This window comes from Georgenia muralis, from assembly GCF_003814705.1.
Lineage (GTDB): Bacteria > Actinomycetota > Actinomycetes > Actinomycetales > Actinomycetaceae > Georgenia > Georgenia muralis.
In genome coordinates this window covers 805,090-917,907 of the sequence record NZ_RKRA01000001.1, presented here as the reverse complement: position 1 = coordinate 917,907, position 112,818 = coordinate 805,090, and the positions used below count along the sequence as shown (strand labels likewise).

98 protein-coding genes and 4 pseudogenes (2 of these 102 cut by a window edge) are annotated in these 112,818 nt (G+C 72.7%); 48 read left to right on the top strand and 54 right to left on the bottom strand.

The annotated features are described in order from the left end of the window. The 4 genes in view from EDD32_RS03955 to EDD32_RS03940 are tightly spaced (each overlapping or abutting the next) and all read left to right on the top strand, a layout consistent with a single transcriptional unit that may run on beyond the window. A protein-coding gene (locus EDD32_RS03955; RefSeq protein WP_123914803.1) for a hypothetical protein crosses the window boundary here: on the top strand, positions 1 to 279 show its 3' portion. 222 nt of this gene lie to the left of the window's left edge; the window shows 279 of its 501 coding nt (coding positions 223-501); the start codon falls outside the window, past its left edge; it ends in the stop codon at positions 277 to 279. Beyond that, complete coding sequence (locus EDD32_RS03950; RefSeq protein ID WP_123914801.1) at positions 276 to 2,360, top strand: glycosyltransferase family 2 protein; 2,085 nt, start codon at positions 276 to 278, stop codon at positions 2,358 to 2,360. Before EDD32_RS03955 ends, EDD32_RS03950 begins: the two co-directional genes overlap by 4 nt. Then, entirely contained in the window at positions 2,350 to 2,988 is a 639-nt protein-coding gene (locus EDD32_RS03945; protein WP_123914799.1) for a hypothetical protein, read from the top strand. Before EDD32_RS03950 ends, EDD32_RS03945 begins: the two co-directional genes overlap by 11 nt. Continuing rightward, complete coding sequence (locus EDD32_RS03940) at positions 2,985 to 4,079, top strand: glycosyltransferase family 4 protein (RefSeq protein WP_170175198.1); 1,095 nt, start codon at positions 2,985 to 2,987, stop codon at positions 4,077 to 4,079. The genes EDD32_RS03945 and EDD32_RS03940 overlap by 4 nt, the downstream gene beginning before the upstream one ends. Positions 4,080 to 4,091: 12 nt before the next feature. On the opposite strand, the gene EDD32_RS03935 is transcribed toward EDD32_RS03940, so the two are convergent. The 6 genes from EDD32_RS03935 to EDD32_RS03910 all read right to left on the bottom strand — a co-directional run bounded on the left by EDD32_RS03935 (position 4,092) and on the right by EDD32_RS03910 (position 12,992). Next, positions 4,092 to 5,009: a hypothetical protein gene (locus tag EDD32_RS03935; RefSeq protein ID WP_123914795.1), complete on the bottom strand. Its 918-nt coding sequence runs from the start codon at positions 5,007 to 5,009 to the stop codon at positions 4,092 to 4,094. Between the two features lie 75 nt (positions 5,010 to 5,084). Next, positions 5,085 to 6,047, bottom strand: a complete 963-nt coding sequence (locus EDD32_RS03930; protein ID WP_123914793.1) for an ABC transporter ATP-binding protein — start codon at positions 6,045 to 6,047, stop codon at positions 5,085 to 5,087. Continuing rightward, a complete protein-coding gene (locus EDD32_RS03925) occupies positions 6,040 to 6,927 on the bottom strand; it encodes an ABC transporter permease (protein ID WP_123920148.1) in 888 nt (295 codons plus the stop codon). The genes EDD32_RS03930 and EDD32_RS03925 overlap by 8 nt, the downstream gene beginning before the upstream one ends. Before the next feature lie 23 nt (positions 6,928 to 6,950). After that, the gene (locus tag EDD32_RS19380) at positions 6,951 to 9,980 is read right to left on the bottom strand and encodes a glycosyltransferase family 4 protein (RefSeq protein ID WP_246005965.1); all 3,030 of its coding nucleotides are present in this window, start codon (positions 9,978 to 9,980) and stop codon (positions 6,951 to 6,953) included. Beyond that, positions 9,977 to 11,074 (bottom strand): MraY family glycosyltransferase, encoded by a 1,098-nt coding sequence (locus EDD32_RS03915; protein WP_170175197.1) that lies wholly within the window; start codon positions 11,072 to 11,074, stop codon positions 9,977 to 9,979. The genes EDD32_RS19380 and EDD32_RS03915 overlap by 4 nt, the downstream gene beginning before the upstream one ends. 28 nt (positions 11,075 to 11,102) lie before the next feature. After that, positions 11,103 to 12,992 (bottom strand): polysaccharide biosynthesis protein, encoded by a 1,890-nt coding sequence (locus EDD32_RS03910; protein WP_211338715.1) that lies wholly within the window; start codon positions 12,990 to 12,992, stop codon positions 11,103 to 11,105. Positions 12,993 to 13,160: 168 nt separating this feature from the next. Between EDD32_RS03910 and wecB the strand changes: the two genes are divergently transcribed. Continuing rightward, entirely contained in the window at positions 13,161 to 14,306 is a 1,146-nt protein-coding gene (gene wecB / locus EDD32_RS03905; protein ID WP_123920144.1) for a non-hydrolyzing UDP-N-acetylglucosamine 2-epimerase, read from the top strand. Between the two features lie 210 nt (positions 14,307 to 14,516). Then, positions 14,517 to 14,735: a hypothetical protein gene (locus EDD32_RS03900; protein WP_123914787.1), complete on the top strand. Its 219-nt coding sequence runs from the start codon at positions 14,517 to 14,519 to the stop codon at positions 14,733 to 14,735. A 6-nt stretch (positions 14,736 to 14,741) separates the two neighbouring features. Here the strand turns inward: EDD32_RS03900 and EDD32_RS03895 are convergent, their stop codons facing one another. From EDD32_RS03895 to EDD32_RS03860, 9 genes are all read right to left on the bottom strand, one after another. Further along, entirely contained in the window at positions 14,742 to 15,005 is a 264-nt protein-coding gene (locus EDD32_RS03895; RefSeq protein ID WP_123914785.1) for a ferredoxin, read from the bottom strand. Next, positions 15,002 to 16,285, bottom strand: a complete 1,284-nt coding sequence (locus EDD32_RS03890; protein ID WP_170175196.1) for an NADH-ubiquinone oxidoreductase-F iron-sulfur binding region domain-containing protein — start codon at positions 16,283 to 16,285, stop codon at positions 15,002 to 15,004. Before EDD32_RS03890 ends, EDD32_RS03895 begins: the two co-directional genes overlap by 4 nt. Then, on the bottom strand, positions 16,282 to 17,007 hold the full coding sequence (locus EDD32_RS18725) for a hypothetical protein (RefSeq protein WP_170175195.1): 726 nt from the start codon (positions 17,005 to 17,007) through the stop codon (positions 16,282 to 16,284). Before EDD32_RS18725 ends, EDD32_RS03890 begins: the two co-directional genes overlap by 4 nt. Then, positions 17,000 to 17,743 (bottom strand): FAD:protein FMN transferase, encoded by a 744-nt coding sequence (locus tag EDD32_RS03885; RefSeq protein WP_123914781.1) that lies wholly within the window; start codon positions 17,741 to 17,743, stop codon positions 17,000 to 17,002. The genes EDD32_RS18725 and EDD32_RS03885 overlap by 8 nt, the downstream gene beginning before the upstream one ends. An 18-nt stretch (positions 17,744 to 17,761) precedes the next feature. Continuing rightward, positions 17,762 to 17,968, bottom strand: a complete 207-nt coding sequence (locus EDD32_RS03880; RefSeq protein WP_123914779.1) for a hypothetical protein — start codon at positions 17,966 to 17,968, stop codon at positions 17,762 to 17,764. Further along, positions 17,965 to 18,321 carry a hypothetical protein gene (locus EDD32_RS03875; RefSeq protein ID WP_123914777.1) on the bottom strand — a complete coding sequence of 119 codons (357 nt, stop codon included), beginning with the start codon at positions 18,319 to 18,321 and terminating at the stop codon, positions 17,965 to 17,967. Before EDD32_RS03875 ends, EDD32_RS03880 begins: the two co-directional genes overlap by 4 nt. After that, the gene (locus EDD32_RS18720) at positions 18,321 to 18,773 is read right to left on the bottom strand and encodes a hypothetical protein (protein WP_170175194.1); all 453 of its coding nucleotides are present in this window, start codon (positions 18,771 to 18,773) and stop codon (positions 18,321 to 18,323) included. The genes EDD32_RS03875 and EDD32_RS18720 overlap by 1 nt, the downstream gene beginning before the upstream one ends. A gap of 79 nt (positions 18,774 to 18,852) precedes the next feature. Next, on the bottom strand, positions 18,853 to 20,139 hold the full coding sequence (locus tag EDD32_RS03865) for a sensor histidine kinase (RefSeq protein ID WP_123914775.1): 1,287 nt from the start codon (positions 20,137 to 20,139) through the stop codon (positions 18,853 to 18,855). After that, on the bottom strand, positions 20,136 to 20,816 hold the full coding sequence (locus EDD32_RS03860; protein ID WP_123914773.1) for a response regulator transcription factor: 681 nt from the start codon (positions 20,814 to 20,816) through the stop codon (positions 20,136 to 20,138). The genes EDD32_RS03865 and EDD32_RS03860 overlap by 4 nt, the downstream gene beginning before the upstream one ends. 124 nt (positions 20,817 to 20,940) lie before the next feature. Between EDD32_RS03860 and EDD32_RS03855 the strand changes: the two genes are divergently transcribed. Continuing rightward, a complete protein-coding gene (locus EDD32_RS03855) occupies positions 20,941 to 21,489 on the top strand; it encodes a hypothetical protein (protein WP_123914771.1) in 549 nt (182 codons plus the stop codon). Positions 21,490 to 21,594: 105 nt separating this feature from the next. Here the strand turns inward: EDD32_RS03855 and EDD32_RS03850 are convergent, their stop codons facing one another. Continuing rightward, entirely contained in the window at positions 21,595 to 22,755 is a 1,161-nt protein-coding gene (locus EDD32_RS03850; RefSeq protein WP_123914769.1) for a MalY/PatB family protein, read from the bottom strand. A gap of 163 nt (positions 22,756 to 22,918) precedes the next feature. Here EDD32_RS03850 and EDD32_RS03845 point away from each other — a divergent pair, with 163 nt between their 5' ends. Then, positions 22,919 to 24,265 (top strand): Gfo/Idh/MocA family protein, encoded by a 1,347-nt coding sequence (locus EDD32_RS03845; protein ID WP_123914767.1) that lies wholly within the window; start codon positions 22,919 to 22,921, stop codon positions 24,263 to 24,265. Between the two features lie 444 nt (positions 24,266 to 24,709). Here the strand turns inward: EDD32_RS03845 and EDD32_RS03840 are convergent, their stop codons facing one another. Further along, positions 24,710 to 26,773 carry a DUF6807 family protein gene (locus EDD32_RS03840; protein ID WP_123914765.1) on the bottom strand — a complete coding sequence of 688 codons (2,064 nt, stop codon included), beginning with the start codon at positions 26,771 to 26,773 and terminating at the stop codon, positions 24,710 to 24,712. Between the two features lie 456 nt (positions 26,774 to 27,229). On the opposite strand from EDD32_RS03840, the gene EDD32_RS03835 reads away from it, so the two are divergent. The 3 genes from EDD32_RS03835 (at position 27,230) to EDD32_RS03825 (ending at position 30,559) form a co-directional block, all read left to right on the top strand. Beyond that, the gene (locus EDD32_RS03835; RefSeq protein ID WP_123914763.1) at positions 27,230 to 28,168 is read left to right on the top strand and encodes a carbohydrate ABC transporter permease; all 939 of its coding nucleotides are present in this window, start codon (positions 27,230 to 27,232) and stop codon (positions 28,166 to 28,168) included. Between the two features lie 76 nt (positions 28,169 to 28,244). After that, positions 28,245 to 29,105 carry a carbohydrate ABC transporter permease gene (locus tag EDD32_RS03830; protein ID WP_246006242.1) on the top strand — a complete coding sequence of 287 codons (861 nt, stop codon included), beginning with the start codon at positions 28,245 to 28,247 and terminating at the stop codon, positions 29,103 to 29,105. A gap of 101 nt (positions 29,106 to 29,206) precedes the next feature. Then, complete coding sequence (locus tag EDD32_RS03825; protein WP_123914759.1) at positions 29,207 to 30,559, top strand: ABC transporter substrate-binding protein; 1,353 nt, start codon at positions 29,207 to 29,209, stop codon at positions 30,557 to 30,559. A 124-nt stretch (positions 30,560 to 30,683) separates the two neighbouring features. Here the strand turns inward: EDD32_RS03825 and EDD32_RS03820 are convergent, their stop codons facing one another. From EDD32_RS03820 to EDD32_RS03810, 3 genes are all read right to left on the bottom strand, one after another. Then, positions 30,684 to 31,076: a TA system VapC family ribonuclease toxin gene (locus EDD32_RS03820; protein WP_123914757.1), complete on the bottom strand. Its 393-nt coding sequence runs from the start codon at positions 31,074 to 31,076 to the stop codon at positions 30,684 to 30,686. After that, positions 31,073 to 31,303, bottom strand: coding sequence for a hypothetical protein (locus tag EDD32_RS03815; RefSeq protein WP_123914755.1), 231 nt, complete (start codon positions 31,301 to 31,303; stop codon positions 31,073 to 31,075). Before EDD32_RS03815 ends, EDD32_RS03820 begins: the two co-directional genes overlap by 4 nt. 79 nt (positions 31,304 to 31,382) lie before the next feature. Next, entirely contained in the window at positions 31,383 to 32,546 is a 1,164-nt protein-coding gene (locus EDD32_RS03810; RefSeq protein ID WP_123914753.1) for a mandelate racemase/muconate lactonizing enzyme family protein, read from the bottom strand. A gap of 147 nt (positions 32,547 to 32,693) precedes the next feature. Here EDD32_RS03810 and EDD32_RS03805 point away from each other — a divergent pair, with 147 nt between their 5' ends. The 4 genes from EDD32_RS03805 (at position 32,694) to EDD32_RS03790 (ending at position 37,705) form a co-directional block, all read left to right on the top strand. Continuing rightward, a complete protein-coding gene (locus EDD32_RS03805) occupies positions 32,694 to 33,707 on the top strand; it encodes an AEC family transporter (RefSeq protein WP_123914751.1) in 1,014 nt (337 codons plus the stop codon). Between the two features lie 131 nt (positions 33,708 to 33,838). Next, positions 33,839 to 35,233, top strand: a complete 1,395-nt coding sequence (locus EDD32_RS03800) for a pectate lyase family protein (RefSeq protein WP_123914749.1) — start codon at positions 33,839 to 33,841, stop codon at positions 35,231 to 35,233. Further along, the gene (locus EDD32_RS03795; protein WP_123914747.1) at positions 35,230 to 36,294 is read left to right on the top strand and encodes a pectinesterase family protein; all 1,065 of its coding nucleotides are present in this window, start codon (positions 35,230 to 35,232) and stop codon (positions 36,292 to 36,294) included. Before EDD32_RS03800 ends, EDD32_RS03795 begins: the two co-directional genes overlap by 4 nt. 247 nt (positions 36,295 to 36,541) lie before the next feature. Then, positions 36,542 to 37,705, top strand: coding sequence for an acetylesterase (locus tag EDD32_RS03790; protein ID WP_246006241.1), 1,164 nt, complete (start codon positions 36,542 to 36,544; stop codon positions 37,703 to 37,705). 4 nt (positions 37,706 to 37,709) lie between these two features. Here the strand turns inward: EDD32_RS03790 and uxaC are convergent, their stop codons facing one another. Then, the gene (uxaC, locus tag EDD32_RS03785; RefSeq protein ID WP_123914743.1) at positions 37,710 to 39,137 is read right to left on the bottom strand and encodes a glucuronate isomerase; all 1,428 of its coding nucleotides are present in this window, start codon (positions 39,135 to 39,137) and stop codon (positions 37,710 to 37,712) included. A gap of 157 nt (positions 39,138 to 39,294) precedes the next feature. Here uxaC and EDD32_RS03780 point away from each other — a divergent pair, with 157 nt between their 5' ends. From EDD32_RS03780 to EDD32_RS03765, 4 genes are all read left to right on the top strand, one after another. Next, complete coding sequence (locus EDD32_RS03780) at positions 39,295 to 40,857, top strand: mannitol dehydrogenase family protein (RefSeq protein ID WP_123914741.1); 1,563 nt, start codon at positions 39,295 to 39,297, stop codon at positions 40,855 to 40,857. A 110-nt stretch (positions 40,858 to 40,967) separates the two neighbouring features. After that, positions 40,968 to 41,237, top strand: coding sequence for a type II toxin-antitoxin system TacA family antitoxin (locus EDD32_RS03775; RefSeq protein ID WP_123914739.1), 270 nt, complete (start codon positions 40,968 to 40,970; stop codon positions 41,235 to 41,237). Positions 41,238 to 41,413: 176 nt separating this feature from the next. Then, positions 41,414 to 41,770: a GNAT family N-acetyltransferase gene (locus tag EDD32_RS03770; protein ID WP_211338714.1), complete on the top strand. Its 357-nt coding sequence runs from the start codon at positions 41,414 to 41,416 to the stop codon at positions 41,768 to 41,770. A gap of 4 nt (positions 41,771 to 41,774) precedes the next feature. Further along, a complete protein-coding gene (locus tag EDD32_RS03765; protein WP_123914735.1) occupies positions 41,775 to 42,233 on the top strand; it encodes a protein-tyrosine phosphatase family protein in 459 nt (152 codons plus the stop codon). A 70-nt stretch (positions 42,234 to 42,303) separates the two neighbouring features. Here the strand turns inward: EDD32_RS03765 and EDD32_RS03760 are convergent, their stop codons facing one another. Beyond that, positions 42,304 to 43,869: a UxaA family hydrolase gene (locus tag EDD32_RS03760; protein ID WP_123914733.1), complete on the bottom strand. Its 1,566-nt coding sequence runs from the start codon at positions 43,867 to 43,869 to the stop codon at positions 42,304 to 42,306. 100 nt (positions 43,870 to 43,969) lie between these two features. On the opposite strand from EDD32_RS03760, the gene EDD32_RS03755 reads away from it, so the two are divergent. From EDD32_RS03755 to EDD32_RS03730, 6 genes and pseudogenes are all read left to right on the top strand, one after another. Then, the gene (locus tag EDD32_RS03755; protein ID WP_123914731.1) at positions 43,970 to 44,977 is read left to right on the top strand and encodes a LacI family DNA-binding transcriptional regulator; all 1,008 of its coding nucleotides are present in this window, start codon (positions 43,970 to 43,972) and stop codon (positions 44,975 to 44,977) included. Positions 44,978 to 45,055: 78 nt separating this feature from the next. Then, positions 45,056 to 45,442, top strand: coding sequence for a hypothetical protein (locus EDD32_RS03750; protein ID WP_123914729.1), 387 nt, complete (start codon positions 45,056 to 45,058; stop codon positions 45,440 to 45,442). Positions 45,443 to 45,447: 5 nt separating this feature from the next. Continuing rightward, a complete protein-coding gene (locus EDD32_RS03745; RefSeq protein ID WP_123920142.1) occupies positions 45,448 to 45,789 on the top strand; it encodes a helix-turn-helix domain-containing protein in 342 nt (113 codons plus the stop codon). Positions 45,790 to 45,947: 158 nt separating this feature from the next. Continuing rightward, on the top strand, positions 45,948 to 47,219 hold the full coding sequence (locus tag EDD32_RS03740) for a complex I 51 kDa subunit family protein (RefSeq protein WP_123914727.1): 1,272 nt from the start codon (positions 45,948 to 45,950) through the stop codon (positions 47,217 to 47,219). A 10-nt stretch (positions 47,220 to 47,229) separates the two neighbouring features. After that, positions 47,230 to 48,855 (top strand): annotated as a pseudogene (locus tag EDD32_RS19985) ([FeFe] hydrogenase, group A); the annotation flags it as partial. 112 nt (positions 48,856 to 48,967) lie between these two features. Then, positions 48,968 to 49,390 (top strand): EamA family transporter, encoded by a 423-nt coding sequence (locus EDD32_RS03730; RefSeq protein ID WP_123914725.1) that lies wholly within the window; start codon positions 48,968 to 48,970, stop codon positions 49,388 to 49,390. A gap of 362 nt (positions 49,391 to 49,752) precedes the next feature. Here the strand turns inward: EDD32_RS03730 and EDD32_RS03725 are convergent, their stop codons facing one another. Together EDD32_RS03725 and EDD32_RS03720 are read right to left on the bottom strand one after the other, a co-directional pair. Further along, positions 49,753 to 50,523: an LLM class F420-dependent oxidoreductase gene (locus tag EDD32_RS03725; protein WP_123914723.1), complete on the bottom strand. Its 771-nt coding sequence runs from the start codon at positions 50,521 to 50,523 to the stop codon at positions 49,753 to 49,755. 34 nt (positions 50,524 to 50,557) lie between these two features. Further along, on the bottom strand, positions 50,558 to 51,172 hold the full coding sequence (locus tag EDD32_RS03720; RefSeq protein WP_123914721.1) for a dihydrofolate reductase family protein: 615 nt from the start codon (positions 51,170 to 51,172) through the stop codon (positions 50,558 to 50,560). 354 nt (positions 51,173 to 51,526) lie between these two features. Here EDD32_RS03720 and EDD32_RS19745 point away from each other — a divergent pair, with 354 nt between their 5' ends. Together EDD32_RS19745 and EDD32_RS19040 are read left to right on the top strand one after the other, a co-directional pair. Then, entirely contained in the window at positions 51,527 to 51,931 is a 405-nt protein-coding gene (locus tag EDD32_RS19745) for a ClpX C4-type zinc finger protein (protein WP_123914719.1), read from the top strand. Between the two features lie 524 nt (positions 51,932 to 52,455). Further along, positions 52,456 to 53,547, top strand: a complete 1,092-nt coding sequence (locus EDD32_RS19040; protein ID WP_211338712.1) for a hypothetical protein — start codon at positions 52,456 to 52,458, stop codon at positions 53,545 to 53,547. Positions 53,548 to 53,633: 86 nt separating this feature from the next. On the opposite strand, the pseudogene EDD32_RS20095 reads toward EDD32_RS19040, so the two are convergent. Beyond that, positions 53,634 to 54,342 (bottom strand): annotated as a pseudogene (locus tag EDD32_RS20095) (substrate-binding domain-containing protein); the annotation flags it as partial. Positions 54,343 to 54,874: 532 nt separating this feature from the next. On the opposite strand from EDD32_RS20095, the gene EDD32_RS03700 reads away from it, so the two are divergent. Further along, complete coding sequence (locus EDD32_RS03700; RefSeq protein ID WP_170175193.1) at positions 54,875 to 57,472, top strand: glycoside hydrolase family 5 protein; 2,598 nt, start codon at positions 54,875 to 54,877, stop codon at positions 57,470 to 57,472. Between the two features lie 108 nt (positions 57,473 to 57,580). On the opposite strand, the gene EDD32_RS03695 is transcribed toward EDD32_RS03700, so the two are convergent. The 5 genes from EDD32_RS03695 to EDD32_RS03675 form a co-directional block, all read right to left on the bottom strand. Then, the gene (locus EDD32_RS03695; protein ID WP_123914715.1) at positions 57,581 to 58,690 is read right to left on the bottom strand and encodes an SGNH/GDSL hydrolase family protein; all 1,110 of its coding nucleotides are present in this window, start codon (positions 58,688 to 58,690) and stop codon (positions 57,581 to 57,583) included. Continuing rightward, positions 58,690 to 59,580, bottom strand: coding sequence for a carbohydrate ABC transporter permease (locus tag EDD32_RS03690; RefSeq protein ID WP_123914713.1), 891 nt, complete (start codon positions 59,578 to 59,580; stop codon positions 58,690 to 58,692). The genes EDD32_RS03695 and EDD32_RS03690 overlap by 1 nt, the downstream gene beginning before the upstream one ends. Beyond that, positions 59,577 to 60,521 carry a carbohydrate ABC transporter permease gene (locus tag EDD32_RS03685; RefSeq protein WP_246005964.1) on the bottom strand — a complete coding sequence of 315 codons (945 nt, stop codon included), beginning with the start codon at positions 60,519 to 60,521 and terminating at the stop codon, positions 59,577 to 59,579. Before EDD32_RS03685 ends, EDD32_RS03690 begins: the two co-directional genes overlap by 4 nt. Next, on the bottom strand, positions 60,518 to 61,834 hold the full coding sequence (locus tag EDD32_RS03680; RefSeq protein ID WP_123914711.1) for an ABC transporter substrate-binding protein: 1,317 nt from the start codon (positions 61,832 to 61,834) through the stop codon (positions 60,518 to 60,520). The genes EDD32_RS03685 and EDD32_RS03680 overlap by 4 nt, the downstream gene beginning before the upstream one ends. Positions 61,835 to 61,965: 131 nt before the next feature. Beyond that, on the bottom strand, positions 61,966 to 63,033 hold the full coding sequence (locus tag EDD32_RS03675) for a LacI family DNA-binding transcriptional regulator (protein WP_123914709.1): 1,068 nt from the start codon (positions 63,031 to 63,033) through the stop codon (positions 61,966 to 61,968). 163 nt (positions 63,034 to 63,196) lie between these two features. On the opposite strand from EDD32_RS03675, the gene EDD32_RS03670 reads away from it, so the two are divergent. Beyond that, the gene (locus EDD32_RS03670; RefSeq protein WP_123914707.1) at positions 63,197 to 65,794 is read left to right on the top strand and encodes a glycoside hydrolase family 2 protein; all 2,598 of its coding nucleotides are present in this window, start codon (positions 63,197 to 63,199) and stop codon (positions 65,792 to 65,794) included. A gap of 61 nt (positions 65,795 to 65,855) precedes the next feature. Here the strand turns inward: EDD32_RS03670 and EDD32_RS03665 are convergent, their stop codons facing one another. Genes EDD32_RS03665 through EDD32_RS03650 form a run of 4 tightly spaced genes read right to left on the bottom strand, consistent with a single transcriptional unit; the run spans position 65,856 to position 71,333 of the window. Further along, on the bottom strand, positions 65,856 to 66,902 hold the full coding sequence (locus EDD32_RS03665) for a Gfo/Idh/MocA family protein (RefSeq protein WP_123914705.1): 1,047 nt from the start codon (positions 66,900 to 66,902) through the stop codon (positions 65,856 to 65,858). Beyond that, entirely contained in the window at positions 66,899 to 67,996 is a 1,098-nt protein-coding gene (locus tag EDD32_RS03660) for an enolase C-terminal domain-like protein (RefSeq protein WP_123914703.1), read from the bottom strand. Before EDD32_RS03660 ends, EDD32_RS03665 begins: the two co-directional genes overlap by 4 nt. Then, positions 67,993 to 70,551, bottom strand: a complete 2,559-nt coding sequence (locus EDD32_RS03655) for a hypothetical protein (protein ID WP_123914701.1) — start codon at positions 70,549 to 70,551, stop codon at positions 67,993 to 67,995. The genes EDD32_RS03660 and EDD32_RS03655 overlap by 4 nt, the downstream gene beginning before the upstream one ends. Continuing rightward, on the bottom strand, positions 70,548 to 71,333 hold the full coding sequence (locus EDD32_RS03650; protein ID WP_123914699.1) for an IclR family transcriptional regulator: 786 nt from the start codon (positions 71,331 to 71,333) through the stop codon (positions 70,548 to 70,550). Before EDD32_RS03650 ends, EDD32_RS03655 begins: the two co-directional genes overlap by 4 nt. 64 nt (positions 71,334 to 71,397) lie before the next feature. On the opposite strand from EDD32_RS03650, the gene EDD32_RS03645 reads away from it, so the two are divergent. The 8 genes from EDD32_RS03645 to EDD32_RS03610 all read left to right on the top strand — a co-directional run bounded on the left by EDD32_RS03645 (position 71,398) and on the right by EDD32_RS03610 (position 79,594). Beyond that, positions 71,398 to 72,309 (top strand): amidohydrolase family protein, encoded by a 912-nt coding sequence (locus EDD32_RS03645; protein ID WP_123914697.1) that lies wholly within the window; start codon positions 71,398 to 71,400, stop codon positions 72,307 to 72,309. Between the two features lie 41 nt (positions 72,310 to 72,350). Further along, on the top strand, positions 72,351 to 73,196 hold the full coding sequence (locus tag EDD32_RS03640; RefSeq protein WP_123914695.1) for a fumarylacetoacetate hydrolase family protein: 846 nt from the start codon (positions 72,351 to 72,353) through the stop codon (positions 73,194 to 73,196). 125 nt (positions 73,197 to 73,321) lie between these two features. Next, a complete protein-coding gene (locus EDD32_RS03635) occupies positions 73,322 to 74,392 on the top strand; it encodes a zinc-dependent alcohol dehydrogenase (protein WP_246005963.1) in 1,071 nt (356 codons plus the stop codon). 268 nt (positions 74,393 to 74,660) lie between these two features. Beyond that, positions 74,661 to 75,218, top strand: coding sequence for an ABC transporter substrate-binding protein (locus EDD32_RS03630; RefSeq protein ID WP_123914693.1), 558 nt, complete (start codon positions 74,661 to 74,663; stop codon positions 75,216 to 75,218). Positions 75,219 to 75,513: 295 nt separating this feature from the next. Beyond that, positions 75,514 to 77,154, top strand: a complete 1,641-nt coding sequence (locus EDD32_RS03625; protein WP_123914691.1) for a coiled-coil domain-containing protein — start codon at positions 75,514 to 75,516, stop codon at positions 77,152 to 77,154. Further along, positions 77,151 to 78,257 (top strand): coiled-coil domain-containing protein, encoded by a 1,107-nt coding sequence (locus tag EDD32_RS03620; RefSeq protein ID WP_123914689.1) that lies wholly within the window; start codon positions 77,151 to 77,153, stop codon positions 78,255 to 78,257. Before EDD32_RS03625 ends, EDD32_RS03620 begins: the two co-directional genes overlap by 4 nt. 208 nt (positions 78,258 to 78,465) lie before the next feature. Beyond that, positions 78,466 to 78,975, top strand: coding sequence for a CAP domain-containing protein (locus EDD32_RS18715; protein ID WP_170175192.1), 510 nt, complete (start codon positions 78,466 to 78,468; stop codon positions 78,973 to 78,975). A 112-nt stretch (positions 78,976 to 79,087) separates the two neighbouring features. Next, positions 79,088 to 79,594 carry a hypothetical protein gene (locus tag EDD32_RS03610; protein WP_123914687.1) on the top strand — a complete coding sequence of 169 codons (507 nt, stop codon included), beginning with the start codon at positions 79,088 to 79,090 and terminating at the stop codon, positions 79,592 to 79,594. Between the two features lie 58 nt (positions 79,595 to 79,652). Here the strand turns inward: EDD32_RS03610 and EDD32_RS03605 are convergent, their stop codons facing one another. The 5 genes and pseudogenes from EDD32_RS03605 to EDD32_RS03585 form a co-directional block, all read right to left on the bottom strand. Further along, positions 79,653 to 80,285: a nucleoside/nucleotide kinase family protein gene (locus EDD32_RS03605; RefSeq protein ID WP_123914685.1), complete on the bottom strand. Its 633-nt coding sequence runs from the start codon at positions 80,283 to 80,285 to the stop codon at positions 79,653 to 79,655. Then, positions 80,282 to 81,166 (bottom strand): PfkB family carbohydrate kinase, encoded by an 885-nt coding sequence (locus tag EDD32_RS03600; protein WP_123914683.1) that lies wholly within the window; start codon positions 81,164 to 81,166, stop codon positions 80,282 to 80,284. The genes EDD32_RS03605 and EDD32_RS03600 overlap by 4 nt, the downstream gene beginning before the upstream one ends. 176 nt (positions 81,167 to 81,342) lie before the next feature. After that, positions 81,343 to 82,161 (bottom strand): annotated as a pseudogene (locus EDD32_RS03595) (ATP-binding cassette domain-containing protein); the annotation flags it as partial. After that, the gene (locus tag EDD32_RS03590) at positions 82,158 to 83,195 is read right to left on the bottom strand and encodes an ABC transporter permease (protein WP_123914681.1); all 1,038 of its coding nucleotides are present in this window, start codon (positions 83,193 to 83,195) and stop codon (positions 82,158 to 82,160) included. The gene EDD32_RS03590 and the pseudogene EDD32_RS03595, both read right to left, overlap by 4 nt. Before the next feature lie 229 nt (positions 83,196 to 83,424). Beyond that, positions 83,425 to 84,441: a substrate-binding domain-containing protein gene (locus EDD32_RS03585; RefSeq protein ID WP_123920134.1), complete on the bottom strand. Its 1,017-nt coding sequence runs from the start codon at positions 84,439 to 84,441 to the stop codon at positions 83,425 to 83,427. Positions 84,442 to 84,602: 161 nt separating this feature from the next. Here EDD32_RS03585 and EDD32_RS03580 point away from each other — a divergent pair, with 161 nt between their 5' ends. Next, the gene (locus tag EDD32_RS03580) at positions 84,603 to 85,607 is read left to right on the top strand and encodes a LacI family DNA-binding transcriptional regulator (protein WP_123914679.1); all 1,005 of its coding nucleotides are present in this window, start codon (positions 84,603 to 84,605) and stop codon (positions 85,605 to 85,607) included. 22 nt (positions 85,608 to 85,629) lie between these two features. Here EDD32_RS03580 and EDD32_RS03575 read toward each other — a convergent pair whose 3' ends face one another. From EDD32_RS03575 to EDD32_RS20090, 3 genes and pseudogenes are all read right to left on the bottom strand, one after another. Further along, on the bottom strand, positions 85,630 to 87,090 hold the full coding sequence (locus EDD32_RS03575) for a cell wall-binding repeat-containing protein (RefSeq protein WP_123914677.1): 1,461 nt from the start codon (positions 87,088 to 87,090) through the stop codon (positions 85,630 to 85,632). After that, positions 87,090 to 88,517 (bottom strand): cell wall-binding repeat-containing protein, encoded by a 1,428-nt coding sequence (locus tag EDD32_RS03570; protein ID WP_123914675.1) that lies wholly within the window; start codon positions 88,515 to 88,517, stop codon positions 87,090 to 87,092. Before EDD32_RS03570 ends, EDD32_RS03575 begins: the two co-directional genes overlap by 1 nt. Positions 88,518 to 88,769: 252 nt before the next feature. Further along, positions 88,770 to 89,710 (bottom strand): annotated as a pseudogene (locus EDD32_RS20090) (NAD(P)-dependent oxidoreductase). Between the two features lie 147 nt (positions 89,711 to 89,857). Here EDD32_RS20090 and EDD32_RS03560 point away from each other — a divergent pair. Continuing rightward, the gene (locus tag EDD32_RS03560; RefSeq protein WP_123914673.1) at positions 89,858 to 91,312 is read left to right on the top strand and encodes an NCS2 family permease; all 1,455 of its coding nucleotides are present in this window, start codon (positions 89,858 to 89,860) and stop codon (positions 91,310 to 91,312) included. Between the two features lie 614 nt (positions 91,313 to 91,926). Here the strand turns inward: EDD32_RS03560 and EDD32_RS03555 are convergent. The 3 genes from EDD32_RS03555 to EDD32_RS03545 all read right to left on the bottom strand — a co-directional run bounded on the left by EDD32_RS03555 (position 91,927) and on the right by EDD32_RS03545 (position 96,141). Further along, positions 91,927 to 92,742, bottom strand: coding sequence for a nucleoside-diphosphate sugar epimerase/dehydratase (locus EDD32_RS03555; protein ID WP_170175191.1), 816 nt, complete (start codon positions 92,740 to 92,742; stop codon positions 91,927 to 91,929). Between the two features lie 316 nt (positions 92,743 to 93,058). Then, positions 93,059 to 94,270 (bottom strand): mannose-6-phosphate isomerase, class I, encoded by a 1,212-nt coding sequence (gene manA, locus EDD32_RS03550; RefSeq protein WP_123914669.1) that lies wholly within the window; start codon positions 94,268 to 94,270, stop codon positions 93,059 to 93,061. Between the two features lie 206 nt (positions 94,271 to 94,476). Next, a complete protein-coding gene (locus tag EDD32_RS03545) occupies positions 94,477 to 96,141 on the bottom strand; it encodes an IS1634 family transposase (protein WP_123914667.1) in 1,665 nt (554 codons plus the stop codon). Positions 96,142 to 96,475: 334 nt separating this feature from the next. On the opposite strand from EDD32_RS03545, the gene EDD32_RS03540 reads away from it, so the two are divergent. Continuing rightward, a complete protein-coding gene (locus EDD32_RS03540) occupies positions 96,476 to 97,162 on the top strand; it encodes a class E sortase (RefSeq protein WP_246005961.1) in 687 nt (228 codons plus the stop codon). After that, entirely contained in the window at positions 97,162 to 97,320 is a 159-nt protein-coding gene (locus tag EDD32_RS18710; protein ID WP_170175190.1) for a hypothetical protein, read from the top strand. Before EDD32_RS03540 ends, EDD32_RS18710 begins: the two co-directional genes overlap by 1 nt. Positions 97,321 to 97,375: 55 nt before the next feature. Here EDD32_RS18710 and EDD32_RS03535 read toward each other — a convergent pair whose 3' ends face one another. Next, positions 97,376 to 97,693 carry a DUF6221 family protein gene (locus EDD32_RS03535; RefSeq protein ID WP_123914663.1) on the bottom strand — a complete coding sequence of 106 codons (318 nt, stop codon included), beginning with the start codon at positions 97,691 to 97,693 and terminating at the stop codon, positions 97,376 to 97,378. A 173-nt stretch (positions 97,694 to 97,866) separates the two neighbouring features. Here EDD32_RS03535 and EDD32_RS03530 point away from each other — a divergent pair, with 173 nt between their 5' ends. The 3 genes from EDD32_RS03530 (at position 97,867) to EDD32_RS03520 (ending at position 101,094) form a co-directional block, all read left to right on the top strand. After that, positions 97,867 to 98,289 (top strand): MarR family winged helix-turn-helix transcriptional regulator, encoded by a 423-nt coding sequence (locus EDD32_RS03530; RefSeq protein ID WP_123914661.1) that lies wholly within the window; start codon positions 97,867 to 97,869, stop codon positions 98,287 to 98,289. Then, complete coding sequence (locus tag EDD32_RS03525; RefSeq protein ID WP_123914659.1) at positions 98,286 to 99,686, top strand: MFS transporter; 1,401 nt, start codon at positions 98,286 to 98,288, stop codon at positions 99,684 to 99,686. The genes EDD32_RS03530 and EDD32_RS03525 overlap by 4 nt, the downstream gene beginning before the upstream one ends. Positions 99,687 to 99,894: 208 nt before the next feature. After that, positions 99,895 to 101,094: a Fic family protein gene (locus EDD32_RS03520; RefSeq protein WP_123914657.1), complete on the top strand. Its 1,200-nt coding sequence runs from the start codon at positions 99,895 to 99,897 to the stop codon at positions 101,092 to 101,094. Positions 101,095 to 101,109: 15 nt separating this feature from the next. Here EDD32_RS03520 and EDD32_RS03515 read toward each other — a convergent pair whose 3' ends face one another. Genes EDD32_RS03515 through EDD32_RS03495 form a run of 5 tightly spaced genes read right to left on the bottom strand, consistent with a single transcriptional unit; the run spans position 101,110 to position 105,683 of the window. After that, positions 101,110 to 102,084, bottom strand: a complete 975-nt coding sequence (locus EDD32_RS03515) for an NAD(P)-dependent oxidoreductase (protein WP_123914655.1) — start codon at positions 102,082 to 102,084, stop codon at positions 101,110 to 101,112. Further along, positions 102,084 to 102,854 (bottom strand): SDR family NAD(P)-dependent oxidoreductase, encoded by a 771-nt coding sequence (locus EDD32_RS18705; RefSeq protein WP_170175189.1) that lies wholly within the window; start codon positions 102,852 to 102,854, stop codon positions 102,084 to 102,086. The genes EDD32_RS03515 and EDD32_RS18705 overlap by 1 nt, the downstream gene beginning before the upstream one ends. Continuing rightward, positions 102,851 to 104,005 (bottom strand): acyl-CoA dehydrogenase family protein, encoded by a 1,155-nt coding sequence (locus EDD32_RS03505; protein WP_123914651.1) that lies wholly within the window; start codon positions 104,003 to 104,005, stop codon positions 102,851 to 102,853. The genes EDD32_RS18705 and EDD32_RS03505 overlap by 4 nt, the downstream gene beginning before the upstream one ends. A 14-nt stretch (positions 104,006 to 104,019) precedes the next feature. Beyond that, the gene (locus EDD32_RS03500) at positions 104,020 to 104,472 is read right to left on the bottom strand and encodes a MaoC family dehydratase (RefSeq protein ID WP_123914649.1); all 453 of its coding nucleotides are present in this window, start codon (positions 104,470 to 104,472) and stop codon (positions 104,020 to 104,022) included. Further along, positions 104,469 to 105,683, bottom strand: coding sequence for a CaiB/BaiF CoA transferase family protein (locus EDD32_RS03495; protein WP_123914647.1), 1,215 nt, complete (start codon positions 105,681 to 105,683; stop codon positions 104,469 to 104,471). Before EDD32_RS03495 ends, EDD32_RS03500 begins: the two co-directional genes overlap by 4 nt. Positions 105,684 to 105,782: 99 nt before the next feature. Here EDD32_RS03495 and EDD32_RS03490 point away from each other — a divergent pair, with 99 nt between their 5' ends. Further along, positions 105,783 to 106,799 carry a LacI family DNA-binding transcriptional regulator gene (locus EDD32_RS03490; RefSeq protein WP_123914645.1) on the top strand — a complete coding sequence of 339 codons (1,017 nt, stop codon included), beginning with the start codon at positions 105,783 to 105,785 and terminating at the stop codon, positions 106,797 to 106,799. Positions 106,800 to 106,929: 130 nt separating this feature from the next. On the opposite strand, the gene EDD32_RS03485 is transcribed toward EDD32_RS03490, so the two are convergent. Genes EDD32_RS03485 through EDD32_RS03475 form a run of 3 tightly spaced genes read right to left on the bottom strand, consistent with a single transcriptional unit; the run spans position 106,930 to position 109,810 of the window. After that, positions 106,930 to 108,207, bottom strand: a complete 1,278-nt coding sequence (locus EDD32_RS03485; protein ID WP_123914643.1) for a TRAP transporter large permease — start codon at positions 108,205 to 108,207, stop codon at positions 106,930 to 106,932. Then, positions 108,207 to 108,755: a TRAP transporter small permease gene (locus EDD32_RS03480; protein ID WP_123914641.1), complete on the bottom strand. Its 549-nt coding sequence runs from the start codon at positions 108,753 to 108,755 to the stop codon at positions 108,207 to 108,209. Before EDD32_RS03480 ends, EDD32_RS03485 begins: the two co-directional genes overlap by 1 nt. Beyond that, positions 108,752 to 109,810 (bottom strand): TRAP transporter substrate-binding protein, encoded by a 1,059-nt coding sequence (locus EDD32_RS03475; RefSeq protein WP_123914639.1) that lies wholly within the window; start codon positions 109,808 to 109,810, stop codon positions 108,752 to 108,754. Before EDD32_RS03475 ends, EDD32_RS03480 begins: the two co-directional genes overlap by 4 nt. Before the next feature lie 349 nt (positions 109,811 to 110,159). Here EDD32_RS03475 and EDD32_RS03470 point away from each other — a divergent pair, with 349 nt between their 5' ends. The 3 genes in view from EDD32_RS03470 to EDD32_RS03460 are tightly spaced (at most 32 nt apart) and all read left to right on the top strand, a layout consistent with a single transcriptional unit that may run on beyond the window. After that, positions 110,160 to 111,779, top strand: a complete 1,620-nt coding sequence (locus tag EDD32_RS03470; RefSeq protein ID WP_123914637.1) for an acyl CoA:acetate/3-ketoacid CoA transferase — start codon at positions 110,160 to 110,162, stop codon at positions 111,777 to 111,779. A gap of 32 nt (positions 111,780 to 111,811) precedes the next feature. After that, positions 111,812 to 112,627, top strand: coding sequence for an enoyl-CoA hydratase/isomerase family protein (locus EDD32_RS03465; protein WP_211338708.1), 816 nt, complete (start codon positions 111,812 to 111,814; stop codon positions 112,625 to 112,627). Then, positions 112,624 to 112,818: the 5' end (the start) of an AGE family epimerase/isomerase gene (locus tag EDD32_RS03460; protein ID WP_425459496.1), read on the top strand. It continues 1,206 nt past the right edge of the window; 195 of the gene's 1,401 nt are visible here — the first part of the coding sequence; its start codon is at positions 112,624 to 112,626; its stop codon lies off the right edge, out of view. Before EDD32_RS03465 ends, EDD32_RS03460 begins: the two co-directional genes overlap by 4 nt.

The following is a 112,818-nucleotide window of genomic DNA, read 5'->3' as shown; positions in this document are numbered from 1 at the left end:
GCACCGTGGCCGATCTCGAAAAGGCTGGGTCTTCCGTACGTTTACATGCCCGCAGCGACGAACGGGCAGACGGTCCGACTAGGCATGCGCGGCCTTTACACCGTACCGGCATCCCGGCTCGTGCTAACGGTCCAGGGCTGGAGAAGCGCGACCGTCTCAGCGGCCGACAAGACCTTCGGGACCGTGGCGCTGCGGTTTGACACGGTCAGAGAGGACGCACCGACCGGAAGGGGCGGATCAATGATGCTCACAGCCGACATGCTTGGGAGTGCGAAATGATCGAGGCATCCGGGTGGACGATCGTTGCCGATGTACGGGAGTGGCCCGAGAGCGTCTTGATGGGTCTGCTGGAGGTGGTTCGCGGAGCGGACGACGTCTGGCTGGTGGCAACCATCGGTGCCAGTCCGCTGGTACAGGTCCCGGTACCCAACGCGACACTCCTTTCGGTAGCAGAGAGCGTGAGTTTCAGTGCAGCCCTGAACGCCGCTGTCGTCGTCTCGCAATCGCCGGTGGTGGTGGTGCTTGAGGAGCCCGCCACGGTTAGCCTGGGTGACCTACGAGATGGCGTCCGGAGCACTGTCCGGACAGAGAGTGTCACCCTCTTGTCCTACGGGACCGAGCCTAGTGGCGGTTGGGGCCGCTCTTTGCTGACTCCAATTGCGAGGGATCGCTGGACTGCGGGTACGGCCGTCATCTTTGACCGCGCGGCATTCCTCCGGATCCAGGGCTTCGACGAGACGGCCAGGGCACGCACGAGGCCATGTATTGACCTTGCCGAGCGGTTGCGTCGCGTCGGGTGCTCGGTGCAGTGGCGGGAGGATCTGTCAACTGCGTGTGTCGCGGTCGATAACACGGTCCGGTTGGGGCGCGCCGAGGTGGCCCTGATCGAAGAGTCTGTGAGGGCAGATCCCTCCATTGTCCGGAACCTGCCCGTATGGTCGTCGAGCGACCAAAATTCCCCGCTGGTGTCGGTGGTGATCGCCACGAGAAACCGAGCGGCGTTTCTACGGGACAGCATTTCCTCCGTCTTGGCACAGACCTTCTACAACTTTGAGCTGTTAGTCATCGACGATGGGTCGGACGATGAAACTCCGGACGTCGTCGCGTCCGTGGCCGGGACCGACCCCCGCGTTCGGTATATCCGCCAAGAACAGGCGGGTATCGCCGGTGCGCGAAATCGTGGCGCCGACGAGTCCCGCGGGTTCTACACGGCGGTCCACGACGATGACGACATCATGCTTCCCTGGCGACTCGAGAAGGGCCTCGGGGCGCTCCAGGAGCAGGATCGCGCAACGTACGGCGCCTGGGTCAACTTCGACAATGAGTCAGCAGAGATGATCACCCACGTCACGCGCGAGGAGTTCGGGATGCCGGTCTCACTTCACAACGGTCAGAGCCCGGGTCATGCGACATGGCTGATCGAGACAGAGCTGCTCCGGCGGTTTCGCTACGACGAACGGATGACCAGTGCGGTCGATCACAATCTTGCCCTAAGACTAATGCGCATGGGCGTGCGCTGGCGGCATGCAGGATGCGTCATGTTCCTCCGAAGGATGCACCCAGGTCAGGTAAGCGTCGTCGACCGAACGAGTCAGGACGCCGGGGCAAGGCTCAGTCGGCTCATGCTCGAGTCGGGGACCTCGGTGGCTTCTGCGGACAAGGTCCGAAGCCGGCAGTCCGAGACCCGATGGCCGACCATTCCCGGCAGATCGGAACCCCAGCGTCACTTCGCGGCTTACCTCCCCGATCATCTGGTAGAACGGCGCGTTCTCTTGCGTGGTGGGGCGCTCAACAAGGTGATCGCTGTCAATAAGGTGAGCGACACTGGAGTGGTCATCCTCGAGCGGTCACTCGATGGCCGGGAGATCGAGGAATCGGCCGAAGTGGATGACGTGACGCTTGCGGATCTTGCTCGCCTGCGAACTGCTGGAATCACCTTCGAGGTAGAGGCGCGACTGAGGCCAGTCGAAGGCGTGCCGTTTCCGCAAGACCGTTTGAGGCAGGCGCTCATGAGGGTCGCGGCTCGTCTGGTCGCGCGATCTCTCAGGGATGGAACAGGTTCTCTGGAAGCGCTCGTCATGGCGCCGGACAGACACTCGACGCTCCTGAGTGCCGTTGCTGGAGAGTACTCGCACAGCGTTTTCCGGCGAGTCCACGTGAGCGCCAGTTCGGAGGACCGTCTGGACGTCACCCTCATTGGGTTCAGTGATCGCCGGACCGCCCTGCGTGCCTTTGCACGGCTGCGCCAAGAACCCGACGGATCGAGTGTCGCGCTTGTGGGAACGGAGCAGCTGGTGCTCGACCCATTGCTGCAGGATCTCTCGCTGCTGGAGGAGAAGGCGGCCGTTGATGCGATTTGAGTGGGTCACCCTCGACGACGGTCGGAGCGGCTTGGAGGTTGCGCGCCTCGACACTGGTGACGCCACCCCGCCGGTCACCTCACTCTATCTGGACCACGAACCTCGGACGCGGCCTAGGGACTACCTTGCTGTGGCAAGCGCTCTGGCGTTCGGCCAGTACATCGGAGAGGTTTTCGGGCCGCCGTCGGGCATGTCTGAGCGCGTGTCCGCGGCCATCCAGCAGTTCCTCCGTCCGCGGTCGATTCGTCCGATCCACGTACGAGGCGGGAGCGACGATCCGGTATTCGGGGAGCGCTCTTTGCGTGCGGTGTCTGTGGTTGACCCTCTGAGGGACACAGTGAGGACTGACGAACGACGCGACGTCTTCGCTATCCATCTTCTGAGGATGGACCTTTTCACCGGATCGGTGCTCTCGCGCGACGCGCTCTGGGTTGCCACGAACACCGATCTCGTCGGCGCCGGGTCGCCACTCTCGGCACTGCATGCCGAGACGGCTGTCGCGATGCTGCTCGCTGCTGACCTCGGGGCAGGCTCTGTGCAGCTCTCGTGTCGTGTCGGGACATCAGAACTGACCAGGCTCTCCGCGCTCGTTGGCGCTGTAGGGCTGGGCGTGGTGGTGACGGGGTGAGGTGGCTCAAGCGGAAGGCGCGAGTATTGTTGCCCGCCTTCACCGTGGCGGACTGGGGCGGTCTCCATGAGAACGTCATCCACGCTGCTCAGGCCCTTATCGCCCGAGACCATCCCGTGACGCTTGTGGTGCGCGAGGGAAAGATCGCTGAGGTCGGTCGCCAGATCGGTGCCGAGGTGGTCGTAGTCGACTGGGAGGACTGGCGCGAGGTTGCCAATGATCTCGCTCGTCGGCGTCGCCATGACCTCGTCTTCGCCCAACCGTTCAAGTCACGCGAGTTCGGCCTCCATGTGGCGGAGAGGTTAGGGGCGCCTCTCGTCGTGATGTTCCACGGATATGCCCACGATCAAGCGTTCCTTTGGGAGCGCCGTGCCGAGCGAATCCTCGTCACCGCTGAGTCGCTCGCGCATTTTCTCGTCCAGTACTGCAAGATCTCAGAAGAGAAGGTATGGGTGGTTCCCAACGGCGTGCCAGAAGTCTGCTTTACGTTTGACCAGCACTCCCTCGACGAGAAGCTGCGAGCAGGGCGAGGCGACGTGGTCCTTGCCTCGAGGCTGGCCCACGACAAGCGTCGCCAGTTCGAGATCCTGCAAGAAATCGCGCCCGCGCTCGAGTCGACGCGTCCGGATGTGCGATGGGGGGTCTCGATCTACGGCGACGGTCCCGATCGAGGTTTCGCTGAGGACCGAATGGCCGAGGCGGTCGCCGGCACTAACGTGCAGGTCACTTTCCGAGGTTGGATCGATTCGCACGATGTCCCGGAGATCATGAGCCGCGCCGTGCTATCAGTTGGTGCTGGACGGGGCGCGATGCAGAGCCTTGCTGTTGGCACCCCATGCGTCGCTGCGGGTGCGCGCGAAATGGTAGGACTCCAGCACGGCCATGACCTCGAAGCGGGGATGCTGAGCAACTTCGGCGACTACGCCATCGGTGGCTATCAACCGAGTCCCGTTCGCTCCTCGGTCGCTGCCTTACTCGACCCCGTCCGATACGCGGAGGTGCAGAAGGAGGGAAGAGCGCGTGTCTATGGATCGCTCCGACAGACGCGCATCGACTCACTGCTGATCGAGGCCTTGGGTCTCGAAAGTTGAGTCCTCACGGCCTCACGAGGCGCCGACGTCACCGATTCCGCGAACCCATTCGATGCCGTTGCCAAGCACGGAAGTGAAGACCTCGGGCGTTGGCGGAGTGTGGCCTGCAGGCCCGTCGTACTCGTGGACCCGCAGATTCTGCACGTTCCTTCCGCGGGCCGCTGCCTCCGCTAGCGGAAGGAAGTGGTCACGGTGGTGAAAATCGTTCGGGTTGGTCGCATAGAGCACGTAATTCATCTGCTTGCGAGCGTATCGCTGGACGGCGGAGAGGCGTTCGCCGAGAGGGGAAGCCCAGTCGAGGTTCGGTTCAAGCCGATCGAATCCGTCAGGTGCGAGTTCCGGCATGACGACGGTGACGTACTTTCGCTGAGGGCCTCGCATGAAGCCGTTCGCAAAATAGGCGGAGATGGCGGTCTGCGGGTTGAATGGAATAGCCAAGCTGTGGGGAATCAGGCTGCTTACCTGCAGGGCGGCGAAGCCGCCTCCCGATGACCCTGTGAGAATGATCCGGCTCGCGTCGACGGCGCGTGCGGCGGTCAGGACCCACTGGGCGAGAATCGGTGTGAGATCGACGCTGTGCCATCCGGTGAACCAAGCGAGCTCCAGCGTTGGATCCAAATGGAGCGCAGGATCGGCGAAGTAGAGGCTGCTGACCTCCTGGTCCTTGAGGGAGTTGAGTCGCTCGAAGCGCGGCAACGTAAAGCGTCGCCGGTCGAGTGCGCCATGGAATGAGACAACGAGAATATCTGAGGCATTGTTCACGAGCAGCGCGTCGAGTGTGCAGTCACGCCCGAGGGAATGGCTGTACCGAGACGCGCCCATGGTGGTAGCGGGTGAGAAATCGTCTAGTCGATCTACTTTCCGGACGGGCGCGTTGAGACCGCCCTCCGCCAGATCGGCGAGGGTGATGCTGTGGCTTCCCGTCGTCACATTCGTCTCCTTCCCGGTTGTTGTCTTGCTCTGTTGCTGTCGGTTTGGGGCTGACGCAACACGCGTAGAGCGAGGTCATGGCGTCCTTCGGGCATGACGGGGCACGGTCCCCGGAGGGTCTGGTTCGGTTAGTTCTACGACCGTCTCCTTCCGTTGGGCGAGGGCAGACTGAAGAAGGCCTTCGGCCTTGTCGGTCTCGCCCTTGGCGACGTTCCAGGACCACCAGCGGTACTGCTGGGCGGTCTCGTACGCCGGTCCGTCGAGGATCACGCGGCCCTTGTCGAGCCAGATGGCTCGGGTGCACATCTCCTCGACCGTCTGGGCGGCGTGCGAGACGAGGAACACGGTGCCGGCCCGAGCCCTGAGCTCGGCCATCTTCAGCTCGCTGCGCTCCTTGAAGGCGGCGTCGCCGGTGGCCAGCGCCTCGTCGATGAGGAGGATGTTCGGCTCGGCCGCGGCAGCGATCGCGAAGCGCAGTCGTGACGCCATTCCTGAGGAGTAGGTGCGCATCGGAAGGTAGATGGCGCGTCCGATCCCTGCGAGTTCCACGATCTCCGGAGTGAGCTGCTCGGCCTCCGCAGGCGTTTTTCCCATGGCCAGGAGGCCAAGGACGACGTTCCGTTCACCCGAGAGGTGGGGTAGGAGCGCCGCATTGACGCCAAGGAGGACCGGGGTGGACTCGGCCAGGACCGAGCCTCGGGCGGGCGTCTCGAGTCCGGCGATGACGCGCAGGAGCGTGCTCTTCCCGGAGCCGTTGCGACCGATGATGCCGATCGACTCGCCGGCCCGCGCGACGAAGGAGATGCCGCTCAGGGCGCGGACGAGCACGTGCGGTGACCGGCCGAGAGCCCGGTTGGCGGCGCGCAGCAGCGGCGAACCGGCGGCCGCTGCGGCACGTTCTGTCGAAGGCGTCCGGTAACGCACGTGGACATCGGCCACGGCGACGGTCGCGGCGCCGGTGGGAACCTCGATGCCCGTCTTGGGCTCATCACTGGGGGTCATCTCTCGCACCGCGGCGGCTGTGGAGTGCTCAGTCATGGCCGTACCGGTCCTCGGCCCGCCAGAAGAAGACGAGTCCCACGACGAAGGTGGCCAGGGCCCAGGCGCTCAGGGTGAGCCACGACCTCGCCGCTGGGTCCGCGCCGTAGAGAAGGAGGTCCCGGCTGATGTCCAGGACGAGGAACGCCGGGTTGAGCTCGAGCGCGGTGAGCAGGCGCTCATCGGTGACGAAGCGGTCGAAGGAGAACATCACGGCCGAGCCGTACAACCACAGCCGGGTGACGAAGCTCAGGACGTTGCGCAGGTCGGGGACATGGACGGTCAGGCGGGCGGCGATGAGCGCCAACCCCGTGTTGAAGACGGTCTGGAGGGCGAACACCGCGGGGAAGAGTGCCCACCGCCAGGTCACCTCCGCATGCGGGGGGATGAGCAGGATCAGCGCCACCATCGTCGTCACGACCGGCACCATGCCCACGGCCTCACGGATCACGACCGATATCGGCAGGGTCGCGCGCGGGAAGCTGAACCCACGGATCATGTTCCTGCCGTTGACCAGCGCCGACGCGCCACCGGTGAGGGACCGCGAGGTGTAGCTGAAGAGGAAGACCCCCACGAGCAGGTACCCGACGTAGTTGTCGATGCCACGTGACACCTGGAGCAGCAGGCCGAAGATGAGGTAGTAGGTCAGCCCGTCGAGCAGTGGCTTCACGACGAGCCAGGCATTCCCCAGCAGCGTGCCCGACTCGCCCGAGAACGCGCGAGCACGTGCGTCCGCCCAGACGAAGTGCCGACGGCGGTGCAGCTCACGGACGTAGTCGTTGAGGGATGGTCGACCGCCCACCGGGCGGAGCGCCCAGGCGCCCACCACCTCGTGGTGCTCGTCGCCGTGGATCTGCTCCACGAACCGTGCGTTCGCCATCGCGGTCTGCGTGTCCTCCGTGCTCACGACCCGGCCCCCAGACTCCGGTAGATCCGCCGGTACAGCTCCCCGTTGCCACGCCAGGTGCGTGTGGCGGCGAACCGGCGGCCCGCCTCACCGTACTTGCCCCGAGCCTCGGGGTCCCCGGCGAGGCTGGCCAGCGCGGCGGCGAGCGCGTCGACGTTGCCGGCGGGCACCGCCACGCCGGTCCCGGGCTCGGTGACGATCTCCGTCAGGGCCGGCAGGTCGCTGACCACGACCGGCCGGCCGGCCGCCATGGCCTCCACCGGCTTCAGCGGTGTGACCGCCCGGCAGACCGGGACGTCACGCCGCGGCACCACGAAGACGTCGAGGGCGCGGTGCCACAGTGCGGCCTCGTCCCGGTCCACCCGACCGGGGAACGTCACCGCGCCCGGCATGCCGAGCGTCTCGGCCCGGGCGATCAGGCCCGGCCGGGAGACGCCGTCGCCGACGATCGCGCCGCGCGCGTCGAGCCCCTGCCGCCGCAGGCGTGCGACGGCGTCGAGCAGGGTGTCCAGCCCCTCGTAGTCCACCAACGAGCTGACGGTGCCCACCCAGAAGCCGGCCGTGGGTATCCCAAGCCGTTCACGCGCCTCGGCGGGCGAGAGCCGTAGGTCGAGGAGGCTCTCGTCCACCCCGTTGGGGACGACGGTGATCCGGCCCGCGTCGACGCCACGCTCGACGAGGTCCGCCCGCAGGGTGGTGCTGAGCGTGACGACGTGGTCGGCGGCCAGGGCCATCTCCGTCTCCTTCGCGTGCAGCAGGGCGTAGCGCTCGCTCGCCGCCGCGGCATCGCGCTCAGCCGCCGGCCGGGAGGCCAGCCACGTCTTCTCGAGCTGCCCGCGCACCTCGTACACCCAGGGCAGGCCCACCGCCCGCGCGACCGCCTCGGTGACCAGGGCGTTGGTGTAGTTCGTCGTCGTGTGCAGGACGGTCGGGCCGAGCTCCCGCGCCAGCCGCTCGACGTGGACAGCCATCTGCTCCAGCCGCCGGTCCGGGGTGCGCGCGAGCGCGGTGGGCAGCACCCGGCGGTAGCGCACGCCGTCGACGTCGTCGAGCGGGCGCGCCCACGGCAGCCCCACGGTGACCGGGTAGCCGATCCGGGTGACCGCCTCGACGTCGATGCCCGCCTGCTGCTGCGCACGCAGGACGGCGTGGGAGCGCAGGGAGTAGCCGCTCGCCGTCCACGGCAGGGAGTTGGTGAGGACGTGCAGGGCTCGCGGGGAGCGGTCGACGGACCGGCCGACGACGGCGGCGGGCGGCGTGGGCGTGCCGAGGCGGAACCCCGGCTCCATGGTCCGCCGCTCGGCCAGCAGCCGGCGCCGGTAGGCGTCGGCGGCCCGCGAGCCCCTGGCCAGCCCGACGGCCGCCGCGATGTCCCCGCGCTGCCACGCGGCGCGCGCTGCGGTCGTGGCGCGGCCCGGGCCGTCGGAACCCACGGTGCCACCCACCCCGAGGTGCACGGCGAGCTCGGCGGCGAGCGCCCCGCGAGGACGTTCGGCCCGCAGGATCGTGGCGGCGTCGTCGGGCCGATCCGCGACGAAGGCCGCCAGCGCGGCCCGGGTCCCGCGGCCGCGCGTGCCGGCCCGGACCAGCCGGGCCAGCGGCTCGCGGGTGCGGGCCGGCAGTCGACGGGCGACCTGGACGGCGAGGAGGAGCGGGTCGTCCGCGGCGTGGTGCGCGGCGGTACGGGCGAGGAGGGCGACGTTGCGCGCGAGCTCCGCTGCGCGGCGCGGGGCACGGTCGCGGGTCACCTCCGTCAGGAGGGTGAGGTAGTCAGTGGCGAGCCGGTCGGGGTCGGCGTGCCGGCGCACCCACTCCTGGCCGGCGGTCCCGACGTCGAGGAGGGAGCGGTCGGCGTGCAGCCGCAGCCACAGCGCCGCGAGACCGGCGGCATCACCCGGTTCGACGACGTGCCCTGCTCCCGCGGCCGAGACGATCCCGGCTGCCTCGCCGGCCAGCACCCCGCTCACGTGCCGGCCGGTGGCGAGCGCCTCGTACAGCTTCGACGGGACGGTCCAGTGCAGCGGTCGCCACGCCCGCAGGCTCACCAGGACGGTGTCGGCCCAGGCGTAGTGCTCCCCGACGGCGTGCCGCGGCACCGGTGGCAGGACGTCCACCCGGGCGCCGGCGCGGGAGGCCCCGGCGGCGTGCGCCCGCAGCGCGGGCACCTCGGCGCCGTCGCCGACGATGCGCAGGTGCACGTCCGCGCCCGCACGGGCGGCGGTCACGACGGCGTCGACGGCGGTCCCGAGCCCCTGGGAGCGCCCGACGGTGCCGAGGTAGAGCACGCACAGCTCGCGGCCGGAGCGATCGTGCGACAGCTGGCCCGGCCCGTCCGGCTGGCCCGGCCCGCCCGGCTGGCCCGGCCCGCCCGAATGCGCCAGGTCCGGGACCGGGGCGCCGTTGCGCACCACGCGCACCCGGCGCAGACCGCGGCCGCGCAGGACCTCGGCGAACCCCGCCGTCGTCGTCACGACCGCGTCCGCGCGACGCTGCGCCGCGGTGACGGCGCCGGGCAGCACGGCGGCGGCCAGACGGGAGAGGGGCCCCTTCGGCTGCGTGTCCCACTCCGGGTGGGAGCCGAGCAGGTCCGGCCAGGCGTCGCGCATCTCCAGGACGAGCGGGCGGCGCAGGGCCCGGGCCAGGACCAGACCGGCCGGGATCGACGGCAGACCCGGCGCCGTCGCGACGACGACGTCGGGCCGGCGGGCCCCGGCGAACCGGGTCACGCCCACCCGCACCGCGTCCGCCGCCGTGACGAGCTGGTCCCGCGCCCGGGAGGTCACGCCCGTGCCGTACTCGCCGAACCTCAGCCGGTGCACCGTCTCGCCGTGCCGACCCTGGGCGATCGCGCCGGGCCGCTCGGAGGCGGCGAGCGCACCGGCCCGGCCGGAGGGGTAGTGGGGCGACGGCGCCAGCACGGCCACCTCGTGGCCCGCCGCGACGAACCGGGCCACGAGCGCGTCCCACCGGTGCTGCGGCGCGCCCACCTCGGGGGCGTAGTAGTGCGTGACGAGCAGGATCCTCATCGCGGACCGCCTCGCCAGGGCGCCGGCGCGCCCACCCACACCGGCAGCCGCAGGTAGGCCACGCACAGCGTGCCCATGGCCGCCACGGCGAGGAGCCGCGCGCCGGCCGGCGCGCCGGCTGCCGCCGGCACGGCCAGCAGGGCGCACAGCGCCGCGACGCCGGCCACCAGGCCGGCGGCCCGCAGGTGCGGCCACCCGGCGGTGACGAGGCGCTGGTACACGTGCAGCTTGTGCGGCTCGTACCAGCGGTGCCCGGCGCGCAGGCGCAGCTGGAGGGTGTAGGCGGTGTCGGCGAGGAAGACCAGCAGCGGGGCGGCCACCGCCTCCACGGGCCGGCCGCCGAGCAGGAGCCAGACCCCCAGCAGGGCCCAGGCCGCGCCGAGGAGGTAGGAGCCGACGTCGCCGAGGAAGGCCCGTGCCCGAGGTGCGTTGAACGGCAGGAACCCGGCGGCCGCGCCGGCCAGGCCCGCGGCGACGACCGCCGCCCCGATGAGCGGCCCGCCGTCGCCGACGACGGCGAGCACCGCGTACCAGCCGCCCGTCACGAGCCCGTGCAGGCCGAGGAGGCCGTTCGCGCCGTCCATGAAGTTCGTGACGTTGACGACGACGAGGACCACCAGCCCCACGAGCGGAACCCACGCCGCGCTGCGCCCGCTCACCGCCACGGCGGCGACGCCCAGCGCGAGACCGACGCCGAGCTGCAGCGCGAGCCGGGCCGCGACGCTGATCCCGTAGAGGTCGTCCAGCAGGCCCACGGTCGCCAGGGCGAGCGTGCCCGCGACGACGGCCAGGACGCCCAGCGTCGCGTCGAGCACGCCGGCGCCGGTCGCCGGGAGCAGCAGCCCGGCGGCGGTCGCGGCGAGGAGGCCGGGCACGAGGGCCAGCCCCGCGCCCCGCGCGACGGGACCGTCGTGGAGTGACCGGCCCACGGGCACGTCGACGACGCCCGCTCGGCGCAGCAGCGGCAGCAGGGCGGCCAGCGCGAGTGCGGTGACGACCGCGGCGGTCAGTCCCGCCGCAACGAGCCCGCCCGTCACCGCGGGCGCCCCGCCGTCGTCACGGAGCCCGGCCCGGCCGTCACGAGGCCCGGCCACGCCGGCAGGGGGCCCGGCCACGCCGTCGTCACGACGTCCGCCTACGGCCGGCCGCCCCGGCGAGGGCCGGGGCGAGGGCGACGCGGCGCAGCCACGCCGCGACGGAGCCGTCGGGCCGGGCCAGGACATCGCTGCGCAGCTCGGCGATGGCAGGCAGGAGGTCCGGGTCGAGCAGGGGGGCGCGGACGTGGCTGATGAGCGGGTGCACCGGCCGGTGGTCCTGCTCGGCCTCGCCCAGACGGGCCTCGACGAGCTTCTCCCCGGACCGGACCCGGGTGTAGACGACCTCGGGGGCGGGGTAGCCGTGGAGCGCGGCGAAGCGGCGGGCGAGGTCCTCGACGTTGTGCGGCTCGCCCATGTCCAGGACGAGGACCTCCCCGGAGCGGCCGATGGCCCCGGCCTGCAGGACGAGCTGGCACGCCTCGTGCGCGGACATGAAGTACCGCGTCATCGCCGGATCGGTGATGGTCAGCGGGAGCCCGGCCTCGAGCTGGGCGGCGAAGGTGGTCAGGGCGGACCCGCGCGAGCCGAGCACGTTGCCGAACCGCACGGAGATGTACCGGCTCGTTCCGGGAAGACCGGCGGCCACGGTGGCCGTGACCCGCTCGGAGAGCCGCTTGGTGAAGCCCAGGACGCTCGCGGGGTCGGCCGCCTTGTCGGTGGAGATGTGCACGAACCGCTCGACGTCCGCCGCGGCGCAGGCCTGGAGCAGCGTCGCCGTCGCCGCGACGTTGGTGAGGAAGGCCTCCTCGGGGAACCGCTCGGTGAGGGTGAGGTGCTTGAGGGCCGCGGCGTGGAAGACGATGTCCGGGCGGTGGCGGGCGACGAGGCGGTCGACGAACCCCGGTGTGCGCAGGTCGCCGAGGACCAGGTCCTCGGAGTCGAGCATCGCCTGGCCGTCGACGGAGAGCTGGACGGCGTGCAGCGCGGACTCGTCACGGTCGGTCATGACCAGGCGCGCCGGGGAGAAGCGGGCGATCTCCCGGCACAGCTGGGAGCCGATGGACCCGCCCGCGCCGGTGACCAGCACCGTCCGGCCGTCGAGGTAGCCGGCGATGGAGTCGACGTCGGTGTCGACCGGCCGGCGGCCCAGGAGGTCCTCCAGCGACAGGGCGCGCAGGGCCGACACGTGCGGGGCGTGCCCGCCGGGGGCGCGGCGGGACGCGAGGATCTCCGCCGCGGGCGGCAGGACCTTGAGGGTCACGCCCGCCTCGGCGGCGAGGTCGGCGGCGCGGGCCACCTGCTCCGACGTCGCGGAGGGGATCGCGAGCACGGCCACCTGCGCACGGGTCGCGGCGGCCACCTCGGGCAGGTCCGCGATCGTGCCCAGCACCCGCAGCCCGGACATGCGCAGGTGCCGGCGGCGGGGGTCGTCGTCGAGGAGACCCACCGGCCGCAGCGTCGAGGCGACGTCGCCGAGCATCATGGCGATGGCCTGCGCGCCGCCCGCGCCCGCGCCGAGGACGAGGGTGCGCCGCACGTCCGGCGGCGGCCGCCGCGCCCACCGCCGGCCGCGGAGGTAGAGCCAGCGCAGGGTGAGCATCGCCAGGAGGGCCGACGCCGGGGCGGCCAGCGCCACCGACAGCGGCAGCACCCGTGGCTCCGTGAGCGCCGAGGCCAGGACGAGGGCGGCGGCGACCGCGCCGGTGAGCACCGACAGGGCCACCACCTCGTCGGTGGAGGCGTAGCGGTACCGGCGTCGCAGAACGAGCGAGCCGCCCACGTGGGCGAGAAGCACGAGACCGACGGCGAGGGCGAGGCCCGGACGGTTGACCCGGGCGAAGGAGAGGTCGTACCGGGCGACCGTGAGGACCGTGAGGGTGACCACCCAGGCCAGCGCGTCCCCGGCGAGGTAGAGCCACCGGGGCCAGGCGCGGGTGAGCAGGTGGCCCGGTCGGGCGGGCACGGGCTGGCTCACGCGCGTCCCCTTCCGTGCTCCGTCGACGTCGGCGATGTTCCTGGTCCTGGACGAGGTGTCCCCCCGCCGGGGGGTACCCCAGCTAGGGTAGTGGGTATCGCCCGGCAACCGTCCTGAACTGCGGGTGAGATCTCGACGGTGAGGAGGGCAGCGGTGCGACCGCGGATCATGACCGTGTACGGCACGCGTCCGGAGGCGGTCAAGGTCGCGCCGGTGGTGCGGGCGGTCGCGGCGTCGTCGACCCTCACCTCGCTCACGGTGGTGACGGGGCAGCACCGGGAGATGCTCGACCAGGTCAACGACGTCTTCGGGATCGTGCCGGACCACGACCTCGACGTCTTCGCCGCCGGGCAGAGCCTCAGCGTCCTCATGGCCAAGGTGCTCGCTCGCCTGGACCCGCTCCTCGAGGCCGTCCGGCCCGACGCGGTGCTCGTCCAGGGCGACACCACCACGGTGGCCGCGGCCGCCGGGGCGGCGTTCCACCGGCGCGTGCCCGTGTTCCACCTCGAGGCCGGTCTGCGCAGCGGCGACCTCTCCTCGCCGTTCCCGGAGGAGGCGAACCGGCGGGTCACCTCCCAGGTGACGGCGCTGCACCTGGCGCCGACGGCGGGCGCGCGGGCGAACCTGCTGCGCGAGCACGTGGACCCGGGTGACGTCGTCGTCACGGGCAACACGGTCATCGACGCCCTCCTGCACGCGGTGGGACGTCCGGCCACGGTCGGCGACCCCCGGCTGCGCGCGACGATGGCTGCGGGGCGGCCGCTGGTGCTCGTCACCGTCCACCGGCGGGAGAGCTGGGGCGCCCCGGTGGCGGGGATCGGCCGGGCGGTCGCGCGCCTGGCGGCGATGCTGCCCGGGCACACCTTCGTCCTGCCCCTGCACCGCAACCCCACCGTGCGCGAGACGTTGCAGCCGGCCGTGGCCGGCCTGGGCAACGTGGTGGTCACCGAGCCGCTGCCGTACGGGGAGTTCACCGCGGTCATGGCGGCGTCGTCGATCGTCCTCACCGACTCCGGTGGCGTGCAGGAGGAGGCCCCGGCGCTCGGCAAGCCGGTGCTCGTGCTGCGGGAGAACACCGAGCGGCCCGAGGCGGTCGATGCGGGGACGGTCCGCCTCGTCGGGACGGACGAGGAGGCGGTGGTCGCCGCCGTGGCCGAGCTGGCCACGGACCCGCACGCGTACGCGGCGATGTCCCGGGCGGTGAACCCCTACGGGGACGGTAGGGCGGGGGAGCGGGTCGTCGCCGCGATCGAGGCGTTCTTCGGGCTCGGGGAGCGGATGCCCGACTTCGCGCCGGAGCTGGCGCGGGTGTGACGGCCGTCGGCGGCGCCGGGGTGTGGGGTGTCGGGGTGGGTCGGGCGGCGCCGGGGTGTGGGTGTCGGGGTGTGTCGGGCGGCGCCGGGGTGTGGGTGTCGGGGTGGGTTGCGCCGCGCCGAGTTGTGGGTTCGTGCGCTGTAGGAGACGTTCGGGGGAGCAACAACTCACAACTCGACGAAGGGGCGGCGTGACGACGGGCACGGAGCGATGAGCGCGAGGCACGGCGGCGCTGTGCGCACCGTCGCCGGCGGGGTGCTGATCGTGGCGGCGCTGGTCTTCGTCGCTGTCGGCCTCGCTGCGGCGTTCGGCGTCTACGGCGAGCAGTCGCCCGGCCGGTGGTACCTCACCGCCAGGCTGCTCGCGGGCGGTGCTGTCTTCGGCTACCTGGGGGCCAGGCTGACCGGTCTCGTGCGGCGCTCCCACTGACGATGGCTACCGGCTCTGGAACCACAGGGCCTGGCGCGGGCACGCTCGCGCCGCCGCGTGGGCCGCGGCCAGCTCCGCGGGGGCCAGGCCCCGGCGGGGGATGAGCGGGAAGCCCCACGGGTCGAGGTCGACGAGGTCGGGGGCGGCGAGCGCGCACGCCCCGATGCCGTCGCACGTGACCGGGTCGACGCGGAGCCGTGGCGCGGCAGCGCCGGCCCCGGCGGTTCGTGCGGCAGCACTGGCTGCGGCGGCTTGCGGGGCACCGGTCATGGCTGCACCGCCGGGACGGGGATGAAGGTGTCAACCCGGCAGGCACGGCCGCGGGAGTGGGCGTGGGCGTCGTCGGCGAAGGTGGACAGCGCCGAGCGGATCAGACCGACGGCGCCGTCCGGGTGGTGGCAGCCCCCGCGGCCGGCGACGAGGTCGAGGTCCTCGGTGAGCCGGTCGGGCCGTCCCGGACGAGCGGTACGCCGGGTGGTCCCGGCGGCGAGGCGGCGCACGTCGTCGGCCAGGGCCGGCAGCCCGAAGACGCACGGCCCGCACTGGCCCGCGCTCATCGCCGCGAGGTAGCCGGCGATCGCCGCGGTCTCGGCGAGCCCGCAGGCGCCGTGGGGGATCGGGCCGACGATCCCGGGCCCCGCGCTCAGCCCGGCCGCGCGCAGGGCCGCCTCGTCGAACGTGGCGACGGCGTGCCACGGCGCCCAGGCTCCGCCGAACCCGCCGAGCAGCACCGCCTGCGGGGCCTCGTGCCACCCCGCACCGGCGAGGACGACGTCGGCCGGAGTGCCGGCCGGGACCTCGAGGACCTCCCGGCCGGACGGTGTCAGCACGGTGAGCAGCCGGGCCGTCAGCGGCGGGAACCCACGGGCGAGGAGCGCGGCCCGCGCCAGGGTCTCGGCGTTGCCGACGACCGTGCGCGGCCGGCGTGCACGCACCTCGGGCGCGGGCCGGCCCCACGGCAGGACCGGTCCGCCGGCGAGGGCGCGGGCGATCGCCGACCGCTCGCCGGAGAGGTAGTGGGTCGGGGCGGCGGCGACCTCGACCGGCACCCGGCCGGCCGGGCGCTCGCGCAGGGCGACCTCGACGGCGGCGCGGGTGGGGCGGTCGTCGTCGTGCAGCCACAGGACGGCGCGGTCGGCACCGAGGGTCTCGGCCATGAGGTCGAGCCCGTCGAGGACGAGGTGCGGACGCTGCCGCAGGAGGGTGGCGTCCTTGGCGCCGAGCGGCTCCGACTCCGCGGCGTTCGCGACGGCGGTGAGCGGACGGCGCGGTGCGGCGCCCGCGGCGGGCCTGCGGACGGCGGGCGCGCCGTCGTCCATGGCCGCGCGCCACCGGCTCGCCGTGGGGGCGTGCGCGCCACCGTGCCCGGTGAGGCCGGCGGCGTCGATGGTCGCGAGGAGCCACGCCCCGCCCGCCGGGCGGGGACCGAGGCGACGGACGTGCGCGGCGATGCCCTCCGGTGGGCCGGCCCACGCCCCGGCGGAGGCGCGGGGCAGGCGCACCGGACCCAGCAGGAGGCCGGTGGTGGTCGGCGCCGTGGTCGTGGTCACCGCCGGGCTCCGCTGCGGCGAACCGTCGGCAGCTGCCGGCCGAGGTCGCGGACCCGGTCGGCGGGGGTCCGGGCGGCGTACCTCGTGAGCGCGAGCCCCACCACGAGCGCACCGGTGGCGAGGTAGAACCCGCGCAGCGCGGCGGCGTCGGTCCCCGCGAGGACCGAGTGCGCCCACACGAGCACCAGCGCCCCCGCCGCGACCTTGTGCACCGGCCACCACACCCGCGCGGCGGCGCGCCCGGCGAGCCGGGCGGTCAGCCCGGTGACCAGCCCCGACCACAGCGCGAGGACCCCCAGGGTGACGGCGACCGGGCGGTACTGCGAGGCCATCGGCAGCAGCGCGCCCCGCCAGCCGACCTGCGCCCACGGGTCGGTGGCGAGGACGGCCACGTGCAGCCCGGTGAAGGTGAGCGTGAACGTCGCTAGGGAGACGTGCAGGGCCTGGACCGTCGCCGGGCGGGGACGGCGCAGCCGCCGGGCCCACGGGTGGGCGAGGAGGAGGCCGGTGCTCACCAGCGCCACGAGCAGCACGTAGGACGTCACCCCGCTGGCCCGGCCCAGGACCCACAGGGCCGTCTCGCCCTGCACGACGTCGAGGACCAGGACCGTGGCGAGGGCGACCGACACCGCCCCGGCGACGACGACGAGGACGAGGCCCACCGCCTCGGCGGACGTCTGCGCAACCGGGGTGCGGTCCCGCGGCTCCTGGCCCTCAGCCATCGGTCCGCCGCCAGATGAGGTGGTCGTCCAGGGCCGCGGTGGTGCCGACGCCGCCGTCCTCGCGCACCCACGCGGCGGCCAGCCCGAGCTCTGCCGCCCGCTCGCGTACGCCGTCGGCACCCGCGAGGAAGAGGGTCTTGCTCCACACCTCGGCCCAGGCGGTGTCGGCGGCGACGACCGTCACGGCGGCCAGACCCGTGCCGCCGGGCTGTCGGGTGCGCGGGTCGACGAGGTGGTGGACGGCCTGCCCGCCGCAGACCCAGCGGCGACGCCGGGTCGACGACGTCGCACACCCGCCGCCGTCGAGGGCGAGGACGAGAAGCGGGCCGCCGCCGGCCGGGTCCTCCACCGCGACGCGCCAGGGCCCGCCGTGCGGGGCGGGGCCACGCACGGCGAGGTCGCCCCCGGCGTCGAGGAGGAAGCCCTGGCCGGCGCGGGCGAGGGCGGCCGCCGCCCAGCGGACCGCGAGTCCCTTGCCGATGCCACCGAGGTCGACGGGGGCGCCGCCGAGGTGGATGCGCCAACCGTGCGTGCGACGCTCGACGCGCGGCTCCCACGGCGTGGTGCCGCCCACCGGGGCGGTGCGCCGCATCTCGACCACCGGTCCCGGTCCGTCGTCGGTGAACGGCAGGGTGTGGTCGTAGCCCCAGGCAGTGAGGACGTCGAGGACGCGGGGGTCGAACAGGCCGTCGGTGTCCCGGTGCGCGCGCTGGGCCTGGACCAGCGCGTGCGCCAGCGCGGGCGGGGCGTCGTGCTAGGCACCGGGGTCGGCGTTGGCCGCCACGAGCGGGCCGACCGGGCCGAACCGCGTGCAGTCCCGCGCGACCTCGGCGAAGACGGCCTCGACGCCGTCGAACAGCTCCTGGGCCGTCGGGCCCGGGTCGGTGAGCGTCACCCGCACCGGACTGGTCATCGAGCGGAACTCGCGCACGACGGGCGCGGTGGTGGCGACGGCGCTCATGACGCCCCCGTGGTGGCGTCGACCGGCGGGGCCGTGTCGGCGCCGGCCGCCGGGGTGGTGCCGGTCCCTGTCCGGCCGGCGGGGAGCGCCGGGGTGACCGACCGGTCCTCGAGCGTCGCGCGGAGCGTCTCGATGCGCTCGCGGGCCTCGGAGATCCGTCCGGCCAGCTCGGCGAGGTCCTCGTCCGCCGTGCCGGACTCCCCGCCCGGGAGTGAGCCGGCCGGGGAGATCGTCGTCGGGAGCGGTGCGGCTCCCGGGTCGTGGGCGCCCGCCCAGGCCAGCGTCCCGCCGAAGAGCCCGACGGTGGCTGGTAGGAGCACGAGTGCCGCCCACGACCGCTGCGGTGTCGACATCAGTCGTCGTCCCGGTCGTCATCGTCGTCGTGACCGTCCCGGTCGTCATCGTCGTCGTGACCGTCCCGGTCGTCATCGTCGTGGTCGTCCCGGTCGCCGCCGTTGTCGTCGTAGCCGGTGTCGTCGGAGACGCCGTCCGGCCGTTCACCGCCCTTGTCGTCGAACGCGTCGTCGCCGCTGTCGTCGGAGATCCCGTCGGGGCGGTCGCCGCCCTTGTCGTCGAACGCGTCGTCGCCGCTGTCGTCCGGGGCGGCCGACTCCATGGCGTCGACCTGGGCCATGAGGGCGTCGAGCTCCTGCTCGAGCGCTGACCTCGTGGACGCGTCGTGGGTGACGGACGCCGTGCCCTTCTCGGCCGGGGCCGGGCCCACGGCGTTGGCGACGGCGAAGCCGCCGGTGGCCAGCAGGGCGGCCGAGGCCGTCGCGACGGCGGTGCGCTTCTTCCAGCTCATGATCGTTCCTCTCGGGGGTCTGTTCGTCCTGACAACCCCACGCTCTCGCCGGCGAGGTGAGCGCCGCGGCAAGGAACGGTTAAGGCTCCCTCAAGGTCGGCAGCTCGAGGACGATCCGTGCTCCGCCGGCTGCTCCGTTGCCGAGCACCAGGCGCCCGCCGGCCCGCTCGGCCGTCCGCCTGGCGACGTCGAGCCCGAGGCCGGTCGACCCCGCGCCGGAGCGACCGCGCTCGGCCAGCCGGAGGTCGACGAACCCCGGCCCCTCGTCCTCGACCACGACCCTCGCCGCGCCGCTCGCACCGGCGTCGCGCTCCACGGCCAGGCGGAACGCGGTGCCGTCGGGCGTGTGGCTGAAGACGTTGTCGATGAGGACGTCCAGGGCCGCGCCGAGCTCGTCCGCGTTTACGGCCACCTCGGCGGGACCGGCCGTCTCGACGGTGAGCGCGCGACCCTGCTCGGACGCCAGCACCTCCCAGAACGTTCCGCGCTCGCGGACGACCCCGGCGGCGTCGCAGCGGCCGGTGGCCCCCTCGTGGGCGGGGTGGCGCGCGGCCCACAGGACGGCGTCCAGCCCGGCGACGAGCTGGTCGACGTGGCCGGTCACCTGCTCGCGCTCGGCGGGGTCGGTGAGGAGCTCGGTGTCCAGGCGTAGCGCCGTGATCGGGGTGCGCAGCCGGTGCGAGAGGTCCGCGACGAGCTCGCGCTCGTCCGCCAGCAGCGCCGACACCCGTGCGCCGAGGCCGTTGAGCACGTGCCCGACGGCGACCACCTCCCGCGGCCCCGAGGGCTCCACCCGCGCGGTGAGGTCCCCGGCGCCCAGCCGGCCGGCGACCGTCGCGAGGTCGAGCACGGAGCGGGAGAGCCGCGCGGCGATCCGGTCCGCGGCGATCGCCGTCGCCGCCAGGACCACGGCGCCGACCCCGGTCAGGACCAGCCAGGCCTGCGCCACCCCGGCGGTGAGCTCGCCGTCGGGGACGAACGTGCGGACCACGCTCACACCGTCGGCGCCGCCCACCGGCAGGAGCACCTCCACGCCCCCGTCGGTCCGGGCGGTCAGGGCGCGGCCACCGGCGGCCACCTCCACCGCCGTCGTCACCGCAGCGGCCGGCCCGACGAGCGAGCCGTCGGGGCGGAAGACCGTGGTCGTGCGCGGACCGGTGTTGACGTCGAGGACGGCCGCCTCGAGCCGGGCGGCATCGGCGGCGACGCCGCCCGCGAAGACGGCCACGCCCTGCGCGTCCTCCCTCCCGGCGTCGAGCGCGCGCTCCTGCGCCAACGAGCGGGCAAGCAGGCCGAGCGGGACGAGGAACGCGACGAGCACCGCCGTCGTCATCGCCAGGCCGTACAGCAGGAGCAGACGCCTCATGGCGGCGGGGCCAGCTTCACCCCGACGCCGCGCACGCTGTGCAGGTAGCGCGGGGCGTCGCCGGTCTCGCCGAGCTTGCGCCGCAGCCAGTGGAGGTGGACGTCGACCGTCTTGTCCGCCCCGCCGTAGGGCTGGTTCCACACCTCGGCGAGCAGCTCGCGCTTCTTGACCACCTCGCCGGGCCGCTCGGCGAGGTAGTGCAGGAGGTCGAACTCCTTGGGGCTGAGCTCGATGTCGGCGCCGTCGAGCCGGACGGTGCGGGCGCGCGGGTCCACGACCAGGCCGCCGACGGTCAGGGGCCCGGCCGGTCCCGGGGCACCGGCGCGGCGCAGCACCGCCCGGATGCGGGCCTCGAGCTGGTCCGCGGCGAACGGCTTGACGAGGTAGTCGTCCGCCCCGGCGTCGAGGAGCTCGACGATCCCCGCCCCCTCGTCCCGGGCGCTGACGACGATGACCGGCACGTCGCTCACGGCCCGGATCATCGCCAGGAGGGCGGCGCCGTCGAGGTCGGGCAGGCCCAGGTCGAGCAGGACGACGTCGGGACGGTGCTCGACGAGGGACTGCAGCCCGCTCATCGCGTCGGGCGCCGTCATGGTGGAGTGGTGGCGCGCGCCGAGGGCCCGCACCAGGGCGGTGCGGATCGTCGCATCGTCCTCGACGATGAGCACGTCGGCCACGGTCCCGACGGTAGGGCATGACCGCGGGCCGTCGCGGGCGTTGTGGACGGCCGGGCGGCGTCCCACGACAGGTTTGTGACCGCCTTAGCCACGCGTTAACCCTCCGGCGCGCCACCATGGGGGCATGGACGGGACGGGCGGCGCAGGGCGCCGGGGCGGGAACGCCGGCGGCACGGGCCGCGTCGGCGGCGCGGTCATGGTCCTCGCCTGGGTGCTCGCCGTCGCGCTCGTCGGGCTCGTCGCGTGGTGGGCCGTGGCCGCCGTGGTCGACCCGGGGGAGGGCCGCGCGAGCGTCCTCAGCCCCGTCGAGGTCGAGTCGGCCCGCGCGGCCCAGGAGGCTGCCGCGCCCGACCCCACCGTCGGCCCGACGCCCAGCCCGACGTCGGAGCCCACCGCGGATCCCACCATTGAGCCCACCGAGCCACCCACCACCACCGGCGAGGTGGCGCGCACCTGGGACGTCACGGGCGGGCAGGTGGGCGTGGTGTGCCGCGGGGCGGCGCTCGAGCTCCTCTACGCCACACCGGTGGAGGGGTGGACCGTGGAGCTCGGCGACGACGATGACGACCTCGAGGTGGAGTTCAGGACCGGGGGGTCCGAGACCAAGCTGCAGGCGGTGTGCGTCGACGGCGTCCCGACCGCCTCGGTGGAGGACGACACCGACGAGGACTGAGACCACGGCAGGGCCGACGCCGGGACCGGATGCGCAGGGGGCGCCGGCCCGGCGTCGGTGGCGCCGCGCCGGTGCCCCCGGCGTCGGCAGCGCTCAGGGCCGGCCTCAGCGCCGCGCCAGCGCCTGGGCCATCTGGTCGACCGCCTGCTCGAGCACCGGGCGCGGCATGGCGAAGTTGAACCGGGCGAAGCCCGCGCCGGCCCCGCCGCAGAGCACCCCGTCGGTCATGGTCACCTTCGCCTCGGCGCGGAAGAACTCCGACGGCCGGTCGCCCAGCTCGAGGGCGCGGCAGTCGAGCCACGCGAGGTACGTGCCCTCCGGCTCGGTGCAGCGGATCTCCGGGATGCGCTCGGCCAGGAGCTCTCCGAGGCGGCGCCGGTTGCCGTCGAGGTAGTCCAGCACCCGCGCGAGCCACGGCCCGCCCTCGGTGTAGGCGGCCGTGTTGGCGATGACGCCGAGGTTGGCGGCGCCGTGCTCGGCCCAGGTCGCCACCTCCGCCCACCGCCGCCGGTCCGCGTCGTTGGACAGCACGGCCTGCGCCGCCTTGAGCCCGGGCAGGTTCCAGGCCTTCGACGCCGACGTCGCGGTGATGGTGTGGGCCGCCGTCGTCGCGGAGATCGAGGCGTACGGGACGTGGGTGCGCCCGGGGTAGACGAGCGGGGCGTGGATCTCGTCGGAGAAGACCCGGCCGCAGTGGGCGTCGACGACGCCGGCGATCGCCTCCATCTCCGAGCGCTCCAGGACCCGGCCGACGGGGTTGTGCGGGTTGCACAGGATGAGCAGGCCGGCGCCGGCGGTGAACGCGGCGTCGACGCCGTCGAGGTCGTAGACGTAGCGACCGTCCTCGAGGAGGAGCGGCACCTGGATGACCTCCCGGCCCAGCGCGGGCGGGAGGGTGAGGAAGGGCATGTACGCCGGTGTGGGCAGGATGACCGGCGAGCCGGGCGCGGTGAAGTGGGTGATGGTCATCTCGAGGGTGGCCAGGACGTCGGCCATCGCCCGGACGTTGCGGGTCGGCAGGTCCCACCCGTAGCGCTGGCGGGCCCACCCGGCGTACGCGGCGGACATGTCCTTGGCGACGGCGGTGGGCAGGTAGCCGAAGAGCCCCCGGTCGACGGCGGCGTGCAGGGCGGCGGTGACCGGCTCGGCGGCGCCGAAGTCCATCTCGGCGACCCAGGCCCCGATCGTGCCGGGGAAGGCCGCCCACTTCAGCCCGCCGACGGCGCGCAGGTCCTCGACGGTGATGGCGTCGAAGTCGGTGCTCATGGGACCTCCCGGGAAGGCGGCGGCGCACCGCCGTCCGTAAATGTCGTTGCGACCCTACGGCGGTCGGTCGGCCGGGGAAAGGGGACCGGTCGCCGACCCCACGCGGTCGGCCGTGACGTGGCAGACTGTAGGTAAGCGCTTTCACAACTCGAGGAGCACGCCAATGACGTCCGAGCCCACCACCCGCCGTTACGCCGTGGCGGGGACCGGTCACCGCGCCCAGATGTACATCGACGCCATGGTCGGCGACCACGCCGAGGTCGCCGAGCTCGTGGCCTGGTGCGAGCCGAACCCCGGCCGCGCCGCCTACTACGACGAGCTGATCGGCGCGGCCGGCAGGAAGCCGCTGCCCCGCTACGAGCCGAGCCAGCTCGAGGAGATGGTCCACGAGCACCAGATCGAGACGGTCGTCATCACCGCGCCGGACCACACCCACGCCGACCTCGTCACCCGCGCCATGGACGCCGGGGCCGACGTCGTCGTCGAGAAGCCGCTGACCATCGACGCCGAGGGCTGCAAGAAGATCACCGCCGGTGCCGAGCGGACCGGCCGCAACGTCGTCATGACGTTCAACTACCGCTACTCGCCGCGCAACTCCGCGCTCAAGGAGGTCATCGCGTCCGGCCGGATCGGCGAGGTGACGTCGGTGCACTTCGAGTGGGCGCTCGACACGGTCCACGGCGCGGACTACTTCCGCCGCTGGCACCGGGAGAAGGCCCTCTCCGGCGGCCTGCTCGTGCACAAGTCCTCCCACCACTTCGACCTGGTCAACTGGTGGCTCGACGACGCACCCGAGCGCGTCTACGCCCGCGGACGCCTGGCGTTCTACGGCGACCAGGGCGCCGGCGCCGCGCAGGCCGGGCCGCGTCCGGCTCGCGGCGTCGACGCCGAGCCGGGCGACCGCTGGTCGCTGGACATGCGCCAGGACGAGCGGCTGCGGCGGCTCTACCTCGACGCCGAGGGCTACGACGGCTACCACCGCGACCAGGACGTCTTCGCCCCGGGCATCACCATCGAGGACAACATGGCCGTCATCGTCGACTACCGCGGCGGCGCCCTCCTCACCTACTCCCTCAACGCCCACGCGCCGTGGGAGGGGTACAAGGTCACGGTCAACGGCACCAAGGGCCGGGCCGAGCTCGAGGTGGTCGAGCGCGGGTCGGTCGAGTTCGACGCGTCCGGCCGGGCGGTCCTCGACCCCAGCGCCCGCGAGGCCGAGAGCGCCGACGTGCTGCGCCCCAAGGGTGAGCGCCTCATCGTCCAGAACCACTGGGAGCGCGCGCAGGAGGTCGAGATCCCCATGGGGGAGGGCTCGCACGGCGGCGGCGACAAGATCCTGCTCTCCGACGTCTTCCGTGGCCCGGGCGAGGACGCGCTCGGCCGGCCCGCCGGCTACGTCGACGGCGTGCGCGCGGTGGCTGTGGGCATCGCGGCGAACGAGTCGATCCGCACCGGGCTGCCGGTGGTCGTCGACGACCTCGAGCTCGGGGTGGAGCTCGCCAAGCGCTGATCGGGCGCGCGTGGCGCGGTGATCGGGCGCGCGTGGTGCGGTGCTCGGGCTGGAGTTCGCCAAGCGCTGATCGGGCGCGCGTGGCGCGGTGCTCGGGCTGAAGCTCGCCAAGCGCTGATCGGGCGCGCGTGGCGCGGTGATCGGTGTGGGGCGCTGGGCCGCCGCTCCGCGGCGTCCTCGAGTTGGGGGTTGTTGCTGCCCGGTCGGACTCCGAGACCGCAACAACCCCCAACTCGATGCGCGAGGTGCGAGCCGGGTACCGCCGCCGCCGGTCGAGCGGCGTACTTGGAAGGCGCGGCGCCGGATCCCGCCAGTCGGTGTTGCGTTGTTGCGGGTTTCCGCACTGGGGGACGACGATTTCGTGACATCGCGCTCGTGCGACGACAACGCCGTCACATCGCGCTCGGGCAGGCCCGTCAGACGGCGCCCCGGGGCCGAGCGGCCTCAGGCCGGCGCCGATGCCCCCGTCGCCAGGCGCGCACCGGCGGACGCCACCGCCTCGCGGGACAGCCGTCCGTCCGCGACGAGCACCCGGAACGCGCGGGTGAGCGGCGTGCCCGGCGTCACGACCACCGGCTCCTCCCACGCCAGCGCCGAGCCGATCCCGGGGTAGCCCGAGACCCGGACGAACCACGGGTCGGCGGCGGTCTCCGGCGTCGCGCCGGCGAGCACCAGGGTGACGTCGCCGGCCTCGGTGGTCGCCGACCAACCGAGCCACGGGGCGACCGTGCCGTGGACGGCCTCCTCGCCGGCATCGCCGGCGGTCCGCACGTCCACATCCCTGCACGCCGGCAGCCGCCAGAAGAACCCGCCGTAGCCGCCGCCCTCGCGACCGTTCGTGCCCGGTGAGCCGAGGGTGACCGGGGCGCCGTCCGCGGTGAGCACCGACTCCAGGCCGAGCTCCCAGCCCTCCGGCGCCGCGGCCCACGTCAGGGTGCGGGTCTCGGTGAGCAGCACGGCGCCGTCGGGAGCGCGCCAGGCGAGGCGCTCGACGGCGCGGGCACCGGTGGCCGGGTCGGCGGCCCCGCCGGCGGGCGGCGCGGCGCCCGAGGGCTCCTCCACCCACCCCTCATGGGTGATCCGGCCGTGGTCGGGCCGCCAGGTGTACCCGCGTCCGGGCAGGTACGTGCGCCCGCCCCACAGGTTGTTGCCGTCCACGTCCTGCACCGCCAGCCCGACCCCGGCGTGCCAGGTGTGGTCCGACGGTGCGACGTCGGTGACGCACACCCCGGCGAGGGTGCGAACCGGGTGCAGGTGGGGCCGGGGGCTGTCCAGCGCCGAGGTTCCGGCGCCGTCGACGTAGGTCGCGACGTCGGTCCCGCCGACGCTCAACCGGGCGATCGCTCCGTGGGCGGGCGCCCACGGCGCACCGAGGGTGGTGAAGGTGCGCAGCTCGTCGGCCACCCGGTCGCACCAGTGCTCGACGTCGCGCACGACGACGTGACGGCCCACCTCATCCTCGCCCCACTCCACCAGCTCGGCGGGGATCGGCGCCGGCTCGTCGGCGGTGCGCACGGCCTCGAGGACCCGCATGAACGCGCCGGTGTCCTCCAGCGAGCTGAGGAGCGGGACGTCGGCGTCGTGGAGGTGGTCGACGAGGTTGGCCAGCAGGGGCGTCGTCGTGCACGCCACGGTGCGCCGGCCCGAGACGCCATCGACGTCGACCTCGTCGGTCTTGTACCGGAAGACCACCCGTCCGTCCGTGCCGTGGACGATGACGCGCGGCTCGGACGCCTCGGCCGCGCACACGGTCAGCCCGAGCGCGATCTTGCGCCCGCCCGTGGTGATGATGCGCACGGAGGAGGTGTCGTCGGCCTCGATGTCGTTGGCGCGGAAGAGCTCGGCCTCGACGACGGCGACGTCCTCCGCACGGGTGGAGCCGTCGATCCGCAACGCCGCGGCGACGGCGTGGGCGAGGGGGTTCGTCACGACCCCGTCGACGACGTCGACCCCGTCCAGGCGGCGCCGGCCCGCCCACGGGGCTCGCTCGAAGTAGGAGGTGGGCCGCACCCACGTGCCGACGACGCCGATGCCGGTGACCTCGCCGATCTCCTCGTCGGCCACGACCTCGTCGATGACGGCGTAGGCGCTGGAGCCGTTGGCCTGGAAACCGACCTGGCAGGCGCGGCGGGTCTCGCGGGCGACGGCGAGCAGCTCCTCGTACGCGGCGAGGGAGGCCGTCGGGGGCTTCTCCAGCAGCACGTGGCAGCCGGCCCGCATGGCCGCGGTGGCGAGCGGGGCGTGGGACGGGATCGGGGTGGCGATGGTGACGACGTCGGGCGGGTCGACGGCCAGGACGTCGGCGAGGTCCTGGTGGTACGCGGCGTCGCCGGCGAGCTCGGCGGCCTCGCCCTCGAGCGGACGACGGTCGACCACCGCCACGAGGACCGCGCGGCCCTCGGCGGCGAGACCGCGCAGGGCGCGCAGGTGGTTGACGCCGTAGCCCATGGCCCCGACGACGGCGACGCGCAGCGGACGGGCGGGCTCGGGGACGGCAGCATCAACCATGGCGAAAGCGTTTACGCCTCAGGGTGGGTTGTCAAGCAGGCCGGGCGGGCCGGGAAGCCACCCGGGTCGGTCGGTCGAGCGGAAAGGCTGCATCGTGCCGAGCGTAGCCCCGGCGACGACACCCGACGCCGTGTGGTGACGCCCGACGCTGCGTGGGTGACGGAAGAACCGGCGGGGCCTTCGTCCCTCGCTACGCCCCACGTTCAGGGGTGAGCGCCCCCAGTTCGCGCCACAAAACTAGGTCACGATCGTGTCTCGCCCTTGATGTGTGCTTGACGCCACACTGCCCTGGGCCGCATAGTGGAAGCGCTTACCTACATCCATCGGCCTGTCTGAAGAGTGCGCGGGCCGCCCCGGGTTCATCAACGACGATCCACCGAGGAGGACGCATGAGCCGCACCCCCACCGCGGGACGCCGGCGCGACGTCGCCCGTCCCGCAGCAGGAGGGCAGGGCCATGTCAGCACTGTCTGAGCTCAGCACCCTGCGCAAGCAGAAGGGTGGGCGGAGCCTCAGCCCCGGCGAGAAGAACGACGGCAAGTACGCCCTGTTCTTCCTCGGTCCGTGGTTCGTGGGCCTCGTGCTCATCGTGGCCGGCCCCCTCATGGCCTCGCTGTACCTGTCCTTCACGGACTACGACCTGCTCTCCGACCCCAGCTTCATCGGGCTGGAGAACTACCAGCGCATGGCCGAGGACCCCCGGCTGCTCGCCTCGCTGAAGGTCACCTTCACGTACGTCTTCGTCTCGGTGCCGCTGCAGCTCGCCGCCGCCCTCGGCCTGGCGCTCCTGCTCGACCGCGGCCTGCGTGGCCTGGCGATCTACCGCTCCGTCTTCTACCTGCCCTCGCTCCTGGGCTCCTCGGTGGCCGTCGCCATCCTGTGGCGCCAGATCTTCGGCAGCAACGGCCTCATCAACCAGGTCCTCGCGCTGGTCGGCGTCGAGGGCAGGTCGTGGATCTCCAACCCCGACACCGCCCTGGGGACGCTGATCATCCTCAACGTCTGGACCTTCGGCTCGCCGATGATCATCTTCCTGGCGGGCCTGCGCCAGATCCCGGAGATGTACTACGAGGCGGCCTCCATCGACGGCGCCTCGAAGGTGCGGCAGTTCATCTCGATCACGATCCCGATGCTCACGCCGATCATCTTCTTCAACCTGGTGCTGCAGGTCATCGGCGCGTTCCAGAGCTTCACGCAGTCCTACATCGTCAGCAACGGGACGGGCGGACCGGTCGACTCGACGCTCTTCTACACCCTCTACCTCTACCAGCGCGGCTTCGCCGCCCTGGACATGGGCTACGCGTCGGCGATGGCGTGGCTCCTGCTGGTCATCATCGCCGGCCTGACGGCCATCAACTTCTACGCCTCCAAGTTCTGGGTCTTCTACAATGACTGACCGCGCATCCGCATCCGAGGTCCTGACGCCGGCCGAACCCCGGCGCCCGGAGACCCTGACCGAGATCGCCGACTCCATGCCCGACGGCGGGCGCCAGCGCGGCGAGTGGGGCGGCCGGGCCCGCTCCACGATCAAGCACATCCTGCTCATCGCGGCGGGGTTCGCGATGGTCTACCCGCTGCTGTGGATGGTGGCCAGCTCCTTCAAGCCGGACGCCCTCATCTTCCGTGAGCCGGGGCTGATCCCGAGCCAGCCGACGGCCGAGAACTACGGTCGCGGCTGGACGGCCCTGCTCAACCCGTTCAGCCACTACCTGATGAACTCCTTCATCCTCGTGGCCGGGTCCGTGATCGGGAACCTCGTGTCGACCTCGCTCGCCGCCTACGCCTTCGCCCGGCTGAACTTCCGGCTCCGCGGGCTGTGGTTCGGCATCATGCTCATGTCGATCATGCTGCCGATCCACGTCATCATCGTGCCGCAGTACGTGCTCTTCTCCGAGATCGGCTGGATCAACACGTTCTGGCCGCTGATCGTGCCGAAGCTGCTGGCGACGGACGCCTTCTTCGTCTTCCTCATGGTCCAGTTCTTCCGCGGCATCCCCAAGGAGCTCGATGAGGCGGCCCGGATCGACGGGGCGGGCCACATCCGGATCTTCTTCCAGATCATGCTGCCGCTCTCCTTGCCGGCCCTGGCGACGACGGCGATCTTCACCTTCATCTGGACGTGGAACGACTTCTTCGGCCAGCTGATCTTCCTCACCGACCCGGCGATGTACACCGTGCCGATCGCGCTGCGGACCTTCCTGGACTCCACCGGTGAGAGCTCGTGGGGACCGATGTTCGCGATGTCGGTCATCTCGCTCCTCCCGCTCTTCCTCGTCTTCCTCTTCGGCCAGCGATACCTGGTCAAGGGGATCGCCACCACGGGGATCAAGTAACCATGCGCACCACAGCAAGCCCGGGGACCGACGAAGGTCCCCGGCCGGACGGCCGCACCGTGGCCGCTCTGCCGACCTGCGAACCGCACAGGGAAAAGATGATGAGACTCAACAAGACGAACCGACGCGGCACCGTCCTCAAGGCGGCGGCCCTGGTGATGGCCGGCTCGCTGGCGCTGAGCGCGTGCGGCCAGGCCGAGAACCTCGAGGAGGACGCCGAGGGTGGCGCCGCCGAGGAGAGCTCGGCAGCCGGCGGCGAGAATGCCGCCGGTGGCGAGGCCGAGATCCGCTTCTCCTGGTGGGGCTCGGACTCGCGCCACCAGCTGAACCAGGACCTCATCGACGCCTTCATGGAGGAGTACCCGGACATCACCGTGGTGCCCGACTACACCGACTGGGGCGGCTACTGGGACAAGCTCGCCACCCAGACCGCCGGCGGTGACACTCCTGACGTGCTCATGCAGGAGGAGCGCTACCTTCGTGAGTACGCCGACCGCGGCGTCCTGGCCGACCTGAGCGAGTACGACATCGACACCTCCGCGATGGACGAGGCGCTCGTCTCCTCCGGTGAGCTGGACGGTGGCCTGTACGGCCTCGCGACGGGCGTCAACGTCCGGGTGATGATGGCCGACCCGCAGATCTTCGAGGAGGCCGGCGTCGAGATGCCGGACGACACCACGTGGACGTGGGACGACTACCACGAGCTCATGGTGCAGATCGCGGAGAACACCGAGGGCTACGGCGCGCAGGACTACGGCTTCATCGAGCCCGACCTGGCCATCTGGGCCCGCCAGCACGGCCAGGCGCTGTGGGACGAGAACGGCGAGATCGGCGTCGACGCCGAGCTCGTCGCCGAGCTGTGGGAGCGCTCGCTGAAGATCATCGAGGACGGCGGCGCGCCGCCCGCCAGCGAGGCGCTGGAGATCGACGCCGGCGGCCCGGAGCAGTCCCTCATCGCGACGAACCGCGCCGCTGTCGCCCGGTTCTGGACCAACCAGCTCGAGGCCATCTCCTCGGCCTCCGGCCGCGACCTCGAGATGCTGCGATACCCGGGTGAGACCGAGTTCGAGCGCACCGGCCTGTTCCTCAAGCCGGCGATGGCCATCTCGATGTCGGCCGAGTCGGAGTTCCCGGAGGCGTCGGCCACGTTCATCGACTGGATGCTCAACAGCGAGGAGGCCGGCAAGATCCTCCTCTCCGACCGCGGTCTGCCCGCCAACGAGGACGTGCGTGCGGCGATCCTGCCCGAGCTGGGCGAGGCCGAGCAGTACGCGGCCGAGTTCATCGAGGACGTCAGCGCCGACATCGAGGACGCTCCCGCCCCGCCGCCCGTCGGCGCCGGTGAGGTCGCCGCGATCCTGGCCCGCTACAACGAGCAGGTGCTCTTCGGTCAGATGGAGCCCCTCGCCGCCGCCGAGGCCTTCATCGAGGAGGCCACCTCGGTCACCGGCTGATCACCCCCGGTCGGCGTCGGCCACCCGCTGACGCCGGCCCGGCACAGGCTGGCACCGGCCTTGTCCGGACCGGGTGCCACGACGGCGCCACTCCCTCGGGGGTGGCGCCGTCGCCGCGTGCGGGTCAGGGGATGACGAGTGTCGTCTCAGGTCGAAGGGTCGCCAGTGCCCGGTCGAAGGTCGCCAGCTTTCCGCCATGGGCGGCGGCGAGCTCGGAGAGATAGACGTCGGTGACCCGGCGGTGGCCCTGCAGGCCGGACAGGGCGACGTCCTTGTACGAGATGTCGTCGGGCCAGAAGCGGCACCCCGGGTGCGCGCTGATCCGGTCGAGCAGGGCTGCGGCGGTGGTGGGGCTCTCGCCCATCCGCAGCACGAAACGGACCAGCGCACCCTCGATGACCGGGCACACGGCGAAGGTAGGAACGCTCGCGAGCCAGCGGCCGGCCCGGTCGTGGTGCTCGTGCTCCGCGACCACCAGGGCGATGAGCACGTTCGCGTCGAGGAGACAGGGGCTCACTCGTCGTCCAGGACGTCTGCCACCTCGGTGGAGGTGATGCGCCGTCCGAGCGAGAGGACCGGCAGGCCGGTCTGCTCGTCGGTGAGAAGCTCGACCGGGTTGTCCAGCTGCGCCAGGCCCCGGACCGTGAGGTCGACGAGGACGGCGGAGAGGGACGTCCCGCGCTGAGCCGCCAGCTCACGAGCCCGACGATGCACTGCCGGTGGAAGGTCGATCGTCGTGCGCATGGGTGCATCATAGGTGATGCACCTGTGATGCACCTGTGATGCACAAGCTTGCACCAGGTCGCGCGGGCAGCACCACTTCTTACGCGAGGGAACGCATCACCTCGATGAGGTCCTTCTTGCCCTCGAACCCGATGCCCGGCAGGTCCGGCAGGGTGACGTACCCGTCGACGACGGCGACGCCGTCGGGGAAGCCCCCGAAGGGCTGGAACAGGTCCGGGTAGGACTCGTTGCCGCCGAGCCCGAGCCCCGCGGCGATCGCGAGCGACATCTGGTGCCCGCCGTGCGGGATGCACCGGCTCGCGGACCAGCCGTGCTCGGCGACGACGTCGAGGACCCGCAGGTACTCCACGAGCCCGTAGGACAGGGCGCAGTCGAGCTGGAGCCAGTCACGGTCCGGCCGCATGCCGCCGTAGCGCAGCAGGTTGGCCGCGTCCTGGGCCGAGAAGAGATTCTCCCCGGTGGCCAGGGGTCCGGCGTAGCGCTCGGCGACGGCGGCGTTGAGCGCGAAGTCGAGCGGGTCCCCGGGCTCCTCGTACCAGAACAGGTCGTAGGCGCTGAGCGCGTCGGCGTAGGCGAGCGCGGTGTCGCGGTCGAACCGGCCGTTGGCGTCGACGGCGAGCTGCCGGCCAGGGCCCAGCACGTCGAGGACCGCCTCGATGCGGCGCAGGTCCTCCCCGAGCTCGGCGCCGCCGATCTTCATCTTCACCACGCGGTACCCGCGCTCGAGGTAGCCGCGCATCTCGTCCTGCAGCGCCGAGACGTCCTTGCCCGGGTAGTAGTAGCCGCCCGCGGCGTAGACGAAGACCCGGGGGTCCGCGGTGCCGCTGCCGTACCGCTCGGCCAGCAGGTGGTGCAGCGGCCGCCCGGCGATCTTGGCGACGGCGTCCCACACGGCCATGTCGAGCGTCCCGACGGCGACCGAGCGCTCCCCGTGGCCGCCGGGCTTCTCGTTGGTCATCGCCGTCGCCCAGATGCGGTGCGGGTCGAGGTTCGTGCCGTCGTCGTCGAGGAGGGAGCCGGCGTCCGCGGCCAGGACGCGGGGGATGAACCGGTCCCGCAGGAGCGCGCCCTGGCCGTAGCGGCCGTTGGAGTTGAAGCCGTACCCGACCACCGGGCGGCCGTCGCGCACCACGTCGGTGACGACGGCGACGAGGCTCAGCGTCATCGAGGAGAAGTCGATGTAGGCGTTGCGGATGGGCGAGCTGATGGGGAGCGTCCGCTCCCGGATGTCGACGATGCGCATCGTGGGTCTCCCGGCAGGCTGGCGGCTGGTGTCGTGTAGTCTAGCGGAAGCGCTTTCATGCGCGTCGGCGCGACCCGGGCCCTGGACGCCGCGGGCGGGCGGGCCCGGCCGGGCGCCGGCAGATGACAGGACGACGGGAGACGGGGCGTGGCCGGGATCCTCACGGGCTTCGCGATCCTGCTGGTCCTCGTCACGATCGGGTACCTTGCCGCCCGGCGCGGCACCCTGCCGCCCGGGAGCCAGGAGGTGCTGGCGAAGGTCGCGTTCACGTACGCCTCGCCGGCGCTGCTGTTCAGCACGCTCCTCGACGCGCCCGTCGAGACGGTGCTGTCGCTCCTGCTCGTCGGTGTCGCGCTCTCGAGCGCCCTCGTGGCGCTGGTCTTCGTCGTCGTGGCGACGCTGTGGCGGCGCCGCGCCGGCGAGCTGGTGATCGGTGCGCTGGCGTCGTCCTACGTCAACGGTGCCAACCTCGGCATCCCGATCGCCTTCTACGTCCTCGGCGACGCCTCCTACGTCGCGCCGGTCCTGCTCTTCCAGCTCGTCCTCGCCGCACCCGTCGCCCTGGCCGTGCTCGACATCGTGGCGGACCGGACGGCGCGGGCGGACCTCGCGGACCGTTCGGACCGGGCGGACCGTTCGGACCGGGCCGGCACCGACCGCCGAGCGGGCGCTGCCGGCGCCCACCACCCCGACCGCCGCGCGCGCCTGTCCCGGTGGACCCGGCCGCTGCGCAACCCCCTCATCGTGGCGTCGGTCCTCGGCCTGGCCGCCAACCTGCTGGACCTGGACCTGCCCGACTGGGTGACCGAGCCGGTCTCGCTGCTGGCCGGCGCCGCCGTGCCGCTCACCCTGCTCATCTTCGGGATGTCCCTGCGCGGCATGCGCCTGGGCGTTGCCGACTTCTCCCGCGACGTCCTGCTCGCGACCACGCTCAAGGTCGCCGTGCACCCGGCGGTGGCCTTCGGCGTGGGGAGCCTGCTGGGTCTGTCCGGTCGCGAGCTGCTCGCCCTCACCGTCATCGCGGCGCTGCCCGCCGCCCAGAACATCTACGTCTACGCCGTCACCTACGACGAGTCGCGCAGCCTGGCCCGCAGCACCGTGCTGCTCACGACCGTCCTGGCGCTGCCGGCGATCGTCGTCGTCTCGGTCCTCCTCGGTTGAGGCCCGGCTCGCCGTCCACATCGCGAGCCCGCCGCCCCGCCCCTCTTGCCCCGCTTTGCCCCCTGTGTGAGGGTTACGCGTAAACGCTTACGCCAACGGTGGCGTGGGCACGGGACAAGGGAGCTCGTCGCATGCAGGTACGACGTACCACCAGAACGCTGCTGCCCCTCGTGGCGGCGACGTCGGCCATCGTCCTGGGGCTCGACGCCCCGGCGTCGGCCGAGAGGACCGACGAGCGCAGCAACAACGGCACCTTCGGGGTCGGCCAGCCGCGCGGAGACCTCGGCAGGACGGTGCTCGGCGAGAACGACGGCTGGGCCGCCGCCGAGGGCGGCACGACCGGCGGCGCCGCCGCGACCGAGGAGAACGTCTTCCACGTCGACACGTGGGCCGAGCTCCAGGCGGCCCTGGGCGGCCCCGGCGCCCGGAGCAACGACACCGCGAAGATCATCTACGTCGAGGGCGAGCTCAACGCCTTCGAGCGCGCGGACGGCACCGTCACCACGTGCGAGACGTTCGAGGAGGCGACTGGCTCCAGCCAGGACGACTACATCGCCGCGTTCGACCCGCAGACCTGGGACTACACCGTCACCGAGGACGAGCGCGAGGCGCTCCAGGCCCACCAGGACGAGGCCGCGAACGCCCAGGCGGCCCAGACCCAGCAGCACATCGGCTCCAACACCACCGTCGTGGGGGTCGGTGACGACGCCCGCATCGTCGGGGCGAACCTGCGGATCCGCGACGCCGACAACGTCATTGTCCGCAACCTCACCGTCTCGGACTCCACCGACTGCTTCCCCGAGTGGAACCCGAGCGACACCGGTGCCGGCAACTGGAACTCGCGCTACGACAACATCTCGGTGTGGACGTCCACGCACGTGTGGATCGACCACAACACCCTCGACTCGGGCGCGATCCCGCCGTCGCAGCTGGACACGGTCTACGGCCGGCCCTACGAGGTGCACGACGGCCTGCTGGACATCACCCACAGCTCGGACCTGATCACCGTGTCGTACAACGAGTTCGGCGAGCACGACAAGACCATGCTCATCGGCTCCTCCGACGGACGCACCCAGGACCGCGGCACCCTGCGGGTGACCCTGCACCACAACAACTGGACCGACATCGGCCAGCGCGCCCCGCGGGTGCGCTACGGCCAGGTGCACGTCTACAACAACCTCTACACCCAGACGACGTCGGAGGGCTTCAGCTACTACTGGGGCGTCGGGCGCGAGTCGCAGATCGTCGCGGAGAACAACGTCGTCGAGCTCGCCGAGGGCTCCGAGCCGGCGGACATCATCGCGCTGTGGACCGACCTGTCCCGCGGTGAGGCGATGACGGAGACCGGCACGATGATCGACGGCCGGTGGGCCTCCGCGCTCGACCTGTACAACGCGGCGGCGGACACCGAGGACCGCATCCCCTCCCCGGCGACCTGGGACCCCACGCTCCACGAGCGGATCGAGCCGACCCCGGCCGTCAGGGCCACGGTGGAGCTCCAGGCCGGCGCGGGGGTGCTGCGATGAGGCGCCCTCTCGCCACCGCTGCCGTGAGCGCCGGCATGCTCGGCCTCGTTGCGCCGGCGGCCGCCGCCGACGTCGCAGCCGCAGCTGCCGCGGCGACGACGATCGTCGTCGCCCAGGACGGCAGCGGTGACGTCACCACGGTGCAGGCCGCCGTCGACGCGGCACCGGCCGGGTCCACCGAGGCGGTCGAGATCCTCATCCAGCCGGGTGTCTATCGCGAGGTGGTCAAGGTCGGCCGCGACAAGCCGAACCTGTCGTTCATCGGCGCGACCGGGGAGCCCGAGGACGTCGTCATCACGTACGACAACGCCGCCGGCACGCCCAAGCCGGACGGCTCCGGCACCTACGGCACCACCGGCAGCGCCACGGTGACGCTCGCCGGCGCCGGCTTCACCGCCGAGTCCGTGACGTTCGAGAACGCCTTCGACGAGCAGGCGAACCCCGAGATCACCAACCGGCAGGCCGTCGCGGTCAAGACGACGGCGGACCGGATGGTCTTCGACGACGTCCGGTTCGTGGGCAACCAGGACACGCTCTACCTGGACTCGCCGAACGCGACGACGCCGGCCCGCGTGTACGTCCACGACTCCTGGATCGAGGGCGACGTCGACTTCATCTTCGGCCGGGCGACCGCCGTCATCGAGGACTCGACGATCAAGGCGCTCAGGCGCGACAGCGACCCGAGCGGCTACATCGTCGCGCCCAGCACCTCCTCGGAGGACCGGCTCGGGTTCCTCATCACCGACAGCAGGCTGATCTCGAACGCCGGGCCGGACAGCTACTTCCTCGGCCGGCCGTGGCGCCCGAGCAGCTACCCGACGGCGGAGCCGCAGGTGGTCGTGCGCGAGTCGTTCCTCGGCAACCACATCAAGGACGACCCGTGGACGTCGATGTCGGGCCGTGACTGGGCCGACGGGCGGGCGCTGGAGTACCGGAACTGGGGCCCCGGGGCCGAGATCAACGCCGACCGGCCGCAGCTCGGCGACGAGGAGGCCGCCTCGTACGAGGTGGCGGACCACCTCGCCGGCGACGACGGGTGGGACCCGACGCTCGGCCGCTGACGTGACGTGACCGCCGCTCGTCCACCACGAGCCCGGTCACGTCGACCGCAGCCTGAACCGCTGCCCGCCGCGACCGATCGCGGCGGGCAGCGCGGGTGTCAGGTCTGCGAGGCGAGCCGGTCGACCCGGTGTCACGAAATCATGACAGTCGTTCCGTGGAACGAGATCGTGCCATCCTGCTGGTCAGACCCCGCAGGTTCCGCAACAGTGGCGCGACCGAGACGACCGAGGAGTGCTCGTGACCACGATGGCCAGGCCGAGCGCGATCGGCGGCTACGAGGACTGGCCCGGCTGGACCGCCGGTCGGCCGCTTCTCGACGGCGACGACCTCACCAGCCGCCTGGCGGGCGCCCTCGGTGTACCCGCACCCGGGGCTGCGCCCGCGGTGCGGACCGTGCAGGAGTGGGAGCGCGACGGCGTGTCGGTCACCGAGGTCGAGTGGTCCACCGGGGTGGGGCCGACCACCCGCGCCTGGACAGCCCGGCCGGCCGGCGTAGAGCGGCAGCTGCCCGGCGTGCTGCTCCTGCACTGTCACGCGGGCGTGAAGTCGATCGGGGCCGAACGCCTCGTGCGGGTGGCCGAGCCGACCGTCGTCGCCGAGCGCGTGCGCCGCAGGCTCTACGAGGGCCGGGCGCTGGCGGAGGACCTCGCCCGACGCGGGTTCGTCGTGCTCGCGCACGACACCTTCGCCTGGGGCTCGCGCCGCTTCGTCCTCGACCCGCCGCCGGCGAGCATCGCCGGTCCGGTCGCCCTGGCCCGGGCGGCGCTGGCCGCCGAGACGGGCCCGGACGACGACCGCGGCGTCGACGTCGTCGGCGACGCGTACGACGTCGCGGCGAGCCTCCACGAGCACGTCGTCGCCAAGGCGGCGGGCCTGCTCGGGACGTCGTTCGCCGGGATGGTCGCCCACGACGACCTCGTCGCCCTCGCCGTCCTGCGCGCACTGCCGGGCGTCGATCCCGATCGCACGGCCGTGGCCGGCTTCTCGGGCGGCGGTGGCCGGGCCGGGACCCTCGCGGCCCTGGACCCGCGGGTCCGGGCGAGCGCCGTCGTCGCCATGATGACGACGACGGAGCCGCTGCTGCCGGCCTACGCCGACGCCCACTCGTGGCTGCTCGCCACCCCCGGCCTGCTGCACCGCACGGGGCTGCCGGAGATCGCCGTCGCCCGGCGTGCGCACGACCTGCTCGTGCTGTCCTTCGACGGCGACGAGCTCTTCCCGCCAGACGGGGTGCGGGCCGCGCACGCCGAGCTCCGGGACCGGTTCGCGGGGCGGCGGGGCGGTGCCTCGACCGGCTCGCCCGCCGCGACCGGCTCGCTCGAGGAGGCGATCCTGCCTGGCGGACACGCGTTCAGCGCCGTCGCGCAGGAGAGGGTCGGCGCGTTCCTCGAGCGCTCCCTCGCCGGCTGAGCGCCTACCGCAGCGCCGGGTACGCCGCCCGCGGCAGGTGGTAGGCGAGGTCGACGGCGGTCTCGACGGCCTCGTCGAGGTCGATCCGGTGCTCGGCGACGAGCCGTGCGAGGTAGCCGGCGTCGATGCGCCGCGCGAGGTCGTGCCGCGCCGGGATGGAGGCGTAGGCGCGGGTGTCGTCGACGAACCCGGTGGTGTTGTAGAACCCCGCGGTCTCGGTCACGGCCTCGCGGTAGCGGCGCATGCCGTCGGGGGAGTCCAGGAACCACCACGGCGCGCCGAGCCGCATCGCCGGGTACACCCCCGCGAGCGGGGCGAGCTCGCGCGAGAACGTCGTCTCGTCGAGGGTGAAGACGATGAGCCCGAAGCTCGGGTGGTGCCCGAACGCCTCCAGTACCGGACGCAGCGACCGCGTGTACTCGGTCGCGACCGGGATGTCGTAGCCCTTGTCCGGGCCGAACGTCGCGGCGACGGCGGCGTCGTGGTCGCGCAGCGAACCGGGGTGGAGCTGCATGACGAGGCCGTCCTCGGTGGACATCCGCGCCATCTCGAAGAGCATGTGACCGCTGAAGGCCTGGGCCTCGGCGTCGGTCGCCTCCCCGCGGCGTGCCGCGGCGAAGATCCGCGCAGCCTCCTCCGCCGGCAGCTCGGTGGTGTCGGCCGAGAGGTGGCCGTGGTCGGTGGCGCGGGCACCGGCGGCGACGAAGGCCCGCCGCCGCTGGCGCAGCGCCGCGAGATAACCGGCGTAGTCGGAGGCGTCGACGCCGGAGACGGCGCTGAGCTCGTCGACGAGCCCGGTCCAGTCCGGCCGGGTCACGTGCAGCAGCGGGTCGGGCCGGAACGTGGGGACGATCCGGTCACCCCAGCCCTCCTCGGCGAGCGCCGCGTGGTGGGGCAGCTCGGAGGTGGCGGGGTCCGTCGTCGCGAGGATCTCGAGGTTGAACCGCTCGAACAGCGCGCGCGGCCGGAACTCCGGGCCGGCGATGCGCTCGCTCAGCTCGTCGAAGAGCGCGTCCGCGGTCTCGGCGGAGGGGCGCCGCGTCACCCCGAAGACCTCGACGAGCTCGTGCTCGAGCCAGTACCGCGTCGGCGTGCCGCGGAAGAGGTGCCAGAGCTCGCAGAAGCGCTTCCAGATCGTGCGGGCGTCGGTCTCGACGGCGACGCCCGAGTCCGCCGTCACCGGCCGGACGCCCATGTCGGCCACGGTCATGCCCTGCGAGACGAGCATGCGCACGAGGTAGTGGTCCGGGACGACGAGGAGCTGCGCGGGGTCGGGGAAGGGCTGGTCCTCGGCGAAGACGGCGGCGTCGACGTGCCCGTGCATCGACACCAGCGGCAACGACGCCGTGTGGCTGTAGATCTCCCGCGCGATCGGCCTGAGCTCGCCGGCGGGAAGGGCTCGGTCGGGGTGCAGGGTCCAGTGGTCGGTCATGCGAAGTGCTCCTCGGGTCTGGCGGCAACAGCGGCGCCGGCGCTAGCATGTAAGCGCTTGCACGCGTGACTTGCCCAACGTACCAGCAACGGGCGGCCCCACCGAAGGGGTACCCCGGGCCGGGTCCGCACCCGACGACCAGACGGAGCTCTCCGCCATGACCGCGCGACTGACCCTCACCACCCTCGACCGGCTGCCCGCGGCGGTGGCCCGCCCCGCCGTCGACCCGCGCGAGGTCGGCGTCGGTGGCGTCCACCTCGGCGTCGGCGCCTTCCACCGCGCCCACCAGGCCGTCTACACCGAGGACGCCATGGCCGCCGCCGGCGAGACCACCTGGGGCATCCACGCCGTCACCCAACGCTCGCCCCGGGTGGTGGAGCAGCTCGCCCCGCAGGACGGGCTCTACGGCGTCCTCACCAAGGGCCTCGGCGGCGGCGGCGCCCCGACGGCGTCCATGCGGGTCATCGGCGCCCTGCGCGAGGTCTCCTTCCCCGGGGAGCAGACCGGCGCCGTCCTCGACCGGCTCGCCGCACCGACGACGCACGTGGTCACCCTGACGGTGACCGAGAAGGGCTACCGCCGCGCCGGGGGCCGGCTCGACCTCGCCGACGACGACGTCCGCGCCGACCTCGCCGCCCTCTCCGCCGAGCTGCGGACCGGGCGGGCCGAGGACGCCGCCGCACGGTCCGCGATCGGGATGCTCGCCCGGGGCCTGGCCCGCCGCGCCCTGCACGACGCCGGCCCGATGACGGTCGTCATCTGCGACAACATCGTCCACAACGGCGCCATGCTCGAGGGCCTCGTGGCCGACTTCCTCACGGCCGCCGAGGCCCCGCGCGCCGAGGAGGTCGCCGGTTGGGTGCGCACCCACGTCGCCTTCCCGTCCACGATGGTCGACCGGATCGTGCCGGCCACCACCGCCGAGCACCGCGCCGAGGCGCAGGCGATCACCGGGGTCGAGGACCACGGCCTGGTCGTCGCCGAGCCGTTCACCCAGTGGGTGATCGAGGACCGCTTCGCCGGCCCGCGCCCGGCGTGGGAGCGGGCCGGGGCCACCCTCACCGACGACGTCGCCCCCTTCGAGGACGCCAAGCTGCGCATCCTCAACGGCTCGCACTCCTACCTCGCCTACCGCGGCGCCGTGCTCGGCCACCGGACCATCGCCGAGGCCGTGGGCGACCCGCGGCTCCTCGCCGACGTCACCGCCTTCATCGACGACGACGTCATCCCCACCCTGGCCGCGCCGCCCGGGCTCGACCTGTCCGCCTACCGCGACTCGGTGCTCGAGCGCTTCGCCAACCCGGCGACCGGGCACACGACGATCCAGGTGGCGATGGACGGCTCGCAGAAGCTCCCCGTCCGGCTCCTCGGCACCGCGACCGACCGGCTCGGCGGCGGCGCCGTGCCGCACCAGGTGGCCAGGGCCGTGGCGTCGTGGATGGTGTTCGTGGACCGGACCGCCGACGGCGACCTCGTGCTCGACGACCCGCTCGCCGCCCGGCTGCAGGCCGCGGTGGGTGGTGCGGGCGCGGCGGGCGGCTCTGCTGGTGGTAGCTCTGCTGGTGGTGGCTCTGTGGGTGGTGGCCTCGCGGACCGGCTCCTCGACGTCGGCGAGATCTTCCCGGCCGACCTCGCCGACGACGACGCCTTCCGTGCGGCTGTGCGCGAGCAGGTGGCCGACCTCCAGGCGGAGCGGGTGGGCAGCGCACGCCGGCCCTGACCCGTCGCCACCTCACGGGCCGCCATTCAGAAGCGCCCGCGACCTCGTGATCCACAGCCTCTGGAGTTGTGCCGTACAACTCCCGTACAGTTGGTGCCGGAGGCGTGGAGATGGCGACGAAGAGCAAACGGCTGGAGATGCGGGTCGACGAGGAGACGAGCGCGCTGCTCAGTCGCGCCGCCTCGCTGTCGCGCGAGCCGGTGTCGACCTTCGTGACGCGGGCCGCCCGCGCGGAGGCAGGCCGGGTGCTTGCCCGGGCGGACGTCACGCTCATGCCGGCCGAGCAGTTCGACGTCTTGGTGGAGAGTCTGGAGCGAGCTGACCGGGCACCGGCGCTGGCACGGGCAGCAGCACGGCGTCGACGGTTCGACCGTGCATGAACCGGCCGCGTCGATCTGACGAGCAGCACTTCCTGTCAGAACCACTGTCGCCGGAGCACCGACACGACGACTTCTCATGCGGTCGCACCTCGCTCGACCTGTGGCTCCGTCAACACGCCCTCCGGGCACAGCGGGCGGGTACCGCCCGGACCCACGTGTGGACCGTGCGGGGAAGCATGTCGGTCAGGGCCTACTACGCCGTCGCTCCCACGCAGCTGAACCGGGAGGACGGACTCTCGCGCTCGATGTCGGCGGGGTACACCTCTGTTCCGGCGTACCTGGTTGCCAGGCTGGCCGTCGACCTGGAGCTCCAGGGTCGAGGCCTTGGTGCCGAGCTCCTCCTCGACGCTCTCGAGCTGATCGTCGAGGCCGCCGAGCTCGGCGGGGGCAGGCTGGTCGTCGTGGACGCGATCGACGAGATGGCGCGTGCCTTCTACGAGCACCACGGCTTCACGCGAATCGGCGGAAGTGATCGGCTCGTCATCAAGGTGGCAACCGTTGCCGACGTGCTCCGGCGCTCGAAGAGGTTGTGAGGACGTGGGCGCAGCGTGGGAACCCGGTGGGGCAGGGGTACTCGCCCTGCCGTCGGGCAGGCTCGTCCGTGGCCGGTCGCTGCGCGCGCTGCCGCCCGGCCCGCCGCCTCAGTTCGCGCTCTACCTCGCCGCGCGACCGGTCGCGCCCGCGCAGTGGGAGAGCCGGTGGCTGCGCTGGCTCGACTTCCGGCTTCCCGCCGATCCCGGAGCGGTGGCGGACGCCCTGCGCGAGGCGTGGCAGCGGGCAGCCACGGAGCGCGTGGAGATCGCGTGCGCCGGCGGCCTCGGGCGCACCGGTACCGCCCTGGCCTGCCTGGCAGTCCTCGACGGCGTCCCGCCGGGCGAGGCCGTCGCCTTCGTGCGGGAGCGCTACGCCCGCCGCGCCGTCGAGACAGCCGGGCAGCGGCGGTTCGTGCGCCGCTTCGGCGGTCTCGCCACGAACGATCCCTCTGTTGCCGAATGATCCCCGCACACCACTCTCACTCGGCGACACCGCTCTCGCTCGGCGACGGGGTGATCGCTCGCGGTGCCGGTCAGGTCACGGCCCCCAGCTGCCACGGCACGAACTCCTCCTGGCCGAGGTCGAGCTCCTCGCTCACCGACGTCTCGCCGGACGCCACCGCGATGATCTTCTCGAAGATCTCCTCGCCGACCTCGGTCAGCGTCGCGGTGCCGTCGACGATGCGCCCGCAGTTGAGGTCCATGTCCTCGTGCATGCGCTCGTACATCTCGGTGTTGGTGGCGAGCTTGATCGTCGGTGCCGGCTTGGAGCCCAGCACCGAGCCGCGGCCGGTGGTGAAGCAGACGACCGTCGCACCACCTGCCACCAGCCCGGTGACCGAGACCGGGTCGTACCCGGGGGTGTCCATGAACGCGAAGCCCACGCCGCGCTCGATCGGCTCGGCGTACTCGTAGACGGCGGAGAGCTCGGCGGTCCCGCCCTTGGCGACGGCGCCGAGGGACTTCTCGAGGATCGTCGTCAGCCCGCCGGCCTTGTTGCCGGGGGAGGGGTTGTTGTCCAGCGTCCCACCGCCGGCCGCGGCGTAGTCCTTCCACCACGCGATGCGGTCGAGCAGCTTCCGACCGACCTCCTCGCTCACCGCCCGGCGGGTGAGCAGGTGCTCGGCGCCGTAGACCTCCGGGGTCTCGGCGAGCACCGAGGTGCCGCCGGCCCCGACGAGCAGGTCCGAGGCGTGGCCGAGCGCGGGGTTGGCCGTGATGCCGGAGTACCCGTCGGAGCCGCCGCAGTTGAGGCCGAGGACGAGCTCGGAGATGTCGACGTCCTCGCGGCGCGCCTGGTCCACCTCGGGCAGCATGGCGCGGATCTTCGCCACGGCCTCGCGGACGGTGGCACGCACGCCGCCGCTGTCCTGGATCGTCATCGTCTCCACGTGGAGGCCCTCGGGCAGGTCCAGGCCCGCGGTCAGGGACTGCACCGGGATCATCTCGCAGCCCAGCCCGAGGACGAGCAGGCCGCCGAAGTTCGGGTGGTGGGCGTACCCGCGCAGCGTGCGCAGGAGGGTCTGCCCGCCGTTGGAGTCGGGCACGAGGCCGCAGCCGGAGCCGTGGGTGATGGCCATGACGCCGTCGACGTGCTCGAACTCGTCGAGGACCCCGATGCCGCGGAACTGGTCGGCGATCATCTTCGCGGTGCTGGCCGAGCAGTTGACCGAGGTGATGACGCCGATGAAGTTGCGCGTGCCCACGCGCCCGTCGGCCCGGCGGTAGCCGCGGAAGGTCCGCCCGCGCATCGTCGGCGGCACCGTCACCCGGGCGGTGCCGAACTCGTAGTCGTGCTCGCCGTCGTCCATGGCGAGGTTGTGGCCGTGGACGTGCTCGCCGGGGAGGATCTCGCGAGTGGCTCGGCCGATCGACTGGCCGTACTTGCGCACCTGACCACCCGCGGCGACGACGCGCACGGCGAGCTTGTGGGCGCGCGGGACGGTCGCGGCGACGACGAGCGGCTCGGCGCCCTCGCGCTCGAGCACCGTGCCGGCGAGCAGGTCACGGGTGGCGATCGCGACGTCGTCGTCGGGGCGCAGGAGGATCGTCGCCTCCGCGAGCGGAAGCGATGTCGTGGTCCGGAGCGTGTCTGACATGAGAACCTTTCCGTGGACCTCTCCCCAAGAGGCAAATGGCCCGGTACGCTAGGCGTAAGCGCTTTCATCGTACCGTCCCCGCGAGAGGAGGACCACCCCCATGGCGACCATCCACGACGTCGCGCGCGAGGCGGGGGTGTCGATCGCGACCGTCTCCCGCTCGCTCAACGGCGCCGCGCGCGTGAACCCCGAGACCCGGCGCCGCGTCATCGAGACGGCCGAGGCGCTCAACTTCCGCCCCAACCTCGCCGCCCGTGGCCTGGCCACCGGCAAGCTCGGCAACGTCGGCGTGCTGCTGCCCGACGTGTCCAACCCGTTCTTCGGCCCGATCGTCGCCGGCATCGCCCAGGTCGCGCAGGAGCGCCGCTTCGGGATGTTCCTCGCCGACTCGCGCGAGGACCCCTCCGTCGAGCCCGAGCTCGTCGCGCGGCTGAGCCAGCAGGTCGACGGCCTCATCCTCATCGCCTCGCGCCTGGAGGACGACGACGTCCGCGTCTTCGCGCAGCGCCGCCCCACCGTCCTGGTCAACCGCCTCGTCGACGGCGTCGACGGCGTGGCGATCGACGCCGCCCAGGGCATGGACGACCTGCTCACCCACCTCGCGCGCATGGGTCACACCTCCGTGCTCTACCTCGACGGCCCGGCCGCCTCGCGGTCGGGCCGGGCGAAGCGCGCCGGCCTCACGGCGGCCGCCGACCGGCTCGGGGTGGACCTGCGCATCGCCGGCCCGCACGCGCCCACCTTCGCCGGTGGCCGCGCCGCCGCACAGAAGGTCGTCGACTCCGGTCGCACCGCCGTCATCGGCTTCGACGACCTCATCGCGTGGGGCCTGCTCACCCGGGTGCGCGAGATGGGCGTCGACGTCCCGGGCCGGCTGAGCATCGCCGGCTTCGACGACTCCCTCGACGAGGGCATGGTCACCCCGGGCCTGACGACGATCGCGGCCCGCAGTGGGTCGATGGGCACCATCGCCGCCGAGATGCTCGAGCGGCGCCTCGCTGACGTCACCCTGCCGCCGGCGTCGGAGCTCCTCCGCTCCACCCTCGTCGTCCGCGGGTCGACCGGGCCGGTGGAGAGCACGCGCGAGGCGGCCCGCGCCATCGGCTGAGGCCAAATCGGCAACTGGGGCTGTCGTCACCACCAAGATGCGTTGCGGGTCATATGATTTTCGCGTCATACTGAGTGGATGCTGGTCGACTGGAACGACGACTTCCAGCGGATGCTTGACGATCTTGAGCGCAAGGCCACCGGCGGTGACTGGTCGGCGCAACGGAAGCTGGACCTCATCGCAGCCCAGATCCAGTACATCGAGGAGCTCGACGACGAGCCACGCGACGAGAGTCCGACTCTCAGGCGGGTCAGGCAGTCGAAGAGGTACCCGGTCTGGCGCTTGTCGCATCCGTTCGAACCTGGAATCGCCGTGAGGACGATCGTGTGGTTCATGGACACAGAGACCGCGGTGGTGGTGCTCTTCAGCGGCGACAAAGCGGGGATGGGTGATGTGTTCTACGACAGCGTAGGCACCCGGGCCGATCAGATCATCGAGAAGTTCATGCAGGAGGACGGGAAGTGAGCCCCATGGAGAGGTCACGCTCCACGCGCGGGAACGATTGGCTCAAGGAGCGTCTGTCTGACCCGGAGCGCGCGACTGAGGTCGCCAAGATCCGTGCGGGCATGGCAGAGGAGGACCGCATCTACGCGATGAACCTCGCCACCGTCCGCAAGGCGGGCCAGCTCACTCAGGAGGAGCTGGCGAAACGGCTTGGTGTGGGCCAGGACGCCGTCTCTCGCACCGAACACCGCGAGGACATGTTGCTCTCGACGCTCCGCAACTACCTACATGCCGCGGGGGCCGTCGATGTGGCCATCACGATGACCGTCGGCGGGCGACGCGTCGAGCTCGACATCGACGCACCGTGAGTGGAACGGAGGGCTCGGTCGCCTGCATTCGAGGGTGATTCGTCCGAAAGGACGGACGGCCCGGGTCCGGCGCGGTTCCCCGTCGTAGCGTGAAGACGCCGCCCCGGTTCCGTGGGCGGCGCGAGGAGCGCCCGGCGCCCGGGCGCAAGGAGCGCCCGATGACCGTGCGTACCCCGTCCACACCCGGCTCAGCCGTGCGTACCCCGTTGACCCTGGCCGACGTCGAGGTGGGGGCCGGCCTGCGCGCCGCGCTCGCGATGGCCCCCTCCGACGTCGTCGACGCCGTGACCGGCTCGGGTCTCAAGGGCCGCGGCGGAGCGGGTTTCCCCACCGGGCTGAAGTGGGCGCTGGCCGCCGGGGCGCCCGCGCCGGACGGGCGGCGCTACGTCGTCTGCAACGCGGACGAGGGCGAGCCCGGAACCTTCAAGGACCGCGTCCTCCTCGCCGAGCTCGCCGACCTCGTCCTCGAGGGCATGACCATCGCCGGGCACGCGATCGGCGCGGCCGAGGGGATCCTCTACCTGCGCGGTGAGTACGTGTACCTGCGCGAACACCTTCTCACCCGCCTCGCGGCCCGCCGCACGGACGGCCTGCTCGGCGCGGACGCCCTCGGCCCCGGCGCCCCCTTCGACATCCGGCTCCACCTCGGCTCCGGCGCTTACGTGTGCGGGGAGGAGACCGCCCTGCTCGAGAGCCTCGAGGGCCGACGCGGCGAGCCGCGCAACCGCCCGCCCTTCCCCGTCATCAGCGGGCTGCACGGCGCGCCGACCGTGGTCAACAACGTCGAGACCTTCGCCTGGGTGACGGCGATCCTCGCCCGCGGGCCGGAGTGGTTCGCCGCGATCGGCACCGACCGGTCCACCGGGCCCAAGCTCCTCAGCGTCTCCGGCGACGTCGAGCGGCCGGGCGTCTACGAGTTCCCCCTCGGGGTGCCCATCGGGGAGGTCCTCGCCGCGGCGGGCGGGCTGGACGCCCGCGCCGTCATCGTCGGCGGTGCGGCCGGCCGGTGCGTGCCGGCCACGGAGTTCGGCCGGGCGATCAGCTACGAGGACGTCGCCACCGGCGGCGCCGTCATCGTCCTCGGCCCCGACCGTGACCTCCTCGAGGCGGCCGAGAACATCATGAGCTTCTTCGCCGACGAGTCGTGCGGGCAGTGCACCCCCTGCCGCGTCGGCAACGTCAAGATCCTCGAGGGCATCGCGATGCTGCGGGCCGGCACCTGCACCGCCGAGCACCTGGCGGACCTCGAGCGCCTCGGCGCGACCATGCAGGTGGCGTCCAAATGCGGGCTCGGCCAGTCCAGCCCGAACGTCTTCCTCTCGATCCTCGAGCACTTCGGGGACGAGCTCGTCCTGACGGGGACGGCGCCCACCGTCCGCACCGTCCCAGCCGCCACCCCCCGGGCCGTCGCACCCGCGCCGGCCATCTGAGGAGCCCGCCATGGTCGCCCAGGCCACCCCCGCCCCGTGGGCCCCGCCCACCGCGGCCCCGACCGCCGCGCCGGTCGCCGTCACCATCGACGGCCGTCCCGTCGAGGTCCCCGCCGGCACGTCCGTCCTCGATGCCGCAAAGCAGGCGGGCATCCGGATCCCCACCCTGTGCCACCACCCCGACCTGCCCGACGCCGGGGTGTGCCGGGTCTGCGTCGTCGAGATCGAGGGGCAGCGGGCCCTGCAGGCCGCGTGCGCGTACCCGCTCACCGTGCCGGTCGAGATCCGCACGCACAGCCCGCGCGTGGCCCAGGCCCGCCGCGACGTCGTCGACCTCATGCTCTCCGAGCACGCGGGGGAGTGCCCCACCTGCGCGCGGAACGGGAATTGCGAGCTGCAGGACCTCGCCGCCGAGCACGGCGTCGACTCCTGGCGCCTGGGCCGGCGCACCGAGCCGACCGGCCGGCAGGACCTCCTCGGCCCGTCTGTGACCATCGACCTCGACAAGTGCGTCCACTGCCTGCGCTGCGTGCGCACGTGCGCCGAGCTCCAGGGCATCGGAATCCTCGGCGTCCTCGGCCGCGGGGACGCCACCACCATCGGCACCTACCTCGACCTGCCGCTGAACCAGCTCAGCTGCATCGGCTGCGGGCAGTGCATCAACCGCTGCCCCACCGGTGCCCTGCAGGCGGTCGACGACACCGCCGCGGCGTGGTCGGCGCTCGCGGACCCCACCAAGCACGTCGTAGTCCAGACCGCACCCGCCCCGCGCGCCGCGATCGGCGAGGAGTTCGGCCTCGAGCCCGGCACGGCCCTGACCTGGCCGCTCAACACCGCCCTGCGCGAGGTCGGGTTCGACCGCGTCTTCGACACCAACTTCGCCGCGGACCTCACCATCATCGAGGAGGGCGCCGAGCTCCTCTCGCGCCTGTACGACAACCTCGTCCGCGGCGACACCACCCGCCCGGTGCCCATGTTCACCTCCTGCAGCCCGGGATGGGTCAAGGACATCGAGCACCGCTACCCCGACCTGCTGCCGCACATGTCCACGTGCCGCTCCCCGCAGCAGATGTTCGGGGCGCTCATCAAGACCTGGTACGCCGACGCCAACCACCTCGACCCCGCCGACGTCGTCTCGGTCTCCCTCATGCCCTGCACCGCCAAGAAGTTCGAGGCGGCCCGCCCCGAGCTCTCCCGCGACGGCCGGCCCGACGTCGACATCGCCCTCACCACCCGTGAGGCCGCGAAGATGATCCGCCAGCGCGGCATCGACCTGCCGGCCGAGGCCGGCTCGGACTTCGACAACCCCTTCGGCACCGCCACCGGCTCCGGCGTCATCTTCGGCGCCACCGGTGGGGTCATGGAGGCGGCCCTGCGCACCGTGATCGAGCTCGTCACCGGCCGGCCCGCCGAGGAGTACTTCACCCACGCCGACGTCCTGCCGGTGCGCGGGTTCGACGGCGTCCGGCTGGTCGAGGTGACCATCGACCAGGTCGGGCCGGTCCCGGACCTCATCGCCCACCTCGTGCCGGACCTGGAGTGGCTGCGCGGGGCGACCCTGCGCCTGGCCGTGGCGCACGGCACCGCCAACGCCCACCGCATCCTCGACGACATCCGTGCCGGCGGGGAGTTCTCCCGCTGCCACTTCATCGAGTTCATGGCCTGCCCCGGCGGGTGCCGCGATCCAGCAGGCCGAGAACGCCGCCGCGGGCGGGCAGGCGCCCCCGGTCGGCCGCAGCATCGAGCAGGTGAGCACCGCGGCGTTCGACCGGCTCACCGGCGGGGTCGCCGTGGCGCTCGTGGCGCTGGTCCTGGTGCGGCTGCTCGCCGGCCGCCGGGCCTGGGCGAAGGCCGCACTGGCCCCCGCCCCCGGCGTGGTCGGCGGCCGCGGACCGCGCACGGAGCTCGGCCCGCTCGGCAACCGCCTGCCCGACCGGGCCTGGTTCTGGGTGGGCGCCAACGCCCTCTTCGGACCCATCCTCGGCGTCACCGCCATGGTGTGGGCGCTGCAGACCATGCAGCCGGGCGTCGTCCAGGCGGTGGCCGCGATGGCACCGCTCATCGCGATCCCGTTCGCGCGGTGGCTCGAGGGGTACCGGCCGCCCACCGGGTACTACCCCGGCGCCGTCATCGCGGTGGTCGGGCTCGCAGGGCTGGCGCTGAGCGCCTGAGGCAGGAGACGCTCAGCGCCCTACCTGCGCGCGCCCACTGTCACCGATGTCCTGAGACATGGCGGTCGAAGCCGGCCAGTGGCCCGAGCCGACGGACGGCGTTCGAGCCGGGCGACGGCGTTCGAGCCGGGCGTCGATGGCCCCAGCCGGTTCACCAGGTTGCTCAGATGGCTGTCGATAACGACCATTTGAGCAACCTCGTGCCCGCCGCTCGTCCCGCCACCCGGCCCACCGGCGCACGGGGTGCTGAGGTGGCTGTCAATCGCGACCAATTCAGCAACCGTGTCGGCCGACGGGGTCCGCCCCGGCTGACGAGCCTGCTGAGATGGTCGTCAATCGCGACCGATCGAGCAGACTCGTGCTCACCGAGCGTCGCGCCACGCGACCCACCGGCGCATCAGGTCGAGGTCGTAGTCCGGTCCGCTGCTGCCGATGGTGAACAGGGTGACGCCGGCGTCGAGGAGGCCCTCGGCCACGTCCTCGGGACGGCGGCGCACCGCGGTGGACCGTTCGATCCGGGACGGGTCGCGCCCGACGTCGGCGCAGTGCCGGTCGAGCACCGCGCTCTTGTGCCGGATCGTCTCGAGGGAGCCGAAGGCGTGCCAGATGTCGGCGTGCTCCGCGGTGTAGCGCAGCGTCTTGCGCTCCCCGCCACCGCCGACGAGCACCGGGATCTCCCGCGTGGGCGCCGGGTTGAGACGCTCCCATCGCGACCGGATCCTGGGGAGAGCCTGCCGCAGGTCGGCGAGACGGGTGCCGGGCGTGCCGAAGTCGTAGCCGTACTCGCGGTAGTCCCGCTCGAACCATCCCGCGCCGATGCCGAGGATGAGCCGGCCGCCGCTGATGTGGTCGACGGTGCGCGCCATGTCGGCCAGGAGCTCAGGATTGCGGTAGCTGTTGCACGTGACGAGCGCGCCGATCTCGACCCGGCTCGTGGCCTCGGCCCACGCGCCGAGCATGGTCCAGCACTCGAAGTGCTTGCCGTCCGGGTCGCCGTCGAGCGGGAAGAAGTGGTCCCAGTTGAAGACGACGTCGACGCCCGCGTCCTCGGCACGCGCGACGGCGTCCCGGATCTGCGGGTAGTCCGCGTGCTGCGGCTGGAGCTGGACGGCGATGCGCACGGGTCGTTCCATGCAGGGATCCTGCCACCCGTGGTCGTGGCCGGCGCTACGGAGCCTGCCCAGCCGGACCGGCGCTACCGTCGTGCTCGCCGGTCGCCTCGGAGCCGGCAGCTCTCACGGCGTAGACCAGGCGGGCGAACTGTCCGACGGCGGTCGCCGAGACCAGCCGGAGCCGGTCCGACTCCACCCGACGGGGGAGGAGCGGGGCCCCGCCCGTCAGCGCGACCGGCGCCACGGACAGTGCGATCTCGTCGAGCGCGCCGGCGTCGAGGAACTGACCGGCGAGGTCGCCCCCGCCCACCACCCAGATGTCGCCGTCGCCGGCGGCACGGCGGATCTCGGGGAGCACGTCCGCCACCGCACCGGAGACGAAGCGCACGTCGGCGCCGGCGGGCACCGGCAGGTCGCGGGTGGTGAAGACGAAAGTCGGCTTCTCGCCGTGGAACTCCCGCCACTTCTCGGGGTGGGCGAGGATGTCCTGCTCGGCGAGGATCCACTCGTACGTCGTCGAGCCCTCGACGAGCACCGCGGCGCCGGAGGGGAACAGCTCGTCGTCGGGCGTCTCGCCGTTCTCGACGGCGAACAACCAGGCGAGCGAGTTGTCCTCGTCGGCGATCCAGCCGTTGATGCTCGTGGCGGTGTCGAACACGATGCGGCCCATGGACCTGAGCGTAGAGCGGGGGCCCGGCTACGGGCAGACATCAGTGGACCCCGGGACGCAACGAGATTGCTCAAATGGTCGTAGATCACGACGATTTGAGCAATCTCGTGCCGTGGGCGGGGGGCCGTGGACCATGCGGTCGTGGCGGTGCTCGCGGTCTCCGGACGCACTGCGGTGGCCATCGTTCCCGAGCCCGAGCCCGAGCCCGAGCCCGAGCCCGAGCTAGAGCCCGAGCCGGAGCCGCGGGGTCCGGTCGGCGCAGCAGGCGACCGCGTGCCGGCACATCCTGGCGACACCATGCCGTAAGGTCGAACCTGACACGTCAGGAGGTCCCTGACGGCTGGGGGATCACTGATGGCGCGTTCGGAGGAAGTCGCGGTATCGATGCGCTGCTCGTTCTGCGGCAAGGCGGCGCACGAGGTCGCCAAGGTGATCGCGGGGCCCGGCGTCTACATCTGCAACATCTGTGTGGACCTCTGCCGGGACATCCTCGCGGCCGACGCGGCAGCCACCGGCAGCCCGGTCGACGGCGCGGGCGTCGAGGTGCCCGACACCCGGCTGGCCGTCTGGGACGACATGACCGACGAGCAGCTGCTCGAGTACCTGCCCCGCATCGTCGCGGCCTCGGACCAGGTCGCCTCCGGGCTGCGCGAGTGTGTGGGCAGGCTGCGTGACCACGGCGTCACATGGGCGCGGATCGGTGCGGCCCTCGGCATGACGAGGCAGTCCGCCTGGGAGCGCTTCTCCGGCGAGGAGTGAGCTGGACGTCTCGTTGCAGGTCAAAGGACGTCCCAGCGGCGAGCTGACAGCCGGCCACCCCCGGACGCCCTGGCTGAGTCCGAGATCGTGGACGCTGACGCCGGTCCATCTTGAGCCAATCTTGAGGTGGGAATTCCCGCCATTGAGCCGCTACCGGCGCTCCATTGCCCGTTTCCTCAATTTTCCCCAAATGTGACGTCCGCGCGCTGAGGGAATCTTCAGGTAATCCCGACCCCCCTCGCTGCGCGATGCAGCGCCTAGCCCCATAACGTCATTGACGTGGGAAGTGACAGCCGCTCAGCAAGAATCAGCGGCCCTTCTTGCGTCATTTGTGGGGGACAAGAATTGGGGAGACAGAAGCTGTGAAGAACACCTTGAGGGGCGCCTCGGTAGCGACGGCGATCCTGATCGCCGGAGCTCTTTCCGTCCCTGCCTACGCCAACAACGGTCGCGGACAGGACGAGGTCCAGGACCCCAGGGTCACGCTGTGCCAGGCAACCGCCTCGGCGAAGAACCCTTACGTCATGATCACGGTCGACGCTGCTTCGGCCTACAACGGTCACCTCGGCAGCGGCGACGTCGTGCCCGTCTTCACGTACCTCGGCCAGACCTACGGCCCGTTCGGCGACCAGAGCATCCTGGCCGCCGGCTGCGCGGTTGTCGTCGAGGAGCCGCCGGCCGAGGAGCCCCCGGTTGAGGAGCCGCCTGCTGAGGAGCCTCCGGCCGAGGAGCCGCCTGCTGAGGAGCCTCCGGCCGAGGAGCCGCCCGCTGAGGAGCCCCCGGCCGAGGAGCCGCCGGCTGAGGAGCCCCCGGCCGAGGAGCCCCCGGCCGAGGAGCCCCCGGCCGAGGAGCCGCCCGCCGAGGAGCCCCCGGCCGAGGAGCCGCCCGCCGAGGAGCCCCCGGCCGAGGAGCCGCCGGCTGAGGTGCCCCCGGTCGAGGAGCCCGGCGACGGAGGCGCACTGCCCGACGAGCAGACGCCGGAGCCCCCCGCCGTCGAGCCGGCAGACCCCAAGGTCACGATCTGCCAGGCCACCGCCTCGGAGCAGAACCCCTACGTGACGATCACGGTCGACGCTGCCGCCGCCTACAACGGGCACCTCGGTGGCGACGACATCGTCCCGGTCTTCACCTACCTCGGTGAGACCTACGGCCCCTTCGGTGACCAGGACATCCTCGCCGCCGGCTGCGCCGTCGCCGACGAGGAGCCGCCCGTCGAGGAGGAGCCGCCGGCCGAGCCCCCGGTCGACGTCCCGGACGGCGGCACCTCGCCGGACGACCAGACGCCGGACCCCGAGACGCCGGTCGACGAGACGCCCGACCCGACGACCCCGGTCGACGAGACGCCCGACCCGACGACACCCTCGACGCCGGTCGACACCGGCACGTCCGACGTCGAGGAGGGCCGCATGGATGAGCCCGCCTCCCGCTCGCTCGACGGACTCGTCGGCCGAGCCCCGGTCACCACGCCCGTCGTGACCGAGTCCGCCGTCGCCGCCAGGACCGTGACCGTGAAGACGCTGCCCAACACCGGCGGCACCACGGGCCCCCTCGCCATCGCGGCCCTCGCCGCCGTGGCCCTGGGTGCTGCGATGATCCGCCGCAGCGCCCGCGTCTGACCACCGCGCACGGCCGAGACCGGCCCTTCCCCGCACAGGGGGAGGGCCGGTCTTTCGTCACCGGGCAGGTGGCGCCGTGGGTTCCGTCACCCGGCGGGCGGCGCCGTGGAGTCCCGGACCACCAGGGACGTCGGGACGAGGGTCCGGCCCGCCTCGGGCCCGTGTCCCTCGATCTGGCGCAGCGCCTTGTCCACGCAGCGCCGGCCGACCTGGGCGAAGTCCTGGTGGATCGTCGTCAGCGGCGGGCAGTAGGACGCCGCCTCCGGGACGTCGTCGAACCCGACCACGCTCAGCTGTTGCGGCACCGCGAACCCCCGTTCGCGCAGCGCGCGGAGGATGCCCAGGGCCATCTGGTCGTTCGCCGCGAACACGGCCGTGCACTCGGCGGGAAGGGCCAGCCCGGCCTGGTAGCCGGACGCGGACGACCAGTCGCCGTGCAACATGCGGGGCACTGTCCGGCCGTGCGACCGCAGGGGTCTCGGCCCAGGCGGCCGCCCGGCGCTGGGCGGCGAGGGACCCGTCCGGCCCGGCCACGTGCCAGACCGTCTCGTGCCCGAGCCCGAGCAGGTGCTCGACCGCCTGACGGGAGCCGTCCGCCTGGTCGGTGTCGACGACCGTGTACTGCTCGTCGGCGTCGGAGTCGACCACCACGACGTTCGCGTCCGGCGGCAGCGTGATCCGGACGGCGTCGAGGAGGTGGACCTCCATGGCCACGATCACGGCGTCGACGGCGAGCTCGCCCAGCCGGGTGAAGGCTCCCCGGACCAGACCCTGGGTGCCGACCCCTACGCCGAGGTCGTCGTGACCCAGCCGACGCGGTCGGACCCCACGGCCACGGTGACCGTGACCAGCGGGACGGCGCCCAGGAGCGGACCTGCACGGTCCAGCTGGCGGGCTAGGACAAGGGCCGGGCGCCGCGCGAGCGCGATCCCCGGTCCTCCCGCGGGTAGGGCTCACGCCGGCGGATCGGGGAAGCCGACACAGCGGCCGGCGCGCAGGAGAACGGAGCGGCGGGGTGGGCGAGGCGTCCACCCCGCCGCTTCGTCCTGCCCAGCGATGACCGACCGGCGCTCACCGCCCGGTACCGAGACGCCCGAAGTGGAGCACCGGACCGCCGCGAAGGAGGAGCGTCGGCCCGCCGGGACGGAAGGTGTTGACCCCCGCGCAATCATCTCCCTAAACTGCGCTAAACCGCTTTAGGAGAATGGCCGGTCTGTTCCAGATCAGGAACATTCCTGCGCGCCATTTCTCTGACGCGGACGTGCCCGGTCGTGCTCTCCGACACGGCCGAACTCGATGGAGAGGGAGACCGATGGAGAACGCCGGCATGACGAGGCGAACGATGCTCAAGGGGGCGGGGGTCGTGGTTGCGACGTCGGCGATCGCCTCCGCCACGGCGGCGCCGGCCGCCGCTGCGCCGACGACGTGGATCGACGTCGTCGGGCACTTCGAGTCCCGCCACGAGCCGTGGGCGGTGCATCTCGGCAACGAGTACGGAGCGGCCACCGCCACCTTCGAGCGTGACGCCACCGTGTCTGCCGTGGGGGAGCGGTCCGGGAAGCTCACCGCCGACTTCTCCGCCGCCGGACGCTATGTCGCCCTGCGCAAGACTCTGGACCACCTCGACATCACGAAGGTCACCTTCGCCGTGATGAGCCAGGGAGCCAGCCGGGTGCAGGTCCGGCTCGTGAGCGGCTCGAACGTCCTGCGCAACACCCAGGTCAACATCCCCGCCTCGCCGGGGTCCTGGACGCCCGTCGAGGTCACCCACTTCAACAACATCGCCGGGATGGAGGACGTCGTCCGGCTGGAGCTGCAGGTGTGGAAGGACCACCTCGGTGGCCGCACGGCCGCCACCGTGTGGTTCGACGACGTCCGTGTCGAGCACACCGTCAGCCCCGTGGTCCCCGCGTCGCTCGAGACCAGCGGGCTGCCCGTGGTTCTCACCGACGACGTCGACCTCGTCCCGCTCGTCGTCCGGGCGCAGTACGACGGCGGGTCCGCCATGGACGTCACCCAGCACTCCACCCTGACGAGCTCCGACCCGGCCGTCCTGCGGATCGACCCCTACGGGTACCTCACGCCTGTCGCGGCGGGCACCGCGGAGATCGGGATCGACCACCTCGGTGTCGTCCAGAGCTTCCCGATCGAGGTGCGGGTCCCGCGCGAGCTGGTCATGCCCACCGTCGTCGACGGGCGTCTGCTCGAGGGTGACCGCCCGCTGGGCTTCACCGGCTTCAACTACGACCTCATGATGCTCGGCTTCCCACGGCGGGCCGACTGGACCGGGCTCGACGCAGACATCGCGCTCATGGCCTACTGGGGCCTCGGGGCTGTGCGGGTCCCGCTCAACCTCGGCATGGTCCAGCCCGCGCGGGGGGTCTTCCCCGACGACGACGCCTGGGCGGGCGAGATGACCTCCCGCGGGATGAATCCCGAGTGGATGGACATGCTGGACCACTTCGTCGAGCGGGCCGGGCGTCACGGCGTCCGCCTCATCCTCGACTGGCACCGGTTCCCGGTCGACCCCTACGACTACTGGAGCGGCGGCCGCACCCAGGACGCCGGTACCGGCAAGGACGGAACCGCCTTCGCCTACCTCGCGCCCTCGCTCACCGAGCGCGGAACCCTGAACATGTCCGACCCTGCCCACCTCGACGCGCTGCTGGACGCGCACCGGTGGCTGGCCGCGCACTTCCGTGGCAGCCCGGGACTGCTCGGCATCGAGGTGCCGCACAACGAGCCCCACGACGCCTACATGTCCGTCCAGGCCAACTGGCGCCGCGTCACCGAGCGCGCCGCCCTCGCGGTGAAGGCGGGCGATCCGGACCGGCTGACCTTCGCCATGGCGCCGGCGTACGGGCACGACGTCTCGACGGCTGCCCCGACCTGGCAGCTGCCCGGCGTCGTCGACGGCAACGCGCCGCACCACTACATGCCCAACGCGCCCATCGAGCCGCGCCCGGACGCCCCCGACCGGCACTCGCCCTGGCTCGCCCGCGACGTCGACGAGGTGTTCTCCCACGCGATCGCCTCGCTCTTCGCCCCGTACTCGACCTCCCGGGCGCCGGTGTACAACGGCGAGGGCGGCAGCTACGGGTGGGACTCCTTCCTCCCCGACCTCACCAACGTCGAGGCGGCCGAGCTCATGATCGAGGCCGGACTCGCGCAGTACTACGCGGCCGGCGCCGTCGGTCAGCTGCACTGGGCGCTGTGGCACAACGCCAAGGACTTCGTGCCGTTCGAGGAGATCTTCGACCGGCTCTACCGTCGCTATGCCCCCGTGTACGCCGCCGGACCGGTGGACTGGCGTGCGGCGCCGGTCGCCCTCGTGCAGAACCCGGCCGCGGTGCCGGTCTCCAACGGCCACAACTGGTCGGTGGTGCCGTTCGTACGGCTGACCCTCGACCTCCACCTCCCCACGTTCCACCTGCTCACCGACGACGAGATCATCGACACGATGCTCACCCAGGTCCCGACCGGCTTGGAGCAGGTGGACGGCCTCAGCGCCGAGTTCGCCTACAAGGCCGTGGTCGTCGACCGCCGCAACCTCGACGAGCGCGTCCGCTCGGTCCTCGACCGCGAGGACCTCGGTGTCCCGGTGCTGTGGCTCGACGACGTCGCCACCCTCACACGCGAGGACCTCGCGCGCTTCCTCACCGGCGCGGGTGTGCCGGTGGACCAGAAGACCGGGACGGACTTCCAGCTCATCGAGGGACCTGAGCACCTCGTCGTCTACCGGCGCGCGGCCAAGAACCCCGCGCGGACCCGGATCTTCCCCAGGGTGCGGCGCGACGGCAGCTTCCGCCTCGTCGCCGAGGACGGCGGCGTCGCCTACGAGGGCAACGCGGGGACGCTCCTGGCCCGCGGTCTCGATCTCGAGCTCGAGCAGTGGCACAGCGTGATCCTGCGCATCGAAAGCTGAGGCTCGGTCCCGCCCGAACCCCGCGACCGGTTCCGCCCGAACCCCGCGACCCCCGGCCCCGAACCGGGGGTCGCGGTCTGTTCGGCCCAGCACCGCCGGAGACCGCTGCTACGGGAGGGCGAGGTCCCAGAGAGCGCGCGCGGCGCCGGCGGCCGCTGCGGCGTGCCCGGCGGCGCTGAGGTGGACCCCGTCGTCGGTGCAGCCGGGTAGCCATCGTCCGTCGGCGCCGACAGCGGCCGCGAGGTCGATGAACCCGGTGAGGGGCTCCGGCAGGGTGCGCACCCAGTCGTTGACCCGCTCGCGCACCGCGAGCCCGGCGTCGGGCCGCTGCCCCGCGGTGGTCCGCCACCCGTCCGAGGACAGCGTCACCGGCGGCAGCGTGCAGGCGACCACCGGGCGCCCGGCACCGCTGAGGAGGCGCCAGAGCGCCGTGAGGCGCCGCTGCATCTCGGGCAGGTCCGGTCCGCCGCCCTGCAGGTCGTTGGTGCCCAGGGCGGCGACGGCGAGGGTCGGGTCGGTCCAGCGCAGCAACGTGAGCCGGTCGGCGAGACCGTCGGGTGTGGACGCGCCCAGCGCCGTGGCGCCGCTGACCGAGAGGTTGACGTGGGGGATCCGGGACGGCTCCAGGGCACGCCGCACCCAGCCGCGGTGCCGGGCGGAGCCGCGGACGTCGCCGAAGCCGACCGCGTTGGAGTCGCCGGCCACGAAGACAACGGGTGCCGTCGCCGCACCCTCGCCGAGGACCTGCCACGGCCCATATCCGTGCCGGGGCGGCGCGCCGGGGCCGGACGCCTCGACCTGCTCGCCGGCGAGGACGTCCGGCTCTGGGCCGAGCGGGATGCGACCACCGGCTTGGACGGTCGCTGTCGTCCGCGACGTCAGCACCTCACCGGCGGTGACGACGACGCGCACGTGGTCGGACAGGACGACCGCCCCCGGCGCCAGCAGCACCGACTCCCCACCGTCGAACCGGACCGGCACGGATCGGCCCCCAGGACGGGCGAGCCCGGCCCGGACCTCGATGGGGTCCGGGCCGGGCTCGTCGTGGCCGAGTCGGTTGTGACGGTTGGCGAAGACCAGACGCAGCCCGGCGGCGTCCTCGAGCACCTCGTGGTGGAGGGTCGTCGTGATCGACGTCGCCCGGCCGTCGGTGAGGTTGTCCGGCTCGGCGACCCGCACGAGGAGGTGGACGTTCGTGCCCACCGGGCGCAGCGTCATCAGCCCTTCAGGCCGCCGGCGAAGCCCTGGATGATGTGCCTCTGGAGGAAGAAGTACACGATGAGCACCGGCAGGGCCGCCACCACCATGCCCGCGAAGATGAGGCCCCACTCGCTGGCGAACTCGCCCTGGAAGGAGAACACCGCCACCGGCAGCGTCCGGTTGTCGGTGCCGGCCAGGTAGAGCAGCGGGGTGAGGAAGTCGTTCCAGGTGTTGATGGTGTTGACGATGATCACCGTGCCGGTGACCGGCCGCAGCAGCGGGAAGACCACCCGGGAGTAGGTCTGCCACCAGCTCGCGCCGTCGATCTTCGCGGCCTCCTCGAAGGTGGGGGACTGGGTCTTGAGGAACCCGGTGTAGAGGAAGACCGTCATCGGCATGAGTGAGCCGACGTAGAAGATCATCAGGGACGCGTGGGACTGCAGCAGCCCCGCGTCGCGCATGAGCATGTACAGCGGCACCATGCCCAGCTGGCCGGGGATCATCATCCCCAGGAGGAACAGCATGAGCTTGGGCCCGGACGTCCGGCGGCTGCCGCGGACGATGGCGTAGGCCGCCATGGAGCCGACGAGGATGGCGACGGTGATGCTCACGGTCGTGATGAGGAGGCTGTTGATCATGGCGCGGCCGATGGCCGCCTCGGTCCACGCCGTCGCGTAGTTGCCCAGGAACATCGACGCCGGCGGGGTCACCGTCGACGCCGCGATCTCCGACGTCGTCTTGAACGACATCGAGACCATGATGTAGAGCGGGAAGAGGTAGGCGATGGTGATCGGCACCATGACGATCTCGAGCAGCGGCCGGCCGTAGCCGTACCGACGGCGCCGGGCCGGCCGGTGCTCGGTCGTGGACGGGGCCGGGATCGGGGCCTGGCTCAGGGTCGCGGTCATGCCTCGACCTCCCCTCTGCGGGTGACGGAGATCTGGAGGAAGACGATGAAGGCCACGATCATCGTCAGGACCAGGGCGATCGCCGAGCCGTAGCCGTACTCGCCGTAGACGAACGCCTCGCGGTACATGATCAGCGACAAGGTCTGGGTGGAGACCCCAGGGCCGCCACCGGTCATGACGAAGACCTGGTCGAAGAGCTTGAGCGACGACGTCATGGTCAGAGCGGTCACGATCGTGGTCGCCTGCCCGAGGAGCGGGCGGGTCACGGACCAGAACCGGCGCACCGGGCCGGCGCCGTCGAGCGCGGCCGCCTCGTACAGCTCCTCGGGGATCCCCTGCAGGCCGGCGAGGAAGATGACCATCGACATCCCGACGTGGTGCCAGATGACGCTGGCGATGATCGCCCACAGGGCGATGTCGGCGTTGCCCAGCCAGCTCTGGCGCAGGGCCTCCAGGCCCAGCCCGTCCAGGACCGTGTCGAGCGGGCCGTTCGGGGTGTAGATGTACTGCCAGAGCAGACCGGTGATGACCGGCGGCAGCATCATGGGCGCGAAGAACAGGGTGCGCAGGAGGTTGCGGCCGCGGATCGCCGAGCTCAGCGCGAGGGCGAGCAGGAGACCGAGGCCCGTCTGGACCACCGTGAGGCTCACCGCGATGAGGAGGGTGTTGCGCAGGGAGGCGATCGCCGCCTCGTCGGCGAGCAGCCGGCGGAAGTTCTCCAGCCCGGTCCAGCCGGCGTCGGCGCCGCCGCGCCAGTCGGTGAACGCGTACAGGCCACCGGCGACCGAGGGGTAGAGCACCACCACGAGGTAGAAGGCCAGCGCCGGCAGGAGGAACCACTGGGGCACCAGGCGCAGGTGGCCGGCCCGCCGCGGCCGGCCGGGTGCCCCGGAGGGGGACCGCACGGCGGCGGCCCCCCTCACGGCGAGCGTCGTGCTCACGACATGCTCTCCTCGTAGGCGGCGTCGAGGGCGGCGAGGAGGTCGTCGATGCTCTTGGAGCCGTCGACCACCTGCTGGCCGGTCTCCATCAGCGCCACCGCGACCTGCCCGCCGGGCCACACGTGGTTGGCGAACGGCGTGGTGCGGCCCTCGGAGAGGAAGGGCTGGACCGTCTCGTTGAGCGCGTTGTCCACGGGCTCGGCGTTGGTCAGCGCCGGGATGGCGCCGGTGTCGGCGGCCCAGGCGGCGGTGCGCTCGGGCTCGGCGATGTAGTCGAGGAAGGCCAGCGCCGCGGCCTCGTTCTCCGCGTCGCCGTTGACGACGAGGTAGTCCGGGGTGAAGGGGATGTGGGTCTCGGCGGCGTCGTCGGTCGCCGGGATCGCGAAGGAACCCATGCGGTCCTCCCCGCCGGACATGAAGCCGGCGAGGACCGGGGAGGCGGCGGAGGGCATGACCACGATCGCGGCCTCGCCGTTGCCCACGGACTGCATGGCCGGGTCGCCCGGCATCCCGAGCGGGTCGGGGGTGGTGTAGCCGTCCTCGATGAGCCCGAAGAACAGCTCGAACGTCTCGCGCCACCCCTCGGACTCGGCGAAGGAGGTCTCGCCGGCCTCGAGCTGCTCGTAGAAGTCGGGCTCCTGGCCGTTGACGAGCGTCGCGGACAGCGCGTACGGCAGGAACTGGATGATGTAGTTGTCCGCCAGGCCCAGCGCCAGCGGGACCTTGCCGGCCGCCTTGAGCTGGTCGGCGACCTCGATGAACTCCGACCACGTGGTGGGCGGCTCCACCCCGACCTCCTCGAAGACGTCCTTGTTGTAGAACGCGAGGATCGCCTGGCCGTAGGTGGGGAACGCGTAGGTGGCGCCGTCGAGCACCTGCAGCGGCGCGAACGACTCGGGCACGTACTGCGCCCACTCCTGGTCGGAGAGGTCCCGCAGTGCGCCCTCCGTGGCGAGGTTGAGCACGGACGACGGCGCGGCGTAGCCCGGGGCGGAGCGGAAGAGGTCCGGCGCGGTGCCGGAGGTGATCTGGATCCGCAGCTGCTCGCCCAGGGCGCCCGCCTCGGCGAACGTGCCGTCGATGGACACGCCCGTCTCGGCCTCGAAGTCGTCCATGAACAGCTCGAGGCCACGCTCGCTCGTCGTGGCCAGGGCGAGGGTGCCGCCGAGCTCGGCGGTCTCGGACCCACCGCCCGCGGTGGTGCCCGCCGCGCCCGGCTCGTTGCCGCTGCTGCCCGCGCAGGCCGCGAGCAGTGTCACGGTCAGGGCGGCGCTCGCCGTCGCGATGCCGCGACGCCTGTTCAGTACACGCATGATGGTCCTCGGATCCTTCTCGTCGTTGAGTGACTGTCTGGGGGGCGTGCGGGGTTGGCCGGTACGCGCAGTCAACGACTAAAGGGCTTTAGTTGTCAAGGGGCTCGCCGTTCGCCGTGCAGGTTCCACGCTCAGCGGACCGGTGCCGGACCGGTGCTCTGGCGGGCGACGAGCGTCGTCGTGGTCCCCTGCAGGCTGCGCGGGGCGCCCCCGTCGATCGTGCGCACGAGCTCCTGCGCGGCGAGCCGCCCGTACCCCGCGATGTCGCGGTGCAGGGCCGTGAGCGAGGGGCGCAGGAGGGTGGCGGCCGCGCCGTCGTCCCAGGCGAGGACCGAGATGTCGCCCGGGACGGACATGCCCAGCTGGGCGAGGTTGGCGGTGAGCTGCACCGCCACCTCGAGGTCCTCGACGATGACGGCGGTGAGGGGGTCGGTGCCGCGCCGGGCGAGGTCCCGGATCTCCTCCGCCCCGTGCTGGTCGTGGGTGAGGGTGCGCTGCTCGGTCCGCATGGCGTGCGCGGCGAGCGCGTCGCGGTAGGCCCGCTCGCGGATCGCGTAGTGCAGGAGGTGCGAGTCGCCGCTCATGCGGCCGACGTTGCGGTGGCCCAGCCCGGCGAGGTGCTCGACGGCGAGTGTGGTGGCGGCGGCGTCGTCGGTCCAGACGCAGCCCAGCGCCGAGCGGTCGCGCACGTCGCCGACGACGACGGCGGGCAGGTCCAGGGACTCCAGTGCGGCGAACCGCGGGTCGTCGGTCTCGGGATTGATGACGAGCACGCCGTCCACGCGGCGTTCGCCGAGCCAGCGGTCGTACAGCGCCGACTCGGCCTCCAGGTCCGCGACCGTGTGGAGGATGAGGAGGACGTCGCGCTCGGCGAGCTCGGCCTGGACGCCGGCGAGGAAGTGCCCGCCGAAGCTCGCCGACCACAGTGGCTGCTCGGGCTCGCGGATGGTGACCACGCCGATCGCGCCCGACCGGGCGGTCGAGAGGGCGTGGGCGGCATAGTTCGGCCGCCAGTTCGCCTCCTTGGCGACGGCGAGGATGCGCTCACGCGTCTCCGGCGAGATCCCGGGCCGGCCGTTGAGGGCGAAGGAGACCGCCGAGGGGGAGACCTGCGCCCGCGCTGCGATGTCGGCGATCGTCAGCCGTCGCGGCCGGCCGGCCGGACCGCCCGTGGTGGGCGGGCTCGCAGTGGTCTCCATGGACGCAGCGTAACGACGCGCCGTCTGCGGACGGGCCGCGACGGCCTGACGTCACTAAACCGCTTTACAACCCGTGGTCGTTCGGGCTACGCTCGCCCGGTGGGTGCCGTTCGCGGGGCTGGCCGGCTCATCGACTTCCTCCCCACACCAGCGGAGCACACCCGTGAACACCCCAGCCCCGGCGCCCCGCGCGCCCGAGCCCACCTCCACCGACCTCGGCGGACGGTGGACGTGCCGCGCCCTCGCCGGTCCGGTCCCCGCCGAGCTGGCGGACCGCCTGCGGGCGGGAATCCCTGGCACGGTGCCCGGCGTCGTCCACCTCGACCTCCTCGCGGCCGGCCTCATCCCGGACCCGTACGTCGGTGAGAACGAGGCTCGGCTCACCTGGGTCGGGCGCACCGACTGGGAGTACTCCCGCAGCTTCGAGCACGTCCCCGACGGGCACGACCGCCACGAGCTGGTCGCCGCGGGCCTGGACACCGTCGCGACGATCTGGCTCAACGACGCCGAGGTGGGCCGGACGCAGAACCACCACCGTGGCTACCGTTTCGACGTCGCCCACCTGCTCCGGCCCGGGACCAACCACGTGCGGGTCGTCATCACCTCCGCCCTGGAGGAGGCGGAGCGGCGCGAGGCGGAGCTGGGCGCGCGGCCGCACTCCAACCCGCACCCCTTCAACGCGCTGCGCAAGCCGGCCTACGCCTTCGGCTGGGACTGGGGGCCGGAGCTCGTCACCGCGGGGATCTGGCGCACGATCCGCCTCGAGGGCCGCTCCACCGCTCGCCTCTCCGCCGTCCGCCCGCTGACGTCCTACGGCGTCGACGGCGCCCGGCTGGACCTCCGGGCCGAGATCGACCAGCCCGCTCCGGGCCACACCATCACCGTCGAGGTCCGCGGGACCGGCGAGGTGGGTGCCACCAGCACGGTCCTCGTCTCCGCGACCACGGTCGCCGGTGCGGGGGAGACCCAGGTCGAGCTGGCTGTGCCGGGCGCCGCACCGTGGTGGCCGCGCAGCCACGGCGGGCAGCCCCTCTACCCCGTCACCGTCACCCTCGCCGGCCCCGACGGCGCGGTCGTGGACGTGTGGACCGGACGTGTGGGCTTCCGCACCGTCACCATCGACACCAGCCCCGACGAGGTCGGGAACAGCTTCGTGATCCGGGTCAACGGCACGGACATCTACGTCCGTGGCGCGAACTGGATCCCCGACGACACCTACCTGCCGCGGGTCGACCGCGCGTCCCTCGCCACCTCCCTGGCCGACGCCGTCGAGGCGAACATGAACCTGCTGCGGGTCTGGGGCGGGGGCATCTACGAGTCCGACGACTTCTACGGCCTGTGCGACGAGCTCGGCCTCCTGGTCTGGCAGGACTTCACCCTCGCCTGCGCCGCCTACTCCGAGGACGCGTCCCTGGCGGAGGAGCTGGAGGCCGAGGCCCGGGAGGCCGTGACGCGGTTGTGCGCCCACCCGTCCCTCGCCCTGCTCAACGGCGGCAACGAGAACATCTGGGGCTGGGCCGACTGGGGCTGGCGCGCCGCCCTGCGCGGCGCGACCTGGGGCGAGGGCTACTACACGCGGCTCCTCCCCGACGTCGTGGCCGAGCTCGCCCCCGGTGTCCCGTACTGCGAGGGCAGCCCCTACTCGTTCGACCGGTACCTCCACCCCAACGACGACGTCAACGGCACCATGCACATCTGGGACGTCTGGAACCGCCGCGACTACACCGCCTACCGCGACTACCGCCCCCGGTTCGTCTCGGAGTTCGGCTTCCAGGGCCCGCCGGCGTTCTCGACGCTGGAGTCGGTCGTGCGGGACGAGCCCCGCTCGCCCCACGGCCCGCAGATGCTCGTCCACCAGAAGGCCGAGGACGGCAACGGCAAGCTCGAGCGCGGGCTGGGGGATCACCTGCCGCTGCCGGCCGACTACGTCGACTGGCACTGGGCCACCCAGCTCAACCAGGCGCGGGCCGTGCGGTACGGCATCGAGCACTTCCGCTCGCTCGCGCCGTACAACACCGGTGCGGTGATGTGGCAGCTCAACGACTGCTGGCCGGTGGTCTCCTGGGCGGCGGTCGACTCCCACAGGATCCGCAAGCCCCTGTGGTTCGCCCTGCGGGAGGTCTTCGCCGACCGGCTGGTCACCGTCCAGTCGCGTGACGGCTCGCCCGCCGTCGTCCTGCACAACGAGACCGACGAGCCGTGGCGCGCCGCGGTGACCGTACGGCGGCTGCGTCTCGACGGCGCGACCCTCGCCGTCGCCGAGATGCCGGCCGAGGTGGGTCCCCGGGGCAGTGCCACACTCCCGCTACCGCCCGCCCTCACGGTCGCCGCCGACCCCACCGCCGAGGTCCTCGTGGCCGACGCGGCCACCGGGGAGCGGGGCCTGTGGTACTTCGCCGAGGACACCTGTCTGGCCCTGTCCGCCGACGCCGCCGAGGTCTCCGCGGAACCGGCTGAGGGCGGGTACGTCGTGCAGGTCCGTGCGCGCGCCCTGGTCAAGGACCTCACCCTGCTCGTCGACCATGCGGACCCCGGCGCCACCGTCGACCGTGCCCTCGTCACCCTGCTGCCGGGCGAGAGCGCCGAGCTGCGCGTCCGCAGCAGCGCGCGGCTCGACCCGGCGGCCCTGACCACGCGTCCGGTGCTGCGGACGGCGAACGACCTCGTCGCCGCTCCGTCGGCGACCGAGGTGGCCCCGGAGGTCGTGGCAGCAGCTTCCGTGCGCGAGACGGCCGAGGTGTCCGTCGGCGGAGGTCTGTGACGGAAGGCCGGCACGGCCATCCGACGTCCCTCGTGCTCAGGCACGGTGGCCGCCGGAGGCGTCAGCGGACCGAGGCGACCTCGGTCATCGTGCTGGTACGCGCGGCGACGAGCAGGGCCTCGGTGGCGGCGACCGCGGCCGCCGCGTCACCGCCCGGACCGAGGTTCTCCCCGCGGCCCAGGACCAGGTCGACGAACGCCCGGACCGGCTCGCCCGCGCGGTAGGCGGGCTCGTGCTGGCCCGGCTCGCGCACCACCTGGCTGCCGTCAGCCCGGTGCAGGGTGACCCTCGCGCGGTGGAGGTCCTGCTCCACCACGCCGTCGGTGCCGAGGTAGCGCAGGTGCTGGCGGGCGGGCAGGTGCGCACCCGTCGCCCCGGAGGAGACGGCGACGCCGGTGGCGCCGCCGCGCAGCCGGAAGGCGGCGACGTCGTCGACGTCGACCGAGAGCCCCTGGTGCTCGGTGAACGCGCACACCTGGGCCACCTCGTCGCCCGTCACCCAGCACAGCATGCCGAGCGCGTGGGTGAGCTGGGTGTGTGCCTGCCCCCCGCCGTTCGCCGCGGAGTAGGCCTCCGGGTGCTGGCCGGCGACGGTCCGGGCAGGGTGCTCCGTCTCGGCCGCGGCGTAGAGCGCGCCGGCCCGGGAGGCGAACTCCACGGTCACCTGGACCAGTCGCCCGATCTGCGTGCGGACCGCCTCCCGGGCGAAGAACGCGCCGGGCTCGAACTGGTGGGTGTAGCCCACGCTCAGGTGGACCGCCGCGGCCTCGGCGCGCCGCAGCAGGTCCACGGCATCGGCCCGGGTGAGGGTCATCGGCTTCTCGACGAACGTGTGCAGGCCGGCGTCGAGGGCGGTGGCCGCGGCCGCGTGGTGCGCGGCGCTCGGGGTGGCGACGACGACGGCGTCGAGCCCGCCCGCCTCCACGGCCTCGGCGAGCGTGGTGAACGTCCGGGCGCCGGCGGGGCCGGCGAGCGCCGCGGCCCGTTCCGGCACCGGGTCGCACACGGCGACGACGCGCGCGTCCGGGTGCGCGAGGAGGGCGGGGAGGTGGTGGGTTCCGGCCCACCAGCCCGCGCCGACGACGGCCAGCCGCACCGGCGCGGTCATCCGAAGCCCGCCGCACGCTTGTCGGTCCCGGCGCCGGGGACGTCGGTCACGGTCGGCACGACCGCCGGCGCGCCGGCTCCCACGAGCACCTCGGTGAGGACGTTCGGCCCCAGGGCGGAGAGCAGGTGCAGCGCCCACGGGTGCATCGCGGCGTTGTGCGGGGCGAACGTCACCCCGCGGCGCACGGCCACCTCCCCGAGCGTCCGTGCGACGCTGAGGCCGCCGCACCAGGTGACGTCGCTCTGCAGCACGTCCACGCAGCGGCCCTCGAGGAGGGCCAGCCCCTCCGTCAGACCGAAGGCGTGCTCCCCGGCGGCCACGCCCACCGGGCCGAGGCGGGCGCGCAGCTCCGCGTGCCCGGCGAGGTCGTCCCGGGCGAGCGGCTCCTCGACCCAGCCGAGCCCCAGCCCGGCGGCCTCCGCGGCGAACCGCAGGACGTAGGGCACGTCCCACGACATGAAGCAGTCGACCGCCAGCGGGATGTGCCCGGGGACGAGGCGGCGCACCTCGGCGAGCCGATCGAGGTTGTCCCGCAGGTGCGCGGGGCCGTCGGCGGGACCGTACGCCATGGGCACCTTGACGTACCGGGTGCCGGCGAGCAGGTCGGCGTCGACCTCGGCGAGGGTGTCGGGATGCGGGGCGGTGACGTAGTACGGCAACGGGCCGGACCGGCCGCCGAGGAGGCGGTGGAGGGGCGCTCCCAGCGACCGCGCCTGGAGGTCCCACAGGGCGAGCTCGACGGCGGAGACGGCCATGGCCGCGGCTCCGCCGGCGGCGTAGGGCTCGGCCGCGCGGCGCAGCTGCTCGGCCGCCGCGGCGGGGCCCGTGCCGGTGCGGGGCAGGAGGGTGACCAGGTGGTCCACGACGGCCTCGACGGCCGTGCCGCCGCGGGTCTGCCCGATGCCGAACACCTCCGGGTCGTCGGTGCCGAGGTAGAGCCAGACGAGGTCGCTGCCCGGCCCGCGCCAGCTGGAGCGGCGCTCGGCGAACGCGGGGTAGGGGGACATCGGGGTGGAGATCCGGCTCTCGTCCAGCCACGTGCCCGCCGAGAACGGTGCGGTGCGCACCATGACGTCGGTGATGCGCAGGCTCATCGTTCCTCCCAGGCCAGGGTCAGGGTGCCGGTCACACCGGTCAGGTGCCGTGCCGCCGCGCCGGACGCCCGTCGCACGTCGTCGGCGGTGGCGAGCTCGTCGAGATCGAACGGGACGTCGTCGACGTCGACCCGCACCTCGGCCGCCGACGGCGGAAGCAGGAGGGTGACGGTGGCGTCCACCAGCCCGGTCACCCGCATCGCCCGGGTCATGTGCGCGGGGTACGGCGCGATCTCCCGGCAGCGCAGCACCCCGGCCGTGGCCTGGTCGACGAGCACCCGGCACTCGGCGCGGAAGGACTTGGGCAGCTGGTAGGTGGCCGTCGCGCCGTCGTACCAGCACTCCTGGTGGTTGAGCAGCGGCGCCCCGGCCGGCAGGGCCAGGCTCAGCCGCGTGGTGGTGTCCGGCAGGTAGCCGGTGAACCAGTAGGCGCCGGCCGAACGGTGCACGGCGTGCACGGCGCGCCCGGCGGCCGGCGTGCGCAGCTCGTGAGCGACGTGCAGCCCACCTCGGCGGAGCAGGTCGCGCAGGAGGGCAGCGGGGTCGGCAAGGGCGGCACGGTCGTGGGGGACGTGCGCACGGCGGCCCTGGGCGTCCGGGTCGGCGTACCGGAACGGCGAGGAGCCGCGCACCCACCGGACCTCACCGGCCCCGAGAGGACGCGCCGTGGCGTAGGCGCGGGCCTGGCCGGCGGGCCCGGGGGCCATGCGGGCCGGGCGGGCGGGCCTGCGGTCCGTCACCGAGGCGAGGACCTGCGTGCCGGGCGCCGCGACCTCCCGGACCGGGCCGCCGGAGAGGTGGGGCACGTGGCGGACGGTCGTCGGCAGCGCACCGCCGGGCACGACGTCGGAGCCGAGCGTCGAGACCAGGGTGAGGTCGCCATCGAGGCCGTCGAGACCGTCGAGGCCATCGAGGCCATCGAGGCCGTCGAGACCGTCGTCGGCGACCGCGACGCCGAGCAGCCCCCGGGCCGCCGACGAGGCACCGTCGAGCGCGCCGTAGGCGATCAGGGTGCCGCCGCCGCGGACGTGCCCGGCCAGCACCCGCGCCACCGGCTCGCTCAGTGCGCCGACCGGGACCACGAGTGTGCGCCCGGCGAGCGCCCCCGCGGCCATCGCCCCGGCGAGGTCGTCGGTGGAGACGACCGTGTTCAGGGGCAGCCCGGCGTTGATCGCCGCGGTGAGGTACCAGTCCTCGAAGTGCGGGCGGCCGATCGTCGTCGGGTCCGCGGCCATCGCCTCGTGGTACTCCCGGAACGGGTAGACCCACACCACCGGCCCGGCCTCGTCAGGCAGCGCCTCGAGCGCGGTGGCGACGTGCGTGCCGACCTCCCGGCCACACCGTTCGTCCAGGACGCCGTGCGCGGTGTCCACCGTCAGGACGTTGACCTCCGACGCCGGCTCCACGGAGCCGTCCGCCCGGAGCCGGGCCACCGCGAGGGGGAGGTAGATGTCGAACGGCTCGCGGTGGTAGAAGTCCCACCACGGCTGCTGCCAGAACCACGGGTCGTTGGCGTAGAACCGGAACCGGAAGCCCTGCGCGCCGGCCGGGAGCACGGCCACCCGCGACATCAGCCCGGACAGCTCGATGCCGAAGTCCTCGTTGAGCGGACCCCACGGCGAGTTCGGCGGCGGGGACTCGAGGTAGCCGCGCTCGTAGACCTCCAGCGCCGGCACGGAGTCGGCGCCGATGTCGATGCCCGCGGTGTGGTTCGTCCCGCGCACCTGGACGGGGTAGGTCAGGTGCGCGGTGAGGTCGGCCCAGAACCCCAGCGCCCACTCGCGGAGCTCGCCAGTGCGCTCGGGCCGGAACCGGGTGCCGTCGAAGGACTCGCCCAGCTCGGACCACGCGTAGGAGCTGAACCCGAAGCCGTTGGACAGCCACAGGTAGTCGAACCCCAGCGCCCGGAGGTAGTCCTCGGACTGCCTGCCGAGGAGCTCCCCGAAGCTCGTCCCGGCGGGGATCCCCGCGGGGAACGCGGCGTAGGGCCGGTCGTCACCCTCGAGGACGGAGAAGTGCCGGACCATCGCGATGATCGGCCCGATCCCCACGTCCTCCCCGCGCGCCACCACCTCGGGGTGGCGGGTGAACTTGAAGTCCGACGGCGCGAACTCGGGGCCGGGGTCGAACGTGGCGCCCACCCGGGTGGGGATGCCCGCCTCGGCGCCGGCTGCCTTGATGGCGGCGACGACGCGCGCGACGTCGGCGTAGGTGATCGGTCCGGTGCCGGCGCGGTAGGGGATGGCCACCCGCTCGGGCTCCTTCTCCTCGCCGTAGGCGCTCGCGGCGGTGTTGTTGAACCCGATGAAGCGGGCCCATTCGAGCTCGTCGGTGAGGTCGCCTGCCCAGTCGAGGATCTCGCTGCCGTCGGAGACCCACAGCAGCACGGAGCACTCCTGCGCCGTGGCGAGCAGGGTGCGCCACTGGTCGAACAGGGTGCGCACCGTGTCGGTGACCGCGGCGTCGTCGAAGGAGGGGAAGGGCTTGAGGGAGACCTCGAGGTTGGCGCGGCGCAGGGGCCGGGCGATGGCGGGGCGCGCGGAAGAGGTGGTCACGACAGCTCGGTCTCCTCACCGAGTCGGGCGCCGAGCGCCGCGGCGGCGTTCTGCAGGGCTGCGCGGCACTCGGCGATGTGGGCGTCGTCGAAGCGCCGGGAGGGTCCCGAGACCGACAGGGCCGCCACCACCTCGCCGAGACGTGAGCGCACCGGCACCGCCACGCACCGGATCCCGAGGATGTACTCCCCGTCGTCCTCGGCGTAGCCGCGCTCGCGGGCCTCGGACAGGTGCTGCTCGAGGGTCGGGACGTCGGGCAGGGTCGTCTCGGTGAACCGCTCGAGGCCGTCGGGGTAGAGGGCCTCGACGGCGTCGTCGGGCAGGCCGGTCAGCAGCGCCTTGCCCAGGCCCGTGGCGTGGCAGGGCAGTCGCGCGCCGACCCGCTGGTCGAAGACGAGCGTGTGCGGGCCGAGGGCCTTGGCGATGCACACCTGGTCGCTGCCCGAGCGCACGGCCAGGCGCACGGTCTCACCGATCTCGTCGCGCACCCGGTCCATGAAGGGCCGAGCCCGCTGGCTCAGGGTCTGGGCGAGGTCGTACGCCTGGCCCACCTCCCAGGCGCGCAGCCCGAGCGTCAGGCGCAGGGTCTGCGGGTCGCGCTCGACCCAGCCCAGCTCGACGAGCGCCGAGATGACGTGGTGCACGCTCGACTTGGGCAGGCCGAGCCGGGCGGCCACCTCGGTCAGGGTGAGCGACTCGCCCGCGTCGGCGAGGAGCTCGAGGACGCGCAGCGCGCGCACCGCCGCGGGCGCGGCGAAGCGCGGGGACGACTCGTCGGACATGCTGTTCCAAACGCAGAACGGAGGTTGCGGGTTTTGAACGGAACCTACTAGCGTCCCCCGGGAGATGTCCACCGTGCCCGGCCGGGAGGAGGCCCCCGTGATCGTCGACGCCCACGTCCACGCGTGGGACCGCTGGCCCTACGACGCCGCGGTCCCCGACCCCGCCACCCGCGGCAGCGCCGCAGCGCTGCTGCACGAGATGGACGCCGCCGGGGTCGAGCGTGCCCTCGTCGTCTGCGCCGCGATCGGCGGGGAGGACCCGCGCACGGCCAACCCGGCGAACAACGCCGACGTCGCCCGTGCCGTCGCCGCCCACCCGGACCGGCTCACGGCCCTGGTCGACGTCGACTCGCGCTGGTCCGGCACCTACCACCGCCCCGGGGCGGCCGACCGGCTCGAGCGCGTCCTCGCCGAGACGGGGGCCTCGGGTGTGAGCCACTACCTCGCCGACGAGGTCGACGGCTGGTTCGAGGAGCCGGAGGGCCGGGCCTTCCTCGCCCGGGCCGCGGCCGCCGGCGTGCCGCTGAGCCTGCACGCCCGGCCGGCGTGGTTCGCGGCGCTGGGCCGGGCGCTGCGGGCCGTTCCCGGCCTCGTCGTCCTGCTCCACCACCAGGGTCACGTCGTCCCGGGCTCACCGACGTACGAGCGTGACCTCGTCGCTCTCACCGATCTCGCGGCCGTTCCGGGCGTGGCGGTCAAGGTCTCGGGGTTCCACTACCTCGCCGACCGGCCCTGGGCCTACCCCTACCCCGAGACCCATGCGGTGCTGCATGCGCTGCTCGCGGCGTTCGGGACGCACCGCCTGCTCTGGGGCTCGGACTTTCCCGTCTCGCGTCCGCACGTGACCTACCGGCAGTCGCTCGAGCTCGTCCGCGAGCTCACCGGCGGCGACGCCGACGTCCTCGGTGGCACCGCTCTGCGGCTCGTCGAGCCGGCCCGCCGTCCGATCATCCCTGCCCGGCCCGACAACGGCTGAGCACACCGGGCGCCCACCGGCGCCCCCGACCCTGGAGAACCATGAAGCTCATGCGAGTCGGCGCGTTCGGCGCCGAGCGACCGGTCGTCGAGCACGACGGCGTCACCTACGACCTCCGGCCCCTGACGGACGACGTCGACGGCGCCTTCCTGGCCGCCGACGGCATCGCTCGTACCCGTACGGCGCTGGCCGCCGGGTCGCTCCCACGCACCGACGTCGCCGGCGAGCGCGTGGGTGCCCCGGTGGCGCGCCCGCAGGCGGTGTGGTGCATCGGCATGAACTACGCCGCGCACGCCGCCGAGTCCGGGGCGACGCCCCCGGAGGTCCCGGTGCTGTTCTTCAAGACCCCCAATACGGTGGTGGGCCCCTACGACGAGGTGCTCGTGCCGCGCGGGTCGGAGAAGACCGACTGGGAGGTCGAGCTCGCCGTCGTCATCGGCCGCCGCGCGCGCTACCTCCACTCGCCGGAGGAGGCTGCCGCCCACATCGCCGGCTACACCATCTCCAACGACGTCTCCGAACGTGCCTTCCAGCTGGAGATCTCCGGGGGTCAGTGGTCCAAGGGCAAGTGCGCCGAGACCTTCAACCCCCTCGGGCCGGCGCTCGTCCCGGCCGACGAGCTCGACGTCTCCGACGTCCGGCTGACCTCGTCCGTCAACGGCGAGCCCCGTCAGGACTCGACGACGGCGGACCTCATCTTCTCGGTGCCCTACCTCGTGTGGCACCTCAGTCAGGTAGCGGTGCTGGAGCCGGGTGACGTCATCAACACCGGGACCCCGCAGGGGGTCGCGATCTCGGGGCGGTTCCCCTACCTGCGCGCCGGCGACGTCGTCGAGCTCGCCATCGAGGGCATCGGTACGCAGCGTCAGGTGCTCGCGCAGGCCTGACGCGGGTGCGCACCGGAGCGGCCCTTGCACGTGATTGTCGCGTCCCGTCCTTGCTCGGTCTGCCTCCCTCGCCTACTCTCGTTCCAAGTGAGAAATACGTGTTCCATGGATAGAACGGAACGTCGATGACGACGACGGACACCACCATGCGCGCCCTGGTCCTGGAGGACTTCGGCGACCTCGTCCTCGTGGAGCGGCCACGTCCCGCACCAGGCCCCGGCGAGGCTCTCGTACGGGTCCTCGCCACCGGCATCTGCGGCTCCGACCTCCACGGGTACACCGGCGAGAACGGTCGGCGGGTGCCGGGGCAGGTCATGGGCCACGAGACGGTCGGCACGGTTGTGACGCTCGGTGACGCCGGACGGCCCGGTGCGGGGATCGAGCAGTCCCCCGTGCCCCTGGCCGAGGGAGACGTGGTGGTCCTCAACCCGACCCTCTCCTGCGGAGGGTGCGAACGGTGCGCCCGCGGGATGTCGTACATCTGCGCCGACCGCCGCGTCGTCGGGGTGGACCCGGCCATCTCCGCGGCGTTCGCCGACTACTTCGTCGTCTCGGTGGCCAACCTCGTGCCGTTCGGTGGGGAGACGCTGCACGGCGCGCTCGTCGAGCCGCTCGCCGTGGGCTACCACGCGGCGGTGCGCGGGGGAGTCGGGGCCGGTGACGACGTCCTCGTCCTCGGCGGCGGGCCCATCGGGCAGGCCGCGGCGCTGGCGTGCGCGCGACTCAGGGCTGCCTCCGTGACGGTCAGCGAGCCGGCTCCTGAGCGGCGTGAGCTGCTGGGCCGGCTCGGCGTGGACGTGCTCGACCCTGGCGCGGTGGACGTTGCCGTCGAGGTCATCGAGCGCACCGGCGGCCTGGGCGCGAGCGTCGTCATCGACGCCGTCGGCAGCTCCGCCACGCTCGGTACGGCGCTCGCCGCGACCACGGCGGGTGGGGTCTGCGTCCTCGTGGGGATGGCGGCCCCCCGGGTGGAGCTCGACGCGTTCGCCGTCTCCACCTTCGAGCGCACGATCGTCGGGACGTTCTGCTACTCGGCGGCCGAGTTCGCCGAGACGGCGCGGTGGGCCCAGGACCACCCCGAGCTCCTCCGGGCGCTCGTGTCCCGGACCGTCCGCGCGGAGGACGGCCCGGCCGCCTTTGCCGCGATGGCGGCGGGCGACAACCCGGCCGGAAAGGTGCTGGTCACCTTCGCCTGATCGCGCGCCCGGCAACCGACACTGGCTCCGCTCCCGTCCTCCACGCGTCGATCTATCAGGAGGCGCAGACAGCCCTGGTCCTGTGCAATGGCTCCATCCGAACCGGTCGAAGCGGTCAACTCCCACGTCAGAGCGCAGTTGAAGCCCCCAGGTTGCGCGGCATCACAATGTGATTACGGTTGTGGTCTGGTTCACCAATTGGGGGATCGCCAAGCCAGATGCATGGTATAGCGACTCACCCGTCGCGCTGATGCAAGGGAGCAACGTGATGAACGTCAGAACCAAGATCCTCGGTGCGGCTACCGCCGCCTGCCTGGGTGTCGCCGTCGGCGCCGGCCCGGCCACCGCTGCGCCCGCCGCTGTCGCTCCGTCGGCGGTCTCCGCCAGCGCCCACCAGGTCCTCGAGGGCCCCCTTGAGGTCACCGGTACCGACCAGCTCGGTAACGCCTTCACCGGTGAGATCACCGACCTCACCGCGTTCGTCGACGACGGCGTCCTCATGGTCACCGGAAGCATCACGGACACTGTGACTGGTGAGTCCGACACCTTCACCACGACGGTGGACGACCTCTTCGCCACCGGCGACGGCTCGGGCGGACGTGGTGACTGCCAGATCCTCAACCTGGACCTCGGCCCCCTCGACCTTGACGTCCTGGGTCTGATCGTCGAGCTCGACCCCATCGTCCTGGACCTCTCGGCCGACCGGGGCCCGGGCAAGCTGGTCGGCAACCTGCTGTGCGCCGTGACCGGTCTGCTCGACGGCGGCGGCCCGCTCACCGGCATCACCGCCCTGCTCAACCGCCTCCTCACCGGCCTCGGCCTGTAAGGACGGCGAACCCGGCTCGCAGAGCCGACGAGGATGCCCGGACGACAACTCGTCCGGGCATCCTCGTGCTCGGCGGGTGTCCCAGCGTGCTCGGCGGAGGATCTCTCCCGGCCCGGGGCAGCGCCAGGGCACGTGTAACGTTCCGGATGAGGCGCGACCCCGTCACCTCACCCACCCAAGACGCAGCAGTCGCGCGGCGGCAGCGCAGGGCCGAGCCGCCGCCAGATCGACAGGACCGGTTGGACCCATGACCCCGAGCCAGGCACCCCGGCCGGTGCCCGCTCGTCCCCCGTGGATGCCTGCCGAGACACCGCCGCCCGTCCGCCCGGTGTGGCGGACCCTCGTGCACGGGCGGAACGCCGCCCCGCCTGCGCCGGTCGAGGACGCCGTCGAGGATCGTCTCGAGGAGCCGGTCGACGACGACGCCCCCACCGTGCCAACCGGTCGCCCGCCCGCCGAGCCGGACGAGAAGGCGCCGCCGGTCGACCTGGTCGAGGAACCGTCGCCGCCGGCCGAGGGCGTCGAGGAGCGGACCTCGCACGCCACGTCGGCTCAGCCGACCACCGTCCTCCTGCCACCACCGCCCACGCCGGCCGACGAAGCGGTCAACCTCCTCACCCTCGCCGAGCGCAGCGCCGAGGCCGTCCGCGCCGAGGCCGCCAGGCTTCGCGAGGAGGCCGAGAGCCTGCGAGCCGAGGCTGAGCGCCTCCACCGCGCGGCCGAGCAGCAGCTCGAAGCGGCGCAGGAGGAGTCGGCCGACGTCATCCGGGACGCGGGGGAGCAGGCCGCCCTGGTGCTCGCGACCGCCTCGCGCTCCCGCGACGAGATCCTCGCCCAGGCCGAGGTGGCCGCGACCGAGATCCGTGCGGCGGCCGGGCGGGTGGTCGCCGGGAGCCAGGAACGCGCGGAACGGCTCGTCGACGATGCCGCCGCCCGGAGCCGGCGGATGCTCGACGACGCCGAGGCCGCCGTCGCGTCCCGGACCGCGGCCCTCGAGGCCAAGGAGCAGCAGGTCCTCGCCGACGCGTCGCACGAGGCGGCGCGGATCCTCGGCGAGGCCCGCGACGAGGCCGAGCAGGTCCTCGCCGCCGCGCGGACGACGGCCGCCGAGCTCGGCGCCGAGGCGGCCGGTGAGCTGGAGCGGGCCCGGCTCGACGCGCAGACCGAGCGGGAGGGCGCGCGCGACGACGCCCGGCGCACCCGCGAGGACGCCACCGCGGACGCCCAGCGCGAGATCGCCGAGGCGCAGGAGCAGACGGCGTGGGCCCGGCGCACGGTCGACGGCCTCCTCGCCGCGGCCGAGGCCGAGGCCGAGCGCACCCGCGCCCGTGCGCACGCCGACGGCGCCGCCGCGGTCCGCGAGGTCCGCGAGCGTCTCGAGGAGGTCCTGGCCCGCAGCACCGTCACCGTGAACGACCGCCTGGCCGCGGCCGACGCCGACGCCGCGGCCCTCCGGACGGAGGCCGAGGAGGTCGTGCGCGTCGCCCGCGACCGGGCGGCCGCGGACCTCGCCGAGGCGCAGCGGCAGGCGGAGCAGGTCCGCGCCGAGGCGGAGGGCCGCGCCACGGCGATGCTCGACCGTGCCGAGCGCCGGCTCACCCAGGCCGAGGCCGGCGCCCGGGTGCTGCGCGAGCAGGCCGCCGAGCAGACCGGCGCCGCGCAGCGCGAGGCGCAGGAGCGTCGCCAGGAGGCCCGGTCGGAGGCCGCCCGGCTCCTCGCCGACGCCCGCGAAGAGGCGGACGACGTGCGGACCAGGGCCGCGCGCCTGCTCGCGGACGCCCGCGCCGAGGTCGACCTCCTCACGCGCCGTCGTGACCGCATCACGGCCGAGCTCGGCCAGCTCTCCGGCGTCATCGACGCCCTCGCCGTCCCCGACCGAGCCGTCCCCACCCAGCCGCACGATCCTGCCCACCACGAGAGAGAGCCAGACGCATGAGCAGCACCTCTTCCACCCCCGCCTTCCGCACCGTGCTGCGTGGCTACGAAGCCGGCGAGGTGGACCGCCACCTGGGCGAGCTGCACGAGCAGCTCCGCGCCGAGCAGCAGCGCGCCGACGAGGCGCAGCAGCGCAGCGACCAGATGGCTCGCCGGGCGGCGGACCTCGAGCGCCGCCTCGTCGCCGTGGAGCAGGCGGCCGCGGAGCGTGCGGCCCAGCCCGCCGAGGAGCCGGTGTTCACGGCTCTCGGCAGGCGGGTCGGCCAGATCCTCCAGCTCGCCGACGACGAGGCCAACGCCCTGCGCGCCGGCGCCAAGCTCGACGCGGACGCGTTCCGCGGTGACGCCGAGGAGGCCGCCGCGGTCCTGCGGGCCGAGGCCGACCGGTACGCCGCCCAGACCCGCAGCGCCGCCGAGACCGATGCCGCGCTCGCCCTGGAGGAGGCCCGACGCCGCGCGGACGAGATCCTCGACGAGGCCGCGCAGGACGCGACCGCCCGGCGCGAGGAGGCCGAGGCGTTCTACGAGCGGCAGCGGGCGAACTCCGCGCAGGCGGCTGCCGACTTCGAGACCACGCTCGCCCAGCGGCGCGAGCGCGCCGAGCAGGACTTCGCCGAGCGGGCCGCGGCGGTGGAGCAGCAGGTGAGGATCCTCGAGGAGCGGGCGACCGCTGTGCACAACGACGCCGAGCGGGCCCGGTCCGAGGCCGACCTCAACGCGCGCCGCGCGCTCGAGGACGCGCAGCAGCACGCCCAGCAGCTCGTCGCCGAGGCCAAGGCCCGCGCCGAGCGGATCCGCGCCGAGTCCGAGCGCGAGCTCGCCGCGGCGATGAACCGCCGCGACAGCATCAACGCCCAGCTCGCGAACGTCCGGCAGATGCTCGCCACCCTCAGCGGCGGCACGGTCCGCCTTGACGAGGTGGTCGACGCCCCGCCCGCCCCGCCCGCGGAGGACACCGCCGAGGAGTCCGACGCCGAGCCCGACATCACCGAGGAGCTCGACGCCACGGAGGAGTCCGACGCCGAGCGCGTGGATGAGCAGGACGGTGACCCTGTCGTCGCGGAGTCGTCCGACGTCGAGTCGGAGCGGTCGAGCGATCGTTGAGGGCGCTCGGACGCCGCCGCGGTCGGAGACGCCGTGGGGGCGTCGGGATGTGTTTTTCGGAAGAGTGGGGCAATCGAACACCGTGCGGTCGAAAGGTAGCGGAATGTTCGATTGCCCGACAGGGCGCCAACACCATCCCCCCGCCGCGACCCACGACCACACGGTTCATGCTCTTCACGGTCACGGTCACCGTTCAGGGGAGGCAGTCATGAAGGCACGGTTCGTCGGTCTGGTGACCACCGTAGCCATCCTCCTGATCGGGTGCTCAGCCGCTCCGGAGTCGTCCGCCCCGGGAACCTCGGCGACGGCGGACCGGGCAACTGACCCGCCCGCCTCGGCGACGGTGGACCCGGCCGCCTACGCCGAGGACCTCCTCATCCGTACGAACGACGAGCGCACCGGCCTGGACCTGGAGCCGCTCGAGCCGTCGGAGTGCGCCGAGCAGGCGGCCACCGAGCGGGCCGAGGCGCTCGTCGGCGGCGGTGAGCTCGTCCACGCGCCGATGCAGTCCCTGCTCGAGGAGTGTGGCGTGGCCCGGGCGGCGGAGAACCTCGTCCGGTCCGACGCCACGGCCGCCGAGGTCGTCGCGGCCTGGATGGACTCACCCGGCCACCGCAACAACATCGTCGACCCCGACATGACCGCCCTCGGGATCGGCTGCGTCCCCGATGGCACCGAGCTGCTCTGCAGCCAGATCTTCCTGCGTCTCGGCGACTGAGGTCGGCGCGAACCGGTCCCGGCGGCGGCGCCCACCGCGCGACCGGCGCCCCGCCCGGTTACGTTCGATGGCACGACATCGACCACACTCCAGCACCCGGAGAGGAAAATCCATGAGGACATCCCGTGCCTGGACGGTCCCGGCGACGGCGGCGCTGCTCCTTGCCCTGGCCGGCTGCTCCGACGGCCCGGCCGGTGACGAGCCCGCGCTCGGCGACGAGGAGACCGCGCCCGCCTCGCCGGCCGAGACGCCGTCGGGGGAAGCCGCCTACGACGGCGACTACGACTCGGCCTTCTACGACAAGCTCGCCGACTACGACGGCGAGGAGGTCACGGTCGTCGGCGTGGTCGACGAGGTGCTCTCGCCGACGGCATTCACCATCGTGGGACCGGAGGACACCGAGGTCGGACCCCTGCTCGTCGTCGACGTCGGCGCCGTCACCGCGGCCGACCCGGGCTCCGAGGTGACGGTGGCGGGCGTCGTCCACGAGGCCTTCGACCTGGAGGTGATCGAGGAGGAGTTCGCCACCGACCTCGACGACGAGCAGATGGCTGACTGGGAAGGCGGCCCCTTCCTCGAGGCGCTCATGCTCGACCTCGCCGAGGGCGACTCCGAGTAGGCCGTCGCCCAGCCGCACGCTGCCGGGTCCGTCGCGCCCGCGTCCTGCCGGACCCCGCCTATCGCACGACGAGATCGGCCAGGTCCCGGGTCGCGGCGATGATCTCCGCGTTGCGCTGGTCCGAGCCCGTCGACCGCTCGTGGGCCTCGGCGCGCGACCGGCCGAACCGCTCGTGCCGGGCGATGAGCCGGGCGAGGCGTTCGTCGTCGTCGGGCTCGACGTACCAGCACTCGTCCAGGAGTGGGCGGACGGCACCCCAGCCGCCCTCCTCGACGAGGAGGTAGTTCCCCTCGGTGATGACGAGCGGCACCTCCCGCGGGACGGGCACCGACCCGGCGATCGCCTCCTCGAGCGACCGGTCGAAGAACGGCGCGTAGACCACCGGCTCGTCCGCCGCGCGCAGCCGCCGCAGGAGCGCGACGTACCCCAGCGCGTCGAACGTGTCCGGGGCGCCCTTCCGCTCCCGCGAGCCCAGCCGGCGCAGCTCGGCCTCGGCCAGGTGGAAGCCGTCCATCCCGACGAGCCGGGCCCGCTCACCGAGCGCCTCGGCGAGGACCTCGGCCAGCGTCGACTTCCCCGCGCCGGGCGGGCCGGTGATCCCGAGGATCCGCCGGCCGCCACGCTCCGCGAGGGCTCGCGCCCGGTCGAGCAGCACCGGGTCGAGAACCAGGCTGTGGTCCGTGCGGGTCATGCGGTGCCTCCTCGGGCGACGGTGAGCAGTTTTGGGTCGGTCAGCCAGGACCGCGGTCCGACGTGGCCGACCTTGAGCGAGGCGACGCGGACGGCGAGCCGGAGCGCCTCGACGGGGGATTGTCCCTCCGCGACGCCGAACGCGTACGCGCCGTGGAGCACGTCGCCTGCCGCCAGGGTGTCCCGGGCGACGACGGCGGGAGCCGGGACGGTGCCGCTGCCGTCGCGGCTCCACCACCGCAGCGGATCCGCCCCGGCCGAGACGGCGACGAGGGCGGGGCCGTCGTCGAGCAGCCCGGGACCGGGTGGCTCACCGCCCGGCAGCCGGAAGTCCGACGAGCAGATGACCACCCTCGCCAGCGGGAAGACCTCCGCCAAGACCGGCTTCCAGCTCCCGGCGTCGACGACGACCGGTGTGCCGGCCCGGTGGGCCGCGGTGACCGCGGCGAGCGCGAGCCGGGGGTGGTGCCCGTCGACGAGGACGACGTCGGCCTCCGCCGCCAGCTCGCCCAGCTCGGCCGGGACCTCCACCTCCACGCCCTCGGCGTTGCGGGAGACGACCGAGCGCTCGCCGGTGGCGTCCACCACCGTCACGGCGGACAGGGCCGGCCGGCTGGTGCCGGCGGTGTCCGCGTCGACCACCTCGACGCCGTGGTCGGCGAGGTCGCCGCGGACCAGCGCCGCGAGTGGGCCGCCGCCGACCACGCTGAGGAGCGTCGCCCGGCCGCCGAGCGCGGCGAAGGTCACCGCGGCGTTGGTCGCCGGGCCCCCGGCTGAGACGTCCGCGCGCAGGGAGACGACCTTCTCGTTCGGCCCCGGCGCCCGCTCGACCCGCTGGACGACGTCGACCGTGGCGAGCCCGACGAACAGGCCCGTGGTCACGACCGCGTCTCGCCGTCGCCGTCCGGCCCGGCGCCGTCCGCCCCGTCCGGCCCGGCGCCGTCCGCCCCGTCCGGCCCGGCGCCGTCCGCCCCGTCCGGCCCGGCGCCGTCCGGCCCGGCGCCGTCCCGGTCGGTGCGCCGTCGCTGGCTCGCCCGCTCGTCGTAGTGGCTCCGCCCGCCGACCTCCTCAGGCCTCGCCGCACCGGTCATGATCGCCACGGCGTCGGCCATGGTGTGGGTGCGCGGGCTCACGACCGCCACCCGGCTGCCGAGCCGGTGGATGTGGATGCGGTCGGCGATGTCGAACACGTGCGGCATGTTGTGCGAGATGAGCACGACCGGCAGGCCGCGCCCGCTGATCCGGCGGATGAGGTCGAGCACCATCCCGGACTCGCGCACGCCGAGCGCGGCGGTCGGCTCGTCCATGATCACGAGCTTGGTCCCGAACGCCGCCGCCCGAGCCACCGCGACGCTCTGCCGCTGCCCGCCGGACAGGCTCTCGACCGGCTGGCGCACGTCGGGGATCCGCACCCCCAGCGCGTCGAGCTGGCTCTGGGCCTCGGTGCGCATCGCCCGCGCGTCGACCACGCGCAGCAGCTTCCCGATCGGGCCCGACCGGCGGATCTCGCGCCCCAGGAACAAGTTGGAGGCGATGTCCAGCGCGGGTGCCACGGCGAGGTCCTGGTAGACCGTCTCGATGCCCATGGCGCGGGCCTCGATCGGGGAGCGGAAGGTCACGCGCTTGCCGTCGATGAGGATCTCGCCGTGGTCGGGCACCACGGCGCCGGACAGCGCCTTGATGAGGGTGGACTTGCCCGCGCCGTTGTCGCCGATCACCGCGAGGATCTCGCCCGGCATCAGCTCGAAGTCCGCGTCGACCATCGCGCGGACGTGGCCGTAGGACTTGCTCAGCTTGCGCGCCTCGAGGACCGGCGTCCGGTTGTCGGTCCGCGGTGCCGCGGCGTCGGGGTGGTTGGTGTCGGTGGTGCTGCTCATCGTGCCGCCCTCCTTCGCGACGCCTGGTCCAGGGAGACCGCGACGATGACGAGTACCCCGGTGGCGAGGTCCTGGTACAGGTTGTCGATGCCCGCCTGGGTCAGGCCCGAGCGGAGGACGCCCACGATGAGCGCCCCGATGAGGGTGCCGACGACGCTGCCGCGGCCACCGAAGAGGCTCGTGCCGCCGATGACGACGGCGGTGATGCTGTCGAGGTTGGCGGTCTGGTAGGCGTTCGGGTCGGCGTTGGGGATCCGGCCCAGGGCCTGCCACGCGGCCAGCCCGTAGAGGGCGCCCGCCGCCACGTACACCGACAGGATCGTCCGGTTGACCTTGATGCCGACCAGCCGGGCCGCCTCCGGGGCGTTGCCCACGGCGTACACGTGCCGCCCCCACGCGGTCCGGGTCAGGGCGAACCAGAAGGCTGCGAAGACGACGATGAGCAGCAGGGTGCCCCACGTGATGCGGACCCCGCCGATGTTCGTGCCCTGGCCCCAGACCCGGAGCAGGGGGTCGGTCACCGGGTAGCTGCGCGACTCCGAGTAGAGCCGCGCCAGGGCGAACACGACGGTGAGCATGCCCAGGGTGACGATGAACGGCGGCAGCCCCAGCCGGGTGACCAGCGAACCGCTGATCGTGCCCAGCACGACCGTGATGGCCAGGCCGAGCACGAGAGCGACGAGCGGGTTGCCGCCGTCGACGACGTGCTTGGCCATGACGATCGTGCCGAGGACGGCGATGGCTCCGTTGGCCAGGTCGATGCCGGCGGTGAGGATGATGAGGGTCTGGCCCAGCGCGAGCGTGCCGATGACGATCGACTGCTGGAGGATCAGCGAGGCGTTGCCCGCCGTCGCGAAGGTGTCGGTCGTGAGGGTGAAGATCACGACGGCGAAGATCAGTGCGGCGAGCGGGCCGAGCAGGGGGTTGCGCAACGCTCGGCCGAGCGCCTCGCGCCTCTCCGTGTCCTTGGCCGGGACCCCTGGGTCCTTGGCCGGGACCCCTGGCGGAGTGCCGGCGGTGGTGGCGTCGGTCATGGTTCCGTCCTTGTCTCGTGGCGGGATGCGCGCCCGGGCGGCGGGATGCGCGCCCGGGCGGCGGGGTGAGGGCGCCCGGCCGGCGGCGGCCGGCGCGGTGGGAGGCGGACGTGCCTCCCACCGCGGCCGGCCGCGGTGCCGGCCGCGGTGCCGGCCGCGGTGCGGTCACCGGGGTCCGGTCAGCACGGTGCTGCCACCGGGGTGCGCTCACCTGGGTGGGGGAGCGGGGTCAGCCCCAGCAGTTGTCCAGGCCCCAGGCGGTGTCCTCGGACTCGATGCCCTCGACCGGGTTGTCGGTGATGACGACGCTGCCGGTGTCGACGAAGCCGGACGGCGCCTCGCCGCCCTCGGCGGCCTGGACGATGGCGTCGATGCCCTGACGCACCATCTCGGCCGGGAACTGCATGACCGTGGCGGCGTACTTGCCGTCGGCGACGTCCTGGACGCCCTCGCAGCCGCCGTCGATCGAGCCGATCGTGATCTGGTCGGTCAGGCCCCGGGCCTCGATGGCCGCGTAGGCCCCGCGCGCCGCGGGCTCGTTGATCGTGTAGACCGCGTTGGCGTCCTGGCTGCGCTGGAGCAGGTTCTCCATGGCCGTCTGTGCGGTGTTCTGGTCGCCCTGGGTGTTCTCCGCGCCCAGGATCGCCGGGTCGCCCTCCTCCAGGCCGAAGCCCTCGAGGAAGCCGTCGTGGCGGAAGGTGTCCACGGTGCCGCCCGCCGTGCCGTCGAGCATGATGAGCTTGGGCTCCTCGTCGCCGAGGACGGCCCTGACGTAGGCGCCCTGGAGCCGCCCGGCCTCGAAGTTGTCGGTGGCGAAGGTGGCGTCGACCGCGTCCTCGGGGTCGGTGGCGGTGTCGAGGGCGATGACGATGATGCCCTGCGAGCGGGCCTGCTCGATCGCGCCGAGCACGCCGCTGGAGTTGTTGGGCGTGACCATGATGCCGTCGACGCCCTGGGCGATGAGGTTCTCCATCGCCTGGACCTGGCCCTCGTTGTCGCCGTCGAACTCACCGGCGAGCGCGGTGAGCTCGACGCCCTGCTCCTCGGCGTACTCCGAGGCCACCTCGCGCATGGTCACGAAGAACGGGTTGGTCTCGGTCTTGGTGATGAGACCGATGCTGACGCCGTCGCCGCCGGTCTCCTCGCCGCCGCCCGTGGCGGCCGGGTCGTCCTCGGCCGAGCCGCAGGCGCTGACGCCGAGCGCGAGCCCGGTGACGGCGACGGCCGCGGCCAGCCGCCTGGGCAGCCGCCCTGATCGTCCGATGTTTCGCCGGTTGATGGTCACGTAGCGCTCCTTTGCGTTCGCCGGTGCCTCCGCACCGTTCGTGGTGGTCCGAGTGAAACAGGTCACACATGGCAGACGCAAGCGTTTGCGCAAACGCTTGTCCAGGGCGCATCCTCAGTGCCATGGTCACCATCACGGACGTGGCCCGCCGGGCCGGGGTCTCGGCGTCGACCGTCTCGCACGTGCTCAACAGCACCCGGTTCGTCAGCCAGGACGCCCGCGACCGGGTCCTCGAGGCGGTCGAGGCGCTGGACTACGTGCCCAACCACCAGGCGCGCGCCCTCGTGCGCTCGCGCACCCAGCAGATCGGCGTCGCGATGTCGGCGCTGACGAACCTGTACTTCGGCGAGGTGGTCCACGCCATCGAGGAGGCGGCGAGCGCCGCCGGCTACACCATCGTCCTGGCCGACACGCACGAGGACCCGGCCACCGAGGAGCGGGTCGTCGCGGCGCTGCGGGAGCGGCGGCTCGACGGCCTCGTCCTGGCGCCGTCGGCCGGGGCGGGGAAGGTGCTGGACCGCCTCGCCCGCAGCGGCCCGCCCACCGTGCTCGTGGACCGCTCCCCGGACCCGCGGTTCGACTCCGTCTGCAGCGAGAACGTCAAGCCCATGGCGCAGCTGGTCAAGCACCTGGCCGGGCTCGGCCACCGACGGATCGCCATGGTGGCGGGCATGCCGGGGCTGACCACGAGCGAGGAGCGCGTGACCGGCTACCGCGTGGGCCTCAAGGCCGCGGGGCTGCCCGAGATCGAGGAGCTGCTCGTGCCGGGTGACTCCGACGCCGCGCACACCCACGCCGTCGTCGACCGCCTGCTCGACCTGCCCGAGCCACCGACGGCGATCGTCGCGGCGCAGAACACGATGGTCATCGCGACGATGCGGGCGCTGAGGGCGCGAGGGCTGTCCGTCCCCGGTGACGTCGCCGTCGTCGGCTTCGACGACTTCGAGTGGGCCGACGCCTTCTCGCCCCGGCTGACCACGGTGGCGCAGGACGCCACCGCGATCGGCGCGGTCGCGGTCAAGCTGCTGCTGCGGCGGATCGCCGGCACGGAGGCGCCGCCGACGGCGGTCCGGGTGCCCGCGGCCGTGCGGCACCGGGACTCGTGCGGGTGCATCGACGCGGACTGACCGCCCGGCCGTCGCGGCGGCGTCAGCCGATCCGGCCCCCGTACGGCAGCAGATTCCCCGACCACACCGGCACGAGCTCGACGAACTTGCCCGGCGACGGCGCGTGGACGCGCATCCCGTTGCCGGCGTAGATCGCCGAGTGGTAGATCCCCGAGGGCTGGCCGTTGCTCGACCAGAACATCAGGTCCCCGGGCACCATCTCGTCCAGCGCCACCCGGCGGGTGTCGTACCACTGGTCCTTGGTCATCCGGCGCAGCTGGACCCCGGCCTGCTCGTAGGCGCGCAGGATCAGGCCCGAGCAGTCGTACGCGTCCGGCCCGGCCTGACCCCACCCGTACGGCTTGCCGATCTGGGTCTTGGCCCACTCGAGCGCGATCTTGCCGGCGCCCCTGCTCACCGGGGGCGAGGTGTAGGTGGCGTCGATCCGGCCGATCTCGTCCCACGACGGCGGCAGGGTGACCACCGGGTTGTCCGCGAGGATCGGGTCGGTCACCTGCCCGGCGGCCTGTGCGGCCACCGACGCCGAGACCGAGGCCTCGGACCCGAGCACGACCACCTTGCTCGCCCCCAGCCGGGCCAGCTCGGTGGCCACCGTGCCGGGGATCGCCGTCGGCGTGACCAGCAGCACCGGGCCGCCGTCGCGGCCGGCGACGGCGGCGCCGGCCAGGGCGTCGGGGAAGTTCCAGCCGGTGGTGAGGTACACGGTGTCCGCGCCGTCGGGGAAGGCCGTCGCGGACAGCTGGGCCGCGGTGGCGAACCGGTCGGTGCCGCCCACCCGGCTGACCGGGGCGTACCCGGCCAGCTCGGCCTCGATCTCGGTGCTCACCGACGCGCGGTCGCCCAGGATGACCAGGCGGCCCGGGCGCAGCGTGCGCAGGGCCTCGGCGACGGCGGGGTGAAGGCTGGTGCCGCCCACGAGGAGCAGCGGGTCGTCGCCGAGCCCGGCGACGGCGGCGCCGGCCAGGGCGTCGGGGAACTTGGCGCCGGCGGCGATGTACGCGACGTCGACGCCGGCCGGGAACGTCGAGGCCAGGCGCGCGGCCGTGGCGAACCGGTCGGCCCCGGCCACCCGGGTCACCCCGCCCGAGGTGTACGCCGCCAGCTGCTGCTCGACGCCGGTCGAGACGGTCTCCGGCCCGCCGAGGACGACGACGCGTCCGGGGTTGAGGCGGTCGAGCTCGGTCGCGACGGCGGCGGGGATGTCGGTGGGCCGCACGAGCAGGACGGGGGCGCCGTCGGCCGCGGCGCGCGGGGCGGCGGCGAGGGCGTCGGGGAACTTCACGCCGCTGACCACGTAGACGACTCCGACTCCGGGGGCGAAGCCGGCCCGGGAGACGGCCGCCGCCGTGGCGAAGCGGTCGCTGCCGGCGTACCGCTCGATCGTCGCGGGCGCCGCGCTCGCCGCCGGGGCCACCAGGGCGAGGACGGCGACCAGCGCCGAGACAAGGACGGGGACGAGGCCCCGGCGGGCCGGCGCGCGCATCAGCCGATCCTCGAGAGGGTGTCGACGACGCCGGCGCCGATGGAGTTCGTGTCGCCGAGCACGACGATCTTGCCGGGGTCCAGCCGCCGGAGCTCGTCGAGGATCCACGGCGGCACCGACGACGTCTGGCTGATGAGCACCGGCACCTCCTTCATGCCGGCCACCGGGGCCGCGGAGAGGGCGTCGACGTTCGTCTGGCCGTTGGCGACGTAGACCACCGGCAGGCCGGCGGGGAACGAGGCCCGGGACAGGGCGGCCGAGGTCGCGTAGCGGTTGTCGCCGGAGCGGCGCTCGACGGGCGCGTAGGTGCGCAGCTGGGCCTCGACGGCGCTGCTGACGGAGGCACCATCGCCGAGGATGACGATCTTGGCCGGCCGCAGCCGGGCGAGCTCGGTGGCGATGGGGGCCGGGAGGCCCCCGGTCTGGGTCAGGAGGACCGGGGCGCCGTCGCGGCCCGCGACCGGAGCGGCCGAGAGGGCGTCGACGAAGGTGAGCCCGTTGGCGATGTAGGCCACCTTCACGCCGGGTGCGAACGCGGCCCGCGAGATCGCGGCGGAGGTGGAGAAGCGGTCGGGGCCGGACAGGCGGGTCACCGGGCCGTAGGCGCGCAGCCGCTCCTCGACGGCGGCGGAGATCGACCTGGTGTCGCCGAGGACGACGATGCGCGCGGGGTTGAGCCGGTCGATCTCCGTGGCCGTGGCCGCGGGCAGCGAGCCCGCGGGGGTCAGCAGGACCGGGGAGCTGTCCCGCCCGGCCGCCGAGGCGGCCGAGAGCGCGTCGACCGAGCTCACGCCGTTGGCGAGGTAGACCGCCGGCACCCCCGGGGCGTAGGTGGCCCGCGAGATCGCGACCGAGGTCGCGTAGCGGTCGGTGCCCGCCAGCCGCTGGACCGCGGTGGTCACGGCCGGCTTGAACGTCACCGAGGAGGGGTACTGGGCGAAGTTCTGGGTGGCGTAGAGCCGGTCGCCCGACGAGGTCGCCGCCACGCCGATCCCGGCGTGGGTGATGTAGGGGTTGAGGATGTTGTTGCGGTGGCCCTCCGAGGCCATCCACATCTCCATGAACCGGTCGCCCGTGGCTACTGACGACGACGTCCACGCCACGTTCTCCGACGCCTTGAGCCACCCGGCCGGGTACTGGCTCAGGTAGCTCGGGTTGTGCGCCATGGTCCGGGTGGCGGCCTGCTGGGCGCTCCACGGCTGGGCCACCTTGTCGAGCTCGGGGATCCGCTGGAGCTGCGGCAGGCTCCGCTTGGCGCGCTCGGCGTTGACGAGGGCGAAGATCCGGTCCGCGACGTCGGCCGTGGAGGCCCGGGCCGGTGCCGCCACCGTCACCGACGCGAGCGCCAGGGCCAGGGCGACGAGCAGGGCGAGAGCAGCGAGTGGCAGGCGCCGCGCGGGCGCGGGTCGGGCGGTGGTGTACGTCATGACGGTCCCCCAGGACGGCCGAGAATCAAGGTCCCCGGCGCCCCCAGGAGCCGGTAACGCACATTTGCGAGGTCCGCAACTTTGCGCCAGGCGCGATGCTACCGGTGGGGCACGTGTTACTCGTGTGACTTCGGACTCGCGGAATCCCGCCAGAAAATGACACCGATGTGTTTCGGCAGGTCAGCGCGGAGGTGCCGGGAAGCGCTTCACGGAAAATTCATCCGCGAAGTCTCTTGACGAGTTCGGGCCGGCCTACCGCTCGACGACGTTGACGAGGTCCCGCCCGGCGAGGAACGCGGCCACGTTCGCCTCGATGAGTGCGTCGGCGCCCACCGGGCGGCCGCCCGCGCCGTGCGGGGTGATGATGAGGTTCGGGGCGTCCCACAGCGGGGACTCCGCGGGCAGGGGCTCGACGGCGGTGACGTCGACCGCCGCGCCCGCGATCCGGCCCTCGGTCAGGGCCGCGAGGAGGGCCTCCTCGTCCACGGTGGCCCCCCGGCCGACGTTGACGACGTACGCGTGCGCCGGCAGGGCCGCGAGCCGGGCGGCGTCGAGCGCCTTCTCGGTGGCGGGCGTCGCGGGCAGGATCATCACCAGGATGTCCGTGGCGGCGAGCTCGGCGTCGAGGTCGTCCTCGGCGACGACGTCGAACCCGGCCCGGGTGCCGGCGCTGCGGGCGGCCCCGCGCACGGTGGCCCCGAGTGCGGTGAGCACCGGCGCGAGGGTCTGGGCGATCCCGCCGAACCCCACAGCAGCACCCGCGCCCCGATGAGCGAGGTCACCGCGCCCTCGGGCCGCAGCGGCTGCAGGCCCCCGAGCTCGTCGGCCCACCGGTGCTCCTCCTGCGCGGCAAGCGCCGCGGGCAGCCGGCGCACCAGCGCCAGGGTCAGGGCCAGGGCGTGCTCGGTGACGGTGGCGTTGTGCAGGCCCACCCCGGAGGTGACGACGACGTCGTCGGCGAACCCGGCGGCGAGGACGGCATCGGGGCCGGCGGCGAGGGTCTGCACCCAGCGCACCGCGGTGAGGTCGCGGGCGGCGGCCGCGAGCGGCTCGGCCGGGTTCCCCCACACCACGAGCACCTCGGCGTCACGGTGCTCGGCGGGGATGACGTCCGTCACGTCGTAGAAGACCGCCTCGACGTCCTCGGGCAGGGCGGGGGACAGGGCGGTGGACGTCGGGAGCAGGATCTTCATGGGCACATCCTCCCAAAGCGCGCACCCGACCAGCTCCCGCCGTCCGCGGCGGACGCCCGGGGCACCCGACGCCGCCAGGTAACGAGCGTGTGAACGGCGTGAGCGCACCGTTCACGGCGGCTGGGAGGTGTGGGAGCATCCGTTCACGTGAGCACCCAGACCGTGGCGGCACGGAACCCGATCGACAAGTTCTTCCACATCTCCGAGCGCGGCTCGACCGTGGGGCGGGAGGTGCGCGGCGGCATCGTCACGTTCTTCGCGATGGCCTACATCCTCGTGCTGAACCCGCTCATCCTGTCCACCCCGGACTCCACCGGCACCTTCCTCGGCGGCGGCACGGACGGGGCGAACCTCGCCGCGGTCTCGGCCGGCACCGCGCTGGTCGCGGGCCTGATGTCCATCCTCATGGGGACAGCGGCAAACTTCCCCCTCGCGATCGCCGCGGGCCTGGGCATCAACGCCCTCCTGGCCTTCACGATCGTCCAGATGCCCGGCATGACGTGGCCGGACGCGATGGGTCTCATCGTCCTCGAGGGCCTCATCATCCTCGTCCTGGTGCTCACCGGGCTGCGCGAGGCGATCTTCAAGGCCGTGCCGCACCAGCTCAAGGTGGCCATCTCGGTGGGCATCGGCCTGTTCATCGCCCTCATCGGCCTGGTGAACTCCGGCATCGTGCGCCCCGGCGGCACCCCGCTGCAGCTCGGCGTCAACGGCTCGCTCACCGGATGGCCGTCGCTGGTGTTCGTCGTCGGCCTGTTCGTCATCGCGATCCTCATGGTCCGCAAGGTCCGCGGCGCCATCCTCATCGGCGTCGTCACCGCCGCGGTGCTCGCCGCGATCATCGAGGCCGTCGCCCACCTCGGCCCGCTCGGCGAGGACAACCCCGGCGGCTGGGGCCTGACCGTCCCCGCGCTGGAGGGCTCCCCGGTCCAGGCGCCGGACTTCGCGACGCTGGGCCAGTTCTCGCTCTTCGGGGCGTTCGAGAAGATCGGCTGGCTCGCGGCGCTGCTGCTCATCTTCTCGATCATGCTCGCCGACTTCTTCGACACCATGGGCACGATGGTCGCCATCGGCGCCGAGGGTGGCCTGCTCGACAAGGACGGCAACCCGCCCCACACCCGCCGGATCCTCGTGGTGGACTCCATCGCCGCGGCCGCCGGCGGCGCCGCGTCCGTCTCGTCCAACACCAGCTACATCGAGTCCGCCACCGGCGTCGGCGACGGCGCCCGCACCGGCCTGTCCTCGGTGGTGACCGGCATCGCGTTCCTCCTCGCGACGTTCCTCTCCCCGCTCGCGGCGTTCGTGCCCTACGAGGCGGCCACCCCCGCCCTTGTGATCGTCGGCTTCCTCATGATGATGCAGGTCACCGAGATCTCCTGGCGCGACGCCGCCATCGCGATCCCGGCGTTCCTCACCATCATCCTCATGCCGTTCTCGTACTCCATCACGGTGGGCATCGGCGCCGGGTTCATCGCCTACGTCGTCCTCGCCGCGGTCAAGAAGGGCGGCGCGAAGAGCGTGCACTGGCTCATGTGGCTCGTGGCTGCCGCGTTCGTCATCTACTTCGCGCTCGGTCCCATCGAGCAGGCGCTCGGGATCTGAGCCGCACCCGCACGGTCGGAGGACCGGCCCTCGCAGCATGACGCGAACGCTCCCGTGACGCCCTCACGGGGGCGTTCGCGATCCGAGGTGGTGCTCCTCGAGACTCGACAAGCATTCGGTGCGATGCCTGTTGTGGCCAGGGTCAAAGCTCAGGCGGACAGTTGGTGGATAGACGGCGGCCTCGCGCCGACAGAGTGGCCGCCGGCCGCTTCCATTCGGATGCAGGCGTTAAGGTCTCGGCAATGACGCAAAACAGAAAGCCCCGGGTCGGCTGATCGCCGATACCGGGGCTTCCCAGAGCCTTGGCTCCAACAACATGCACTGCCAGCGGTCGTTTGGAGCTCTCACGTGCCAGACAGTCTACGGGAGGACATCGGGTCGTGTCGACACCGGCGTGGGTGGAGCAGTGGCTTACTGCTGGACGCTTCCAGAAGTACTTGAGGGCTGCTGGCGGAGATCCCGCGCTCGCCCTGGCTATCTACGAGTGGAACTCCGAGATCGCCTCTGCGTTTCTGCGTGACCTCGGCCATCTCGGGGTGGCTGTGCGCAACGCTTATGACCGCGCGCTGCTGAACCACCCCGACACTGTCAACGGAGAGTGGCTCACCTCTGCGTCATGTGATCGACTGCTGCCTCCGCACCTCGCCACGGACAAGAACGGCAAGACGCAAGACAAGAACTCCACGCCACGATCGAACGTCAAGAAGGCAAGAAAGGACTCGGGATTCGATGACGGGGCCGTTCCGCGTGGAAAAGCGGTTGCCGAACTGATGTTGGGGTTCTGGTCGTACTTGACGGACGACCTGCACGAGAAGACTCTCTGGGTGCCAGCCCTGCACACCGCCTACGTCGCCGGCGCAGACAGGCAGAAGATCCGACCGGTTGCCGAGCACCGGCACGCCGTGCAGGGTGAGGTTGCGTTTGGCGGGGTCGTCGTCAATGAGACCGACGGCGCGGTAGGGCGAGTTTGCGTCGCGGTTGAGAAGACGCAGGAGCTGGTTCCCGGCGTCGCCGGCTCCGTAGACGAGCACAGGCTCCGCATTGGCCGACGACGGTCTTGAGCGCAGGCCCCACGCGCGGTAGAGCCACCGGGCCGCGCCCATGATCATGGCGGCCACCGGCGGCACCAGGACCGCAATCCCGACGGGGAAGTCGCCGTAGCCGAGAAGGTAGAAGACAAGCCCCAGCGTCCCGGCGACGAAAAGCGTGGACGCTGCGAGCGCCAACGGCTCTTCGAAGCTGCCGACGCGGTACCTGCCGCGGTAGAGCTTGAGAACGGTGCCGACGACGACCTGCAGGGCGATCGCGCCCGTCGCGTAGAGGAAGATCCTGTCCCACTGCGCATCCGTGAGGGCGAAGTCGTACCTCGAGCCGACCACGAGGAGGATGGCGCCGATCCATGCCAGTGCGTCCCAGAGGATCATGGTCATTCGCCGAAGCGCGACTATGGATGGCATTGCGAACGTGCTCCCTCGGTACCGCGAATCCGTGCGGTTGTGCGGCCCCCCGGCCTGATCGAACCCGCCGTGATCTTACGGGGCACCTGCCCGTTTACGGAACCGTGGGTCAGTATTCGGTCCGAGGGATCCGCCACACATCGCAAGAACTGGGGATGCGTCCTGTCTGTTTGTTCGGCGACGCTTCATGAACTGTTCAGGCGTGAAGAGCCCGATCGAATTTGCGGCACCGTAATGATTTACGCGCTTCAGCGGGGGGACGCCGTGACCGCGGGTGGTGCGGATGTGCCTACGGAACGTCCGCCTGGACGATCCGGCCCCGGCCGTGGCCGGTGAGGCGTCCCTCGTCGGCACGGACGAAGATCGCCTGCCCACGGCTGAGGCTCAACTTCCCGGTCGTCGAGGTGATCTCGATCTCTCCGTCGAGGCACACGATGATGCGCGGGCCGCGACCAGGCAGGGGGTGGTGCGGCTCTCCGTTCTCATCGGCCAGGTCGGTCACGGAGAGCTCGAAGTCGTCGACCGGTGCGTAGTACATCCGCGTGGCGCCGTGGAAGATCTCCGGCGCCGGCCGGATGGGGGGTGCGGCCACGTAGTCGACGCAGTCGAGCATCTCGTCGACGTCGATGTGCTTCTCAGTGAGGCCCGCCCGCAGGACGTTGTCCGACGAGGCCATGATCTCGACGCCCAGACCGTGCAGGTAGGCGTGGACGCCGCCGGCAGGGATGAACAGTGCGTCACCTGGCTGCAGGGTCACTGGGTTGAGGAGCAGCGTGGAGATGACGCCAGGGTCGCCGGGGAAGTCCTTGGCGAGGTGGACCACTGTGGAGTCGGCGCGGGGCGACGGTGAGCCGTTCTCGAGGCGCGCCGCGCACGCGGCGACCAGCTCCTGCACCTCGCCCGGGGTGGGACGTGTGCTGGGATCGAGCAGCGAGGTGAACGCCCACCGAACGCCAACCGCCGTCGGCTCGGCGTGGAGGAGGTCGCGCAGCCGACGGGCCAGCGGGGCGTCGAGGTCGGCGAGAAGCTCCACGGCTCGTCGCGGGGCGCGGAACCCGCACACGGCCTCGAACGTGTTCAGCGCGAAGACCATCTCCGGCTTGTGGTTGGGGTCGCGGTAGTTCCGCCGGGGGTCGTCCATCGCGATGCCGGTGGCGTTCTCCTCGGCGAACTTCTCCTGGGCGCGCTCGAGGCTCGGGTGCACCTGGAGGGAGAGCGGCTTGGCCGGCGCGATGAGCTTGAGCAGGTAGGGCAGCCGCGGGCCGAACCGGGAGACGACGTCCTCGCCGAGACACCCTTCCGGGTCAGCCTCGATGAGTGAGCGCAGGTCGCGTGGTGCGCCGCCGTCCCCGGCGTCGGCGAGCAGAGCCGGGGCGTCCGGGTGGGCGCCGAACCACAGCTCGGCCACCCGGCGGTCGGTGGGGGACTTGCCGAGCAGTCGCTGGATCGCCTCGAAGGATCCCCACGCGTAGTTCCGCTCGATCCCGGTCAGTCGCTGCATCGTCCCGCCCACCAGTGGTCTCCGGCATCGCGTCGACTCTCACGGGGCCGGCGCGGCTGCCGCCATGCTATCGGCGCCGCACCGGGGCGAGGTCGTACCTAAGGCCCTCCCCTGAATCAGAAAGAATCTCCGTCGAAGCACCCGTGTTTTCACCTGGGGTGCACGCGGGTGGAGAATTCCCTCCGCAATCTGGGACCTGAGTTCGGTCATTCGCTTAGTGCCTGAGTTTTCCCGGTCGTGAGGGCGTCGATGATGGTCCGTCGGTCGGGGTCGATGTGCGGCGGGATGGTTTGGGTGGCGCCGTTGGCCGTGATGGTCGCTGAGCGCAGCGGCCGGAGCTGGCGGATGACGTTGCGGATCGCGAGCCCAGAGCGGGCCTGGACCTCGCGGGAGACGGCCAGTGCGGTGAACACGATGGTCAGGTGGGCCTCGATCGCGTCCCGGGTCCGGACAAACATGGGCCGGGCGGCCAGATCGGTCTTGGACATCCGGAACGACTGCTCGACGTGCCAGAGCTCGTGGTACGACCCGATGACCTCACCGGCGGGCATCAGCCGGGCGGGGATGTTCGTGATGTAGCCCTTCAGCCCGACCAGGCGCCGCGCCCTGGCGAGGGCGGCCTCGTCCAGGCTGGGCGCGTCACCGGTGGTCTTGACGAACCGCGGGGTCCGGGTGGCCTTCTCCCCGGCGATGACTGCGCGGGCCCGGTTCTCCTGCAACGTCAACGTCTTCCCGTCCCGCGCCGCCCGCTTGGCCGAGTAGGCCCAGACCGCCCGCCACGACCCGGGGTGGCGGTCACGGTCCCAGATCGGCTCGACCTTGACCGCTTCGTTGTTCTCGCTGCGGTGCCGCCCGGTCCGGGGCGTGAGGGTGTCGATGACCTGGGCGTCGGTGAACGCGTCCCCGTGCCAGCGGAAGTGCGAGGCCAGGTCCAGCGGTGCCTTGGTCACCCGCGAGCCGACGATGAACCTGAGGTTCGCCTCCTCCAGAGCGGCCAGGTTGCCCGCCGAGAGCATCCCGGCGTCGGCGACGACGACCATGTCCTCGACGCCGTGCCGGTCCTGGAACTGCTTGACGATCGGCACGATCGTGGCGGTCTCGGCCTGGTTGCCCTCGTAGCAGCCGATCTCGAGCGGGAACCCGTGCCGGTCGACGAGCAGGCCGACGACGATCTGCGGGTCGACGCGGCGTTCCTTGGAGTAGCCGACCTTGCGCAGGTCGTCCTCCTTCTCCGCCTCGAAGTACAACGTCGTCACGTCGTACAAGCACAGCGAGACGTCACCGCTGGTCACCGCGTGGGTGAAGCACAACGCGGCGACCTTGTCCCGGTAGGCGCCGGGCCCCTCGCCGGCCGCGGCCCGGGCCAGGGTGCGGCGCATCGTCTTCTCACTCGCCGGCCTCACGCCGAGGTCGGTCAGCACCCGGGCGGTGTCCAGGATCGAGGTCGGCTCCACGATCCGGGCGATCACCAGGTCCCGGAACACCTCATCGCCCAGGGCGTCGAACCCCAGATCGGTGAACACCGCGGCGAGTGCGTCGTAGAGCACCCGAGAGGAGGTCGCCACCACCCGGGGCGGTGCGACCGGTCCCCGCCGCTCCTGTACCGGGGAGCCCGGCTCGCCGAAGAGAGCCGCCACTCCGGGCCGGCCGATCAGCGTCGTTCTGGGCGCCGCCGGCTCGAGGCCGAGGTCGAGCTGGTCCTGGCCCGGGTCGTCCAGCAGCTCCCGCGCCCGCTCGACGAGCAGCCCGAGCTCGGCCTCGGTATGCGCCGACCCGACGTGCACGACGATCCGCCGACGACCCCCGACGGACTCAGCGATCTGCACGGCCGTCGCCCCCGAGGCCGTCCGCACCCGCCGGATCCACGCCACAAACCCCACGGTAGAGCACCAATTAGTGCCTCAGAACCGCCTCCCACGCTCCCATCACCGCAGGTCAGCGAACTACGCGATCCCGGAACGCGACGCGGTGACCAAACTCAGGCGGGTGGAGAATTCCCTCCGCAATCTGGGAGGATGCGGGCATGGCGAACAGGCGACGGTCGTACAACGAGAGGATGCGCCTCTGGCGCCGCGTGGAGTACGTGGCGCTCGGCGTCATGGTGGTTGCGACCGCGGTGCTCATCTACCTTCTCTTCGTATGACAGCAGTCGAGGCGCCGCCCCGCCGGGGACATCGCGCCCAGCCCGTGCGCAGGCGTGGCCCCGTGGCAGCGCTCATCGGGTTCGTCGGGGAGCTGCTCCTCACCGCCGGGCTCCTGCTCGGGCTCTTCGTCGTCTGGCAGGTGTGGTGGACCGACGTCGCCGTGAGCGACGACCAGGCCGCCGCCGTCGAGGAGATCGAGCGGAGCTTCGAGACGCCGTCGGTCGAGGCCGCCGTCGAGCCGCGCACCGACGCTCCGCCCGCGGTGGCGCCGGTCGGGGCGGGGGAGGGCTTCGCCACTCTCTATGTGCCGCGGTGGGGTGCCGACTACCGGGTGCCCATCACCGAGGGGGTGGGCATGGACGTGCTCAACACCGGCGCGGCCGGGCACTACCCTGACACCGCGATGCCGGGCGACATCGGCAACTTCGCTCTCGCCGCCCACCGGCAGAGCTACGGCGCCGCGTTCCACGCCGTCGACCAGCTCGTCGAGGGTGACCCGGTGATCGTCGAGACCGCGGAGGCGTGGCTCATCTACGAGGTGCGGGAGGACTACATCGTCCTCCCCCAGCAGGTGGACGTCATCGCCCCCGTGCCGGGCGACCCCGCTGCCGAGGCGACCGAGCGGCTGATCACATTCACCACCTGCCACCCGTTGTGGAGCACCCGGGAGCGGTGGATCACCCACGCCGAGCTGACCGGATGGATCCCGCGCTCCGAGGGCAAGCCCGCCGAGCTGGAGACGAGCTGATGTACGCAACGATCTGGCGGATCCTGCCCGGGCCGCGCTGGCTCAAGGCGCTCGAGGCACTGGTCCTCGCCGCCGCCGTCGTCTACGCGCTCTTCACATGGGGCTACCCGTGGGCGGCCGAGACGTTCGACATGCTCGACACCACGGTGGGGGAGTAGCCGCCCTTCGCCGCCGCCCGGGTGACCGGCTGCAGGTTCGTGTGCGTCCTGATCGTCAGGTCTGACGACGGGAACCTGCCTCATCGTCGGGATGCTTTGCGTACACGGCTGCGAGGGCGCGAATGGTCGGGCACGGGTACCCGTCCGTCGAATCGGCTCCGTTGCCGCATGTGAGGCAGCCCGTGAAGCCCCACACGTCGTTGGCGCACTCGTGCAGCGCGAGGATCTCCCGCTTGGCCGCAGCCTCCGCGCGAGCCCGGTCGGCGCGGATCCGTATCGTGGCAGGCGGCGCATGCGCGGCATCTTGCGACATGGTGCGGAGCGCGGCCTCGTCCTCGGCGAAGCGCTCGAGGAGGAAGCGGGCGATGTCCATGCGCCGATTGTCCACGGTGGCCTGACGCGGGGGCTCGCGCCAGTGCAAATTCGCCGGGTGGGGCCAGCCCGCTGTTCATGCATGTGGGCCCTCGCGAGATCACGGTGGGAGTAGCCGGCCTCACGCTGCCTTCCGGTTTACTTAGCAGAGGTAATGACCTAGGCTAAGGACCGATGACTTCACCGGCCCCCGACCTCGCCACCAACCTGCGCGTCGCCACCCTGCGGCTCTCGCGCCGGCTGCGCCGTGAGCTCGTCTCCTCCTGCACCGAGTCCCAGTACGCCGTCCTGGCGGCGCTCGTCCACGTCGGGCCGCTGAGCCCGGGCGAGCTCGCCGAGCGCGAGCGGGTCCAGGCGCCGTCGATGACCCGCACCGTCGCCGCCCTCGAGGACGTCGGGCTAGTGGCCCGCACCAAGCACCCCACGGACGGGCGCGGCGTCGTCGTCACGATCACCGACGCGGGCCGGGAGGTGGTCGCCGAGACCAAGCGCCGCCGCAACGCCTGGCTCAACCAGGCCCTCGCCGGGCTCAGCGAGGACGAACGGGACACCGTGGCCCGGGCCGCCGAGATCCTGAGGAGGATGACCGAGGGATGACGCGCACCTTCTACTCCCTGCGGTACTTCAACTACCGGCTGTGGTTCGGCGGAGCCCTCGTGGCCAATGTCGGCACCTGGATGCAGCGGGTGGCCCAGAGCTGGCTCGTGCTCACCGTGCTCACCGCGAACGACGGGTTCGCCGTCGGCGTCGTCACCGGCCTGCAGTTCCTGCCCGTGCTCATCTTCAGCCCCTACGCCGGGGTGCTCGCCGACCGGCTGCCGCTGCGCAGGCTCCTCATGACCACCCAGGCCCTGCAGGGCGTCCTCGCCGGGGCGCTCGGGGCGCTCGTGCTCGCCGGCGCGGCCGAGCTGTGGCACGTGTACGTCTTCGCGTTCCTGCTGGGCACCGTGACGTCGTTCGACGGGCCCGCGCGGCAGACCTTCGTCTCGGAGATGGTGCCCGCCGACTCCCTGCCGAACGCCGTCGGGCTGAACTCCACCTCGTTCAACGTCGCCCGGCTCATCGGTCCGGCGGTCGCCGGGTTCCTCATCGCCGCGGTGGGCACGGGGTGGGTGTTCGTCATCAACGCGGTCACCTTCGCCGCGACGATCCTCGCCCTGGGGCTCATGCGGGTGGGCGAGCTGCACGAGCTGCCCCACTCACCCCGCGGCAAGGGCCGGGTGCGCGACGGCCTGGCCTATGTGCGCGGGCGCAGCGACATCATGGTCATCCTGTTCGTCGTCGGGATCGTGGGTTCGCTGGGCCTGAACTTCCAGCTCACCTCCGCCGTCATGGCCACCGAGGTCTTCGGCCGGGGCGCCGAGGAGTACGGCGTGCTCGGATCGGTCCTGGCCATCGGCTCGCTCACAGGCGCGCTGATCGCCGCCCGGCGCAAACGTCCGCGGGTGCGGCTGGTCATCATCGCGGCGTTCGGGTTCGGTGTGGCGTCGGGCCTGCAGGCGCTCGCGCCCACGTTCGAGCTGTACGCCGCGGCGAGCGCGCTGGTGGGCCTGAGCTCGCTGACGATGATGACCTCGGCCAACGCCACCGTGCAGATGTCCACCGAGCCGGCCATGCGCGGGCGGGTGATGAGCCTGTACATGATGGTGTTCATGGGCACCACGCCCATCGGCTCGCCGCTGGTGGGGTGGATCGCCGACACGTGGGGGGCGCGCTGGTCCGTGGGCGTCGGGGCGATCGCCTCGCTGGTCGTGGCCGTGATCGCCGCGCTGTGGGCGCGGAAGACGTGGGAGGTGGAGGTGCACTACTCGCGTACCGAGCACCCGCACTTCTCGATGGTCGGACCGGGGGAGCGGCACGTGCTCGAGGTCGAGCGGGACGCCGCCGTGCGCGCGGCGGCGGCGCAGGACCGGGCCGCCGAGCGGCAGGGTCGCGCCGAGGTGCGCGACGCGCTCGGGGCCTCCGACGCGCAGCAGCGGAGCTCGTCGGCGTGAGAAACGGTGTGGCTCGGCCGCAGGTGGCCGTGTCGGGAAGTCTGGTCCGGGGATGTCGGTGTTTGCGCTCTTCTTGAACAGTGTCCGGGCACGAGTTGCTCCTTAGTGAGAATCCACAGGCCGCTGTGTCAGGGACTGAGCGGATGAGTGACACTCTTCGGCGAATCCCACCCATGAAGTTTCACTCATCGCCCGGTAGACTGACATTGTGGACATCGCCAGCTTCAGCGAAGCTTCGCCAGGTGTGCTCGTGCCCATCTCCGGCGTTGATCCGCGCCGAGGTGGATGGGAGCACCGAGCGTTTCTGCCGGATCCATTGCCGGAGCACACCCCACCTCTCGACCCCAAGACGTACCTTGCCGTAGCCAACGCACGTGCGGCTCTAGCCGCGCTGGACAGCACGGCGAGGCAACTTCCCCACCCCCAGCTCCTGAGACGGCCCACGCTCCAGACCGAGGCGCAAAGCACGTCCGCCCTGGAGGGCACCTATGCGCCCCTCGCCGACGTGCTGACCGCGGACGAGGAGAACCCGGGCACGTCGAACCTCAGGGAGGTGTTGAACTACGTCAAGATGGCCGACGCGGCCTTCGACTCGCTTCAGGATGGACGTCCGCTCACCCTGAGCACGTTGAGTGCATTGCAGCGGATCCTCGTCGCCGGCACCGCCAGCGAAACTCCTGCGTCAGGAGCGATCCGGAACATGCAGGTCGTGATCGGCAGGCGCGAAGGAGCTGCGGTCAACGATCTGCCCGTGACCGCTGCTCGATTTGTCCCTCCGCCTCCGGGCGACGATCTTCAAGCTCGTCTCCAGGATCTCTTGCGCTGGATGAGCGAGGACCGGTCCGAAGAGATGGATCCTGTCGTCTCGGCAGCCATGGCTCACTACCAGTTCGAAGCACTTCATCCATTCAACGACGGGAACGGCCGGATCGGCCGACTCCTCATCGTCATCCACCTCCTCATGTCAGGGATCCTCGCGGAACCGACGCTGTCTGTGTCCCCCTGGTTCGAGGTGCGGAGGTCGGACTACTACGACCGACTCCTCGCAGTGAGTACGTCAGGGCAGTGGGACGGCTACATCAGTTTTTTCGCCCAGGGTTTGCGTGAGTCCGCTCTGAAGACCCGCGACCAGATGCTCGCGCTCGTTCACGTCCAGGGCCAGCTGAAGGAGCTCGTCAGGGCATCGAAGCTCAGGGCGGACACGGCTCAGGCGCTCGTGGACTACGCGGTTGGACATATCTCATTCACGGTTCGCACTGTCGAACGTGATCTGCACATCTCCTATGGGCGAGCGAACGGATTGATCGGTCAGCTCGTCCAGCTCGGAGTCCTCGCGCCACTCGACCCTGAGGGAACGTACCGCCGCAGGTTCTACGCCCCGGAGGTCCTGCGGACCTTGATCGGCTGAGCCCACACCGGTGGATTAGGGCTGAGCAGCCGTCGTCCGGGCCGTCGGCTCACGCGCGATGATGTTGCGCAGTTCCCCGCCGTCGACCAGCGCCCGCAGGTTGGCCGCGATGAGCTCGTCGGCACCCACGGGCCGGCCGCCGGCCGCGTGCGGGGTGATGACGAGATTGTGGGTGTCCCAGAGCGGGGAGTCCGCCGGCAGCGGCTCGGTCTCGGTGACGTCCAGCGCCGCGCCGGCGAGCCAGCCGGACTCGAGCACCTCGCGCAGGGCCTCCTCGTCCACGGTGCTGCCGCGCCCGACGTTGACCACGTACGCGCCCGCGGGCAGCGCGCACAGCAGCCGCGCGTCGAGGATCTTCTCGTTCTCCGGCAGGCCGGGCAGGAGCAGGACGAGGACGTCAGCGCCGGCGAGCTCGGCCTCGGCGTTCTCCACGGCGGTGACGGGGTAACCCGCCCGGGTGCCGGCGCTGCGGGCGATCCCGCGGACCTCGGCGCCGAGGGACGTGAGCACCCCGGCGAGCCGCTGGGCGATGGAGCCGAACCCCCACAGCACCACCCGCGCCCCGAGCAGCGTGGTGACGGGCCGGCCGGGGTGGAGCGGCTGGCGGCCGCCGAGCTCGCGGGCCCAGCGGTGCTCGTGCTGCGCCGCCGCGGAGGCGGGCAGCCGCCGCACGAGCGCGAGGATGAGGGCGAGCGCGTGCTCGGTGACCGGGGCGTCGTGCAGACCCGCCCCGCCGCACAGGACGACGTCGTCGGCGAACCCGCCCGAGAGCGCGGCGTCCGGCCCGGCGGCCAGGGACTGCACCCACCGCAGCCGCGGCAGGTCCGCCGCCATCTCGCGCAGCCGCGGTCGCGGGTTGCCCCAGATGACCACGCCGCCCGCGTCCCGGTGCTCGGCGGGCACGCGTTCGGCGGGGTCGTACGCGACGGCGACGACGCCGTCGGGCAGCTCCGGGTCGAGCGGGATCGCCGTCGGCAGGAGCACCTTCATCACGCGAGCACCCCGCCGCCGTTGGCGTGCAGGGTCTGCCCGTGCATGAGCGAGGCGGCGTCGGAGGCGAGGAAGACGATCGCGGCCGCCACCTCCGCGGGGTCCGCGAGGCGCCCGGCGACCAGCGGCGCGGTCCGCTCGGCGATCCACGCCATGTCCTGGTACGGGGCGGTCATGGGGGAGTCGACCGGCCCCGGCGCGATCGCGCACACCCGCACCCGGGGGCCGATCTCCCGGGCGAGCGCCCGGGTCAGCCCCACGACCCCGGCCTTGGCGGCCACGTAGGCCGCGTAGCCGGCCGCGCCCTTGAAGGCGAGCTGGGAGGCGACGTTGACGATGACGCCGCCGTCGCCCTCCCACATCACCGCGCCCGCGTGGCGGCTGCACAGGAAGACCCCGTCGAGGTCCACCGCCGTTGTGCGCCGCCAGGCGGTCAGGTCCATGGTGAGGAACGGCTGGTTCTCCATGATCCCGGCGTTGTTGACAAGGACGTCCAGGGCGCCGGCCCGGTCGACGACGGCGCCGACCATCGCCTCGACGTCGCCGGGGTCGGTGACGTCGGCCTCGACGACCACGTGCCCCTCGCCCGGCAGCGCGGCGGCCAGGGCGCCTGCGCGCTCGCCGTCGCGCAGGTGGTGCACGGCCACCCGGGCGCCGGCCTGGGCGGCCGCGCGGGCCGTGGCGGAGCCGATGCCGCCGGTGGCGCCGGTGACGAGCACGACCTTCTCGGCCAGGGCGCCGCCCGCCGGGGCTCCGCTGTGCGCGCTCACTGCTCGCGCCCGAGGAACGCGCCCAGGTCGCCGCCGGCGGCGGTGAGCCGCACGGCGCGCCGGCCGAGCATCGTCTCGTGGATCTCGGAGGTCCCGTCGAAGATCTGGGTGACCTTGGCGTCGCGGTCGAGCCGGTTCACCCAGGACGAGCGCACCATGCCCTCGGCGCCGTGGATCTGCACGGCGGCGTCGGTGTGGCGGCGGGCGGCCTCGGAGGTGAACAGCTTGGCCATGGAGATGACGTCCTGGTCGCCGCCGTCGCCGGCGGCGAAGCTCGCCGCGGCCCGGGCGGTCAGCGCCCGGGCCGCCTGGTAGTCGGTGGCCATCCGGCCGATCTTGGCCTGGATCGCCTGGAGGTCGCCCAGCGGCCGGCCGAAGGCGGTGCGGCGCGCGGCCCGCTCGGTGGAGGCCACGAGGGCGCCGCGCAGCAGGCCGCACGCGTAGGACGCGGCGTCGATCCGGGCGAGGTTGAGCCCGTCCATCATCCCGCCGAAGCCCTCGACGGACAGTCGCGACCAGGCGGGCACCCGGACGTCGTCGAAGGAGAGGGTGCCGTTGGACATGCCGCGCAGCCCGGAGAACGCCGGGCCGGGGGCGCCGGTGACGCCGGGTGACGCGGTGTCCACGACGAGGGCGACCATCGGGGCGTCCCGCTCGGCGGTGCCCTCCTTGGCCAGGACGATCGCGAAGGAGGCGTTCGGGGCGTACCCGACCCAGGCCTTCTCCCCGGTGAGGAGGTAGTCGTCGCCGTCCCGGCGGGCCACCGAGGCCATCCCGCGCACGTCGGTGCCGGCGTGGGCCTCGGTGATGGCGAAGGCGCCGAACGTCTCCCCGGTGAGGGTGGGCTCGACCCACCGCTCGGTGAGCTCGGCCGGGGCGTACTTGAGGAGGAGGTAGGTGGTGAGGTGGGCGTTGGCGATCGCGACGGCGGAGGCCATCGAGTGCATCGCCAGACGCTCGGAGATCTCGTGCACGAGCGGGGCGCGGCTCGGGTCGAGCGTCCCGTCGTCGCCGATGAGCACCCGCTGCAGGCCGATCTGCGCGGCGGCGCTGATGACGTCCTGCGGGAACTCGGCCGTCTCGTCGATCTCGGCGGCGCGGGGGGCGAGGACGTCGGTGACGAACGTGTCGAGCTGGTCGAGCAGGGGCATGGGACTCCTTCGTCTCAGTAGCAGTGCAGGAGGTGGGTGGCGGCCAGGCACATCTCGCCGCGCTGGTTGCGGACCTCGACGCGGGCCGAGGCGCGGCGGCGGCCCTCGTCGACGGCGACCACCTCGTAGCGGCAGTCGACCGTGTCGCCCAGGACCACCGGGCGCAGGAACCGCAGCCGGTCGTACCCGGCGGAGACGGCGACGAGCTGCTCCTGCGCGCACAGCGCCGACGCCGCCGTCGAGGCGATCCCGAGGGTGAGGATCCCGTGGGCCACGCGCTCGCCGAGGGGGTGGCGGGACATGTAGTCGGCGTCGACGTGCTGCGGGGCGAAGTCGCCGGTGATGCCGGCGAAGAGGACGACGTCGGCCTCGGTGACGGTCTTGCGGAAGCCCGCCGTGGCGCCGAGCGCGGGCAGGGGGCCGGGCTCGGGGGTGCTGCCGGGCGCCGGGGTGCTCTGCTCGCTCATGCGCGGGTCCGTCCGGTGGTGACGACGCCCTCGGCCACGAGGTGGCGGACCTGGTCGGGGGACCGGCCGGCGGCGGCGAGGACCTCCGCGGTGTGCTCCCCGAGCAGGGGGGCGGTGGCGCGCACCGGGAGGCGGGCGCCGTCGAGGGAGAGGGGGTTGAGCACCTGGAGGATCTCCCCGGCCTCGGGGTGGTCGGCCCGGACGTGCCGGTTCTCCCACCCGACCACCGGGTCGGCCTGCATGGCGGCGAAGTCGTTGACCGGGCTGCACCAGATGCCCTGGCTGTCGAGGAGGTCGAGGAGGTCGGCGGTGGTGCGCTCGGCGAGGACGGCGGCGACGGCGACGGCGAGGTCGTCACGGCGGGCGGCGGCGTCCTGCGCCGTCGGGAACGCCTCGGCGAGCTCGGGCCGGCCGAGCGCCCGGGCGAGGTCCGGGACGGGACAGATGGACAGGGCGAGGTAGCCGTCCGCGGTGCGGTAGACCCCGTACGGGCCCTCCATGTACGGGCTGGAGGGGACCGGGCCGCGCCGGGCACCAGGGGCGAGGTCCTCGGCGACGATCTCCTGGGTCATCTGGTGCAGCATCGACCCGACGAGGTCGACCTCGACGAGGCGGCCCCTGCCGGTGCGGCTGCGCTCGTGCAGGGCGGCCAGCGCGCCGAGGGCGAGCATGGAGGCGGAGTGGACGTCGGCGATGAACTGCCCGGCCGGGGCGGGCGGGGCATCGGCGCCACCGACGAGCCACATGCCGCCCGAGCGGGCCTGGGCGAGGAGGTCCTGCCCGGGCCGGCCGCCGGCGCCGGGGCCGTAGCCCGACGCCGAGCAGTACACGAGGCGGGGGTTGATCGCGCGGACGTCCTCCCAGCCCAGCCCCAGACGCTCGATCGCGCCGGGGCGGAAGTTCTGGATGAGGACGTCCGCCTCGGCCACGAGGTCCCGCGCCACGGCCAGGCCCTCGGGGCGTTTGAGGTCGATCGCGAGGGACTTCTTGTTGCGGTTCATCGCCAGGAACATCGCGGAGTGCCCGCCGGCGGTGACGGCCCCGGAGGCCCGGCCGCGCTCGCCGCCGCGCACGTGCTCGACCTTGATCACCTCGGCGCCGAGGTCGGCGAGCATCTCCGCGGCCCACGGGCCCTGCATGAGGTGGGCGAGGTCGAGGACCTTCACGCCCGCCAGGGGCAGCCGGTCCTCGTCGAGGAAGGTGGGTGACATGGGGCTCCTGCCGCGTCGTCGCGTGGTGGTCCGGTCCGGGAGCGATCCTGATAGATCGATCTAACGGAGTGTAGCATCGAGCGGTCGGAAGGAGCAGCAATGGGGCGGGTCACCCTGAACGACGTCTCCGCGCGCGCCGGTGTCTCCCGGGCGACCGCCTCCCTCGTGGTGCGCGGCAGCGGCCGGATCTCGGCCGCGACCAGCGCCCGCGTGCGCGAGGCGATGGAGGAGCTCGGGTACGTGTACGACCGGCGGGCCGCCGGCCTGCGGGGGACGCGGTCGATGACGCTCGGCGTCGTCGTCACCGAGATCCGCAACCCGTTCGTCAGCGAGCTCGTCATGGCGCTGGAGTCAGATCTGCATGACGGTGGCTACACCGTCCTCGTGGGCCACTCCCACGACGAGGCCGCGCGTGAGGCCGAGCTCCTGGCCACCATGGTCGAGCGGCACGTCGACGGCATCCTCCTGCACCCGGCGCAGGACTCCGACCCCGCCTCGGTGGATCGGTACACCGCCCGCTCGGGCACGCCCCTGGTGCTGGTCATGCGGCACTTCGGGGACGACCACCACTACGTGGGTCCGGACAACGTGGCCGCCGGCAGGACGCTGGGGGTGCACCTGCGCGACATCGGGGTGCGCTCGGTGCAGATGGTGGGCGGCCCGGCGAACTCCTCCGCGCGCCGGGAGCGACTCGAGGGGCTGCGCCAGGGACTGGGCAAGGGCATCGAGCTCGACCCGGGGGAGCGAACCGCCACCCCGACGAACTACTCCGACGTCGGCGAGCGCGCCATGGCGCAGGTGTTCGACCACGGCCGGCTCGCCGACGCCGTCGTCGGGTTCTCCGACGTCGTCACCATGGGCATGTACTCCGAGATGTACCGCCGCGGCCTCGTGCCGGGCAAGGACGTCGCCGTTGCCAGCTTCGACGACATCGTCATGGCCGGCTGGCTCAACCCGCCGCTGACCTCGGTGGCCACCCGGCCGATCGCCGTGGGCGGCGAGGCCGCCGCGCTGCTCATGGAGCAGATCGCCACGCCCGGGCCCGCGCAGGTGCGCCTGCTCGAGCCCGAGCTGCGGCTCCGGGCGTCGACGCTGTCCTGGCGCCCGCGGCGCTGAGCGGTCCACGGCGCTGAGCGGTCCGCGGCGCTGAGCGGTCCGCGGCGCTGAGGCTCTGGGTCCGCAACGACGAGCGCCCCGCCTCCCGAGGGGAGACGGGGCGCTGCGCGTGTGCTGCGCGCGGATCCGGTCAGCCGGCCAGGCCCGGCAACCAGAGCACCACGCCGGGCACGAGGATCGCCAGGACGATCGTCAGCACGATGACGGCCCCGAAGGGCGCCATCGGACCGATCGCCTGCACCACCGGGATGCGGCCGATCTTCGAGGCGAGCAGCAGGCACAGCCCGTACGGCGGGGTGATGAGGCCGAAGGCCAGCATCATCACCGCGACGACGCCGTACTGGACCGGGTCGACCCCGGCCGCCGTCACCGCCGGCGCGAGCACCGGGATCATGATCGCCATCGCGGGCAGGGCGTCGAGGAACGTGCCCAGCACGAGGAAGATCAGCCCGACCACCCACAGGATCGCCCAGCCGGGCACGCCCGCGAGGACGTCCTCGAAGAGGAACGGGATCCGGTAGAACGCCAGCAGGTAGGCGAACACCGCGGCCGCCGCGAGGGCGAACAGGGGCAGGGCGGTCAGCAGCGCGCTCTCGCGGAAGATCCGCGGGAGGTCGCGCAGGCTGATCGTCCGGTACACCACGAGCCCGAGGAACAGCGCGTAGAGCACCGCGAGCACCGAGGCCTCGGTGGCGGTGACGAACCCGCCGACGATCCCGCCCAGCACGATGACGATCATGCCCAGCGCCAGGACGGAGTCGCGGAACGCCTTGAGCACGTGCCGGAACGGCAGCCGCGGCTCGGCGGGGTAGTTGTGCCGGCGGGCCTCGATGTAGGCCACCAGCATCATCCCCCCGCCGATGAGGACGCCGGGGATGACCCCGCCGAGGAACATCGCCCCGATCGAGGTGTTGGTCAGCGACCCCCACACGACCATCTGGATGCTCGGCGGGATGATCGTGCCGATCACGGCCGACGCGGCGGTGATGCCGACGGCGTAGCCCGAGCTGTACCCGCGCCGCACCATCTGCGGGATGAGGATCGAGCCCAGCCCGGCGACGTCCGCCGTCGAGGAGCCCGAGACCCCGCCGAAGCCCATCGACGTGGCCACGTTGACCATGCCGAGCCCGCCGCGGACCCAGCCGACGAGGGCGTGGGCGAGCGCGAGGAGCCGGTCGGTGACCTTGGCCGCGTTCATGATCGCCCCGGCGAGGACGAAGAACGGCACCGCCAGGAGGATGAAGGAGTCGACCCCGCCGTACATCCGCTGGACGAGCAGCTCGTTGGAGAGCCGGTCGTTGGAGAGGAAGAACGGCAGGCACGCCAGGATCAGGGCGTAGGCGATCGGCACGCGCAGGAGCGCGATCGCGGCGAAGAGCACGAGCAGGGAGATCGCGATCGTCGCCATCACTCACCAGCTCCTTCGACGCCGCGGGCGCCCGAGGTGTAGGCGGTCTCGTCCACGAGCCGGTCGCCGAACGCGGCCACGGACTCCCCGCGGAAGGTCCGCAGAGCCAGCTCGGCGATGAAGACCAGGGTGATGACGGCCGCCACGGGGACGGCGGAGAACGCCCAGACCAGCTGGATGCCGGATGTCGTCGAGGTCCGGCTCGCCCCGGTCTCGGCGAACGCGAGCCCGCCGAGGAAGATCGCCACGGCCGCGACCGCGAGGAACGCCAGGATGACGACCTGCAGCGGCCGGGCCACCTTCGCCTCGTACCTGGATGGCACGACGTCGATGATGAAGTGCTCGTTGCGCCGAACCGCCAGCGCGGCCCCGAGGAAGACCAGCCACTCCAGGCAGAGGCGGGCGATCTCCTCGGTCCACAGGGCCCGGGGGATGAACGGCACGTAGCGGCCCATCACCTGGTAGGAGACGACGACGGTGAGGACGCCGAGGAGGAGGGTGACCGCCCCCAGGGTGAGCCGGTAGAGGCGGTCGGCGACTGCCGTCACTGCCGCAGCTCGAGGATCTGCTCGAGCATGTCCTCGGCGCCCCACTCGGCGGCGTACTGCTCCCAGACCGGGCGGACCTGCTCCTCGACGCCGGCGGTGTCGACCTCGGTGATGGTCACGCCCTCCATCTCCCCCAGGGCCGCCAGCTTCTCGTCGTCGACCTGCGCCTCGAGCTCACGCTCGAACGCGCCGGCCTCCTCACCGGCCTCGAGGACCGCCTCACGCAGGTCCTCGGGCAGACGCTCGAGCGTCTGGGACCCGATGATGAGCGGGCGGATCGTCACCTCGTGGTTGGTCAGGAGGATGTTCGGCGCCGGCTCGTAGAACTTCTGGCTGTCGATGTAGACGGACTCGTTCTCCGCGCCCTCGACCACGCCGGTCTGCAGGGCGTTGTAGAGCTCGTTGTAGGCCACGACCGTGGGCTCGAGACCGACGGCACCGAACGCGTTGGTGAGCACCTCGGAGGGCTGGACGCGGAAGAGGCGGCCCTGGATGTCGTCGAGGGACTCGGCCGGCTCGGTGAAGAACATCTGGCGGACGCCACCGCCGAAGTAGCTCATCGGGACGATGCCCGACGTCTCCTCGATCGTGGCGGCGAGCTCCTCGGCGATGGGGCCCTCGATGATCTCGTCGCGCTGCTCACGGCTGGTGACGAGGAACGGCATGGACAGGATCGAGACCTGCGGGACGAACTCGGCGATCGAGCCGGGGGCGACGATCGCGACGTCCATGGTGCCGTTCTGCATGGCCTGGAACATGTCGGTCTCGGTGCCGAGCTCGGCGTTGGGGTGGACCTCGACGGTGACCTGGCCCTCGGTCTTCTCCTCGACCAGGCGGGCGAACTCGTCCAGGCCCTCGTCGAAGGGGGTGTCGGCGGCGAGCTGGTGGCCGGCGATGAGGGTGAAGGTCTCGCCGTCGTTCGCCGGGGCCGCGGCGTCGTCGCCCTCGGTCTCGTCGGAAGCCCCGCCGCACGCGGCGAGGACGAGCGTGAGGGAGAGGCCCGCGGCGGCGGCCCCGGCTCGGACGCGTCGGGTGGTGGGGAGGGAGGTGCGCATGGTGTCTGGCCCTTCGGTCGTCGTCGACGGAATCGGGTGGCGGCCTCGGTGAGGCCCCGTGGGGACGGCGCCGGTCGGCGCCGCACCTGCTGGTAGATCGGTCACGCTAATGCGGTGGCCGGAATGCGTCAACTGTCGGTCAGGTCACGGTTCGGTCTCGTGAGAGCCGTGGCGATGTGGTGGCTCCTCCGATGGACTACTTGAGAGCCGGCGGCGCAGAAATGGCGGAATTCTGCCGACGCAACGTGACCAGGCGTCCACGGGTCTGGCGACCGGTGGGCCTTGCGCGGGGGCGGTGGATCGATCTACAGTCCGGGGCAGACATCGCCGTCAATCTCAGGAGCCACCCATGCGTACGCCACTCGTCCTCGACCCGGACCGGGCCGCCGCCCTCGTCCGCGACGGGGCCACCGTCTCGGTCTCGTCGTCCTCGGGGCTGGGCTGCCCGGACCGGGTGCTCGAGGCGCTCGGCGACCGCTTCACCGCCACCGGCTCGCCGAGGGCGCTGACCTCCCTGCACCCGATCGCGGCGGGGGACATGTACGGCATCAAGGGCGTGGACCACATCGCCCGGCCGGGCATGCTGCGGCGGATCTTCGCCGGCAGCCTGCCGTCGGGGCCGTCCCGGTTCGACCCGCCGCTCGTGCGCCGGCTCATCGAGTCGGGCGAGGTGGAGGCCTACAACATCCCCTCGGGCGTGCTGTTCCAGATGCACCGGGCGGCCGCCGCCCGCCAGCCCGGCGTGCTCACCGACGTCGGGCGCGGCACCTACGCCGACCCGGCGCTGGGCGGGGCGCGGATGAACGCCGCGACCCCGGAGTTCGTCTCGGTGGAGCGGGTGGCCGGGGCGGACTGGCTGTTCTACCCGGCGGTGCCGGTGGACGTGGCGATCATCCGTGCCACCACCGCCGACCCGCTGGGCAACCTCAGCTACGAGCACGAGGCCAGCCGCCTCGGTGCCCTCGACCAGGCCTACGCCGCCCACAACAACGGCGGCCTCGTCATCGCCCAGGTCGAGCGTCAGGTCGGGGAGCGGCTCCCGCCGGCGCGGGTGCACGTGCCCGGCATCCTCGTCGACGTCGTCGTCGTGGTGCCCGAGCAGATGCAGACCACCCAGACCCAGTACGACCCCGCCCTCTCGGGGGAGGAGATGCGCTCGCTGGAGCAGATCGAGCCGCTGCCGTGGGGGCCGGAGAAGGTCATCGCGCGCCGTGCCGCCCGCGAGCTGCACCGCGACGACATCGTCAACCTCGGTTTCGGCCTCTCCGCCGGCGTGCCGCGGGTGGTGCTCGAGGCGGAGCACCAGGACGAGATGACATGGGTGCTCGAGCAGGGCCCGGTGGGGGGCTTCCCGCTCACCGACTTCGCCTTCGGCTCGGCGCTCAACCCGCACGCGATCATGCAGAGCGCCGACCAGTTCACCCTGCTCCAGGGCGGCGGCATCGACGTCTCCCTGCTCTCCTTCCTCGAGGTCTCCGCCGCCGGGGACGTCAACGTCTCCCACCTGCCCGCGCACTCCCACGTCACCGCCGGCATCGGCGGGTTCGCCGACATCACCGCCCACGCGCCGGTCATCGTCTTCTCCGGCTACTTCACGGCCGGGCGTGGGCGCGAGCTGGTCGTCGGTGACGGGCGGCTGGAGATCGTCACGGACGGTCCGGTGCCGAAGTTCGTGCCCGAGGTGGCGCAGGTGTCCTTCTCCGGCCGGGCTGGGCGCGACCGCGACCAGCGGGTGGTCTACGTGACCGAGCGGGCGGTGCTGGAGCTGCGTGACGAGGGGCTGACCGTCGTGGAGATCGCCCCGGGGGTGGACCTGCAGCGCGACGTGCTCGGCCGTGCGGCGATCCCGCTGCTCGTGGCGGAGGACCTGCGGCTCATGGACGCGGACCTCTTCGTCGAGGACGCGCACGAGTTCGACCTCCGGGTCGCGCGGCCGCGGCCGGAGCTCGACGTCGAGGTGGCGCGTTGAGCGGGCCGGGTGCTCCGGGTGACGGGGGCGCCGTGGGAGTGGGTGCGGCTGGTGCCCCGGACGGCCGGGACGCGGCCGACGGGCGCGTCGTCGTCATCGGCACCGGTCCGGTCGTGACCGTCATGCTCGACCGGCCCGCCAAGCTCAACGCCCTGACCATGGCGATGCTCGACGACCTCGAGCGGGTGCTCGCCCGCATCGACGCCGACCGGGCCGTGCGCGCCGTCGTCCTCGCCTCCGCCGGCGACCGCGTGTTCTGCGCGGGCGCGGACATCAAGCACTTCAAGCAGCTCGGCGCCACCGACATGTGGCGCACCTGGACCCGGCGCGGGCACCAGGTGTTCGACCGGCTCGCCGCGCTGCGCCAGCCGACGATCGCCGCCGTCGACGGCAACGCCTACGGCGGCGGGCTCGAGCTCGCCCTCGCCTGCGACCTGCGGGTCCTCGCCGACGACGCCACGGTCGGGCTCACCGAGGTGGGCCTGGGCACCGTGCCCGGCTGGGGCGGGACGTGGCGGCTGCGCGAGCTCGTCGGGCCGGCGCGGGCCAAGGAGCTCATTCTCACCGGGCGGCCGGTGGACGCCGACCGGTGCGAGAGCTGGGGGATCGCGACGGCGCTCGCGCCGCGGGCGTCGGTGCTCGCCGCGGCGTCAGGCCTGGCCGAGGAGATCGCCTCGCGCTCGCCGGTGGCGGTGCAGATGGCCAAGCAGGCGGTCGACGCCGGCTCGGCCGGTGCCGCGATGGCGCTCGAGGGCCTGGCCGGTGCGGCGAGCGGGGGAACCGCGGACTTCACCGAGGGCGTCACCGCGTTCACCGAGCGTCGCGACCCCTCGTTCACGGGGAGCTGAGCACGATCGCCCACTCCCACGCCCACGGCCACGCCCACGCCCCCGCCCACGCCCCCGCCCACGCCCACGCCGAGCCCCCCGGCGCCGAGGACCTGTTCCCCCTCGACGACCTCGGCCACGAGGCCCGCCGCCTGCTGGCGTTCGGGCGGGCCGCGGCCCTGCCCGGCGGCGGTTTCGCCTGGCTCGACGTC

Excerpts from the sequence above, each read along its gene's own strand:
- EDD32_RS03950 (WP_123914801.1), top strand. The coding sequence starts at position 276 with ATGATCGAGGCATCCGGGTGGACGATCGTTGCCGATGTACGGGAGTGG.
- EDD32_RS03945 (WP_123914799.1), top strand. The coding sequence starts at position 2,350 with ATGCGATTTGAGTGGGTCACCCTCGACGACGGTCGGAGCGGCTTGGAG.
- EDD32_RS03930 (WP_123914793.1), bottom strand. The coding sequence starts at position 6,047 with ATGACTGAGCACTCCACAGCCGCCGCGGTGCGAGAGATGACCCCCAGT.
- EDD32_RS03925 (WP_123920148.1), bottom strand. The coding sequence starts at position 6,927 with ATGGCGAACGCACGGTTCGTGGAGCAGATCCACGGCGACGAGCACCAC.
- EDD32_RS19380 (WP_246005965.1), bottom strand. The coding sequence starts at position 9,980 with ATGAGGATCCTGCTCGTCACGCACTACTACGCCCCCGAGGTGGGCGCG.
- wecB (WP_123920144.1), top strand. The coding sequence starts at position 13,161 with ATGACCGTGTACGGCACGCGTCCGGAGGCGGTCAAGGTCGCGCCGGTG.
- EDD32_RS03900 (WP_123914787.1), top strand. The coding sequence starts at position 14,517 with ATGAGCGCGAGGCACGGCGGCGCTGTGCGCACCGTCGCCGGCGGGGTG.
- EDD32_RS03895 (WP_123914785.1), bottom strand. The coding sequence starts at position 15,005 with ATGACCGGTGCCCCGCAAGCCGCCGCAGCCAGTGCTGCCGCACGAACC.
- EDD32_RS18725 (WP_170175195.1), bottom strand. The coding sequence starts at position 17,007 with ATGGCTGAGGGCCAGGAGCCGCGGGACCGCACCCCGGTTGCGCAGACG.
- EDD32_RS03880 (WP_123914779.1), bottom strand. The coding sequence starts at position 17,968 with ATGAGCGCCGTCGCCACCACCGCGCCCGTCGTGCGCGAGTTCCGCTCG.
- EDD32_RS03875 (WP_123914777.1), bottom strand. The coding sequence starts at position 18,321 with ATGTCGACACCGCAGCGGTCGTGGGCGGCACTCGTGCTCCTACCAGCC.
- EDD32_RS18720 (WP_170175194.1), bottom strand. The coding sequence starts at position 18,773 with ATGAGCTGGAAGAAGCGCACCGCCGTCGCGACGGCCTCGGCCGCCCTG.
- EDD32_RS03865 (WP_123914775.1), bottom strand. The coding sequence starts at position 20,139 with ATGAGGCGTCTGCTCCTGCTGTACGGCCTGGCGATGACGACGGCGGTG.
- EDD32_RS03855 (WP_123914771.1), top strand. The coding sequence starts at position 20,941 with ATGGACGGGACGGGCGGCGCAGGGCGCCGGGGCGGGAACGCCGGCGGC.
- EDD32_RS03850 (WP_123914769.1), bottom strand. The coding sequence starts at position 22,755 with ATGAGCACCGACTTCGACGCCATCACCGTCGAGGACCTGCGCGCCGTC.
- EDD32_RS03845 (WP_123914767.1), top strand. The coding sequence starts at position 22,919 with ATGACGTCCGAGCCCACCACCCGCCGTTACGCCGTGGCGGGGACCGGT.
- EDD32_RS03840 (WP_123914765.1), bottom strand. The coding sequence starts at position 26,773 with ATGGTTGATGCTGCCGTCCCCGAGCCCGCCCGTCCGCTGCGCGTCGCC.
- EDD32_RS03835 (WP_123914763.1), top strand. The coding sequence starts at position 27,230 with ATGTCAGCACTGTCTGAGCTCAGCACCCTGCGCAAGCAGAAGGGTGGG.
- EDD32_RS03830 (WP_246006242.1), top strand. The coding sequence starts at position 28,245 with ATGCCCGACGGCGGGCGCCAGCGCGGCGAGTGGGGCGGCCGGGCCCGC.
- EDD32_RS03825 (WP_123914759.1), top strand. The coding sequence starts at position 29,207 with ATGAGACTCAACAAGACGAACCGACGCGGCACCGTCCTCAAGGCGGCG.
- EDD32_RS03815 (WP_123914755.1), bottom strand. The coding sequence starts at position 31,303 with ATGCGCACGACGATCGACCTTCCACCGGCAGTGCATCGTCGGGCTCGT.
- EDD32_RS03810 (WP_123914753.1), bottom strand. The coding sequence starts at position 32,546 with ATGCGCATCGTCGACATCCGGGAGCGGACGCTCCCCATCAGCTCGCCC.
- EDD32_RS03800 (WP_123914749.1), top strand. The coding sequence starts at position 33,839 with ATGCAGGTACGACGTACCACCAGAACGCTGCTGCCCCTCGTGGCGGCG.
- EDD32_RS03795 (WP_123914747.1), top strand. The coding sequence starts at position 35,230 with ATGAGGCGCCCTCTCGCCACCGCTGCCGTGAGCGCCGGCATGCTCGGC.
- EDD32_RS03790 (WP_246006241.1), top strand. The coding sequence starts at position 36,542 with ATGGCCAGGCCGAGCGCGATCGGCGGCTACGAGGACTGGCCCGGCTGG.
- uxaC (WP_123914743.1), bottom strand. The coding sequence starts at position 39,137 with ATGACCGACCACTGGACCCTGCACCCCGACCGAGCCCTTCCCGCCGGC.
- EDD32_RS03780 (WP_123914741.1), top strand. The coding sequence starts at position 39,295 with ATGACCGCGCGACTGACCCTCACCACCCTCGACCGGCTGCCCGCGGCG.
- EDD32_RS03775 (WP_123914739.1), top strand. The coding sequence starts at position 40,968 with ATGGCGACGAAGAGCAAACGGCTGGAGATGCGGGTCGACGAGGAGACG.
- EDD32_RS03770 (WP_211338714.1), top strand. The coding sequence starts at position 41,414 with ATGTCGGTCAGGGCCTACTACGCCGTCGCTCCCACGCAGCTGAACCGG.
- EDD32_RS03760 (WP_123914733.1), bottom strand. The coding sequence starts at position 43,869 with ATGTCAGACACGCTCCGGACCACGACATCGCTTCCGCTCGCGGAGGCG.
- EDD32_RS03755 (WP_123914731.1), top strand. The coding sequence starts at position 43,970 with ATGGCGACCATCCACGACGTCGCGCGCGAGGCGGGGGTGTCGATCGCG.
- EDD32_RS03750 (WP_123914729.1), top strand. The coding sequence starts at position 45,056 with ATGCTGGTCGACTGGAACGACGACTTCCAGCGGATGCTTGACGATCTT.
- EDD32_RS03745 (WP_123920142.1), top strand. The coding sequence starts at position 45,448 with ATGGAGAGGTCACGCTCCACGCGCGGGAACGATTGGCTCAAGGAGCGT.
- EDD32_RS03740 (WP_123914727.1), top strand. The coding sequence starts at position 45,948 with ATGACCGTGCGTACCCCGTCCACACCCGGCTCAGCCGTGCGTACCCCG.
- EDD32_RS03725 (WP_123914723.1), bottom strand. The coding sequence starts at position 50,523 with ATGGAACGACCCGTGCGCATCGCCGTCCAGCTCCAGCCGCAGCACGCG.
- EDD32_RS03720 (WP_123914721.1), bottom strand. The coding sequence starts at position 51,172 with ATGGGCCGCATCGTGTTCGACACCGCCACGAGCATCAACGGCTGGATC.
- EDD32_RS19745 (WP_123914719.1), top strand. The coding sequence starts at position 51,527 with ATGGCGCGTTCGGAGGAAGTCGCGGTATCGATGCGCTGCTCGTTCTGC.
- EDD32_RS19040 (WP_211338712.1), top strand. The coding sequence starts at position 52,456 with ATGATCACGGTCGACGCTGCTTCGGCCTACAACGGTCACCTCGGCAGC.
- EDD32_RS03700 (WP_170175193.1), top strand. The coding sequence starts at position 54,875 with ATGACGAGGCGAACGATGCTCAAGGGGGCGGGGGTCGTGGTTGCGACG.
- EDD32_RS03695 (WP_123914715.1), bottom strand. The coding sequence starts at position 58,690 with ATGACGCTGCGCCCGGTGGGCACGAACGTCCACCTCCTCGTGCGGGTC.
- EDD32_RS03690 (WP_123914713.1), bottom strand. The coding sequence starts at position 59,580 with ATGACCGCGACCCTGAGCCAGGCCCCGATCCCGGCCCCGTCCACGACC.
- EDD32_RS03680 (WP_123914711.1), bottom strand. The coding sequence starts at position 61,834 with ATGCGTGTACTGAACAGGCGTCGCGGCATCGCGACGGCGAGCGCCGCC.
- EDD32_RS03675 (WP_123914709.1), bottom strand. The coding sequence starts at position 63,033 with ATGGAGACCACTGCGAGCCCGCCCACCACGGGCGGTCCGGCCGGCCGG.
- EDD32_RS03665 (WP_123914705.1), bottom strand. The coding sequence starts at position 66,902 with ATGACCGCGCCGGTGCGGCTGGCCGTCGTCGGCGCGGGCTGGTGGGCC.
- EDD32_RS03660 (WP_123914703.1), bottom strand. The coding sequence starts at position 67,996 with ATGAGCCTGCGCATCACCGACGTCATGGTGCGCACCGCACCGTTCTCG.
- EDD32_RS03650 (WP_123914699.1), bottom strand. The coding sequence starts at position 71,333 with ATGTCCGACGAGTCGTCCCCGCGCTTCGCCGCGCCCGCGGCGGTGCGC.
- EDD32_RS03645 (WP_123914697.1), top strand. The coding sequence starts at position 71,398 with ATGTCCACCGTGCCCGGCCGGGAGGAGGCCCCCGTGATCGTCGACGCC.
- EDD32_RS03640 (WP_123914695.1), top strand. The coding sequence starts at position 72,351 with ATGAAGCTCATGCGAGTCGGCGCGTTCGGCGCCGAGCGACCGGTCGTC.
- EDD32_RS03635 (WP_246005963.1), top strand. The coding sequence starts at position 73,322 with ATGACGACGACGGACACCACCATGCGCGCCCTGGTCCTGGAGGACTTC.
- EDD32_RS03630 (WP_123914693.1), top strand. The coding sequence starts at position 74,661 with ATGAACGTCAGAACCAAGATCCTCGGTGCGGCTACCGCCGCCTGCCTG.
- EDD32_RS03625 (WP_123914691.1), top strand. The coding sequence starts at position 75,514 with ATGCCTGCCGAGACACCGCCGCCCGTCCGCCCGGTGTGGCGGACCCTC.
- EDD32_RS03620 (WP_123914689.1), top strand. The coding sequence starts at position 77,151 with ATGAGCAGCACCTCTTCCACCCCCGCCTTCCGCACCGTGCTGCGTGGC.
- EDD32_RS18715 (WP_170175192.1), top strand. The coding sequence starts at position 78,466 with ATGAAGGCACGGTTCGTCGGTCTGGTGACCACCGTAGCCATCCTCCTG.
- EDD32_RS03610 (WP_123914687.1), top strand. The coding sequence starts at position 79,088 with ATGAGGACATCCCGTGCCTGGACGGTCCCGGCGACGGCGGCGCTGCTC.
- EDD32_RS03605 (WP_123914685.1), bottom strand. The coding sequence starts at position 80,285 with ATGACCCGCACGGACCACAGCCTGGTTCTCGACCCGGTGCTGCTCGAC.
- EDD32_RS03590 (WP_123914681.1), bottom strand. The coding sequence starts at position 83,195 with ATGACCGACGCCACCACCGCCGGCACTCCGCCAGGGGTCCCGGCCAAG.
- EDD32_RS03580 (WP_123914679.1), top strand. The coding sequence starts at position 84,603 with ATGGTCACCATCACGGACGTGGCCCGCCGGGCCGGGGTCTCGGCGTCG.
- EDD32_RS03575 (WP_123914677.1), bottom strand. The coding sequence starts at position 87,090 with ATGCGCGCGCCGGCCCGCCGGGGCCTCGTCCCCGTCCTTGTCTCGGCG.
- EDD32_RS03570 (WP_123914675.1), bottom strand. The coding sequence starts at position 88,517 with ATGACGTACACCACCGCCCGACCCGCGCCCGCGCGGCGCCTGCCACTC.
- EDD32_RS03555 (WP_170175191.1), bottom strand. The coding sequence starts at position 92,742 with ATGACCATGATCCTCTGGGACGCACTGGCATGGATCGGCGCCATCCTC.
- manA (WP_123914669.1), bottom strand. The coding sequence starts at position 94,270 with ATGCAGCGACTGACCGGGATCGAGCGGAACTACGCGTGGGGATCCTTC.
- EDD32_RS18710 (WP_170175190.1), top strand. The coding sequence starts at position 97,162 with ATGTACGCAACGATCTGGCGGATCCTGCCCGGGCCGCGCTGGCTCAAG.
- EDD32_RS03535 (WP_123914663.1), bottom strand. The coding sequence starts at position 97,693 with ATGGACATCGCCCGCTTCCTCCTCGAGCGCTTCGCCGAGGACGAGGCC.
- EDD32_RS03530 (WP_123914661.1), top strand. The coding sequence starts at position 97,867 with ATGACTTCACCGGCCCCCGACCTCGCCACCAACCTGCGCGTCGCCACC.
- EDD32_RS03525 (WP_123914659.1), top strand. The coding sequence starts at position 98,286 with ATGACGCGCACCTTCTACTCCCTGCGGTACTTCAACTACCGGCTGTGG.
- EDD32_RS03515 (WP_123914655.1), bottom strand. The coding sequence starts at position 102,084 with ATGAAGGTGCTCCTGCCGACGGCGATCCCGCTCGACCCGGAGCTGCCC.
- EDD32_RS03505 (WP_123914651.1), bottom strand. The coding sequence starts at position 104,005 with ATGCCCCTGCTCGACCAGCTCGACACGTTCGTCACCGACGTCCTCGCC.
- EDD32_RS03500 (WP_123914649.1), bottom strand. The coding sequence starts at position 104,472 with ATGAGCGAGCAGAGCACCCCGGCGCCCGGCAGCACCCCCGAGCCCGGC.
- EDD32_RS03495 (WP_123914647.1), bottom strand. The coding sequence starts at position 105,683 with ATGTCACCCACCTTCCTCGACGAGGACCGGCTGCCCCTGGCGGGCGTG.
- EDD32_RS03490 (WP_123914645.1), top strand. The coding sequence starts at position 105,783 with ATGGGGCGGGTCACCCTGAACGACGTCTCCGCGCGCGCCGGTGTCTCC.
- EDD32_RS03485 (WP_123914643.1), bottom strand. The coding sequence starts at position 108,207 with ATGGCGACGATCGCGATCTCCCTGCTCGTGCTCTTCGCCGCGATCGCG.
- EDD32_RS03475 (WP_123914639.1), bottom strand. The coding sequence starts at position 109,810 with ATGCGCACCTCCCTCCCCACCACCCGACGCGTCCGAGCCGGGGCCGCC.
- EDD32_RS03470 (WP_123914637.1), top strand. The coding sequence starts at position 110,160 with ATGCGTACGCCACTCGTCCTCGACCCGGACCGGGCCGCCGCCCTCGTC.